The following is a 115,343-nucleotide window of genomic DNA, read 5'->3' as shown; positions in this document are numbered from 1 at the left end:
ATCAAACACTTCCCCAGTAATCCCTTTTCGGTCAAAAGTTGCCGTGGCATCAGCAATCAAAATAGTTTCAAAACCAAGATTGCCAGCCATACGGGTAGTAGTGGATATACAGTGATTAGTTGTGAGCCCCACTATGACCAAAGTTGAAACTCCCCTGTCTTTTAAATGTTTTTCCAAATTAGTTCCGATAAAGGCACTATTTACATCTTTTACAATAACAGGTTCCTGTTCAATGGGCTTTACTACATCCTGTAAAGCAAAACCAGGTTTTGTAGGATGTAAAGGCGAATCTGGGTTTTGGGACCCATGCATGATATGATACACGGGAAAGTTAAGGCTTCGCCATTTATCCAATAGAAAAGCACATTTTTTTTCTGCGTCTTTGTTATTTCTATTTCCGCCCCAGTAAGCTTCGTTTTGAAATCCTTTTTGGATATCAATTAGAAGTAATGCAGGTTTTTTATTTGCTAAATTCATAGTTATGAAGCTATAACCCCAAGTGTGTATAGCTGCTCCAAGGTTGGGGATTCGCTACCGCCTGCTGGCTCTAAAGTAATTCCAAAGGCTTCCGTTTCATTGGTATTTGGCAACTCAAAAAGCCTATTGTCATTACTAGCAAAATCATCTAAAAGACCAACGCTCGTTGGGGTTAATGGATTTAGCTTTAATGACCAGACTTGATAGGTGAATCCGGGAGGAGGTTCCGGTAAGCCCTGGGCATCTATATATACTTTTTGTGTTTCTCTGTTCCAATATGCTTTGGCATAAGAATCTGGGGATACGGTTTGACCGCCAAGAGCGACTACGGTTACATTTTTATCCCGTAATTCATTTAAAATATTTTCCGTGCCAACAACCGCTTCTCTAGCGTTTAAAATTTGCTCTTGCAAAGTTTGCTTTTCTTGGTTTGTTACCTCTATTTCGGATTTAAGCTTATCGTTCTCTGTATACATCCATATTAAACCAGCAGCAAAGATTATAGATGCGGCCCAACCTAAATAGCTGGTCCATGGGGTCTTTTTAACAACTTTAGGTTCTAGTTGTACTACTTCTCGTATTTCTGTTTTAATGGTTTCAAAACTAGTGCTGGGTAGCCCTGGAGAAGATTTCTGGGTCAAATCTAGGATTGCAGTTTCTATAGCTTCAATTTCTGCTTTAATTTCAGGATATTCCTGTGCATATCCATCTATCTCTAAGTTTTCTTTCTCAGAGAGTAGTCCTGCAACGTACAGTTCCAAAATACCGGATGATATGTATTTCTTAATATCCATTTATATCTTCATGTTTTCTCTTATTTGAGAAATACAGCTTCTATTTCTAGTTTTTACAGTTCCAATAGGGATGTTCAATTCCTCGGCAGCTTCTTTTTGGGTAAATCCCTGAAAATAAAGTAGACTTATAATTTGTACGCACTTTTCTTTTAGGTTATTGAGTAGTGTTTTAAGCCCTATTGCATCCATTTTTCCTTCTAAATCCTCACTGCCTTCCAAAATACCTACGAAGTATTCTGTACTGAGGTTTTTCTTTTGTTGTTTGTGGGATTTTGAACGTATTTCATCGATGGCAGCATTGCGGGCTATATTCAATATCCAAGTAAAAAAACGCCCTTTGGATGAATTGTAAGTGTCTGCTTTCTCCCAAATTTTGACAAATACATCTTGACAAATTTCTTGAGCCCTTTCCGGGTTCCTGATCATGGTGTTAATGACCCCCAATATATTTTCGGAGTACATCGCATAGAGCTTCTCAAAAGCGGAAACGTCCTTGTTTTGAAATTTTTGTATGAGAAGGTCTAGCTCCATAGGTTTCGATACCAAATATAAAAAAAGGCTTCGGTTAGGAAGCCTTTTCTCATGTATTTTATAGATGTTTACTCTATGATTCCGGTACAGGCAACTCTAGCTCCTGCGGCACCACTTGGTTGTGATGTAAAATCGTCTACACCTTGATGGACAATCACTGCTTTACCCACAATATTTTTAGTGTCATCATCACATCCAATGCACCATTCTGTAGTAGCAAACTCTACAGTTCCGTTCCCACCAGCATCAGCAGTAAAATTACCGATATCCCCTTTGTGATAACCACCTTCTGCACCCCATTCGGCATGTGGCTGAAAAGTTGGATTCCAATGTCCTCCAGTTGATTTTCCATCTGCAGAGGAACAATCTGCTTTTTCATGAATATGTATAGCGTGCTCTCCTTCTGAAAGTCCCGATAATGAGGCCATCATTTTTACTTCTCCATTTTCTTCGGTAAAAGTAACCTCTCCAGAAACACCACTATCACTTTTAGGTTCCATTTGGAACTTAATAGATTCTACTTGAACTTCTTCTATTACAGTCTCTACTGCTTCTTCCATTTCCTCAGAAGCATTTTCAGTTTCTTTTTTGACTTCCTTGCAGCTAAAAGCTGTGAATAATAAAAGTGCTAAAGGAAGTACAATTAATTTTTTCATCGTAAGTGTTTTATAGGTTTGGTACTAAGGTAAAGATAATTTGGTGCGGTGTCAACTTTAAGAAATTAATTAAAACGCCTTAAAAAGTTCCCTTGGATCGCGAATCCCTCTTTTTAAATTTTCGCAAAGTAAAAGCGTCTTATCTATTCTCGTCTGGGAATTCTTGTAACGTGCTATAGCATAAATAAGACCACGTTTTCTGCCATCTGTAAGTGTTTCAAAAACTTGATGCGCTTCAAAATCGCTGAACATGACCGCTTCAAATTCTTCTGGGACATCTACTCCGTATTTAGAGTCATCTTCAAAGAATTGCAATTGAAAATAATCATTGGGAAAAACGCCAAGTTCTTTTTGATAGCGTTTGCCGAACATCATGTAATAATTACCATTTCTTTTTTGAAAGGCACCATGAAAAGAAAGTTCTTTCCCTTGAAAAGTTGCCTTTACTTTTGCCCTTTTAATATTTTTATCTAGAAAAGGTTTTATGATGTCCATGGGAAGTAAAAGCGTGTAATAGCTTCCAGTAATCGAAATTTCAAAAACTGGACTTTCCATTATTCAATTAACCTAGTTATTATTTGAGTTTGACTATGAAGTGTTTTATGTACAGGACATTTATCCGCAATCTGCATGATTCTTGCTTTTTGTTTTTCATCTAAATCTCCAGAAAGTTTTATTTCACGTTCAAAAGTGTCAATTTTGGCAGTGTCATCTTCACAATTTTCGCAATCTTGTGCATGGGATTTACTATAAGAAGTATGTACCTCTACATTCTCTATTAGCCATCCTTTTCGTTTCGCATACATTTGAATTGTCATTACCGTGCATGCAGACAGACCAGCTGAAACCAATTCATAGGGTGAGGGACCAAAGTCATTTCCTCCAAATTCTTCTGGTTCATCAGCTGTCAGATAATGGTTGCCGACTTTAATCCTTGTGGTAAACCCATCTTCTATATCTAAACTGGCCGCTACCTGATGTTTTGTCTTAAGGTTTGTTTTTAGAGCGTCACAATTTAGATACCGTTTTGCCCAACCAGCAATAACATCCCCTACATACGTAGAGTCTTCTTTTCTGGATAATAAATGATCTGCTCCATCCAACGAAACAAAACTTTTTGGATGGTGCGCTGAAACATATATTTCCTCAGCATTTTTTATTCCAACAGTATCATCTTGTGGGGAATGCATTACCAATAATGGCTTTCTTAGGTCTTTAGCAGTTTCTGGTAGGGACTTGGTTTCTAAATCATCAACAAACTGTTTTTTAATTTTAAAATCACGTCCTCCAAGATTTACTACCGCTTCGCCTTCTTTTTTAATCTCTTCGAGCCCACTTTTAAATAGATGTTTTACATGAACAGGATTTGATGGAGCACCAATTGTAGCCACAGCTTGTACTGATGGGATTTCACTTGCTGCAAATACAACAGCTGCTCCTCCCAAAGAATGTCCAATTAATAGGGTAGGGGCGACATAGTCTTCTTTTAAGAAGTCTGAAGCTGCTACCAAATCTTCAACATTTCCGGAAAAGTTCGTATCAGCAAAATCACCATCACTTTCTCCAAGACCGGTAAAATCAAAGCGCAATACAGCAAATCCATTGTTGGTCAAAGACTTGCTTATATTTTTTACAGCTAATAGATTTTTATTACAGGTAAAACAATGTGCAAAAAGCGCATAGTTATGGGGATGTCTATCTATAGGTAACTCTAAACGACCTACAAGGGATTGACCGTTCTTATTTTGGAAAGTGACTTTTTGAAGGCTCATTACTTTGACTTTTTACGTAAGTCGGGATTAAAAAAGAATCCTATCTGAAATCGGTCGAAAACTGCATTACTAAATTGATTTCTCAACCATCCAAATTGTACACTACTATTATCTGTCAAGTGAACACCCAAAGCACCGTAAAGGCGGTTTTGTCCAAACAGGTTGTCTTGTAAATTGATGAATAGTTCATCATAAAAGTTTAAGAATAGCGTGTTGGTCAATGGTAAAGTTGCTTGTATTCGATAGCGTGCACGATGCTGCGTACTTTTTTGAAAGTCTGGATCTCCACTTTCTCCAAATGTTATAAAACGCTGTTCCAAACGATAACGATGCTCAAAAAGAAATTCCCAAACTTTATTTTTTAAAATAAACTGTTGAAAAATGCGATGTTCCTTAATTCTAATATCTTCTACAAGTATATCACCAAAAATAATTCGAGTATCGGAAAAATCAGGATCAGTATTTATAAAAGCATAACCACCTGTTGCAATTGCATTTGGGTTGAGATGATAATTTGCCCCAGTCCTTAAAAGCAATTGATTAAAATTTGAACTGGTTTCATAATAACGAAATTGAGCTTCGGTATGTATGCTCCAACGTTCGGCAATTTGGTTCATTCCAAAATACATATACCAGATTCCGGTCTCATCTTCTCCTCGAAACTCAGGTGCTGATTCGTCTTGGGCATTAATGAAATTGATTAAAAAAATTGACACTATTAAAAAAAACTTTCTCATATATACATTAAATAAATCACCCCGCTTACTTTGTAAGAAGGGTGATTAGTAAATTACAATTTATTTATGCTAAATATCCCCATCCTTGATAGGAGTAACTTTTTCACCTTTTAAGTGAATATCCAAAAACTCCAATACTTTGCTATAAGCGGTGATTTGATTTTCTTTTTTAACGAATCCATGACCCTCATCTTCAAACAAAACATATTCAACCGGAACACCATTTTTGCGAACTCCAGCTACAATTTCATCAGATTCTACTTGTAAAACCCTAGGATCTTTTGAACCCTGTAATACAATTAGAGGTTTGGTAACCTTGTCCGTATGAAATAATGGAGAAATCTTTCGTAAACGAACAGAATCTGCACTATTTGGATTTCCTAATTCTAAGTATAAGGCTTCTTTTTGAGCCTCCCACCATGGTGGAATACTTCTTAAAGTACGTATCCAATTCGTAACACCAAATAGGTTAACTCCAACATCAAATTCTTCTGGAGTGTATGTTAGTGCAGCCATTGTCATATATCCTCCATAGGATCCACCTATTATACCTATTTTATCCGCATCAATTTCAGATTGCGAGGCAAGCCAATTTTTACCTTCCACACAATCTTTTAAATCTTTATCACCATGGTTTAAATCATCCATTTGATAAAAGGTTTTTCCATAACCACTGCTCCCTCGGTTATTAACAGCTAATACAGCATAACCATGATTTACCATATATTGGATAAAAGAACTAAACCCTTGTCTAGATTGTCCTCCAGGACCACCATGAACCCAAACCAGCGCTGGAACTTTGTTTTCTGCAGTAGCCTGATGGGGCTTGTAGTATATGGCAGGAATTTCTAAGCCGTCAAAAGAAGGATACCGTATTACCTCTGCGTTCACCAAATCTTGTGCTTGTATCTCATCATTCAATACATCTGTGAGTTTAGTTTGTTCTTTGCTTTCCAAATCATAGACATATAAATTAGAAGGGGTGTGCGAACCACCCGCATAAAAACGCATGGTTTTTTCATCTCTAGAAAATGAAACGCTCGTGATATCCATATTTTCCATATCAGGTAACTCAATATTTTCTCCTGAAGCAACATCCATCACTTCTATAGTGTTTTTAGCATCTTCATTAATATAGGTTACCCGATATTTTCCAGTTTCGGTGAAATAACTCCCCATAATATCCCAATCTTTAGAGAGCACTTTTTCACTGGTTTTATTAGCAATATCATACTTCATAAGTTGGGCAAATTCTCCACCATCATCTGTTGTATAATACAAAGACTTGCCATCGGGAGAATAATCTTCAGGACTATTCGCACTTTGGTTTTTATTGATTTTAGTTAATGATTTATCTTCCCTATTGTACAGAAATAAATCAGCATCATTGGTATTAATTGGCTTAATAAGCGATAAGTATTTTTTGTCTTTAGACAATCCACCAACAAAATATCCTTCATCATTTTTAAATAACATCTCTGGAGTAAAGGTTTCCAAATCCATCTCATACAAATCTGAAAATCGTGGATCTCTTTTATTGGAAGAAAACAAAAAGCTTTTTTTGTCATCCGTCCAACCTGAAAAATTTGCCCTTGAACCCTCAAATGGAGTTAAATCTTTATGGCTACCATCTGTTTCTCTTAAATAGATGTGATAAATTTCATCTCCATTACCATCCATACGGAAAAGCATACGCTCATCATTTGGAAAATAAGAGATAGCAAATACTGAAGAACTATCTGATTGTGTAATTGGCATAATTTCACCATCATCAGTCGCAACAGTGTACATATTGTAAATCCCAGAGCGGTTACTAGAAATCAATAATTTTGACTTGTCTGGAGAAAAACTTCCTCCACCTATAGCTTCGTTATCCATCATTTGGGCAATGGTATACGTTTTCATAGTCTCTGCCACCGAGGGTGCAGCTTTTTCTTCCTTACAGCTCCAAAAGACGCTAACTGCAAGTACTACTAATAGTATTTTGTTCATTTTTAGTTTAGATTAAATTGTTCTGTCTCCTTAAAAGGAGATAAATTCAATGCTTCTATCGACTCACGATAGGCTTTCCATTTTTCAGTAAAAAAGGAGTTCGTTTTTTCCAAAGCTGATTTTAAATCAGCTTCAGCATACTTAATAAGGTCTTTCTCAGTTTTGGTTAATCCAGATTTACGTGTAGCAACATAAAAACTGGCATTGCCAATACGTTGCATTACATTAATTTCTGGATTACGTGTAATACCTTGTCGCTTATCTTCTTTTCCAATATACACGGCTACCACAGAATCAATTGATTTAACAATATCTTTTGAGGCTTTTATTCGGTCTTTGTATTTGTCCTTATCCAAAGCCTTCATTTCTTTAGAAAACTTATTTGCCAAATCTTTGCTTTCAACAAGCTGTTTTACAGCGTCGGCAGCTTTTTGTGTATACCCTTCCAGTTTTTTACTATGCTCATAGATTTCATTGACTGAAGCTAGAGAGACATCTAATCTTGGGTCAGTTTTTACAGTAATGTTAGTAGAATCAGAAGTTTCGCCAAAGCTAATTTTTACTTTATAGTTTCCTGGTTTTACATCAGTTCCGCCTCTTTCTCGCTTGTTCTTACTGATTTTACGAGCTGGTCTGTCTGGACCTTTTTCATCCATTCCCCAATAAACTCTGTGGAATCCTGCTTTTTCTGGAGTTTTATATTTTAAAGTTCTGATTAAGCGATTCCCGTCATAAAAATCGAATTGGACAGAATCCTTTTTCTGAACACCTGTCAATTCCTTTTTATCATCAGTTTTCTCAGTTTCTTCTTTCTCGCTCTTATCCTTTTCGTCATCATCTTTCTTATCTTTTTTCATGTCTTTTTTACCTTCTTTTAGGTAATAGGTAATCATTGCACCACCTTTTTTGTTCTCAGCGTTATACAAAGCATCACCACCAAAACGACTTCCGGTTGGCTGCTGATATGCTGCTTGATATGCAACTGGACTATCAAAAAGTTTGATGTCTTTACTAAGTATTGATTTATTCGAAGCTAAAGCACGCAATGGGCGAATATCATCCAAAACCCATGCAGCACGCCCAAATGTGCCAATTACTAAATCGTGCTCTCTCGGTTGAATCACCAAATCTTTAGTAGAAACCGTTGGGAAACCTTCAGTCCATTTTTGCCATTTGTTTCCAGCATCAAAAGAAATGTATAAACCATCATCTGTACCTAAGAAAACTAAATTTGGGTTTACTGGGTCTTCAACGATAGAGAGTGTGTAGCTTTCTACATTATTTGCATCTACAATTCTTGTCCATGTTTTACCATAATCTCGTGTTCTATAAGCGTAAGGGGTGTAATTAAACCTTCTGTAATCATTAGCTATCAACAAAGCCTCTCCCTTATTCTTTGTCGAAGCTTTTATTTGTGGAATCCAACTTCCTGTTGGTAATCCCTTAATATTTTTGGTAACATCTATCCAGTTAGAACCACCGTTTTGGGTAATGTGAACGCGACCATCATCCGTGCCCACCCAAAGCATATCTTTTTCAACAGTTGAAGGTTCTATCACCAAAATGGTACAATGATTTTCAGCACCTGTAGCATCCATAGTTAAACCACCACTTTCGCTTTGTTTTTGTTTCTCTGGGTCATTGGTGGTTAGGTCTGGAGAAATCACCTCCCATGTTAAACCTTTGTTGGTTGACTTATGCACGAACTGACTTCCAAAATAAACAGTGCTGTTATCATATGGGTCTTGCCCAATACCTGCATTCCAGTTAAAACGTAGTTTGGTTTCTGCATCTGGTGGCGTAGGGCGCACAATATAATTATTGCCCGTTTTCCAATCGTATCGAGATACAAAACCTTGCTGGCTCATAGCGTAGCCAAATTGATTGTCATCTAAATCTGGGACCACATCAAAACCGTCACCGAAAGCAATTTCTTGCCAATAACTATTTCGTATTCCTTGAGCTCGCCAAACATAAGCTGGTCCTCTCCAAGACCCATTATCTTGCATGCCACCATACACATTGTATGGGTATTCATTGTCCACATTTATATGATAGAATTGTGCAACCGGTAAGTTTCCAATAAAACGCCATGTTTTACCACCGTCTTTTGTAATATTCATTCCACCATCATTCCCATCTATCATAAACTGTCCGTTATCCGGGTGAATCCACCATGCATGATGGTCTGGATGTACACCATTATCCACCCCATAGGCTGGCATTAGCTGCGTGAAGTTTTTACCACCATCTTCAGATACATTCACATAGGTAAATACAGAAAACAATCGGTTTTCATTTTCTGGGTCTACATGAATATCAGAGTAGTAAAAGGGTCTATTGCCAATATCATTCTTGTCATTTATTTTCTTCCATTTAAAACCACCATCTTCAGATTTATAAAGTGCATTCTTTTTAGCTTCCACCAATGCATATACAATATTTGGTTTGTTTTTAGCTATAGTAATACCAATTCGTCCAAGTTCGCCTTTTGGCAGGCCATCTTCATCAGAAAGTTTCTTCCATGTTTTACCGCCATCGTGGGTCATATGTAACCCACTACCTTCACCACCAGACTTAAAGAACCATGGGTCACGTTTATGTTCCCACATGGCAGCAATTAATTTATTTGGATTGGTAGGGTCCATCACTAAGTCAGCTACCCCAGTTTTGTTATTAATGAAAAGTATTTTCTCCCATGTTGCTCCTCCATCAGTAGTTTTGTAAACGCCACGCTCTGGGTGAACACCCCAAGGAGAACCAATTGCACCTACATAAACTATGTTAGGGTCTGTCGGGTCAATAACAACACGGTGGATGTGCCTAGTTTTCTCTAAGCCCATGGCTTTCCATGTTTTACCTCCATCAAGCGATTTGTAAACTCCAAAGCCACCATTTAAACTGTTTCTCGGATTACCTTCTCCTGTACCTACCCATATTACAGATGGATTAGATTGTTGAATGGCAACTGCCCCAATAGAAGCCGTTAGCTCTTTATCAAAAATAGGTTCCCATTTTATTCCACCGGAAGTAGATTTCCAAAGACCACCAGAAGCAGTACCTACGTACATTACGTCTGGGTTATCGGTCACAACATCAATAGCAGTAACACGACCGCTCATTCCACCAGGGCCAATATTCCGTGGTTTAAGGTCTTGGACCAGGTCCATTGTAAATTCTTGAGCAAAAAAGGAGGTTGATGCTAGAAGCATCAATAGCGTAAATAAATTCTTCATTTGTTGGAAAGTTAATTAGTCGCCTAAAGATAAAGAAAAGGGATGTTCGGTTTCTTAAAAAGGTGTTAATGGAGGAAAATACTATTCTCTTATTTTGAAATAGGAATTCTTACCTTGTTAAGGTATTAGCCTTCATCAATGAAAAGTAAAAACATTGTATTTTTTTGCACTCTTATTTTCTTTGTTAGTTGCACAACAGTAAAAACAAGTCTACCAGAAAATAAAGGTAAAGCAGAGAATTCTAGCACTAAATTTGAACCTAAAGATGGTGAATGTTTGCTCTTTATTGGACAAGATATGGCTGCTGTAGGTGGGCTTAATAACTATTCAAACGGTTATTGTGACTATTTTAAAATACCAGCTGGAATAACCATTTATACAGGACTTTCAATAGGAGGGGAATCTTATGGCCATTATTTTAAAGGGAACGATGGGATTAAAACTACCGCAAATTGGGGAGCTGGAGATACCTGTGGACAGTGCTATCTAGAAGATGATGATTTTGACAATAGTATGATATCCATAGGACTATCTATGGTCAATAATGAAAAGAAAGTAGCCAAAGGAGAGCATAATGAACTCATAAGAGAATTGGCACAATGGATTAAGGATAGTAAACGCCCTATATTTTTAAGAATAGGCTATGAGTTTGATGGTTGGGATTGGAATCACTATAACAGAAGGTACTATTTGGCTGCTTGGAAACGGATTCGCGAAATTTTTAAAGAAATGAAAGTCAATAATGTGGCTTTTGTATGGCAATCCAAGGGAACAGGTTCTGATCAGGAAGTGTTGGAAGAGTGGTATCCTGGAGATGAATTGGTGGATTGGTGTGCTTATTCTTATTTTAGTAACCCCGACCAAGAAATGCTGATTTTCGCCCGTAATCATAACAAACCAGTTTTTATTGCTGAGGCTACGCCCGTTCTGGAACAAGGTGGACTGTTTTTTAATGCTGACCTTTCAGATGAAGAAGTAGCAAAGGGAGTTTGGGAACAATGGTTTACTGGTTTTATTTCAACTTTGAATAACAACAAAGACGTTATAAAAGCTTTTTCCTATATAAATGCAGACTGGTCTTCGCAACCCATGTGGACAAATAATCCTGTATTTCAAAGAATAGATTCACGAATTCAAGAGAGTGAATACGTTTCTGAAAGGTGGAAGGAAGAAATGGCGAATCCTAGATATCTAAAAGCTTCTTCAGATTTATGGAAAAATTTAAAACTAAACGAATGAAATTACTATTCACATTTAGCATTCTACTATTGATGTCATTTAATACTATTTCTGCACAGGAAGAACCTGTGAGAATTGGTGTAGTGGGTCTTACGCATACACACGTGCATTGGATACTTGGAAGAGAAGCTAGTAGTGACATTCAAGTTGTTGGGATTGTTGAACCAAATCGTGATTTAGCTGAGCGCTATTCTAAACAGCATGGGTTTTCCATGGATATAGTTTTTGATACGATGGAAGAGATGATTACTGCTACCCATCCAGAAGGAGTTACGGCCTTTGGAACCATTTATGAACATTTGGAGGTTGTTGAAACCTGTGCTCCTCTCGGTATCCATGTTATGGTGGAAAAACCTTTAGCAGTAAGCTTAGAACACGCGAAAAAAATGGAATCCTTTGCTAAAAAGTATGGTATTCATTTGTTGACGAATTATGAGACTACCTGGTATCCTACCAATCACAGAGCCTATGATTTATTGCAATCCGGCGCAATCGGAGATTTGCGCAAAGTGGTTATCCATGACGGGCATAAAGGGCCAAAGAAAATAGGAATCAATAGTGAATTTTTGGAATGGCTTGTGGATCCTGTGCAAAATGGCGGTGGTGCTATTATGGATTTTGGATGTTACGGAGCAAACCTAATGACTTGGTTGCAAAATGGACAAAAACCAAACTCAGTAACCGCAATCACCCAACAATTACAAGCAGAAAATAACCCAAAAGTAGATGACGATGCTATTATAATTTTGAACTATGAAAATTCCAATGCTATTATTCAGGCCTCATGGGATTGGCCTATTGGAAGAAAGGACATGGAAGTTTATGGTCTTAACGGAGTAATCTATGCCGATAATCGTAATGACCTTCGAGTTCGGATTGCTGAAGGGTATGATGAATATAAAGAGGAATCTTATACTTTAGAAGAGCTAGAAACCCCTCTGAACGACCCTTTTGCCTTATTTGCAGCTGTTATCAACAAGGAACTTACTTTAAAATCCTATGACCCATCTTCCCTAGAGAATAATATGATAGTCATGGAAATTCTTGATGCAGCTCGAAAAAGTGCTAAAACAAAAAGGACCGTTGCTATTAAGTAATAGGTACTACTGCTGCGCTGCGCATTTTGGATATTCGTTTTTTCCAATACTTCCTTACTTCGTAATACTGAACTTGTTTTAGTATTGTATTTTAGTTTAAATGCGGATGTCTTTTAGAGAAAATTCCAAACAACTCATTGCCTTGTCTTGGTGGAATAGAGTTGTAACACTTTTCAAAAGTGATGACGTTTAAGTGTTTGCCAAGGTATTTTAGATATAGTGCTGTGTCTCCACCAAAAGGTCGCTTTTCCATATCTCCCGTTAAAGGAATATCAAACCAAACACCAACTAGTTTACCCTTTGGTTTTAAAAGGGTATTCATATGTTTTGCATAGGTAAAACGATTCTCATCTGTTGGTACAAAAGAGCAAAAGAAGGTTTGCTCAAAGATGAGGTCATATTGGTCTTGATGGGTAAAAAAGTCCTCATGTAGTAATTGCGTTTGGGGAAAATCTGGATTACGTTTTTGGAAAGCTTCTAGGGGAACTGGCGAAATATCCATAATAAAAACATTGGTAAAACCTTGTTGCCAAAGGTATTCTGCTTCATAGGCATTGCCTGCTCCAGGAATTAAAATTTTGATGGGCTTATCTTCTAATTGGTCTATATAGGTTTTTAGAGGTGTAGAAGGATAACCAATATCCCAACCCGTTCGTTCTTCTTGATAACGTTGCGACCAATAGTTTTGTTCTTTTTTCAAGTGTGTATAAGATTTGGAATAAAAATAAGATAACTTGATTTGTTATGTGTTAGATTTGAGTTTGTAAAGCTATGTTTAATAAAAACAAAACTTGTCTGTGACTAATAGAAAGCTTTAATAAAATCAAACAATTTGAGTAGAAAGAAGAATATAAATGAATATTTAAAAACACCTTTTCTTGATGGAATTGAATTATTAAACGCTCAAAACTGTACTGTAAACTTCCCACTTCATAAACACGAAACATATAATATTTCATTGATTCTTAAAAACACTTTTTGTACAGAGTTGATAAATAAGTCTTTTATAGCTCCCACAGGTTCTATTGCAATAACAAATTCAAATGAATTACATGCTACGCCTTGTGACCAGACTATTGGGAACTCTTTTTTTACATTTTATATCCCGCCAACAGTTATTAAACATTTAGGAGTTAGCGATAATATACGCTTTGATGATAGGGTAATTTATGATACAGGAATTTTTAGTGACCTCATATGGCTCTCAAAAAGACCAAATATATTTGGAGCGCTTTTTGAAAAAAAGCTAATAGAGACACTTTCAACATTACTTAAAAAGTACGAAGTAAGTAAAACAAATAAAGAAGATAATGAGGGTCTAAAACTTTTTATAAAAGAAGTAATCGCTGAAGAAGATTTTTCACTTAATGATATAGCTTCAAAATACGGAATCAACAAATACAAGTTTATACGCTTGTTCAAGCAAGAAACGGGGCTAACACCAAAGCATTTTTTGATGTTAAGAAGAATAGAGAGAAGTAAGACTTTATTAAGAGCAGGTAATCCTATTTTTGATGTTGCTATTGATTGTGGATTTTATGATTGCCCACATTTCTACAAATACTTCAAACAATATACAGGTGTGAATCCCTTAGAATTCCAGTCTGCATTTACTGCTTAAGAGTAGTGCAATTTTTTACAATACATTTAGCTTTGCCTTTTTCATATTTGTACTGTTGAACTTATTCAGTATAACTATGAAATCTTTAAAAACAGCCACAATTGTTTGTTTTAGTTTATCTCTTTTTAAAATTTCTGCTCAGAACGATGTTACCTCTCAAGAACTTGAAACCAAACTCGATTCACTTTTCCTGGCTACAATGCAAGAACAAAGAATACCCGGTGCAGCAATTATAGTGGTTAAAAATGGGAAAACACTTCTAAAAAAGGGTTACGGTTTCACTAGTTTGGGTGAAGAAATCAATTATGTTAATCCCGATTCGACTATTTTTCGAATAGGTTCAATTACTAAATCTTTTACTGCATTAGCCTTACTTCAACAAATTGATAAAAATAAAATTAGTTTAGATAGTGATGTTAATCAATATCTAACTTCATTACAAGTCTCAAAAGCGTTCCATAAACCGGTCACCTCTTTCAACTTGTTAACACATAGTGCAGGTTTTGATGAATTAGGTGGTAGGCGTGTGTTCAATGAGAATGAACAACTACCGCTCTCCGATTTTTTAAAAGCCAAACTAAAAAGGATACGTGAACCAGGGGAAATTACTGCGTATTCTACTTATGGCGTTGCACTTTCCGGATTACTTGTTGAAGATTTAAGTAATCTAACTATAGAAGAATATATGAAAACGAATATTTGGGAACCTCTGGGAATGTATATGACCAGTATCGATTTGCCTGAAGAACATGGAGCAACTACCGCTCTTGGTTATGAAATGTATAATAATATAAATATTCCTCAACCTTGGGAATGGTACCATACTTTTCCTGCCTCATCTATAAATAGTACTGTAACAGATATGGGAAAATATATGCAAATGTTGTTAAATGAGGGGAGTATTGAGAATACTAGTATTCTTGGCAAAAGCTTAGCTAAAAAAATGTTGACACAACAATTATCGATACACCCACAATCGGATGGTTTTACTTTTGGACTTTACGAAAGAAAATGGAATGGAATCCCCTCCATTAATCACGGTGGCGAAATGTTAGGCTATAGTTCTTTTATGACTTTATTACCAGAAGATGATATCGGAATTTTTGTTGTACATCATCACGAAGGAACAAATTTAAGGCATCTTGCTATAGAAACGGTTCTTCAACAACTTGTTGAAAATAAACCAAGCAAAGAAAGTCGAGAAAGAATAGAGGATGATATAGCTCCATTTGTAGGAAGGTATGTTTGGCTATCTAATTGTCAAACATGTCCCAATAGTAATGAGCAGAAATCGTGGGAACTAAAAGCTAATGAGGATAATACCCTATCAGGTTTCAATCGTACATTCTATCAAATAGAACATTTACTCTTTGAAAGTACTGATGGCCAGCGAACAATGAGTTTCAAAAAAGATACAGCAGGGAAGGTCAAGTATATGTCTCTTGGAAATGTAAATGTATTTGAGAAAATAAGATAACTGTGAATACCGAAATTATTATTTCTTAAATATTAACCTTTTCTTCATCAGAAATCGCTCTTCTTTGAAGTGTTTTCATATTTTATTTTGAGGCATTTTCAGCAATTTTTGCAAGTCGTTCTTCAATTTCAGTTTTAGAAATCCATTTACCTTTAAGCATAACTCCTTGTATTTGTTTCAGTGCTTTTAAATTTTCTAAAGGATTGGCTTCCAATACAACCATATCCGCTACCAATCCTTCTTTTACTTGCCCAAACGTATCTTCCATACCAAAAAAGATAGCGGGATTAGTGGTTCCAGATTGTAAAATTTCTAGTTGCGTCATTCCTGCTCCCAGCATTCCATCTATTTCATGATGAATGGAAAAACCAGGAACATTAAAAAGCTGAGGTGCATCCGAACCTAATAAAATACCGTGACCATTTTTGCTTAACGCAGCTAACAAGCTTTTTCGGATGCTATCAAATTGTTGCCATTGTGCTGTAGAAAAACTGTTGTCCGCCATGTACCTCTCCTTTACTTGCTTCCAGTTTTCCAAAGTTGCCTTGGGCATATATTTCATTTCGGGTTGTTGTAATAATTCATCCGCGGTTATAGGGGCAAACCAGCGCTCAAAAAGGCTTTGTGTAGGTACAATCCATACCTTATGTTCTTTTGAAAGCGAAACCAGTTCATCAATTTTACCAATATCTGCTAGCGGCGTGAAATTATATCCAAAAAAACCGTTGGTGGTGGGGTCTACATTTTCAGATTCCGGAACCAAACCTTCCAAGAATCCATCAATATGATCAATGGAAGCGTAATTACTTTCTAAGGCATGCCGAATACCTACATCCACTGGAACGTGACCAGCAAATGGAATACCGACCTCATTGCCAGTAGTAACCACTTGGTCAAAAACATCACGCTGAATTCCAGGATGGATTTTTAAAAAATCGAAACCTGCTTTTTGGTATGCCGTTACTTTTGCAATCGCTTCTGCTTTAGTTTTTACAGAGTTTCCATTTAGAGAAGGGCTAGAAGTAAATACCCGCGGGCCAAGTACTTTTCCGTTTGCAATATTTTCTCTTAGCGTTAAATGAGTTTCATTACCTAACATGCCCCTAATGGTGGTAATACCGTTAGAGAGGTACAGGAAAAGAACTTCTTCAAGACGTTCCTTAGAAACGGTTGGTGGTGGAATATGGGCATGCATTTCTGCAAGACCAGGAATTAGGTATCCATTCTTACCATCAATCACATTTTGGTACTGGTTTGCATTTGTAACTTCAGTAAGAATAGCTTGAATTTTAGCGGAATCAATCACTATGTGTTGATTTTCAATAAGCTTTCCATTAGTAACATCCACAATATGGACATTGGAAAGTAAGGTAGCCGTAGGACTTACTTTTTGTTGCGATTGCCCACAGGAACTTAAGATAATTGCAATGAGTAATAGTGTTATTTTTTTCATCGGAATCGTATTAGTTGTTGTTTATAGCGGAAGCCAAAAGTGCTGCCAAATCCTTTTTATCCAAAATTTGATTGCCTTTTATAACATAGGCTAGGTTTTTGGTTTGCGTAATATCTTCTAGTGGATTAGCGTTGAGCAAGATAACGTCTGCCATATTACCTTCAATCAAACGACCATAATCAGCATCTTTTTGTAAAAACTGAGACCCTTTGTAGGCTGAGTTCTGTATGGCTTGCAATGGAGAAATACCCACAGCGACCATAGCTTCCAATTCTTTATGTAAAGAAATTCCTGGGTAGGTGTAGGAGTTAAATGCGCCACTATCGGAGCCTGCCAATAGGGAAACTCCAGCATCTGACATTGCTTTTGCCAATTCTCCAAAAAAATCATCCAAGTCTTTTCGGTTTTGAATGGTTTCAGGACTGGAATTTTTCACCCGATTGATACGACCTTCATAAGTTTTGATAATGCCGTTGCCCATGTATTTTAAATACTCATCTTGGGAATGGTCTACTTCATCCAAATAACTCAATACTTTTCCAATATGTAGCGTGGGAATGGAATACACGTTTTGTTCTTTTAGGATTTTAAAGGTTTGCTGCGCAGTACTTTCCGAGTAACTGTCTAGAAGCAAAGGCATGGCTCCCCAAAACCCAATTTCTTTATTGATGAGCATTTGGGTGACTTCCTTTTCCTTATCTGAGCACCCTTTCATGATGTAGTAGAGGTGTTCAATGCCATCAATACCAGTTTCAATAGCTTCATTTATTTCCACCGTGAATGGCATATGTCCAGAACTTATGATGCCTCGTTTTTCTGCTTCAGCAATCGTATTTAAATAAGCTTCTGCGCTAATTCGACTATCGTAGAGCTTTAGGTAATCTGTAGGTATGCGCTGTAATGAATCTAAAGCCATGGCGATATCGGTTTCATTTTCTACTGATAATGAACCTGCCCAAGTGGCATTAGAGCCATCTATTTTAGGACCTGATGTAAATATGGTCGGCCCTAGCAATTCTTCTTTTTCAATGGCTGTTTTCCATTCCATCACCTGAGGTGTTAAATCGCCCCCTGCATCTCTTACCGTAGTAATACCATTTGCGATAAAAAGCTTTAATAAGTTTTTATTGTCATCGATTAAAGAATCTCCACCACGAAAATGAACATGATTATCCCAAAATCCTGGTAAAGCATATTTTCCTTTGGCATTTATGGTAACATCCGCTTTGTAATAGGCGTCTCCTTCACCTTTTGTGATGATTTGCGTAATTCTACCATCAGTGATAAAAATATCTTTCTTTTCAATTTCACCTGTGACGATATCAATTACATTGGCATTTTTGATAATGATATCAGATTTGTCAGGTAAGGGTGGACAGCCCATTAAAAGAAAACATGCCAGTAGTACTAAAAAAGGTCGCATTAGCTTTAAAAAAAGGTTGATACAAGGTAGTAATTATCAATTTATGAGTCGACGAAGACCTATAAAAACTAAAATGAAAATTGAATAGCTAATGAAAAATGGAATAATATATTCTTTAAAACCTAAAGCAAGCATGAGGCCAATCAATAATAATTGAAAACCTAAACCAAAGGTTGAAACTGCAGTCATAAACCAGTTAGGTAGTTTACTGCTTTTTACCGCTTTTCTATCCATTTTGTAAATAATCTTATCAAAAAGACCATAAAGCAGACGATACATGGTAAAAAGAATATTCACATTTTGCTGTTTTTCTCCTTTCATTGCAATTGGGCGTTCGTTTTCAAATACCCTGCTGGTCGTATCCCCATTATATTTGTTTCTGAGAATCACATAATAATAGTTGTACAAAGTCCCTTGTAATTGAAGTCCAAAAAATGCTAGTAAAGTATAGGCAAGCGAGCCATCGGTAACATACCAAATAGTTAGTAGTATCAAGAGATTTAATACAATGTCCGAGACAGAATCTAAATACCTACCTGTATAGGACGGTGTTTTTTTTATCCTAGCCAATTCTCCATCTGCTGCATCTAAGACAGATTTTAAAATTAGAAAGAAGGTTGTGGCCCAATAATGCTGATTGAGGATGCAATAAATAGCTACCAAACCACAGATGACAAATCCAATTGTAACATGGATAGGCGTGAATGCTGTGTTTTTTAAGGATTTTGCAATAACTATTGCCACTGGTCTGCCATAATCTGACAAATCTAAAAACTGGTTCTCTTTGGGTAATTTAGACATCTAAAAAGTTACAACCACAATACAATAACGGTAGCACGCTGGCTTGTATCTTTCCTGTAACTTGTTACAAAAATACTACTAAATCGTAAATTTTATGTAAACGATAACTGGTTTTGAACAGATAGTTCAAAACCAGCATTATATCATTTTTTATTGATGCCCCAATTCGCAACCGCAACCTGGTATGGTGAAACTCTTTGAAGCTTCGTGCCAAGGAAAGGCTTGATTGTACTTGTTGTTTTCCCACCAAAACTCACCACGGCTTTTTTCCGTATTCCCAATTTCATTCATGGTATCTGTATCAAAAAGACGCCCGTTCGCCATGGTATATTTAACCGTTTCGGTATTCTTGATATCATCCAATGGATTCTTGTCCATAACGATTAAATCTGCCAATTTGCCAACTTTTAAGGAACCAATTTCATCACCAGCGCCTATGTATTGTGCACCATTTAATGTTGCTGCCCGTAAAGCTTGCATATTGGTCATCCCACCTTGATGCAACAACCAAAGTTCCCAATGTGCCCCAAGACCCTGTAATTGTCCGTGCGCTCCAAGGTTCACTTTTACCCCGTTATTGGTTAAGGCGGTGGCATCTTTGGAAACTAGAATATGTCCGTTTTCATATTCTTCATCAGGTACCATAGTTCTGTGGCGAGAACGGGCATCCACCAGGCCTCTTGGAGTATATTTTAGTAATTTTTTATTCTCCCAAACATTGTCTTTTTGATAGAACCAATATTCCCCATTTAGGCCGCCATAGTTAACTATTAAAGTTGGCGTATAACCAGATTTACTGTTCTTCCATAACTCGATAACATCTTTGTAGACCGGAGCAACTGGAATATTGTGTTCCACACCTGTATGGCCATCCATCAACATGGTCATATTATGATAAAAAGTAGAGCCACCTTCTGGCACTACATTAATACCCAATTCTCTGGCAGCTTGCATTACTTGTTGACGTTGATTTCTGCGAGGTTGATTGTAACTCTTAACCGATTTGGCTCCATACGCTTTTGTTCTTCGGATGGAAGAACGTGCATCATCCAGATTATTGATAACGGCTTTAAAATCCCCATCTGCCCCATAAAGTATAATCCCGGTGGAGTAGAGGCGAGGACCAATCATATCTCCGGTTTTAATCAATTCGGACATCGCAAAAATAGACTCTGAATTTGCCGAAGGGTCATGCGAAGTTGTCACACCAAACGCAAGATTCGCATATAATTGCCAGTGTTTTTGTGTAGTTAAACCATACCTAAATCCACCAACATGAGCGTGTGCATCTACAATACCCGGCATAATTGTCTTTCCAGTGACATCAAAGACTTTTGCATTACCTGGAACAGAAATATCAGATGAAGCCCCTAACTGTTCAATTCGGTTTTCATTGATGATGATAGTTCCATTTTCAATGACTTCATCACCTTCCATAGTTATAATTCTAGCATTGGTAAATGCTATTTTACCAGATGGTTTATGTTGTTTTAATTGAAGTCCAACTTTTATTCCCGTAGAATCTGGTTTTGCTACTTTTTCTGGAGAGCCCGGTAAAAAAGTATAGCGGTCTTTAATGTTGTTTGAAAAATACTCATCTCCTAAAGTCCACATAATTTTTTGACTGTCTTTTGACCAATGCAAATTGATACCAGCGTCTTTAGCTATTTGAGAAACTGGAACAAATTTGGAGTTGTTATCCAAATCAATGGGTTTCCCCGTCATTGCTAGTGGCGCAATGTAAGCTTTATGCAAGTTGGTAAAGGCAATCCATTTGTTATCGGGACTAGGAACCAATCTATTTGCATATTTAGATTTCACATGTGTACGCTCCTCTTTTCCGTTAAGGTCAACCGATTTTAAGCTTTTGGTCAAACTTCCAAAATAGATACCACCAGTTTGGTAGAATATGCGTTTACCATCTTTTGAAAACACTGGATATTCACCTTCTTCAGAAATCCATTTTGGATTACTTCCATTGGTATTGATGGTATAAATACCTGTTTTTTTGGAAAAAGTCCTTCCTTGGTCATTATTTCCGCCTTCTTTTCTGTAGGTTATAAGATTACCAGATGGACTGAAACTAGGTGTGCGGTAAATTCCTTTTTCTGAAGTTAACTTGGTAGATGAACCGCCATTTGAAGGCATCTTATGAACAGCTCCAAGATTTTCATCATTCCAAGTAACAAAAACCAATTCTTTACCATCTGGGGAGAAAGCAGCTTCTGCTTCAAAATCCGTATTATTCGTTAAACGTTTTGGTTTGCCATTAGGTAGTTTTTTACTCCATAAATGTCCCACCGCAGTAAATACTAAAGTTTTACCGTCTGGGGAAGTAACAGCATGGCGAATAACTTTGGCATCAAAAGTTTCTGCGGCCACAGGGGATTTAAAATGAACACGCTCTGCAATTTTAATATCATTTTCTACTTGAAAAGGAATATTTGTTACTTCTAGAGAAGCGACATCAATCTTATGAATTTTACCTCCGCTCCAGAATACGATGGCTTTGTCATCTGGGGTCCAGTTAAAGTTTGGGTACACCCCAAAAATTGCCCAAGCTTCTTGTTGGTCTTTGGTCAAACCGTCAAATAGAGGCCATTCTTCACCAGTATTTAAATCATGTAAGAATAGCACAGATTTTGTTCGGATGCGTTTTACAAAGGCAAGTTTAGACCCATCCCTGGAAAGTTGAGGTCGTACTGCGCCACCTGGCCCACCAGTAATGGTAATAGTTTTTCCAGTTTCAAAATCGTAACGCTTAATCACATAGATTTGACTGTTGGGGTCCATGTTGTACTGGAAATAACCACCGGGATAAACGTCTTCACTATAATAAACATACTTCCCATCTGGCGAGACACAAGGTTCACCTAGATTTTGTTGGTCATTTTTACGTTTGGTCAATTGTAGACCGGAGCCTCCTGTAATATGGTATTGCCAAAGTTCACCTGCACCAAGTGAGCGTTGGGAGGTAAAATGTTTACGACCAATTAAGTAATTGCCATCTGGAGTCCAATATGCATTGTTTAGTAAGCGAAAACTTTCTTTTGTTACCTGTTTGGCATCTGAACCATCACTTTTCATGACCCAAATATTGTCACCACCACCAGCATCAGAGGTAAAAGAAATATGTTTTCCGTCTGGACTGAATCGAGGTTGTACTTCAAAAGGAATTCCACTTCTTAAAGGTGTGGCTTTACCTCCAGTAATAGGCATTTTATAAATATCTCCTAATAAATCAAAAACTAGGGTTTTCCCATCAGGACTAACATCAAGGTTCATCCAAGTTCCCTCATCTGTTGTAAGTGGATAGTCTTTGTAGTTAAAGGATTCCCCAGGATTGGTAACATCCCATTTCTTATCTTTTTTCTTTTCTTCTTGGGCAAACAAGGTAACCGATGCCATAAACATCAAAAGGGTAAATAATTTTTTCATTGCGGTTGTTAATTAGTCGACTAAAGATAGGGAAAAGGGAGCTTTCATTTTGATTGGATTTGTTTATCATTACCTTTAGAAAGTAAATGAACTTTTATGCTTGAATTACGACCGACTTGTGAGAATTGTGACAAACCTTTGCTTCCAGATAGTCAAGAAGCAATGATTTGTGCTTACGAATGTACTTTTTGCGTTGATTGTGTCGATACCATACTTGAAAATGTTTGTCCCAACTGTGGAGGAGGGTTTGAGAAAAGACCAGTCCGGCCAAAAAAAGAATTAGAAAAAAATCCACCTAAAGGTAACAGAGTCTACAAACCGGTAGATTTAGATGCCTTTCAAAATTTAAAGGAAGCAAATAAAAATATTCCCCCAAAAGATAGGTGAGACTTTTATGAAAAAACCAAGTTGGATTTACCTTCTATTATTGATTTTAGCTGGCGAAGCTGTTTTTATTCTACCCTTTGTACTACCCAGAATATTTAGACCTACGGTATTGGAAGTTTTTCAAATGGGTAATCTTGAATATAATTTGGCTGTTTCTCTCTATGGAATTATAGCAGTACCATCTTATTTATTAGGAGGCCCTTTAGCAGATAAGTTTCCCCCACGAAAACTAATCTCCACAGCCCTTTGGATGACAGCTCTAGGAGGTCTTGTATATGCATTATACCCTAGTTTTAATACTTTACAAGCACTATATGGTTATTGGGGTTTTACTACCATATTTTTGTTTTGGGCGCCCATGATAAAAGCAACTCGGGTGTGGGGTGGTGACACTTCCCAAGGAAAAGCATTTGGGTTTTTAGATGGGGGTAGAGGACTTACAGGATTTTTGTTTGGGCTATTGGGTGTATTTATATTTTCTCTTTTTTTGGGAGATGATGTGATCGAGGTATCGCTTTTAGAACGTCAAGAAGCATTTACTTATGTACTTTATACATCAGTTATTATTATAACGGTAATAGGAGTGTTGGTTTGGTTTTTTATGAAGTCTGATGTAAATGACAAAGAAATTCTTGTAGAAAAAATCAACTTTAATGAAATAAAGCAAGTACTAAAACTACCATCTATATGGCTATTAATGGTCATTATTTTATGCGCTTATGTAGGGTATAAGATTACGGATGTAATATCTCAGTTCGCTAATGAAGTAATGCTCTACGACCAAGTAGAATCTGCTCAAGTGGGCACTTTTTTACAATTTTTAAGACCAACAACTGGTATTTTGGTTGGGTTATTAGTAGACCGATTCAAGATTACTTTTTGGTTGTTTTTAAGTTTGGTACTATGCATTATAGCAGGTATTCTTTTTGCCTCAGGGATTATAGTTCCAACAACAACCTTTCTATTTTTTACTTCAGTAGTTATTATTGGGATGGGTGTTTATGCTGCTCGAGCTTTATATTTTGGCGTGATGAGGGAAGGTAAGATTCCATTGGTGCTAACGGGTACAGCAGTTGGGTTAATTTCTTTGGTAGGATATACACCAGATATTTTTGTGGGCCCAGCATATGGTTATTTTCTTGATACCTATCCTGGTGAAGAAGGACATCAATATGTATTTTGGATGCTTACCGGATTTTCTACTGTTGGTGCTATAGCGGCCTTTATCTATTATCGATTATACCAGAAATAAACTTATCTCGTATTTCTTGACTTAACGCCTTTTTTACAAAGTGAAATGATTTCTGTAATCCGCTTTTGCCTCGTTTCCTCTCTTTTGGCTTGGTTTAACCAATACAAATAGCTTTTCTGCTGACCCCTTGTGAAGCCTTGGTAGTTTTTGAATGCTCTTGGATTCTTATTAAACGCTCTTTGTAAGTCGTTAGGGATTATACCATTTTCTACATCATCCAGAACCGTCCATGAACCGTTTTCTTTTGCAATTTCAATAGCTAGATAACCACTTTCATGTATTAGGCCCGCTGCCTCGAGTTCTTTTAAATGGTCTTTGTTTACCTTACTCCAAACACTTTTTGGTTTTCTTGGGCAGAAGTATTGACGGCGTTTTCCATTTCCTAGACTCTTTACGGTACTATCTATCCACCCATAGCAAAGTGCAACACGGACAGCTTCTTCCCAACGCATGCTGGGCATTTCATGTACTACTTTATAGAAAATTAAATAGATTCCATCTGAAATGGAATAGTTTTCATGCAACCAAGCTCTCCATGCGGTATCATCTTTAAAATATAGCTCTTCAATGTTTTTCAAAACTATAGTTTTGAAGCCTCTATATAGAAATTTCTATCGATAACGATGTTATCCGTTTTTAAATCTTCGGTTTTCCAAGCTTGCTTTTTCTCTGGAAAGAGCCATTTTTCCTCATTACCTACCAAAATACGAACTGGCATATCAAAATCGTCAACTACATTTTTGTAGCGATATTTTATGGATTTGCCATCTAATTTATACTCTAGCGTAGGGATGTCTGTAGTTCTAAGGTATTGCTCAAAGAATGCCGAGAGGTCTTTTTTAGTTTCTTTAGAAATATAATCCTCAATTTGTTTGGTAGTAACCGTCTGGTAGTAAAATTCTTCATTAAGCCCTCTAAGTATTTGACGCCATTTTTCATCATCTTCAATGAGCTGTCTTAGCGTGTGCAGTATATTGGCTCCCTTGTAATACATATCTCCAGAACCACGTTTATTTAGATTATACCTACCAATAATGGGCTTGTCATTTCTAATATTTGCTCTTGTGCCAATGACATAATCTGCTGCTGCTTCTTTTCCAAAATGATAGTCCAAATAAAGATTTTCCGAATAGGCGGTAAAGCCTTCATGTATCCACATATCAGCAATATCTTTATAGGTGATATTATTAGCAAACCATTCGTGCCCTGCTTCATGTATGATGATAAAATCAAACTTTAGTCCCCAACCTGTACCAGAAAGGTCGTTGCCCAAATATCCATTTTGATATTGATTACCATAGGTTACAGAACTTTGATGCTCCATACCTAAATAGGGGACCTCTACTAGTTTAAATCCGTCATCGTAAAACGGATAGGGCCCAAACCAATGCTCAAAGGCCTTCATCATCATGGCAGTTTGCTTAAACTGTTCTTTGGCTTTCTCTAGGTTATCGCGCAGCACATAATAATCTAAATCCAATTCTCCTTTTTCCCCTTGATACTTTTCTCCAAAATGTACATAATCCCCAAGGTTGACATTTACACCATAATTATTAATGGGATTATTCACAAACCAATGGTATGTTTTAGTATCGCCATTATCCTCTACAGAACGTAATCTGCCATTTGAAACGTCCATTAAATCTTTTGGGGCCGTTACACTTATGGCCATACTGTCAACTTCATCATACATATGGTCTTTATTGGGCCACCAAACACTTGCTCCTAAGCCTTGGCAGGATGTAGCTATGAAATCATTGCCATTAGTATCTTTTTTCCAAGAGAAACCACCATCCCATGGAGCTCGAACGGCCTCTTTGGGATTTCCGGAGTAATAAATTTCAATCTCATTAAAATCGCCTTTTTCCTGTTTCTTGTCAAGTAGTATCAAATGAACATTACCGCTGCTTTTAAATGAAAGCTCTTTTCCCTCGCTAAGAACTTTTTCAATCTTCATTGGTGGTTGCAAGTCAATTTGCATTACTTGTTCCGGCTTTAAAACCTTGTAACGGACTGTATTCTTCCCTGAAATATATTTCTTGTCTGGTTCTACCTCAATATCTAAGTGATAAAAATTTAAGTCCCACCATTCTCTTTCGGGAGTTATGCTACCTCTTAAGAAGTCTGCTTTCGTATAGCTGGGGTTTTCCTTTTGAGCAAATAGGCTACCAGTAACCAATAACCATAAGAGTATTTTTTTCATATCAAAAATTTATCTGAAGATTTTATTTGGGAAAACGACCATACTTTCATGACCATCTTTACCTAAGGCTGCAACCCCAAAAAAGTAATTATCAATAACTATACCGTCTAAAGTAGCTTCGGTAACGTCACCAACATTTCTATGGTTGTCCCAAGTTGGGGAAGTGGTATCCCTCCAGTATATTTTATAGCCAACGGCACCATCGACCTTGCTCCATTTTAGTTTAGCAGATGGTTCAACAATTCCACCTATTTCTACCGTCTCTGGCGATGGCGGAGCCCAAGCAATCGAGGCTAAATTAATGGCATTTACTGCGGTTAATTTTTTGGCATAGTCAAAGTTCACATGTTCCAATACATCACCGTATGCAATTCCATTTTCAACTCGGATATCTTGGTGTTGTTGTGTATAATTTTCATGGGATTCCATGATTCTAATCCCAGCATATCCGGCATCATTAAATGGACGGTGGTGACCTCCACGACCGAACCTATCCAAGCGATATATCATAGTTGGATTCATTTCTGGCATGTAGGTTTTAGTGGTTTTATGTACATAACGGGCTAGTTGACGAGAAATTCCGTCAACTTCTCCTCCATAAAAACGTCTTGCACGTCTTTGCCTCTCTGTTTCTGTTGGTGGAACAGGTTCAGAGAAAATTCTAAAATCTCTATTACTAACCACCCCATCTACACCAGTAATATTGCCGATCATATCGTTATTGATGATACCGATAATATCCCAACCTTTCTCCTTTGCGTAGGCGGCTAACCCTTGCCCACCAAAAAGGCCTTGTTCTTCCCCGGATAATCCCAGAAAAAGAATACTACTCTCAAAATTATATTTGGACAATACCCTGGCGGCTTCAATAGTTCCTGCCATTCCACTGGCGTTGTCGTTTGCTCCTGGTGAATCCGAAGTAAAGTCTGTTGGATCACTAATGCGGGAATCAATATCTCCACTCATAATGATATATCTATTGGGATATTTTGTTCCTCTTTTAACCGCGAGTACGTTTACCACCCAAACATCTTTCACAATACGCTGATTGGTTCCTTTTTTTACCAAATCTTTTTGATAGGAAACCTCTAGACAGTCACCACAATCAGATGAAATTTTTTCAAATTCACTTTTAATCCAACGTCTTGCAGCGCCAATACCCCTAGTTTGTGATACCGTATCACTTAAAGTATGCCTAGTACCAAAGTTAGCAAGTGTGGTAATGTCCTTTTCTATTCGCTTGGACGAGACATCATTGATAATGTCATAGATACGGGAATCGGTTTGGGAAAGTCCGACTGTTGCAAATAAGATTGTAAAAAAGCTTAAAATTATTTTCATTGAAGTTTTGAATTATATTTTTTTTCAAAGGAAGCCCCGTGCCAATAGCATAAAGGACCAAGTATAGCATAAATTATTCCTGGTAATGCATAACGTAGCCCTATTTGAAATTTAGCTGTTACAATAGATAAAAAAGCTACAAATACATATATGGCAAAGTGCCTAGTGTAAAACAATAATTTTAATGAACTTTCTATGGATTTTGTCTTTTTGTAAGCCCTAAGATACATCAAAGAAAGGCATAGAAAAATCAACAAAAAACCCAAACTATATAGTTGAAACAGTGATGAAAAATCATCAAGACTCAATCCTTTTTTACCAACCCAGGTATCCAATAATGATTTTAAAGGAAAGACATAGTACAACACAACAAAAAGCAAGATTGCGTTAAGGGCAATTATCCAATTGTCCATATAATTTGTTCTACGAAAAAAGTTATAGTGTACTGACCATAGCCCAACGAGAACAAAGAAACTAACTCCAAAAGTTATAAAACTGGTTGTTTTTGCCTGTACTAGAAGAAAATCTTGGTCTGTATCAAAGGAAACCACCATTAACGTTGCTGCAAAAGCAAATACGGCATCACTAAAAGCTTCTATTCTAGAAATATTGTGTGGAAATTTCACTTATGAAAATTACTGAATAAATGTGACTTTGGAAATTTTACCATTTTCAACCTCATATATAGCAACTGCACTAAAATTAGCTCCGTTCGCTGTTATATATTCCTCATCTATCACTTTATTGCCAATGACAATTCTGTTCTTTATTTCGCAATGTAAATCTGGAGTGGTTTCAAAATAGGATTTATAGCTTGCCCTCATCTTTTCCTGACCTTCAGAAAATAGTTTTTCAGGATGGTTGTATAGTTTTATATTTTGAGAATAGGTATCCATAAATGCATCTATGTCTCTTGCGTTATATGCATCTAATTGCTTTTGTACAATTACTGCTGGTGATTCTTCAGCCACAAAAGCAAGCCTTTTTGAATTTTGATTTACTGTAATCCGAGAAATGTTATTGATTTCTTCCTGCTTAAAACTTTGTACAAGTTGCCATCTAATATCAGTTGCAGGATTCATTTTAAGGATAGATTTTCCACTACCAATTAAAATGGTTCCATCATTCAACCAACACATATCTTCGGTATTATTAAGCGTATTGGCTATTTTTTTTGTTGCTCCAGAAATGGGATTTAGCGACTTAATTTCCCAAACCTCTTTCTCTTTACTGATATAACTTATTAGTTCTGTATTGGGTATTTTATGAAGTGAACGGCCTACATTTTTTTGAAAAGTATAGTTGGTGCCATCTTTTAAATTACTTACTACCAAATCCATTCTATTTTCAACAAGCACAGTTGAAACTAAAATATCGGCAGTGTACCATAAATGATAACCTACCTTTGAATCTTTTAGGATAAGTTTTGACCTCCCAGTTTTAATATTATACTCATATAACCGTTGTAAACCGTTCAAATCTAGCCTGATGGCAGAAACTGCCTGTTTCCCTGGAATTTTTAAAGGGGAATACTCACTGCCGGTAGGGGTATCTGTAATCCAACTTGTTATACTGCCATTTTCGATATCTAACCGACGGATATCTGTTTGGTCAGCTCGGGTAGATGAAAATAAAACAGTATTGTTATCCAAAAATGAAGGTTGATTGTCGTAACCATCATTATTTGAAATATTTTTTGGATTGGATAAAACAGGTTTGCCATCGGCAATCGTCAAATCAAAAAGATAAACTTCCGTATTGGGCTGTGAAAAAGCCAAAACTGAAAATAGGATTAATCCTATATGTAAAAGTGATTTCATAAAACTAATTTACAAATCGTTTTAAAATTTCCCGAACCCTTTTTGTACCCTCCACATGATATTTGGCATGTGTTTTCTTTAGCCCTACTTTTATGGAAACCGTTGATTCAGGAAGTTCTTGGAACATAAATTCATCTGTCCAGTCGTCACCAATTACAAAAACAAAATCATAATTGTCTTCTCCAAGCATTCTAACGGAAGCTCTGCCTTTGTTCACGTTGCTGCTTTTCACTTCCATGACCTTATTTCCATTAAGGACACTAATGTCATCGTTCCCAATTAGACTTGTTAAAACAGAATTGAGCTCATTAGCTCTTTTATTTCCAAAGTCTGGGTCTGTATTGCGATAATGCCAAGCCAAAGAGTAGTTTTTATCTTCAATAAATGACCCAGGAGTTCTATCAACAAAAGATTCTAACACGGGTCTAATCTTCGCCATCCAATCACCTTTTACTTGTTCAAGCATACTAAATTCATCACCATTTCTGGAAATCCAAACCCCGTGCTCTACTATCATGTTATACTTTCTGGGCAAAAACCATCTGCTAAAAGTTTCTTTATCCCTTCCACTTATCAAAAACAGGGTAGTTCCTTCTTGTTTGTGTAATTTGTCCAATAATGCATAAAGCTCTACATCTGGAGATGCTTTTTGAGGGTCTTTATGGAAAGCGGCCAGTGTGCCATCATAGTCAAAGAACAATAAACGCTTTTTTGCAGATTGGTAGTCTTTCATGACTTTTTCCAGAACCGGATTTGTAAGTTTTTTAGAAACCAATGTGCTTTTTCCCTCACTCTGTTCTTTTAATGACCTCATAAATTCATTCGCCCAAACCTCTACGTTATAGCGTTCTAAACGTTTCTGTAAAAAAGTATTACGGGAAACTTGCTCTTCTTCAGGCATAGTAATAGCCATTTTTAAAGTGTCAGCCTGCTCTTCAAAATTATTGGGGTTAATTAGCAAAGCTTCATTCATTTCGTTTGCAGAACCTGCCATTTCACTCAAAATAAGCACCCCTGTTTTATCAGTCCGTGTAGCTATATATTCTTTGGCAACTAAGTTCATCCCATCTCGTAATGGGGTGAGCCATGCAATATCACTTGAGGTGTATAAGTCTATTAAATTCTCAAAAGGTAAAGACCTATAAAAATACCAGATAGGTGTCCAATTAACGGTTGATAGTTCTCCATTTATCCTTCCTACTAACTCGTCTATTTCTTTCTTGAGCAACTGATATTGTGGTACATTGGAACGTGATGGTACGGCTAAAATAATTAGACGAACCTTTTCTTTGTATTCAGGATATTTATTTAAGAAGTACTCAAAAGCTTTAATACGTTTGGCAATACCTTTACTGTAATCCAAACGGTCTATGGATAAAATGAGTTTGGTTCCGGGAGCAGATTGTTTATGGCTGTTTAACTTCTTTTGTAAATCTGAATCTTTACCTGAAGAATCGTGTTTTTTTGCTGCTTCGGCAAATTTCTTGTAGTCAATCCCCATTGGAAAGGAATCCACTTTAATCACTCTATTTTCTAGATAAATATCATTAAAGCTTACTTCTAGGCCTAAAAGTCGCCGGACAGAACTTAAAAAATGACGTTCATAGTCATAGGTATGAAACCCTATTAAATCTGAACCAAGCAAACCTTCTAACAATTCTTCACGCCAGGGAAGTGTTCTGAAAATTTCGTAGGAAGGGAAAGGAATATGAAGAAAGAATCCAATGGTGGCATTAGGCCTCTTTTCCTTTACCATTTGTGGCACGAGCATTAATTGATAATCGTGTATCCAAATAACATCCTCTTCTCCTGCTTTGTCCAAAATGGCATCGGCAAATTTTTGGTTCACTTGTTTATAGCTTTCCCAAAAATCAAATTCAAACTCCGAATACTCCAAAAAGTAATGGAATAAAGGCCAAACAGTTCTGTTGCTAAAGCCAAAGTAATAACCTTCTATGTCTTTTTGATTTAATTTTACTTTGGAACAACCGTGTTCTGCTAGGGCTTTATCAATTTCACCAACCAATTCTTTAGGGATATTTTCATCCGTAAGTCCAGACCATCCTATCCAAAGACTCTCCCCACCACTATGAACAGATTTCATTCCTGTGGCCAAACCACCAACACTGGGAGTTGCAGTGATACCTCCATTACTAATTTGTAATTGAACAGGTAGCCTATTTGAGATTATGATAGTTTTGGACATAAATAGCAGTTTTTGCTTTGATTTGAAGTTAATTTCTCTCAATTTCGGGAAAAAGAAGGGCAATTACAATTTATGCCCCTAATGAATCAAGATTTTTATTGAATGAATAATTTAGATTACGGAATTATAGGAAATTGTAGAAGTGCAGCATTGGTTTCCAAATCTGGCGCTATAGAATGGTGTTGTCTCCCGGAATTTGATTCACCCTCTGTTTTTGGCAAATTGCTAGACAATAAAATAGGAGGGAGTTTTGAAATTATCGTTGATGACACTTATACGATAGAGCAGCGCTATAAGGCAAATACTGCAATTTTGATCACCAGTTTTTCCAATGGAGAAAATAGTTTTGAAATTTATGATTTTATGCCTAGGTACAGAAAAGAAGGTGGCAAATATTATGCGCCTCCCGAAATCATTAGGTATGTAATGATAAGGTCTGGAAAACCTAGGTTTAAAGTAAAATATAATCCAAAGCTGAATTATGCTAAAGATGGTACAGAGTCATACATAAAACCAGATTTTATAGCCAGCTTATCTAAGAATGGACGTTTTGAAACAGTTTTTCTATACACTTCTTTTGATAAAGAAAAAGTACTCTCCAGTGAAGAACTTGAAATTACGGAGGACGGTTATTTTTTGATGGCGTATAATGAGAAAATCTTTACCACCTCAACGGCAAAAAGCTATCTTGATTTTGAACGAACCAAGGTCTATTGGTTGAATTGGTGCAGTAAAACACCCAACTATAAAAGGTATAATGAGGAAATATCCCGTAGCGCCATTACGCTTAAATTACTAAGCTACGATAAGTCAGGTGCGGTTTTGGCTGCAGCAACGACCTCCTTACCCGAAACTATAGGCGAAGTTCGTAATTGGGATTATCGTTTTTGTTGGATACGTGATGCCTCAATGGTAATAAAAGTTGTATCTGAGTTAGGACATGAAAATGTTGCACGTAGGTACTTAAAATTTATAATAAATACTATACCAAACAAAGCAGAGAAACTGCAAATCATGTATGGTATCAACGGTGAAAAAAAACTGACTGAGGGAGAATTAGAACATTTAGCAGGTTATGAAGGTTCCAAACCAGTACGCATAGGTAATGCTGCCTACATGCAAAAGCAAAATGATATTTATGGTATTTTGATGGATGTCATTTACCAACAACTTGAAAAATTTAGTACAGATATTGAAAATGGTGAAGAGCTTTGGACCATTACCAAGGGCATAGTGTGGATTGTTAGTGAGTCTTGGCGCGAACCTGACAAGGGAATATGGGAATTTAGGACAGAAGACCGCCATTTTACCTTTTCAAAAGTGCTCTGTTGGACTGCATTGAATAGAGCCATAAAAGTAGCTGAGATTCTGGGTAAAAAACATAAAATTGAAAAGTGGAAGCCTTTAGAGGAAGAGATTTGGAACGACATATATGAAAACGCCTGGAATGATGAGGTTGGTGCGTACACACAATCTTATGGTAGTAAACACTTAGACGCTTCAGTATTATTGATGGAAGCATATGGCTGTGTAGACGCTAAAGATGAACGCTTTATAAAAACCGTGCATGCCATTGAAAAAGACTTGTGTCATAAAGGACTTTTGTATCGCTATAAAAATGAAGATGACTTTGGTCTGCCTTCCTCTTCATTTACCGTTTGTTCTTTTTGGTTTGTAAATGCTTTAATCAAAATTGGTGAACGTAAAAAAGCACGGGAAATGTTCGATGATTTACTGTCTTATAGTAACCATTTAGGCTTATTTAGTGAGGATTTAGACTTTAATACCAAAAGACTTTTAGGTAATTTCCCGCAAGCATACTCGCATTTAGCATTGATTGAATGTGCCCTAAATTTTTCAAGAAAAGAAAAGGATGAAAAAATTTGGGAATCAATGAATTAAGCTATTTGTTTGATTTTTTGGAGTAATAAGGTTAAATGCTCTTTAGTTGTAAATGGGTTCATTAAAGAAGTTCTTAGATAATGAATCCCTTTCAACCTAGTTTGCACTAAATAGAATTCCCCGTCCTCAAGTAATTCTTGTCTTATTCTAGCATTTAACAGGTTAAGTTCTTCTTGGGTTTGGGATTTTTTCACATATCTAAAACAGACTATGTTTGATTGTGGACAAACCGCTACTTCAAAATTGGGGTCATTATTTAATAAGTCATTAAAAGTTTTTGCTAAATCATATTGGCGGGTAACAAATTCATCAAACAATTCTTCGCCGTAGATTTTCAATAAAATATACCAGTGCATACACATCATGTTCTTGGTGCATTCAAAGGTTTTTTTTCCACTATTTATCCAATCATCTTCATCTTCATCTTCTTTAAGCAAATAGTCGGCTTTTTGATTAAAAGTATGCTGCATATTGCTTTTATCCTTAAAGAGTAGTGCAGTGGTTAAAGCTGGCATTAGCATCATCTTATGGCCATCTATTACAACAGAATCAGATTCTTCTATTCCGTTAAGTAAATGCTTGTATTTGTCTGAGTAAATAGCTGCCCCGCCGTGAGCACCATCTACATGGAACCACAGGTTTTTCTTTTTGGCAAAGTGTGCTATTGCCTGTAAGTTATCATATGCCCCAGCAGCTGTTGAAGGAGCACTACCAACGATTGCAAAAATTTTAATCCCTTTCTTTAAAGCAGTTTCATAACAGCTTTCCAATTGGGAAACATCCATGGAGAAATTATCCTTAGATGGTATTTTAATAATGCCTTTCTCTCCCAATCCCATAATTTTTGCAGCTCTATCTATACAATAGTGCGCTTGCTCACAGACCATTACGCCTAAAGGTTCCCTGTAACCCTCATTCCACACATCATGTTCGATTTTGGCTTTTCTAGCAGATAATAATGCTGTTAAGTTGGCTAAAGTCCCTCCAGAAGTTAACAATCCACCGGAATTCTTTTCATAACCAATTTTACTGCATATTAAACTTGTAACAACTTTTTCTATGGCTGATGGAGACATACCCATTTCGTAAACCGCCATACCATTGTTTAAAAGAGCGCTAGTCAATGCGGTCAAAAGCGTTAACGGTGCAGGGGCGGAAACTTGATGTCCCATATATTTTGGGTGGTGCGTATGTGTCGTACGTTTTAAAATTTCAGAAAAAAACTCTTCTTGATTGCCATTTTCAAGATAGTTTTCCCAAAATTTGAGCTCATTATCTGGTAAGTTCCAATTAAGTACTTTATGATTAGAGCCTGAAGAGGTGTTTTTTAAATGTTCTTGTAGCAGTGAAATTAATTGTTTCCCTTGTTCTTTAAAAGTTTCCGGGGAATATACCTTTTGAAATATAGAATTGCTCATTGATTAAAATTAACTTCTTATACATTCCTATCAAAATTGAGACAAAAAAACCGCCCCAAAATGGGACGGTTCATTCAGCTTCTGTCTCAAGCTATTTGAATTAGTCAAAGGTATACCCGTTATCCGCCGCTACTTTATCTGCAATTTGAGTACGCAGTGCAACAACATTGGGTTGATTTGTGTATTTCGTAAAACGTTTTAGGCCCATTAGCATCATTTTTTGTTCATCGCCTTCAGCAAATGACACTATGGCTTCTTTTCCTTTTAGGGCTACGATGTCCACAGCCCTATATAAGTAGTACTTAGACATGGCTATTTGGGTTGCCTGAGATTCTTCTCCGAATCGTTTGGCATTTTTCTCAGTACGCAATATAGCAGATTCTGCCAAATATACTTGAATCAGTATATCTGAAGCTGCCATTAATAATTGTTGGTGCTCTTCCAGCTTTGGACCAAACTTTTGCACTGCACTACCGGCAACCATTAAGAAGACTTTCTTTAATCGCTTCACTAAATCTTTTTCTTCAGCGAACAATTCTGAAAAATCTGGAGTGTCAAAAGAAGGAATTCCCATCAACTCTTCTCCCACAGCAGTTGCAGGACCTAATAGGTCTACGTGTCCCTTCATGGCCTTTTTTACCAACATCCCCACTGCCAGCATTCTATTGATTTCGTTGGTGCCTTCATAAATTCTTGAAATACGGGCATCTCTCCATGCAGATTCCATTGGAGTATCGGCACTAAAGCCCATTCCACCAAAAATCTGGATTCCTTCATCAGCAGTATGTTGTACATGTTCTGAAACTGCTACTTTTAGGATAGAACATTCTATGGCGTATTCCTCTACACCTTTTAGTTCTGCCTCTTGGTGTGTGTTACCTTCTGCTTCGCGAATGGCAATTCTATCTTCTATATTCTTTGCTGCACGGTAACAAGCTGCTTCATCCACATAAGCATTTGTGGCCATGTCCGCAATTTTAGCTTTGATGGCTCCAAAATTCATTATAGGAGTCTTAAACTGTATCCGTTCATTTGCGTAGTTAACCGCTTCGTTTACAACTCTACGTTGCGCTTCTAAACAAGCTGCAGCTAATTTTATTCGACCCACGTTAAGAGCGTTCATAGCTATTTTAAAACCATTTCCACGCTCAGAAAGCATATTTTCTACTGGAACCTTGGTTTCATTAAAAAACACCTGACGTGTTGAGGAGGAATGAATTCCTAACTTCTTTTCTTCATCTCCTAAAGAGATTCCATTACTAGGATCATTTTCTACAATAAAACCAGTTATATTTTTGTCATCTTCAATCCTTGCAAAAACTATAAAAACGTTACAAAAGCCAGCGTTGGAAATCCACATTTTTTGGCCAGTGATACTATAATGCTTTCCATCCTCAGAAAGGACTGCTTTAGTTTTTCCAGAATTTGCATCTGAACCAGCACCGGGTTCTGTTAAACAATACGCTCCAAACCACTCACCGGAAGCTAATTTTGGAACATATTTTTGTTTTTGTTCCTCTGTGCCATATAAAGTAATTGGCATGGTTCCAATACCAGTATGTGCGCCAAATGCTGTGCTAAAAGAACCTGTAGCACCAGAAATGTAATCGCATACTAACATGGTGGAAACAAAACCCATTCCCATACCGCTGTACGATTCAGGAACAGCAACGCTCAGAAGGCCTAATTCACCAGCTTTACGCATAGTTTCTTCCGTATAAGCATAGTCCTTTTTCTCAAAGCGTTCCCAATGCGCCCATAATTCTCTATCTACAAACTCTTTGGTGCTATCACGCATCATTTTTTGCTCTTCGCTAAGGTCTTCCAGTGTGAAAACGTCTTCACAATCAACTTCCTTAACTAAGAACTGACCTCCACGTAAGATATCCTTGTTTATTGTTTCTGTACTCATCGCAATTGTAATTATTTCTTTTTTTATTTTAAAAATTCAAATATACCAGCAGCACCTTGCCCAGTTCCTACACACATGGTGACCATACCATGCTTACCTTGCATGTTTCGCTTGCGCATTTCATCAAAAAGCTGAACCGATAGTTTAGCTCCAGTGCAACCTAATGGATGTCCTAAAGCAATTGCCCCTCCGTTTGGATTAACAATATTTTGGTTCAGTTTCAATTCTCTCATCACGGCTAAAGATTGAGAAGCAAATGCTTCATTCAATTCAATTAGTTCTATATCATCCTGTTTTAATCCAGCTTGCTTTAAAGCTTTAGGTACTGCTGCTACAGGACCAATACCCATAATTCTAGGTGGAACACCAGCTGCGGCATAATTTACCAAGCGTGCTACTGGTTCTAGGTTTAGTTCTTTTACCATTTCTTCACTCATTACGATCACAAAAGCAGCACCATCACTTGTTTGGGAAGAGTTACCTGCGGTGACACTTCCGTTAGCAGCAAATACGGGTCTTAATTTTGCTAATGCTTCAAGCGAGGTGCCAGCTCTTGGTCCCTCATCCTTGGTTACCGTATATTTTTTGGTTGCTTTTTTTCCTTTGGCATCAACAAAAGTTTGTTCTACTTCAATAGGGACTATCTGATCCTGAAAACAATCTTCGGCCAACGCCTTCAAAGCTTTCATGTGGGAGTTGTAAGCAAATTCATCTTGATCTTCTCTGGATACTTTATATTCTTGAGCAACAGCTTCTGCCGTGTTACCCATTCCCCAGTAATAATCCTCGTGACCAGATTTTACAATATCATAATTTAGCTCAGTCTTGAATCCAGTCATGGGAACAGAGCTCATACTTTCCACACCACCTGCGATAATACAATCTGCCATTCCGGCTTGTATTTTTGCCGTGGCAATACCTATGGTTTCTAATCCTGAGGAACAAAACCTATTAACGGTTACACCAGGAACATCAACAATATCCAAGCCCATTAAAGAAATTAAACGTGCCATGTTGAGTCCTTGGGATCCTTCTGGCATTGCGTTTCCAACGATTACATCGTCAATTCTTTTCTTGTCAAATTCTGGAAGTTCACCAACTAAGTGAGAAATGGTCTCTGCTGCAAGCTCATCTGCTCTTTTAAAACGGAATCCACCTCTACCAGATTTACCGACTGCAGTACGATATCCTTTAACTATATATGCTGTTTTCATTTTTTTAATTTCTAAGAGGTTTACCAGTTTTTAACATGTGCTGAATTCGCTCTAGGGTTTTACGTTCTGTACAAAGTGATAAGAAGGCTTCCCTTTCAATATCTAATAAGTATTGTTCGGACACGTAGCTAGGCTCAGATAAATCACCACCTGCCATTACATATGCAAGTTTATTCGCAATCTTCTTATCATGTTCGCTGATGTAGTTACTGGCTTCCATGGAATCTGTTCCTACCAAGAACATTCCTAATGCTTGCTTTCCTAAAACCTTAACATCTTTTCGGGTTGGAGGTTTGGTGTAACCAGCTTCTGCCATCAGTTTGGCGTGTGCTTTTGCTGTGGCTATTTGCCTATCTTTATTTACAACTACTATATCCTTTCCTTTCTGAAGAATACCTAAGTCATAAGCTTCATAGGCTGAAGTAGAGACTTTAGCCATACCAATGGTCAAGAAATATTCTTGCAGAACATTTAATTCCACATCTCCTTTCCTAAAAGAATCGGAAGCGCGAAGCGCAAATTCTTTGGAACCACCACCGCCAGGAATTACACCAACACCGAATTCCACTAATCCAATATATGTTTCAGCAGCAGCAACTACTTTATCTGCATGAAGTGATAACTCACACCCACCACCCAAACACATGCCGTGTGGGGCAGAAATTGTTGGGATAGAGGAGTAGCGCATACGCATCATGGTATCTTGGAACATTTTAATTGCCATGTTCAACTCATCATACTCTTGCTCTACAGCCATCATAAATATCATGCCTATATTGGCACCTACAGAGAAGTTAGCAGCTTGGTTACCAACTACTAAACCTTGATAATCTTTTTCTGCTAGGTCTATAGCTTTGTTCAATCCAGCTAACACGTCACCACCTATGGTATTCATTTTAGACTGGAACTCTACATTTAATATTCCATCTCCTAAATCTTCTACGACAACACCAGAATTTTTGAATACTTCGTTTGACTTGCGGATATTATCCAAAATTATAAAAGCATCTTGCCCAGGTATTTTCACCATTTCCTTTTTAGGAATATCGTAAAAGTAGGTAGCACCGTCTTTTACACTATAGAACGATGTAATACCAGCAGCTTTCATTTCTGACACCCATTTGGCGGCTTCTTGACTTTCTGATGCAATAAATTCTAAACCTTTGTCTAAACCTACAGCGTCCCAAATTTGAAATGGACCATGTTCCCAGCCAAAACCAGCTTTCATGGCATCATCAATCTTATACAATTCATCCGTTATTTCAGGAATGCGATGCGAGACGTAAGCAAACAACTGCCCAAAACTCTTGCGATAGAATTCTCCGGCTTTATCTTTTCCACCAGTCAATACTGAAAATCTATCGACAACTTTATCAATAGTTTTAGTTAGTTCTAAAGTGGCAAATTTGGCACTCTTTTTAGAACGATAGTCCATCGTATCTAAATCCAATGTCAAGATTTCTGTTTTTCCTTTATCGTTTTTGGTCTTTTTGTAAAAACCCTGTCCAGTTTTGCTTCCCAACCATTTGTTTTCCATCATAGTGGAAATAAAATCTGGCAAGGAAAAGAGTTCGTGGCGTTCGTCATCCTTACAATTCTCAGAAATGCCATTGGCAACATGCACCAAGGTATCCAAACCGACCACATCTACTGTTCTGAAGGTAGCTGATTTTGGTCTTCCGATAACCGGACCGGTAAGTTTATCGACTTCCTCGACTGTCATACCTAAATCTTTAACTGCGTGAAAAAGGCTTTGGATACTGAAAATACCAATCCTATTACCAATAAATGCTGGTGTATCTTTAGCAACAACAGAAGTCTTACCTAAAAACTGTTCTCCGTAGCCGTTTAAAAATTCTAGAACTGAAGCATCAGTCTTAGGGCCTGGGATAATTTCAAAAAGCTTCAAATATCTGGCGGGATTAAAGAAATGCGTTCCGCAGAAGTGCTTCTGGAAGTCATCACTTCTACCTTCACTCATGAATTTGATTGGAATCCCAGAAGTGTTGGACGTGATTAATGTACCAGGAGTTCTGTGCTTCTCCAAGTTTTCAAAAACTTTCTTTTTAATATCAAGGCGTTCTACAACTACTTCAATGATCCAATCAACCTTTGCCACTTTGGCAACATCATCCTCTAAATTCCCAGTAGTGATTCTACTGGCAAACTTTTGATGGTAAATAGGGGAAGGTTTTGATTTTAAGGCGGCCATAAGTGAATCGTTTACCAAACGATTACGAACCACCTTATCTTCAAGAGTTAAGCCTTTTACTTTTTCCTTATCATTTAATTCTCTTGGAACAATATCTAGAAGTAAAACTTCCACACCAATATTAGCAAAATGACAAGCGATACCACTCCCCATAATACCTGAACCAATTACGGCAACTTTGTTAATATGCCTTTTCACACGTTTATATTTTAAGAATTAATTAGTTGTTGTTTTTGAATATACATTCTTGTCAAGAATCAATTTATTGATAATGTCCACAGTTTTAAAAAAACCATCCAAATCTGAATCTGTAACATGCTCTTTAACCACGTCGTTAAAACGCAATACCACTTCTTTTGAATCTTTTCTTTTAGATAAACCCAAAGCGGTAAGATGTATTAATACCCCTCTACCATCTTTCGGATTAGGTCGTCTCTCTATATATCCCTTTTCTTCAATACTTTTTAATATTCTAGAAAGACTAGTTGACTCCATGCCCATTTTGGGACCCAAAGCAGTACTGGGTGTACCTTTCTTGGGGTCGATACTTAATAAGGTAAAACCTATGGCCATGGTAAGGTTATAGTTTTTTGCCTCTTCATTGTACATTTTAATTACCGCTTGCCAAGTTGCACGTAGCGCATAGTCAATGGTTAAATCCTTCATAGAACAAAAATTCGATTCCAAATATAGGAAAATTTATTATGCATGCATAATAAATTTTTATTTGAAAGCGATTATAAAACTAAGCTTAATCAATCCTGAAAATAAGAATCAAAGACCTCTTCTTTCTATTTCTTTTTTGAAGTTTTGATAATTGATGTAGATGGGAAGCATGGTTATAGGTCCTACCAGTATTGGGACTATCATGGCTATGTTAAAACTGTCTTTTTTCATAGCATAGATTTGGGTTCCAATCAATATAGTTATGATGACCAACCAGATAATCCCAAAAGCAATTACTATAGTTTTAAGACTTTTAGCAGTTTTGACTAATTTAGCATCGTCATACTTGTCAAAGCCCATTAGTGTCCGTAGATATCGTTATACAAGTCGAGATATTTTTCTTTGATAATTTTTCTACGAAGCTTTAAAGTTGGCGTCATATGACCATCATCAATACTCCATACGTCTGGGGTTAATCTAAACTGCTTTACTTTTTCCCACTTAGCAAAATCTGCATTTGCCATATCTACCTCTTCTTGTATTCTAGAAACTACCTTTTCGTTTAAAACAATATCTGAATTTTCTCCTACGGAGATATTATTGCGCTCTGCCCAAGAATATAAAAACTCAAAGTTAGGTTGAATCAAAGCTGCGGGCATTTTTTCACCTTCACCTACAACCATTAGTTGCTCAATAAAACGGGATTGTTTAAAACGATTTTCCAATAATTGTGGTGCTACATACTTACCGCCAGATGTCTTGAACATTTCCTTTTTACGGTCTGTAATTTGCAAAAAACCATCTTCATCGATTATTCCAATATCACCTGTGTGAAAATATTCACCATTCATGACCTCGGCAGTTTTTTCGGGATCTTTGTAATAACCTTTCATTACATTGGGGCCTTTGCAAAGAATTTCACCATCATCAGCAATCTTTACTTGTACGCCATCCATTATTCTTCCAACTTTTCCAATCTTCCAACCATTATTGGCAATTTCACTGACCGAAATACCAGGAGAAGTTTCGGTTAGACCATAACATTCCATGATGGGCATACCAGCTGCTCCAAAAATATGACCAAGCCTAGGCTGTAAAGCAGCACTACCAGATGCCATAAATTGTAGATTTCCTCCTAGGGCTTCCTGCCATTTGCTGAAAATTAATTTACGGGCTATTCCTAGTTGTTTTTCATACCACCAACCATTTTTTTGGTAAGGCTCAAATTTAAATCCGAGTTCAACAGCCCAAAAAAACAATTTCTTTTTTATACCGGTTAGTGCGGTTCCCTTTGCAACTATAGCATCATATACCTTTTCCACCAATCTTGGTACCACTGTCATGAAAGCTGGGTGTACTTCTTTAATATTGTCACTTATCTTTTCCATGCTTTCTGCAAAATGGATTTCAAGACAATTGTGTTGAGCTACGTAAGAGAAAGTTCTTTCAAAAATGTGGCATAGCGGAAGAAAACTTAGAACTGCATCCCCATTTTTTATGGGAATTCTTTTTACTGCTGACAGTACATTGGAAACTATATTGTTGTGGGTAAGCATGACCCCTTTGGGTCTCCCCGTTGTACCAGAAGTATATATTAAGGTAGCTAAGTCATCTGGTTTAACAGCAGCTTTTCTTTCATCAAGCTCATTTTGATTAGAATTGTCTTTTCCCTTTTCTAAAACTTCTGTCCAGCTGTTGCAGTTACTCAATTCATCAAATGAGTAAACATCTTTTAACTTTTTTAGTTTACCACTTATGGATAACACTTTTTGTAAAACAGTATCATCGGAAACGAAACAATATTTTGCTTCTGAATGGTTAAGTACGTATTCATAATCCTCTTCAGAGATTGTAGGATAAATAGGGACGTTTTGTGCCCCTGTCTGTAAAATACCTATATCACATATACACCATTCTGTTCTGTTGGTACTGGAAATAAGAGCAATCTTATCATTTGGCTTTACTCCCAGACGCAAAAGACCTCTACTTAATGCGTTGGCTTTATCTATAAATTCTTGCGTAGAAGTAGCTTTCCACTTTCCATCATATTTTGTTACTAGAGATTTTCCTAATGGAAAATTTTCAAGTTGATAATAAGGAAAATCGAAAAGTCTAGTTACCGTCTGCATATTAAGTTACTATTTGGTAATTGCAAAATAGGCAAAGCAAGTGGGATTTTAAAATGGGATATGTAAAATACGGAGATTATTTTGCATAATCCCTTACATTTAGTAACAGGGTCTATTTGTTGTTGGTGTTAGAAATTATGCTGTCCAGCTAAGAATTCCAATACAGTTTTTATTTTTTAGCTAATTTCAAATAATGATATAGATATTAGGTATATGAAGAGATTAATATTGATTTTAACAGCTATATTTTTGGTGACTGCTTGCAATGAAAAAGGACCAAAAATTCCAGTATATGCATGGACCGGTGGTCCCGGGGAAGCAACGGATACAGAATTACTGGAGAAATTCATGGATTTTAAAGATAAGGGTATAGATGGTCTAATGTATAATGGAGGACATGACCCAAAAACCTATGCTAGAGTTGGTGCTTTGGTAAAACAAGCTGGAATGGAATTTCATGCTTGGATACCAACAATGGTGCAAGGAGAGAACCCTAAGATATCTAAGGATTTGTATGCTCATAACCGTAATGGAGAATCGGCTTTTGAAAAACCTGCATATGTAGATTACTACAAATTTTTATGTCCAAACAAGGAAGGAACGTACAACTTTTTGGCAGATTTATACGGTAGTGTAGCTGCTATAGAGGAAATTGATGGGATTCATTTAGACTATATACGTTTTCCTGATGTCATACTGGCCAGGGGGCTATGGGATAAATATGGATTGGTTATGGACCGCGAATACCCTGAGTATGATTATTGTTATTGTGATAAATGTACTTCAGATTTTATGAAGGAGACGGAGATTAATATAAAAGAGGTGGAGGATCCATCCCAAGTACAGGAATGGAAGCAATTTAGATATGATTTGATTACAAAAATGGTAGGGCGTTTGGCAAAAGTGGTTCACCAAGAGGATAAAGTAATAAACGCAGCTGTGTTCCCAGGACCAACTATAGCTAAAAAGCTGGTGAGACAGGAATGGAACAAATGGGATTTAGATGCTGTTTATCCTATGAATTATAATGACTTTTACTTGAAAGGCCCTGAATGGGTCGGAGAAGTTGTAAATGAAGAAGTAAACGCCGTAGATGGTTTAAAACCTATATATAGTGGTTTATTTATCTGTCCCAATCCAGAAAATAAAACAAAAGAGAACGACCCTGAAAATCATGGTTTGTTACCTTCGGAAATAGAAACTGCGATACGCACTTCTATGGAAAATGGTGCAACAGGTATATGTCTTTTTACACCTGGAAGAATGAAGCCCGAGCATTGGGAAGCTTTTGAGAAATCTATTTATAAAGATTATAGGAAGGAGTAGTAGGGGTTATTTTCGCAAATGGAGTTTCATTCCTTCATGTGATGCCTTAAAACCTAAATTCTCGTAAAATCGAAGGGCTTCTGGTCGTTTTTTATCGGTGGTAAGCTGAACAACATGGGCTCCCTTAGTTTTTGCTTTGACAATTGCCCATTCAAATAACTTTTGACCTATCCCTTTGCCTCTGTAAGATTCATGTACACGAACGGCCTCGATTTGAGCTCGGATGCCTCCTTGATATGTTAAATATTGGATAAAAGAGAGTTGCAAAGTGCCAATGACTTGCTGAGATTCAGTTTCAATAACGACAAGTTCTTGATTTGGGTCAGCGTTAATATTATCAAATGCCTCATAATAACTATCTGGTAAGGGATTTTGAAAATCTTCCCTAAGCTTGCCCAATTTGTCATTTGAAATCATCTCGACAATTGCAAAAACATCTTTTTTTAGGGCTTTTCGAATTTGCATAATTGGACTATTCGTTAATTCTGACTTCAAAGGACGAAGTAGTTCTTAGTGGCACACCATCAGAAGTAAGACCTTCTAAAATTATTTGATACTCTCCTAAATAATCAGAGGTGTAAAAAGAAACTCTTCCTTTTCCGTCCTCAGTTAGTGTTATGTCTGGTTGCCAATGTAGCGTAGTTCTATAATCTGAGTTACTCTGTTTTGGTATCTTTTTTTGGTATTTTGTGTTGTAAAATCTTTTCGGATAGTCATAACCTGGGTGTAAAAAACTAATGCTTCCATCCTCTTTTGTCTGATTTTTATCAGCTGATGATTCCGTTCCATCTCTCGTAAAAATAGCGATTACACCATTTGCAGCCCTGGATCCATAAATGGCGGCTCTTGGTCCTTTTATGATATCTATGAAATCTATATCACTAGCTAAAATATCAGGGGAACCGTTCAAAGGAGTACCATTTAAAAGGATTAAAGCACTATTATCTCCAGTCAGAGAACTCGCACCTCTAAGAAAAACATTATAACCACCATTTATAGTTGCTCTAACTAATAAACTTGGAACTCTGCCTTGCAAAATTGAAAGGGGGTCTATGTTCTGAAAATCTCTTCCTAATTCTTTAAAATCTACAGTATGTGAAGGTTCTTTGTAAGGCAGACTTTTCCTTTTTCTTTCGAACCTATCCTCAACTTTATTTTTCTTCGCTTTTACAAATACTTCCTCTAATTGTATGGTTTTATTGTTGAACACAAAGGCATCACTTATACTTTGGGCTTTTTTTGAACCCTTATAATAATTTTCTAAATTGTTTATGGATTTTTTGGAAACTGAAACTTTGGGAGAATCGGCGGAGTCAAATAGAATCTTGTAATTAAGGTTTTTTTTCTTTTTGGCATCCCTTACTTCCGCTTTTAAGAATACGGATGTAGTATCCGCAAAATTGAGGTTTGTAAATATGAAATTACCATTCTCGTCCGTTTTAACCTTATCTTGTACTATTGCATCAGTATTTTTTGCCGTTAAAAATATATTTCCCACAAGTGGTTTTTTCAAATCAAAAGAACTTACCAACCTTCCTTTAATATTTATACCATTTTCAGGTTTGAAATGATAATCAGTTTTTTTCGACATGTCTTTTATAAGGTATTGTCGCCATCCTTGTGTTCGCATCAAAAGGTCTAGGTTTTTTTTACGCTGAGGGTCATTAGAATAAAAGTAATAACCGGGCTGCTCTATTTCACCACGTAACTCTGAAGCTAATAAGAGATAGGTTTTAATATCAGTTGAGTGGTATTCATTGGGTATTAAAGCAGTATTGGTTACTGATAGCGATAGTTCAGCTTCAACTTCTTTTTCACCATAGGAATCAATATCTATTTCTAAATTGACCAAAGATTTAGGTTCGTATGAATGTTGCGAGCTAGTTATGGTAGATTTTAAAGATTTTTTTTCATTTATATAGTATAATAACCTTTCTGAAATTGGTGTATTTGTGTTGTTTAGAAGAGTAAACTCAGTGATGCCCTCATTCAAAATATCCTTGGGAACTTTTACTATTGCGGCATTCTTTTTTTTATTGGTGTTTACTTTTGTTTTAAAGACTATCTTTTTTCTTTGTTTTCCAATAACCGAAAAACCATTAATATCTATAGCATTTGTTGCCCTTATTTCTGCTTTATAATAATCTTTGTTATCCGTAACGGTCATAAGCACTCCTTCATTCAAAGCAATTGGTAGTTTGTAGGTAAAAGAAGTTTCTTGATTGTAGATGATTGCACTATAACTATCTCCGTTTTTAGGAATAAAGTGTAGCAATCCCAATCCAAGATGGGAGGAAGCAAATTCTTTTATGAGATTTCCTTTGTCATCGATTATTTTTCCGGAAACGGATATGCCCATACCGTTTGTGTCTACCGCTTTAAAACCAATAGGATTTAAAAATCCATTTACCATGTAGCCTCCTTCTGGAAAGAATTGTACATCAGGTTTTATAACCCCGGTATCGGCAGATGGACTTGTAGTTATGTTCGTTCCATTATTTGCAACATTCACAAAAATCTGTTTTTCGAAAAAATTACTGTTATGAAAATTGCGCATATAATTAGTGTAGGCCCTAACTGTATAGATTCCTTTTTGAGAACTCTGGTTTAATTTAAAATTTCCCGGGGCATTACCATTAGTAAGTTTAATGGTTTTATTAGCTATAATTTTTCCACCTGCATCAATCAATTCTATATATGCAATTTCACTTACAGCATTCAGTTGGTGTGTCTTGCCGTCAACTAAATATGCTTTAAACCATATGTCCTCTCCTGCAGTGAAATAAGTTTTGTTCAAATGAACATATAACTTTTCTATGGGAATTTCTGCATTAAATTGAGCTGGTTTTTCTTTTTGAGAAAATGAATTTTGAAGGGTAAGTAAAAAGAATATGCAAAAGAATTTGGTGTTTGTTTTAAGGAAGTTAAAAGGGCATAGTGGTATCATCTTCCTTAAAGATAAAGAAGATTTTGAGTAAAACCCAGAGAAGTTTCTCTATATATTATAACTAATTATTGTTTCTAAAAATGAAGCCCATTTTTTAGCAGAAGAACTAATAGTTATCGCCTATGCTATTCTCGATTTTATAAATTTGAATTGCCCATTGTGATTGGATTCATGTTCGCAAACATGAAACCACTTACAGTAATTGTTAGTTGGACCCCAAGGGAAGTTCTTGTCTACTGCCATTAACCAATCATCATCACGTTTTTTAAATTCTGCAAGCGTAAAGTCACGTACTTTGGTCATTTCCTCTAGATAGTAATCAAACGGTTTTCCTTTTATTTCTTTACGTGCCTTGGCGCCTAAACCAGAAGCAACGGACCATTTTTCAGAATCTTCTTTGGACCAATCACCCCAAGATTTATTCTCAAAGGTGTGAATTTGATAAAAGCGCTCAGTTGCTGCCAAATGCATTAACATGGCTCCGATGCTATTTGCGTTTTCATCGACCAAATAATCAAGGTCAGATACCCCCATGTTTCTCACAGGAGCGAGAATAACCATGCGCATCCAATTCATCATGGATACTAAGGTGCCAACTTGTGGGGTGTAACCTTCTTTTGGTCCTACAATATTTACATCACTGTCCTGAGTATAATTTGGCAATGGTTCAAGATGAGGTGCTGCCATTACCGCTGTAGTGCCGAAAGCCCCAAGAGTTAATAGTGATGATTTTTTAATAAAATTTCTTCTGTTTACAGAGGGTGTTTGCTCATCCATAGTTTTAGGTTATTAGTTAGACCTATAAATTACGAATTCTTATTCACCCATTCCCTAGCATTAACAAAAGCTTGTAGCCAAGGTGAAACCTTATCATTCCCTCTATCTTTTGGGTAATGTGCCCAGTTCCATGGGAAAATAGAACGTTCTATATGAGGCATGGTCACCAAATGACGACCAGTTTTATCGCAAAGCATGGCCGTATTAAAATTACTGCCGTTAGGATTGGCTGGATATCCTTCATAACCGTATTTGGCTACAATATCATATTGTTCTTCGGAATGTGGTAAGCTAAATTTACCTTCTCCATGTGATATCCAAACACCTAAAGTGCTTCCTTCCATGTTGGAAAGCATTATTGAATTGTTCTTCTGAATTTTCACCGAAGTAAAATTACTTTCATGCTTCCCGGAATCATTATAGGTCATCTTACCATGGGCATCGTGCTCAGGATTTATTAAATCCAATTCCATGAACAATTGACAACCATTACAGATTCCTACTGATAGTGTATCTGGTCTAGCAAAGAAATCATTGATGACTTTATTGGCTCGCTCATTGTATTTTATGGCTCCAGCCCAACCTTTGGCACTGCCCAAAACATCAGAATTAGAGAAACCACCCACGGCACCTAAAAATTGAATGTCCTTTAAATCTTCACGACCAGAAATTAAATCGGTCATGTGTACGTCCTTTACATCAAACCCTGCCAAAAACATAGCATTGGCCATCTCACGCTCGGAATTACTCCCTTTTTCACGAAGGATTGCCGCTTTTGGCTTCTCGACTTCGCTCGAAATGACGGTCGTAGAACCATTAAAATTATCAGGAAAAAAATATTTCAAAAGTAGCGCTTTGTAGTTATTGTAACGGTCTTTCGCCAAACCATTGGCCGTTTGTTTGTTATCCAATAAGTACGAAGTCTTAAACCAAGTATCCCGAAGTGAAGCTACATTTAAGCCAACTTCAACCCCATGGTTTTTTAATCGCAATTCTCCTTCTGAGATTACTTTTCCTAATTTATGGAATTCGACTCCCGCAGCTTCCATCACTTTTTCAGCACTGGTATCTTTTGTTTGGATAACCAGTCCAATGTTTTCAGCAAAAAGGACCTTTATAATATCTTGTTCACCAAGGGATGTTAAATCCAGTTCAGCACCTAAATCGTTATCAGCAAAACACAGTTCTAAAAGTGTAGTTATTAATCCACCAGAACCAATATCATGACCAGCTAGTATTTGTCCGTCTCTAATCAACTGTTGTAACGTATTGAAAGCCGACTTAAAGTAAGTTGCATCTGTAACGCTTGGTGCTTCACTACCAATACTGTTCAAAACCTGTCCAAAAGAAGAACCACCTAGCTTAAAATAGTCTTTTGATAAATTGATATAGTAGATGTCACCGCCACCTTTTTGTAATACCGGTTCTACTACTTTGGTAATATCATTACAATTACCAGCCGTAGAAATCACCACCGTACCAGGAGCGATTACTTCTTGGTCTTTGTATTTCTGTTTCATGGAAAGGGAATCCTTCCCGGTAGGTACATTAATTCCCAATTCAATAGCAAATTCTGAAACGGCTTCTACAGCCTTATACAGACGTGCATCTTCACTAGGATTTTTACAAGGCCACATCCAGTTTGCGGATAATGAAATGGATTGTAATCCATCTTTTAGAGGCGCCCAAACAATATTCGTTAAAGCTTCTGCAATACTATTTCTACTACCAGCGATAGGGTCTATCAAACCTGAAATAGGGGAGTGGCCAATACTGGTGGCAATACCTTCTTTGCCTTTAAAATCGAGGGCCATTACTCCAACATTGTTCAAGGGCAATTGCAACGGACCTGCACATTGTTGCTTGGCTACTTTTCCGCCCACACAGCGGTCCACTTTGTTGGTAAGCCAATCTTTACAGGCCACGGCTTCCAATTGTAAAACTTGCTCTAGATACTCATGAAAATGTTCTAAGGAATATTCCGCATCTTTATATTGGGCTTCGACTGTTGCATCTTCCATAATGGTTTTTGGCGAGCTTCCGAACATATCGGAAAGCGCTAAATCCATTGGTTTATCGCCTTTGGTGCTTGATTCAAAAGTGAAGCGATGTTCACCTGTTACATCTCCTACTTCATACATAGGCGAACGCTCCCGGTCGGCAATGCGCTGTAATAGCTTGGTATCTTCTTGACCAATGACTAGGCCCATACGTTCCTGACTTTCATTACCAATGATTTCTTTGGCGGATAGGGTAGGATCGCCCACGGGCAGTTTATCCAGATCAATATGGCCGCCGGTATCTTCCACCAACTCTGATAGGCAGTTTAAATGCCCACCAGCGCCATGATCGTGAATGGAAACGATGGGGTTGTCATGGCTCTCTACCATGCCGCGAATGGCATTGGCAGCACGTTTTTGCATCTCAGGATTGGAGCGTTGTACGGCATTTAATTCAATGGCAGATTCAAACTCCCCAGTATCGGCACTTGAAACAGCGGCGCCGCCCATTCCAATACGGTAGTTGTCACCACCAAGAATCACAATTTTATCGCCTTTGTTCGGTATATCCTTTAAGGCTTGTTCGGCTTTGCCATAGCCGATACCACCGGCCTGCATGATGACTTTATCGTAGCCAAGGTTTTTATTGCCCTCTTGATGCTCAAACGTGAGTACAGAGCCTGCTATTAGAGGTTGTCCAAATTTATTTCCAAAGTCAGAAGCTCCATTGGATGCTTTGATTAAAATATCCATTGGGGTTTGGTACAACCATTCCCGTGCAAGAAATGCTTTTTCCCATACTCTTTCTTCTTCCAAACGTGAATATGCGGTCATATATACCGCAGTTCCAGCCAAAGGCAAAGAACCTTTACCGCCAGCAAGTCTATCTCTAATTTCGCCTCCCGAACCAGTTGCAGCTCCATTAAAAGGCTCTACGGTTGTTGGGAAATTATGCGTCTCTGCTTTTAATGAAAGTACCGAATCAAATACTTGTTCTTCATAAAAATCAGGTTTGTCGGCGCTCTTTGGCGCAAACTGTACCACTTTAGGTCCTTTTACAAAGGCTACATTGTCTTTGTAGGCAGAAACAATATCGTTGGGATGTTCCGCTGAAGTTTTTTTTATGAGTTTGAAGAGTGAAGTAGGCATTTCTTGACCATCTATCACAAAAGTGCCATTAAAGATTTTATGACGGCAATGCTCTGAATTTACCTGACTAAAACCGAATACCTCTGAGTCGGTAAGCTTTCTTCCCAATTTCTTGGAGAGGTTCTCTAAATAAGTTACTTCATCATCGCTTAAGGCCAGACCTTCTTGCTTATTGTAAGCGGCTATGTCATCAATTTCTAAGATAGGTTCTGGGGTGATATCAATCGTGAAGATATTTTGCCCAAGGCAGCTGTATTTTTGAAAGAGCATTGGGTCAAAATCAGCATAATCACCCGAAACAGCCATAAATTCCTCGATACGGATAATTCCTGTAACACCCATATTTTGGGTAATTTCGGTGGCATTGGTGCTCCAAGGAGTGACCATAGCAGCACGTGGACCAACAAAAAAGGCGTCTAGAGACGCCGCGTTTAGTTTAGGTTGGTTGCCAAACAACCATGATAGCTTTTTTTCGTTTTCAGAGGTGATTTCTTGAGCAGTTTGGACAGCGAAAACTTTGGTCGCCATATCCCCGAAGAAATGAATCATAAGTGCTTATCTATTGAACTGATTAAGAAAACGCAAATTTACGATTTTTTGCTCCTTTTGGAGTAGGAGTTTAAAACAGTTTTTAACGGGTATTGTTGATAGTTTTAATTGGCAATGCTACTTTATCTAATTTGGAAATTTCCCAAACGTTATTCGAGTAGTATCGTTGGTTACCTCAAAACGTATCCAATCATCTAAAGCACTACCATTGGTATAATAGCCTGCCTCTTCTGCAACAATATTTCCGTCTGCTTTAGTATAGGAAAGCATATAAGAACCATCACTTTTATTATTCTTCATAGATAAAAAGCCTTCTCTAGATTCATTCGGAGCAATACTATCATAGGTGACGCTATCTAGATGTTCAGAGGTCGAAATCTTCACATTTGTGATGGTATAGGAAGAGTTATTAATGACCTTATAATCGATGCCCTTTTCCTGAAATAAGAAGCAGGAAGATAGAAAAAGAAGAATACATAAAAGGAGTAGTTTTTTCATTTGCACATTGTTTTAATTGGTCAATTTCTCAGCTATATTAGTTATTCTAAAGAAATCAACCCTTGTTTCTTATTTCTGAACTTCTCATGGGCATAGCATCTATAATATTGAATAGTTCAGAACTTTTTAGAACAGTTTTTTGCCGTAATTTGGTTCCACCATCAAGACCAATAAGTAGGATTTGAAATTTTGAATGCTTTTCTAAATATTCCTTGAACTGCTTTGTTATCGATTGCCAAGATTCTGTATTTTTTTTCTCCAAGTAATTTTTAAGTGTGTATTTGTCTTCAAGAATCTTAAAAATCACTAGTTTTCTTTCTTTAAACTCTTGTTCAAGCCCTACCAATTCTTCAATTTGGGACTTATATTGATTATCAGCAGCATTTGAAGTTTGAATGATTAAAATTCTATTCTTCCATCGATAATCTTCTAAATTTTGGGCATTTAAGGTTGAAATCATTAAAAAGGAAATCAATAGCAATGTAACTTGAAGTATAGGTTTGTTTATTGAATTCATTTATTCTTCGGCCATTAATTTGATGGATTTAAGTAGTAGTTTAAATTCTTGCGGTTTTTTATTACCAATTAAAAAGCGTATTTCTTCGATTGTGTTTTTATCAAAATTGGGCAAATCCAGTCTTCTTCCGCGAAAGGTGGGATAAAGATTTCCTAAAGTAAACGCTATGGTTTGCCAATCACCCGTAGTTTTAAAGTTTGTGATATAACTGTAATAGTCACTTTGCCTGGCTTTTATACGAAACTGATAGTTTTTCCCATCGCCTTTTAGTCTAATCTTAATGATGTTTTTGGGATTAACTTTTAAAGTTTCCATATCATAGCGTACTGAAGAAAAACCACCATTATTTTCTAATGAAACCTTTCCAGAGAACTTTCCATAACCATCTTCGGTTAGGGTGAAGTCTCCATTAGAGCGGCCACCCATGACAACGTCATCAACTACCTGCCAGTTTTTGGAAGTTGGATTTTCCTTAAAGTCAATTATGGTCTGTGCTGTCATCGTTGAGGTAGTTAGTATTATAATATAGAAAACACGTTTTGTCATTCTTAATTTTATACAAATCTACCAGTTAAATCGAAGAATAAAATTAGTCAGTTCGAGTGCTTTTCCAAAGCGGAGTGAATGTAAAAGTGTATCGAGAACGTTTTAAAATTATAATGCTTCTCGATACTAATTTTTTAATGCTTAAAAAACTCACTCGAAGTGACGTCTCAAATTAAATTAAAAACGCTCCACGGTAAAACCCTATTCAGACTTTACAAATACCATACAGTGCTGCCACGGTAGATTGGATATGTTCTCCTTTAATTTAAAACCTACAGCTTTAAGTTCTTTTATAGCATGCGCTTCGGTCATTTTGTGTAATCTTTTGATTGGCACTTTAGGATCTTCGCCTCGGTATTCTATTAAATATAGTTTGCCATTGGAGCGTAAAGCCTTTTTTAGTGAAGCCATCATTTCATAAGGAAAGCTCATTTCGTGATAAACATCAACAATCAGTACTTTATCTACTGAATTAGGTTTAAGATTTACGCTTTTTTCACCACCTTTAACCAGTTCTACATTATCAAATTTGCCAGCTTCTTTTTTATCCATCATTGCAACTAGCATTTCATCTTGAATATCCACCGCATAAATAGTCCCTTCAGTGGCCATCTTTGCCATTTTAAATACATGGTAACCAGAACCAGCGCCAATATCTGCAATGTCATCAGTCTTGGCGATGTTCATGTTTTCTAATAGGGTAGTAGTATTTTCTTCAGCTTCACGTTCATCTCGCTCCAACCAATCCATACCTTGATAACCCATAACGTGGGCAATTTCCCTATCAAAATACCATTTTCCAATCCCGCTATAATCTCCCTTTTTAAAGGTATACTTACTTTCCTGTGCAAAAAGCATGCTTGATGATAATACAAGCAAAACACAAAGGGTTAGTGTAGTTCTTTTAATCATTCCAATGAAATTTACCTTGGATAGGAGTTCTTCGAAAGGTACAAAATAGATAAGTTTCAAAAACCTTAGTCTAATGTATAAATTGAATTAACCAAAAAAGCGCCCATTTGGGCGCTTTTTTGATAAAGTAGGTTTTAAAAATTTGGGTTGTTGCTTTGTCTCCAGTAGGTTAGTATGGATTTGGGAATCATACTGAAACTAACAACACTGTAAATGTATGGGAGTTTATAGTTAATTCTAAATTTATGTTGTGAAACGCCAAAAAATATATGTAAGAAAAAGACTACAATATGTTTAATGTTGTTTTAACTCTTTGTTTTATGTAAAAGAGCCATGTAGAATCCATCAAAACCATGTTCTGAGGCATAAATATTTTGTTCTTTTTCGAAATTAAAGGTTTTACCTTCTTCAGAATCTAAAAAAGATTGTACTTGATCGGAATTCTCTTCAGGTAATATGGAACAGGTGGCATAGACCATTTTGCCTCCTGGTTTTACCATTTTGGAATAACTACGAAGAATATCGTGCTGTACGCCTTTTATCTTTTCAATAAACTCGGGCTGTAACTTCCACTTAGAGTCTGGGTTGCGACGAATAACACCCAAACCAGAACATGGGGCATCCAATAAAACCCGGTCTGCAGAATTGTGTAATTTCTTAATTACTTTGGTTGAATCAATTGCACGACCTTCTACATTATGAACACCATTTCTACGGGTACGTACTTTTAGTTTCTTGAGCTTACTTTCATAAATATCCATAGCTATTAGCTGCCCTTTATTCTCCATTAAAGAGGCCAAATGCAAGGTTTTTCCACCAGCACCAGCACAGGCATCTACTACACGTTGCCCTGGAGCTACCTCTAAAAATGGAGCTACCAATTGTGAGGAAGCATCCTGTACTTCAAAAAGTCCATTTTTGAAAGCTTGAGTTACAAATACATTTTTGCGTTCTATCAACTTTAGAGCATCTTTTACTCCAGAAATGGTTTCAGTTTCTATTTCTTCAGCCTTTAATAACTTTCGAAGCTCTTGTTTTGTGGTTTTTAGGGTGTTTGTCCTTAATATCACCTCTGCTTGTGCATTTAATGCGGCAATTTCTTTTGTCCACAAATCTTTTCCTAGTGCCTTTTCACCACGCTCATCCATCCAATCGGGTATTGATTCCCTAAACTTTCGGATTTTAGAAAGTTCATCAAACCTACCTTTAATACGCCTCACTGGAGTTTCTTCCAGCTGTTTCCAATCTGGTAATTGTATTCCGCGCAACACACACCAAACAGTAAATAATCGAAATAGGTTTTGACGTGAATAAGGAGCATTTACTTCGGCAATTTCGGCATACAAACGTTTCCAACGGACAATATCATAGGTAGTTTCCGCAATAAAGCCACGATCACGAGATCCCCAACGTTTATCATAACGCAGTACTTTTTCAATGACTTTATCGGCATATTCATTTTCATTGAAAATCATGCCAAGGGCATCAATAACAGCAAATACCAAATTTCTGTGTAAACGCATGGTTTTTAAATAAGGGTGCAAAGGTAGGGTTTGTTCCTTATTTTTGGGGTTATGAAACCATACTTCTTTTTTCTGCTTTTTGGCTGTATTTTAATCAGTTGTCAATCCAATCCTGAATCCCATAACTATACTTCAGTAACCATTACTACCATTTTTGAAGATTCCGTAAGCATCCGTGCCATAGAATTTTTAGACTCCAATACATTGGCATTTGCTGGTAGCAAAGGTATTTATGGTACGGTTGAAGCTAATTCTGGAAAAGCCCGAGCTAATAATATGAAATACCACACGAGTATTCCAGAGTTTAGAGCTGTGGCTCATACTTCCACTGACTTTTTTATGCTTTCGGTTGCAAATCCAGCACTACTTTATAAAACAGGCGATAATGGTAAGATGGATTTAGTGTATATAGAAGAAGGTGAGGGGGTATTTTATGATGCCATGAAATTTTGGAATGATAAGGAAGGGATTGCTATAGGTGATGGAGAAGATGGCTGTCTTTCAATCATCATTACCAGAGATGGCGGTCATAATTGGACTAAACTTCCGTGTAATGTTTTACCTGATTTAAGTCCTATCTCCATAAATAATAATGATTCTCATGATGATGTAAATTCTTTTAATGGCGTTGGTGCTTTTGCCGCCAGTAACACCAATATTGAAATATTGGGTGATAACACATGGGTTATGACATCAAGGCAACCTCTTTTATTTTCAAGTGATAAAGGAAAGACTTGGGAGGCAATAATAACACCTATTAATACTCATGAATATTTATACCAAGGAATTTATTCAATTGATTTTTTTGATAAAGATTTGGGGTATGGAATAGGTGGTTCCTTTGATGAACCAGAAGGTAATAGTTCCAATAAAATTATAACAAAGGATGGCGGAAAAACCTGGCAACTTATAGCAGATGGAGAAGCACCTGGTTATAAAAGTTGCGTGCAGTTTGTTCCCAATTCTGGAGGTAAGGATTTAATTTCCATAGGTTTTACAGGGATTGACTATTCCAATGATGGAGGTGCCTCATGGAAGCAACTCAGTGAAGAAGGGTTTTATACAATTCGGTTTTTGAACGATAGTATTGCCTATGCTGCTGGAAAATATCGCATTGCAAGGTTGACATTTAATTAAAAAGGAGCGATGAAAACCGCTCCTTAAACTAACTAACAATATCCAATCCAAAACTAAACGTTCACTACAACGAAATTTCTTCCAGATTTTTTATACCAAACACCTCTATACTTATATAGTTTTCTGCCATTTACAACAACTACTTTATTGCCTCTGGGCAATCTCCTTACCTTAACCCCAACAGGAGCGGCACAAACAACGTATTTTCTACCTCTTGCTTTATACCAAATACCATCGGCGAAATAAAAATTGGTTTTTTTATGTACAACTACCCTAGGTTTTTTAACAGTAGTAACTACCTTTCCATGTTTTGGATAAACTCGAACAACTGTTGTTTGGGCATTCACTGCTATCATTGCTCCAAACAACGCCATTACCACCAGTGTAATTTTAAGATTTTTCATAATGTAGATTTTTATGGATTTCTATAGTTATGACTCTGGTTTTAAAAGATGGTTTAATTAAAAAAGGAGCCAATTGGCTCCTTTTTGATGTTGTTCATCGATTTATATTATTACCGTTGACCTTTTTTATTTCGGTATTGCTGTAACAAGCGTTTTTTAAAGTTATTCTCCGCTCTAAACAACAGGATTATTTTTTTTGAGGATATGACGTTTTGCAAATCACCTATAAATTCTTGCTCTATTTTATGTTTTTCAGTTTGTATTGAAAGATATTCTGACACCAGTTTATCTGCATCTTTATCTGAAACAACTGACATATCTGTTTGGATTCCTTCAAACTCTGCGCGTTCTCTTCTTCTCAATGCTTCCAAGCTTTTATGGTGGGCATTATAAACAGGCCAGAAATTTTGCGCTTCACTACTGGTTAAACCCAATTGCTCAGTTATATAAGCAACCTTTAATGTTTTAATGCGATTACGAACCGGACCTTGTGCTATTATGCTACTGGTCATAAAGGCAAATAAGAGTAGAGGTAAAAGTTTATTCAAATTCTTCATAATCTAAGTTTAAGTCTTCCAATTCATCCACATTTTCATCCAAATACTCTAAAATCATTTCTTTCTCAATATCATTTTCGGTTTCTGTAATATCTAAAATAGCTACATTTTCAATATTTACTACTTCGGCTAATTCATAAGATGTTAATCCCATTTCGTTGTTTTCAAAATAGGCATCTATTTCAGTAGTGGCCAAATCATCGAAACCAAATTCTGGTTGAGTACTCTGATTAAAGAAAAACGCCAACAATGCTATGGCAGCAACTGAAGCCGCTGCGTAGTAATATTTTCTATAACTATACAACTGAACCACTTTAGGTTCAACTTTATGAGCAACCCTTTCGTTAAAAGTCTCAAAATAAGTATCAGGAACCGAAAAACCATCGCTTTTAGGAATAATGGATTCTTCTTTAGCAATTTTGTCCATTAATCTTTCATTAAAGCTTTCAAAATAGCCTTCAGGGGTTTTATGTGGATTTTTGTGGTTCTTTTTCATTACAATACTTTGACTGTTAATTTATTCAAAGGTTTAATCTGCTCTAAGATACGTTTCAATTTTCTTTACTGCTAAATGATAGGATGCCTTTAAACCTCCTACTGAAGTTTCCAATACTTCAGAAATCTCTTCATATTTCATTTCTTGGTAATATTTCATATTAAATACCAATTTCTGTTTCTCTGGTAAGGTTGCTAAAGCTTTTTGTAATTTTAGTTGGATTTCTTCGCCTTCAAAATAAACATCCGCTTCTAATTTTTCTACTAATTGCTCCTGCAGTTGTTCGTTGTTTATACCAAGCTTTCTGGATTTTTGCTTTAAGAAGGTCAATGACTCGTTAGTTGCAATACGATACATCCATGAATAGAGCTTGCTCTCGCCTTTAAAACCATTGATACTTCTATAAACCTTTATAAAAGTATTTTGTAAAACATCATCTGCGTCATCATGGTTTAATACAATTCTACGTATATGCCAATATAAACGTTCTTTATAGGTATTCACCAACACCTCAAAGGCTTTAGCCTGGGTCTTTGAATCCTTTAATTCGCTAACTAGGGTCTCTTCAGCAATCAAAAAAAGCAGCTTTATTTTGTAGTATGACTACTAAAATAAGAAAAGGTTTAGTTTATTAGATGCTAGATGCTAGATGCTAGATGCTAGATGCTAGATGCTAGATGCTGGATGCTGGATGCTGGATGCTGGATGCTGGATGCTGGATGCTGGATGCTGGATGCAAAAGTATTTTACTAACCACTAACTAACCAAGATTCTGCATCTCTACCAGCTTTTTATAGCCTTTGGCCGCCTTCATAAGTTCATTATGAGTGCCTTGCTCTGTAATTTCACCTTTATTTAAGACTACAATGGAATCCGCGTTTTGTATAGTGGAAAGTCTATGTGCGATGACCAAAGAAGTTCTGTTCCGCATCATTTTTTCTAACGCATCTTGTACCAAACGTTCACTTTCTGTGTCCAAAGCTGATGTCGCCTCGTCCAAAATCATGATGGGAGGATTTTTTAATACTGCTCTAGCAATGGATAGACGCTGTTTTTGACCGCCGCTCAGCTTATTTCCGCTGTCACCAATATTGGTGTCATACCCCTCAGGTAGTTCCATAATAAAATCATGTGCATTGGCAATTTTAGCAGCCTCAATAATTTCTTCATCACTAGCACTCTCTTTGCCTAAACCAATATTCTTTTTAACGGAATCATTAAATAGGATGGAATCTTGAGTAACTAGACCCATAAGACCTCTGAGAGATTTCTTTTTAATGTTTTTGATGTTAGTTCCATCGATGAGTATATCACCTTCATTTACATCATAAAAACGAGTGACTAGATTGGCAATGGTGCTTTTCCCACTTCCAGACTGACCTACAAGTGCCACAGTATGCCCTTTTTTGACATTTAAACTAAAATCTTGAAGTATATAATCGTCTTCATACTTAAAACTTACATTTTTTAGGATTAATGCTTGCTCAAACTCAGTTTTTTCAATGGCTGAAGGAATGTCTTTAATTGGATTTTCGGTCTCTAAAATTTCAAGGACTCTTTCAGCAGCTGCGTTTCCTTTTTTAACCCCGTACGATGCTTTACTAATGGCTTTGGCAGGAGTTAGAATATTGTATGCAAGGCCCATGTAGGCTATAAACGAAGAAGCATCCAATGTTTTATCAACCAAAACCATTTTTCCACCAAACCAAAGTAAAACCCCAATCACAAGAATCCCCAGAAACTCTCCTGTTGGTGATGCCAAATTTTGACGGTTTAACAAGCTATTGGAAAACCTAAAGAAGCGATTGGTAGAATTTTTAAATGTCTGATAAAAACGGGATTCGGAATTAAAAGCCTTGACTACCCGAAGACCTCCTAAAGTTTCTTCTACAATGGATAAAAATTCCCCTTGTTCTTTTTGAACTCTGTCCGACTTCTTCTTTAATGATTTGCCAATTCTTGAAATAATCATACCAGCAATAGGGATGAATACGAAAACAAAAATGGTAAGTTTGGTACTGATTCCAAACATAATAAGAATGGTAAAAAGTATGGTAAGTGGCTCTCTAACAATAAGTTCTAGGACTGATAGAAATGAATGTTGAATTTCCAAAACATCAGAAGTGATTCTGGCAATCACATCTCCTTTACGTTTTTCAGAAAAGAATGAAATAGGTAAATCCACAATTTTCTTGTACATATTATTGCGAATATCTTTTAGCACCCCGTTCCTAAGAAAAGTGATGAAAAACATTGCTAGATAGTTGAAAACGTTTTTGAAGAGGAACAAAACCAAAACCAGTCCTACTACAAGAACGAGCCCTTTCATGTCATCATCTCCAGAGTATGCAGTAACTCTGTAATTGATGTATTCTTGCAAGTAATCCTTTAGTCCTCCAAAACCTTCGTAAACAGGAGCTTTGTAAACTTTCTCTTCTGGTTTAAAAAGTACATCTAGCATTGGTATCAATGCCGCAAAAGATAGCGCGCTAAACAAAGCATAAAGAATATTGAAAAATATATTCAGAAATCCGTATTTGCGATAGGGTATCGCAAACCGTAAAATCTTTTTAAAGTAGTTGTTCATTAACTATAAATTCAATTCAGCTACAATTCCGTCAAGTTTGGAATCCAACTGCGAATTTACGGATTTAAAATCCTCGGCTTTGGTTAAAGTTGTGTTAGTACTCATGTAGAATTTCACTTTTGGCTCTGTTCCACTAGGTCTTGCTGCAATTCGAGTACCGTCTTCAGTTTCATAGATTAAAACATTGGATTTTGGCAAATCAATTGCTTTTTCTTCTCCAGTTTGTACGTTTTTGGCAACAGAAGTATTGTAATCTTCTATCCACAGCACTTTTGAGCCTTGAACAGAATCTACAGGGTTTTCCTTAAAATCCTTGAGCATTTGTTTGATTTCTTCAGCACCACTCATCCCTTTTTTGGTAATGGAAATCAATTTCTCTTTGTAAAAACCAAATTCTACATAAGCATCAATCAAATCCTTATAAAAAGAACTTCCATTTGCTTTTGCTTGGGCAGCTATTTCACATGCCAGTAGGGTAGAGGTTACGGCATCTTTATCACGAACAAAGTCACCGACCATATATCCAAAACTTTCTTCACCGCCGCCAAGAAAATTAGAGTCTGGGAAATCTTTTATCATCTTACCAATCCATTTGAATCCCGTTAAAGCTGTTTTAAACTCAACGCCATAAGCTTTTGCCATTTGTTCCATCATGGGAGTTGAAACTATGGTCGTGGCAATAAATTCGTTCCCGTTAAAACCTTTTGCTTTGTATTGGTCCAATAAGAACTTGGTCATCAATACCATGGTTTGATTTCCATTAAGGAGTTCCATTTCACCCTCTAAATTTCTGACTGCTATTCCCAAACGATCACTATCGGGGTCTGTACCTACGACCATGTCCGCTCCAATTTCTTCTGCTTTTGCAATTGCCATTGCTAAAGCTTCCGGTTCTTCAGGATTTGGTGACTTTACCGTTGGAAAATTACCATCGGGTTCCGCTTGTTCTTCAATTACTGTAACATTATTGTAACCAGCACGTTTTAAAACTTCAGGTATGGCCGTGATTGATGTTCCATGGATAGAAGTGAAAACGATTTTAAAATTGTCCTTACCAGCTGCATTAAAGTTGCCATTTTTAACAGATTCGTTAAAGAAAGCTTCGTCCACTTCAGTATCAATGGATTCAATTAAATTATGATTGGCATCAAACTTTATATCTTCAAAAGAAAGTGAATCAATTTCCGCAATAATTTCACCATCTTCAGGAGGGACAATTTGACCTCCATCAGTCCAATACACCTTATAACCATTATATTCAGGTGGATTATGTGATGCAGTCAGTACAATACCGGCATGGCAATTTAAATAACGCACCGCGAAAGAAAGTTCTGGAGTAGTTCTCAGCGCAGAAAAGCGATAAACTTTGATTTCGTTTGCGGAAAGGACTTCTGCAACTACTTGTGAAAGTGTATCGCTGTTATGACGGCAATCATATGCGATAACCACTTTAACTTTTTCGTTTGGATATGACTTTTTTAGGTAATTACTAAGTCCCTGCGTGCTTTTGCCTAAAGTATATTTATTGATTCTATTGGTACCAACACCCATAACACCTCGCATACCACCAGTACCAAATTCCAAATTTTTATAAAAGCGCTCTTCAAGCTCTTGGGTATTGTTTTGTATTAAATCTTGGACTTCTTTTTTGGTTTCTTGGTCAAAGAAATCAGTTAGCCAAGATTTAGCGGTAGCGGTGACATTCATTTTAAGTGATTTATATTAGGTGTTTCTTAAAAATACAAAGATTGTTGCTTTTCTGCTTTTTAGAGGTTGATTTTTTCAGAAATTGAATACGTATTTTCATTTTTCTTGGAACGCACTAAGATTTCCCCCAAAAATCCTGCTAAAAAGAACTGCGTTCCAATGACCATAGAGGTAAGCGCAATATAAAATTGGGGCCTATCGGTAATCAACCTACCTGTTTTATGGATAAAGAGTTTATCAATCCCTAAATAAATAGAAAATCCAAAACCTACAATGAACATTAATACACCTAAAGCTCCAAAAAGATGCATGGGTTGGCGACCAAATTTGGAAACAAACCAAATAGTTACTAAATCTAAAAACCCATTGATAAAGCGTTCTGCGCCAAATTTAGTGGTTCCGTATTTGCGTGCCTGATGCTGCACTACTTTTTCCCCAATATTTGAAAAACCTGCATTCTTTGCCAATACTGGAATATAACGATGCATATCCCCAGATACTTCTATGTGTTTTACCACATTTTTATGGTAGGCCTTTAAGCCGCAATTGAAGTCATGCAGTTTTAGTCCAGATGTTTTTCTAGCTGCCCAGTTGAATAGTTTTGAAGGAAGGTTTTTTGATAGCACGGAATCGTAGCGCTTCTTTTTCCAGCCGGAAACTAAATCAAACTGCTCATTTTTGATAAGATTGAATAACTCTGGAATTTCTTCAGGATTGTCTTGTAAATCCGCATCCATGGTAATGACCACTTCGCCTTGTGCTTCCCTAAAGCCAGCATGTAATGCCTGGGACTTTCCATAGTTCCTTAAAAAACGGATACCTTTTACCGAAGGGTGCTTTTTGGAAAGTTCCTCGATGGTTCCCCAAGACCCATCAGTGCTCCCATCATCTATGAATAGGATTTCATATAAAAAATGATTGGATTGCATCACTTGAGCAATCCAATCATGTAGTTCTATGAGTGATTCTTTTTCGTTAAGTAAAGGGATTACAATGGATAATTGCATTGTTGATTTCTGGAATTCCCTTCAAAAATAGCATTTTTTGTTTAGTATGCAGGTTGTTCCTTTTTGGTAATCAATCCAGTGATTAATCCTACAATTAAACCAAAAATAGCACTAATAATTATACCTACGGCAAGGAAAACTGGGAATAACTTTTCCTGGAATTCCACGCCTTGATCCCATTGTTCTTGAGTGAGTTTTGGATTTTTCTCAAAAGCATCTACACGGGCAATTTCAGTTGCCTTCTCCATGTAATCAGGTTCTATAACGTTTGATAAGACAAGAAAATAGATTGTACCGATTATAGCGGCTATTAGACCTACACCAGCCCCAAGTTTAACGGCTTGTCCTAATTTTAGAAAACCTCCATTGGCTTTTTTAAATTGGATAATTGCAATTACTACGAATACTGCTAGTATTCCGAACTGTACTGCTTGAATTGCAAAACTTCGTTCATAGTGCATGTCCATTGTGAATAGCATTACACCAAAAACTATGCCGACAAGTCCTGCGATTAGCCCAAATTGCAATGCATGTTTTCTTGTTTTAAGTTTGTTTTCTTCCATTTTTTTAAATTTTGTTGGTTATTACTTGTAGTTAGTGATTCATTTTTAAATTTTGTTACAATTAAAAGTACAATTTTTTCTTTTTTGGTAATTTGTGGTTGCAGTATTGGGAGAAATCATTAAATTTGCAGCCTTAAAATAAGTGCCTGTCGGAATGGGCGCGTAAATTTTAGTTAAGATGAAAACAGGCATACACCCAGAAAATTATAGATTAGTTGCTTTTAAAGACATGTCTAATGACGATGTGTTTATAACTAAGTCAACTGCTGAAGCAAAAGAGAGCATCACCGTAGATGGTGTAGAATATCCATTGATTAAATTGGAAATTTCTAGAACTTCCCATCCTTTCTACACTGGTAAGACAAAACTTATTGATACTGCAGGTAGAATTGATAAATTCAAGAACAAATACAAAAAGTTCGATAAGAAAGAGAAAAAAGAAGAATAGACCTCTTTATAAAAAATATATAACAACGTCCTTGATTGCTTTCAAGGGCGTTTTTTTATTTTTACGACCAAGTTAAATAACTAATATGAACGTAATTCTTTCAGATGGGAATTATAGGGACGCTTTGCTTCCCTTTACATTTACTAGACCAGTTGCAGAAATAAGAATAGGTATTTTGACCATTAAAGAAAAATGGGATACATGGCTAAAAACCGACTGTAGCTACTTAACCGAAGATTATCTGACCAAAAAGTTTCCTCTAAAAGCAGAAAAAGAGAACCTGGTTGTAAATGCTGCTTATTTACCCAATGAAGAATTGGTGAAAGCTGTAAAAAACTTAAAGTCTGGTGAGGCTTTAGTTATAGAAGAAGAATATGTGGCCTATGTGACGCAAGAGCCAAAGGCAGAATTTGATTCATCTGCTTACAAGTTGACCAATTTTAAAAACAATACAATTACAGTTAAAAACACTTGGGACATCTTTTCCAATAATGGAGAAGCTTTACAGTCAGATTTTAATGTGATTACCAAGGGTAGAAAAAGTGCTCCAATATCTAACACTAATCACCTCATAGCTGCTGAAAATATATTCTTGGAAGAAGGGGCACAAGTAGAATACAGTATTTTAAATGCCTCTGAAGGACCTATTTATTTGGGAAAAAACTCTTTAGTAATGGAGGGTAATATGATCAGGGGAGCTTTGGCGCTTTGTGACAATGCCGTAATTAAAATGGGTGCCAAGATGTACGGTCCAACGACCATTGGCCCATATGGTAAAGTGTGCGGTGAAGTAAATAACTCGGTAATTTTTGGATACTCCAGTAAAGGACATGATGGATATTTGGGGAACTCTGTACTAGGAGAATGGTGTAATATTGGAGCGGACTCCAACAACTCTAATCTTAAGAACAACTATGCCAAAGTTCGCTTATGGAATTATGATACGGAAAAATTTGATCAAACCAATTTACAGTTTTGTGGTTTAATGATGGGCGACCATAGTAAAACTGCCATAAATACCATGTTTAATACAGGTACTGTAATAGGCGTAAATGTTAATGTTTATACTCCGGGTTTCCCTAGGAACTTTATTCCAAGTTTTAGTTGGGGCGGTGCTTCTGGATTTTCTACCTATATGCCTAAAAGAGCTTTTGAAGCCGCTGAAGTTATGATGGCGCGACGGGGAGTTGAATTTGATGAAACCGAAGCGGACATCCTGAATCACGTTTTTGAAGAAACAAAGCGCTGGCGAAAGTATTAGAATCAGTTATCAGAACCCAGAACGTTCAACTTTTTTCTATCTTTGCCCTCCTTAAAACGGTGAGGACTACATGAACAAGAGAGTTGCTTTTTATACCCTAGGCTGTAAACTTAATTTCTCAGAAACTTCTACTATTGCAAGAGGTTTTGAGGGAGAGGGTTTTGACCGTGTGGACTTTTCGGAAAGCGCTGATATTTATGTGATTAATACCTGTTCCGTAACTGAGAATGCAGATAAGCGCTTTAAAACCATAGTAAAACAAGCTCAAAAAGCCAATCCAGAGGCTTTTGTGGCAGCCATAGGTTGTTACGCGCAATTAAAACCTGAGCAATTGGCCGCTGTTGATGGCGTAGATTTGGTTTTGGGAGCTACAGAAAAATTTAAGATTACGGATTACCTAAATGACCTTTCCAAAAATGATAGGGGAGAAGTCCATTCTTGTGAAATTGAAGAGGCGGATTTTTATGTGGGTAGTTATGCTATAGGGGACAGGACAAGGGCTTTTCTAAAAGTACAGGATGGGTGTGATTATAAATGCACTTATTGTACAATTCCTTTGGCACGCGGTATTTCACGGAGCGATACTTTACAAAATGTTTTAAAGAATGCTGCTGAAATTTCTGCAAAAGGAATAAAGGAAATCGTTTTAACTGGTGTTAATATCGGGGATTATGGGAAAGGGGAGTTCGGTAACAAAAAGCATGAACATACTTTTCTAGATTTGGTAAAAGCCTTAGATGAGGTAGAGGGTATCCATAGACTCCGAATTTCTTCCATAGAGCCCAATCTTTTAAAAAACGAAACCATAGACTTTGTGTCACAGAGTAATTCCTTTGTACCACATTTTCATATTCCATTGCAGAGTGGTAGCGATGCCATTTTAAAATTGATGCGTAGGCGTTACTTGTCTAACCTATATGTGGATAGGGTAAAACGTATCAAAGAGGTGATGCCGCACGCCTGTATTGGTGTAGATGTTATTGTTGGTTTCCCTGGGGAAACAGATGAACACTTTTTGGAGACCTATCATTTTCTGAGCGAGTTGGATATTTCTTATCTGCATGTATTTACCTATTCTGAACGTGACAATACTTTAGCGGCAGAGATGGAAGCTGTAGTTCCCAAAAATATACGAAGTAAAAGAAGTAAGATGCTACGAGGACTATCCGTAAAGAAAAGAAGGGCATTTTATGAAAGCCAATTGGGCACCACTAGAACGGTTCTGTTTGAAGGTGAGAACAAATCCGGATACATTCATGGGTTCACCGAAAATTATGTAAAAGTGAAAGCACCATGGACCCCAGAATTAGTAAACACATTACATTCCGTGGAGCTGACCAACATAGATGAGGACGGCTTGGTCCGATTTGAATTTTCTAAAAATATAGTTGAAGTATAGAAGGTACTGTGTTTAGTTGAGAAAAGGACATAAAAAAAACCTCTCAATGGAGAGGTTTATAATTTTGTTAGATTCTTATCCCTACGGGAAGCATTTCTTTATATTGCCTATTTTTTCGAAGGAAACCGGCAATATGTGGACTTGTTGGTACTACGCGTAAATTTTGCTCTTGTATGTGGTTAAGCACACCTTTAATAAAAGCTTCTTTAAAGCCTTCTTGGGTTATTTCTTCTGGTACTACTAGTTTGGTCAAGAATACTTTTCTTTCTTGAGAAGAATATTCAATCTTTGCTAAATGCCCATCAACCCTTGCTTCAAATTGGCGTAAGAAATTGTTGTCCTTAATGTCCATATCAGTCATAAAATTTTAGTTTTATATTGGTGCTAGATAAAAAAATTACGAAATGTTATAAATCCGTAATTTTATATTCATAAACTATGTTTAGGGCTTGCATAGACAGTGGGGTAAAATGCAAACGGATGACAAAAGTACTCAAAATTTGACTAAATTCCTAGCAAAATCGACCATCTGTACATTATGAGCGATAGTTTAACACCTGTATACCTTATGCCTGGGATGGCCGCAAATCCGTCAATTTTTGATGGGATAAACTTGCCAAAAGAGCAATTTTCTATTTTTAAATTAGATTGGTCAATTCCAAAGAAAGGAATAAGCTTGGAAGATTATGCCAAATTAATGTGCAAGAGAATCACTCATCAAAACCCAGTACTCCTTGGTGTCTCTTTTGGAGGGCTACTGGTTCAAGAAATGGCAAAACATATTCCTACTAGAAAGATAATTGCTGTTTCTTGTGTAAAATCACATACGGAATTGCCCAAGAGAATGCTTTTTGCAAAATATACCAAAGTTCACAAATTATTGCCCACAGGTTTGGTTAATAATGTAGAGCTATTGGCCAAATATGCATTTGGAGAAACCGTTACAAAACGTTTGCACTTGTATGAGCAATATCTTTCTGTACGAGACAAATATTATATTGATTGGTCTGTAGATCAAATTGTGAACTGGAAGCAGGACATCCCTCCAGAAAACCTTATACATATTCATGGAGAAAAAGATACAGTGTTTCCTATTTCTAACATCAAAGACTGTATAAAAGTTAAAAATGGTACACATACGATGATAATTCATAGGGCAAAATGGTTTAATGAGCATTTACCCACACTAATTTTAAAATAAAACAGTTCTATTTTTGTATTATAGTACTATTGAATAAAAAAATTACTCATGCGACACCTAAAAAATATATTGGCAGCTATTGGATTTCTATTTGTAATTGCGAGTCTTATTTATGCAGTTCAAGATAAGCCTACTCAAAATGAAATAATCCTAAAAGAGCATAATGAAAAGATAAATAAAAATGTAGGCAATGGGTATCAAATCAGTGCGATTGATATTCCTGAGGACTTAAATTTTGCTGGTGAAGCAGTACCATTAGAAGACCCTGAGATTTTAGAACGAGTTGATCGTGAGTTTTTGGTAAATACCTATTGGCAATCTAATGCATTATTATTAATGAAGCGTGCCAATAAATATTTTCCAATTATAGAACCAATTTTGGCTAAAAACGGAATCCCAGATGATTTTAAATATTTGGCCGTCGCGGAAAGTGGTTTGCAGAATGTGGTTTCCCCTGCTGGTGCCACGGGCTTTTGGCAAATTATGAAGGCTACAGGTAGGGAATACGGTCTTGAAGTAAATAGTAATGTTGATGAGCGTTATCATATTGAAAAGTCGACACAGGTTGCTTGTGAATACCTAAGTAAATGGAAAAATCGTTTTGGAAGCTGGACACTTACCGCTGCGGCTTATAATGCCGGACCGGGTGGAATCCAGAAATATATGAACATTCAGAAAGTTGATGATTATTACGATTTATTACTTGGACAAGAGACAGGGCGCTATGTATTTAGAATCATGGCTATAAAGGAAATCATTTCCAATCCTGAAAAATATGGTTTTGCTGTTGAGAAAGAAGACTTTTATGATGCCGTTCCAACTTTTACGGTAGAGGTAAATAAACCTGTTACTGACTGGGCAGACTTTGCGTCTTTATATGAGATTAATTACAAAATCCTAAAGCGACATAATCCATGGTTACGCGAACCACACTTAAACAATGCTTCAGGCAAAAAATACGTTATTGAAATCCCTAACAAGGGGTATTACCGGGAATCTAAATAATAATGTGGACGTACCTAAAAGAGAATATTTGGAGTATTCTTTTAGGAATAAACTACATTCTGGTCGTAGTCTTTTCTATTTTAATCTTATTAAAGAACAAGAATCCTGTTAAAACATTTTCTTATCTATTTGCACTGGCCGTCTTTCCTTTTTTAGGATTGTTGGTCTATTATTTATTTGGTCAGAATTACAGAAAATCCAAAATTTTTGAAAAGAAATATATTTTGGATAATGCTAAAATCAATGGATGGCGAAAGAAATTTTCCATCGATGAAGAAGAGCGAGAGGACTTTCAAGATGAGTATGGAGATGGAATTTTTAAAATTTACAAACTCTTGAAGTCAAATGAGAAAGCGATACTCACGTTTAATAATGATTTAGAAATTTTAGTAAATGGAGAGGAAAAGTTTGCTCGATTAAGAGCAGATTTGGATAAAGCAGAAAGCCATATACATATGGAATATTTTGCCTTATCTGATGATGAGTTAGGAACGGAAATTCTTAATGTTCTGTGCTCAAAAGCTAAAAAGGGGGTTAAAGTTCGGTTGATTTATGATGATGTGGGAAGTAATATTTCTTCAAGAATGAAAGGGAAAATGACAAAGTGTGGTGTTCAGCACTATCCATTTATGCCTGTTTTATTTTCAAATCATACTAGTAAAATTAATTATAGAAATCACAGAAAAATTGTAATAATAGATGGGCACATTGGATATTTAGGAGGTATCAATCTAGAAAGTAAATATGATAACACCTATAATAATGAACGTTTTTGGAGGGACACCCATCTTAGGGTTAAGGGAAATGGTGTTGGTTCCTTACAGGCACTATTTTTATTAAGTTGGAACTTTGCTGCTAAGAAAGAGATGGAAATTGGGCGTGAATTATTTCCAAAGAATAAGCCAGGAGCATCATCACCCAAGGCCATTCAAATTGCTGCAAGTGGACCAGATAGTGATTGGGCCAATATTATGGAAGCTATTTTTTGTGCGATAACTATGGCAGAAGAGAGAATTTATATCACTTCTCCTTACTTTATGCCAAACGATTCTATTTTAACAGCGTTGACAACAGCTGCTCGTAGTGGTGTAGATGTACGTGTTATAATACCTTATGATTCTGATTCATGGGCTGCACAATATGCAACTGATTCTTACATAGAAGAATGTCTGCTTTCGGGGATTCGTATTTTTAGGTACACCAAAGGATTTCTACATGCAAAAACTATACTGATAGACAATATGTTTTCAACTATTGGTACTGCAAATATGGATTATAGAAGCTTCTCTATCAATTTTGAAGTTAATGCAATGATATATGATTCGGCTATTAACCAAGAAATGGCAAAGATTTTCCTCAAAGATTTAAAAGAATGTGAGGAAGTAGAATTGGAAAGATGGAGAGAACGAAATATAGCTCGTAGATTTCAAGAATCTTTTGGAAGGTTGTGGGCCCCGCTCTTATAGAGTTAAACTTAAAAAAGCGAGGCTTAAAGAAATTAAATTTTCTTCATTTGCTGATGCATCATTTTAATTTGATCAGTAAGCATGTTGTTTTTGTCCAGTTTTTTAGCTTCCTGTAATAACTGGGTTGCCTCTCTCTTTCTACGTTTTTGCATAGAAATTCCCGCTAGGCTTAGTTTAGCCATGGCAACATCATAATCCATGGTAAGTCCTAATTTCAGTGCTTTTCTAAAATACTTCTCAGCAGTGGTAAGGTTTTTTTGCGAGTAGATAATACCGTGTAAATAGTTGTAATAGCCTTGCTGCTTGGTGGTTAAAGCAGCTTCAGGATTCTTGATTTTGGTAAGCCACTTTTCAGTACCTTCCATATCTTGTTTTCGCATCCTTAGGAAAGCAAGTAAGATGATTTCATTTCTAAAATAAAGGAAAATAAAGATTAAGGATAGCAAAATTAAAAAGATGCCGTTCCCTATATAACCCTCTATAAATTGATATACTGCGTAGCCTATTATTAAAGTTGCTATGACCAGTTTTAGATTTTTATTGAACATGTGTTAGTTTTCTAATAATTCGTAAGTAGTTGTGGATTCAATGGTCGTAGGTATTTCCACATTACCCATTTGAGCCATTTTTGTGCTTCCTTCTGCAAGACTGGAAACCATTACTTTTTTAATAAACCCATTGGTCGTATTTGTTTGTATTACGGTTTCTTGTGATCCACTTAAAGACATGGTGGTTCCAGATTCTTCGGTGTTCATAATTACAGCTGCTGTACCTGAGATTGATGTGGTATTGCCTTCAACCTTTTCTAATTTAAAAGTATTGTTGGCAGATAGTTTGCCACTATAGGTGTTCTCCCAACTATCTCCAATTGCTACTGCTTCATTGGGATAGAAATAGGTCATTTGCTCAAAACTCTTGGCCAATCCGTCCGAACTGAATTCTTTTTCCAAAGATTTTCTCATTAAGTTCATTGTGAATTCATCTTCTATACCTGCCGATGAAATCATTTTGGTAATAAGTTCATCCCCGCCTTCCACAGAAACAACGGAACCATTGGTGTTCATACGCATTTGAAGCTCATGCCCTATGAGTGAATGAAACATTTCTGACATGATGTCGCCCTCTACCAATTCTTTAGCCTTTACGTCCATTAGCACACCTTGTATGCTTGAGTTGGACTTTAGTGCAAAATCCTGAAATATTAGTACTAAATCATATCCTTTATCGTCAACCCCTGTAACTTTAAAATCATACAGCCCGGTCAAATCATTTGTCATTTCATGTTTTGTGCCTTCCAACTGTTGCGTAATTAATTGTTTTGCTTGCTGTTTTACTTTAAAAAGGGCACCTTCTTTTAAGTCATATTTTAAAGTATTTTGCGCCTGAATCGAAAAAGTCGCTAGAAAAGAAATTAAAAGGATAATTATTCTGGTGGATTTCATTTTTTCTATGTTGCTTTATGGAATGACAAAACTAACACAAACATTTTTTAGAAACCATTTGTCAAAGCAAAAACTCTTTGTATATTTGCGCCCGGAATTTGGATAGCCATTTCAGGTTATCTACTTTATAAACTTCGAAATGAAAAGAACATATCAGCCTTCAAAAAGAAAAAGGAGAAACAAACATGGTTTTAGAGAGCGCATGGCTACTGCCAATGGTAGAAAGGTTCTTGCTAGTAGAAGAGCAAAAGGAAGAAAAAAACTAACTGTTTCATCAGAACCACGTCATAAAAAATAAATGGCTGTCAATAACTTTTAATAAAGGTGCTACTTCTTTAAGTTTAGCACCTTTTTTTTTGCCGAAATTTGAGAAATTTTTGAACAACGAGTAACACAATTTAGAATGCCCAAAAGAAACGACATTAAATCGATTTTGATTATAGGATCAGGCCCAATCGTTATTGGTCAAGCGTGTGAATTTGATTATTCTGGCTCACAAGCCCTACGTTCCTTGAAAGAAGATGGTATAGAGACAATCCTTATCAATAGTAATCCTGCTACGATAATGACCGATCCTGTTATGGCGGATTATATTTATTTAAAGCCGTTGAACACAAAATCGATTATTGAAATTCTTAAGAAGCATCCAACTATAGATGCTGTTTTGCCTACGATGGGTGGACAAACAGCATTAAATCTTTGTATAGAGGCTGATGAAAAAGGAATTTGGGAAGACTTTGATGTAGAAATTATAGGAGTTGATATAGATGCTATCAATATTACCGAAGACCGCGAACAGTTCCGTGAGTTAATGACAAAAATTGGAGTGGGAATGGCGCCTCAAGCCACTGCTACCTCATTTCTAAAGGGAAAGGAAATTGCCCAAGAGTTTGGTTTTCCATTGGTTATTAGGGCTTCATTTACGCTTGGAGGTGCTGGTGCGTCAATCGTTCATGACCCAAAGGATTTTGATAATTTGCTGAGCCATGGTTTAGAAGTATCACCAATCCATGAGGTGATGATTGATAAAGCTATGATGGGTTGGAAGGAATATGAGTTAGAGTTGCTTCGCGATAAAAATGATAATGTAGTAATCATTTGTGCTATTGAGAATATGGATCCTATGGGAATCCATACAGGAGATTCGATTACCGTTGCACCTGCAATGACCTTATCCGATAGAACCTATCAACGTATGCGGGATATGGCTATTCATATGATGCGTAGTATTGGTGATTTTGCTGGTGGCTGCAATGTGCAATTTGCGGTTAGCCCAGATGAGGAAGAAGAAATTATTGCCATCGAGATTAACCCTAGAGTTTCACGTTCCTCTGCTCTAGCTTCTAAAGCAACTGGGTATCCAATTGCAAAAGTAGCTGCAAAGCTGGCCGTAGGCTATTCTTTGGATGAATTACAAAATCAGATTACACAATCAACTTCGGCGTTGTTCGAACCAACATTGGATTACGTTATTGTAAAAATTCCACGTTGGAACTTTGATAAGTTTGAAGGTTCAGATAGAACACTAGGACTGCAAATGAAAGCCGTGGGAGAGGTAATGGGGATTGGCCGTTCTTTTCAAGAAGCACTACATAAAGCTACACAGTCGCTTGAAATAAAAAGAAACGGACTTGGAGCTGATGGCAAGGGTTATAAGGAATATGATACCATTATAGAAAAACTTACCATACCAAGTTGGGACCGGGTTTTTGTAATCTACGATGCCATTCAAATGGGTATTCCTTTAAGTAGGATTCACGCAATCACTAAAATTGATATGTGGTTCTTAAAGCAATATGAAGAATTGCATTTGTTGGAACAGGAGATTTCTAAGTTTACTATCGCTAGCCTACCAAAAGAGTTATTGTTAGAAGCTAAACAAAAAGGCTTTGCAGATAGGCAGATTGCACATATGCTTGATTGTTATGAGAGTGAAGTGCACACCAAACGAACAGATTTAAATATTAATAGGGTATATAAACTGGTGGATACCTGTGCAGCCGAATTTAAGGCTATGACACCATATTACTATTCTACCTTTGAAGAAGAAATAGAAACTGCAGATGGAGAGCGTTATGTAGCCAATGACAGTGAAGTAACAGATAAAAAGAAAATTGTTGTATTGGGCTCTGGTCCCAATAGGATTGGACAAGGGATAGAGTTTGATTATTGTTGTGTGCATGGAGTTTTGGCATCAGCAGAATGTGGTTATGAAACAATTATGATCAATTGTAACCCTGAAACTGTTTCAACCGATTTTGACACTGCTGACAAGCTATACTTTGAACCAGTGTTTTGGGAGCATATCTACGACATCATTTTACACGAAAAACCTGAAGGTGTTATTGTACAGCTTGGAGGTCAAACAGCGCTTAAACTTGCCGAAAAGCTATCCAAATATGGAATTAAAATTATAGGAACCAGTTTTGAGTCTTTGGATTTAGCAGAGGACCGCGGTAGTTTTTCTACGCTGTTAAAAGAGAACAATATCCCTTATCCTAAGTTTGGAGTGGCTGAAAGTGCGGATGATGCCTTGCAACTGGCAGATGAACTCGGTTTTCCACTCCTAGTGAGACCATCTTATGTATTGGGTGGGCAGGGAATGAAAATTGTAATCAACAAAGAAGAATTAGAAGCCCATGTGGTAGATTTATTGCGCAGTATTCCTAATAATAAGCTGCTATTAGACCATTACTTGGATGGTGCTATTGAAGCAGAGGCAGATGCCATCTGTGATGGAGAGGACATTTATATTATTGGTATCATGGAGCATATTGAACCTTGTGGAATTCATTCAGGGGATTCCAATGCGACCCTACCACCATTTAACCTAGGGGAATTTGTGATGCAGCAGATAAAAGACCATACCAAGAAAATTGCTTTGGCACTTAATACTGTAGGTCTTATCAATATCCAGTTTGCAATAAAGGACGATACGGTTTATATCATTGAAGCTAATCCAAGAGCCTCCCGAACGGTGCCATTTATAGCCAAAGCCTATAAAGAGCCATATGTAAATTACGCTACTAAGGTAATGTTGAGAGAGAAGAAGGTGAAAGATTTTAATTTCAATCCACAATTAGAAGGCTATGCTATAAAACAACCGGTTTTCTCTTTTAATAAATTTCCTAACGTAAATAAAAACTTAGGTCCTGAGATGAAGAGTACCGGGGAAAGTATTTTATTTATTGATAGTCTAAAGGAGGATGAGTTTTATAATTTATACTCTAGAAGAAAGATGTATTTGAGTAAATAGATTCCTCTCTTTGTACAAAAAGAAACCCATTCCAATCAATATTTGAAATGGGTTTTCTTAGCTAACTCAAACTAAACTTACTCTCCTTGGCCTAAAGAGAAACCTCTTTTGCCATTAAATTCATATAGATTTTCTGTTTTAATAACATCAAAATTATTTTGATGAAGTTTTGATAGTAAGGCGATCACTTGCTCGTACTCCACATTTTCGTATTTAGGCTCTTTGGTTTTTATATTAGCAGCATTTGCTACAAATCGGCATCTCCAATGGTCTGTACAATAGGTTTCTTTTAGTCCACTTGGAAAAACTTTAACACCTCTATTGGTAATCATCTTGAGTTTTAAGTTATGTGACTTAATTTGGTTTAAGCCGTTTCCAATAACTTGTGGATCATTACCTTTCCAATCTATGAACACGTCAACACCAACTAATTCCTTAGATGATTCTTGTCTTTTATATTCCAGAATTGTAATTGTGCCAGAACCTTTAGACAAAGAGCTTATAGAGAGTTTTTTGGGTTTAGTACCCAAGCGTTGTATTATTGCTTCTGCAAACTCTTCGGTACTTACTTTTTTCTGACTTATTTCTTCTTGGTAAACATCAGCGGTATGAATGCCATCTTCTAAGGTTGCTAACCAAGCATTTCTAATGTTGTCTGCCACCTCAGCTTGCCCAATGTGCGCTAGCATCATTATGGAAGCATTTAATAATCCAGATGGGTTGGCAATTTTTTGTCCAGCAATATCAGGAGCCGAGCCATGGATAGCCTCAAACATAGCAACGTTTCTTCCAATATTAGCTGAACCTGCCATACCCACAGAGCCTCCAATTTCAGCGACAATATCAGAAATAATGTCACCATAAAGGTTAGAAGTAACAATAATGTCAAAATCTTTTGGTGAGGCTGCAATTTTTGCAGAACCTATATCTATAATTTGCGAGTTGCTCTCAATTTCTGGATATTCCAAAGCAATTTCTTTAAATACACTATGAAAAAGACCGTCAGTCAATTTCATAATATTATCTTTTACCATGCAGGTTACTTTCTTTCTATTATATGCTTTGGCATACTCAAAAGCATAACGGACAATTTTTTCGCAACCAGGTCTTGTTATGAGCTTTAAACATTGTACCACATCTTCTGTTTGTCTGTGCTCAATACCAGCATAAAGATCCTCTTCATTTTCTCTAATTACAACAATATCCATATTGGGAAAGTTGGTTTTCACAAAAGGGTGTAATGCATTTACTGGCCTAACATTGGCAAAAAGCCCCAATGATTTTCTTAGTGTAACATTAAGACTTTTGTAGCCCTTACCTTGCGGAGTAGTTATTGGTGCTTTTAAAATAACCTTATTTCGTGAGATGGTACCCCAAGCCGATTCGGTAATTCCAGAACTGTTTCCCGATAAATAAACTTGTTCACCTATTTCAATTGGTTCAGTCTCAATATTAGCACCGGCTGCCTTTATTACTTTTAAAGTGGCCTTCATAATTTCTGGACCTATACCGTCGCCTTGTGCTATTGCAATTTTGGTAGTCTTCGCAGCGATATTATTTTTTTCCGGTTCTAGTAAAAGGCTATTTTCCATACACTCCAATTTTTAAAAGTTTATTAAAGGTCTGAAAATAAAAACATAAATTTTTATTTATATTTAATATGATATATATAAAATATTTTTATTTAAAATATATTTTCTTCTTGAATACAGGGGTTACAACAATTTTCTTCACTAGCAAATAAGAAAAATTTTACCTAGATAATTTTTGAATCATGAAAGTATTGGGCTTTAACTCACCATAAAGCTTTGCTTTTTCACATTTTTGTTGAAAGAATTAGTGTAGTATGGTTTTTGAATAATGATTTCATAGTATTCTTGGATTGGTCATATGAATTGTAAAATATGGTAGATGCCTAATTACAATAATTTGAATAAAACTCAAAAATCTCTTGAGTGGTTTTTAATTTTTTGTTTTTTATTCTCTCTACGAATTTTGGACAATCAGAAAAATACGCTGCTAACTTTTTTCTTTTGAGACCAAACATTCCTTGGGTTGCCCTAACCATTTGTTTCGCATTAGTTTTATAAAGAAAGGGAACAGCATACAAATAACTATTGTCATCATCAATAAACTCCTGCTCATAATAGGTGAGTAAGTGATTGGAAACAATTCGCTTTAAAAATACTTTTTCATTATTTGGATCAACACTGTAATTAAATTTGAATAAAGCTGTTTCTTCTTTTAATGGAACTGATTCAAAATACTGATTATCATAACTATAGCCAAGAATCTCATCTGTTCCGTATTTACGTTTTAATCGCGGTTTTTTTGCTCTAAATCGTATGCGAGCATAAATTTCAAGAAAAGCAGTGTTAGTTGAACGGTCTTTAACCCAACCCAATATAGTATCTCCATCTAGATTGACAATATAGCCTTTATTGTAGCCCTTTTTTTGAGCTGAACCAGTAGTACAAATAAAGATTAGAATGAAAAATAAAAATTTGTGCATACATGCTTGATTTAATAATTCTAGTTAATGATGAATTATCTGAATCAAATATTATACCGCTATGAATCCCACTCAGTGTGAAAAACACCATCTCTATCTAAACGCTCATAAGTATGAGAGCCAAAATAGTCACGCTGTGCCTGTATCAAATTTAGTGGCAAGCGTTGTGAGGTATAGGCATCAAAATAAGTCAAGGAATTTGAAAGCCCAGGTAGTGGAATACCATTGGTTACTCCGTATGCAACCAATTCTCGAGCCGCATCAACAGTACCTTGTACTTTTTCTGCAAAAGACGGCGATAACAGCAAGTTTGGTAAGTTTTCATCAGCTTTAAAAGCATCTGTTATATCAGCTAATAAGCCAGCTCTGATAATACAACCAGCCCTCCAGATTTTAGCTATTTCTCCTAAATCCAATTCATAACCATACTCTTTGCTCGCATCAGCTAATTGATGCATTCCCTGGGTATATGCAATAATAAATGCAAAATACAATGCTCCTTCAGCCTTATTTATAAAATCAGTCTTACTAACTGCTTTTGGAGAAGGTCTATCATACAATTCATCAGCTTTGGTACGCTCATCCTTTAAAGCAGATATTTCACGCATACTAACTGCAATATCAATAGTTGGTACTGGAATACCCAAATCCATAGCATTTTGGGATGTCCATTTCCCCGTTCCTTTTTGTTTGGCTTTATCTAGAATAGCATCCACTAAGTCGCCATCTGCCAAATCATCTTTTTGAGCTAAAATATCAGAAGTAATTTCTACTAAGAAAGATTGTAAACGCCCTTTGTTCCAGTCGCCATAGGTTTGATGTAATTCTTCATTGGATAATCCTCCTGCTTTTTTCAATAAATCATAGATTTCAGATGTCAATTGCATTAAGCCATACTCAATACCGTTATGCACCATTTTCACGTAGTTTCCTGCCGACTTAGGCCCTAAATAGGCAACACAGGCTTCCCCGTTATATTTGGCAGCTACAGCCTCAAAAATTGGTTTTACGTATTGATAGGCTTCACGTGAACCGCCGGGCATGATGCTAGGCCCTCTCCGTGCTCCTTTGGCTCCCCCTGAAACCCCTGCTCCAAAGAAATTTATCCCTTTATCTTTTAAATAAGCTTCACGTCTATCGGTATCGGTATAAAATGAGTTTCCACCATCAATAATAATATCACCTTCATCCAATAACGGCAGTAAACTTTCAATAACAGCATCTACAATTTTACCTGCGGGTACCAAAAGCATAATCTTTCGAGGTTGACTTAAAGCAGCTACAAACACCTTAGCATCAGTTGAAGCATTTACCTTTTTTGGATTACCACCTTCTTCAATCAGCGCATTTACTTTTTCATCATCCAAATCATTACCAAAAGCAGTAAAGCCATTATCAGCGACATTAAGGATAAAATTCCTACCCATTACGCCCAATCCTACTAATCCAAAATCGTATGTATTTGCCATTTTTAAGTTGTTGTTAAGAAAGCTCTAAGTACATTAATTGCATTAAGCCGAACCTAAAATAAACGTTATATTCGTTACTCTCAAATAATCTATAGTGCTTTCTATGAAGAAAACAGAAAACCAAATGCTTGTGATATTTGGCGCCTCTGGTGATTTAACCGCTCGAAAACTTGTGCCATCCCTATTTAACCTTTTTGCAGCCAAGCAATTACCAAATAATTTTATTGTTTTAGGCGCTAGTAGAAGTGATATGACTGATACTGCTTTTCGTAAAAAAGTAGCTTTGGAAAGTAAATATTTAAAAGAGAAGATTACAAATAAAACCGATGAGGAGATTCAAGATTTTGCAAATAAATTCTTTTATGAGGATTTAGGTGGTTCTTATGATACTGATTATAGTAGGTTAAGAAAGCGTATTGAAGATTTGAATGGAAAATATGGTACGGATGGAAATATCATGTATTATTTGTCCACACCGCCAACCTTATATGAAACTATTGCCAAAAATTTAGCCGAGGCTGGACTTAATACCCAGAATAATGGTTGGAAACGTTTGATAGTTGAAAAGCCATTTGGATATAGCTTGGAGACAGCAAAGAAATTGAATTCTGGATTACAACAGTTTTTTACGGAACCACAGATTTACAGAATAGATCATTATTTGGGAAAAGAAACCGTACAAAATTTACTGGTAACCCGTTTTGCCAATAGTATTTTCGAACCACTTTGGAACAGAAACTATATACACCACGTAGAGATTACCAACGCCGAAAGCGTAGGTGTAGAAAAACGTGGAGGTTACTATGATAAATCTGGTGCATTGCGAGATATGTTTCAAAATCACTTATTACAGATTGTTTCATTGATTGTTATGGAACCGCCAATAGGGGACCAGCCTGAAGAAATACGGAATGAAAAAGTTAAGGCCTTAAAATCTTTGCGTATAATGGGTGACGAAAAAACATTGCACGACAATACCATACGTGGGCAATACATGGCTTCTACCATAAATGGTGAAAAAGTCAAGGGATACCGTGAAGAAGATGGGGTGGATGAAAATTCAACTACGGAAACATATGCTGCAATCAAGTTTTTTGTGGACAATTGGAGATGGAAAGATGTGCCCTTTTATGTGCGAACAGCTAAAAGAATGCCAACAAAGGTTACTGAAGTTGTAATCCATTTTAAATCGCCCCACCATCAAATTTTTCAAGATTCAGGATTAAACAATAAGGATAATAAGTTGGTGATACGTATTCAACCGGATGAAGGAATTTTAATGAAATTTGGCGTAAAAGTTCCAGGTCAAGGCTTTAAAGTGGAACGGGCTAATTTAGATTTCTACTATTCTAGCCTTGCTGAAACCCATGTAATGGAAGCTTATGAGCGTTTATTGTTAGATGCAATGCAAGGTGATGCTACTTTATATGCTCGCGCCGATGAGGTTGAAGCTGCTTGGGAGTTTGTTGATCCAATTTTAGAATATTGGAAGAATGGGAAAGATATTAGAATGTATGGCTATGCAGCTGGAGTTTGGGGACCAGAAAATGCAGATGAATTAATAGAGGGTATTGGTAATTGGCGAAATCCTGGCTCTAATCTTGCCGATGACCCAGGGTATTGCGTGATATGCTAATTTTAGTTAACATCTAGTAAAGTTGTACGTTGATTTTTTAACACCAATGAATGTCATTACGAAATCAGTGTAATGATTGAGAAATCTCCTTATTTAGATTTCTTGCTCCACTCGAAATGACTTTAATATATCGTATGAAAGTAAAAGTATATAAAGACAAACAAGAAGTTGCCCAAGAATTCTCATCATATTTTGCTGATCTGGTAAAAGATAAAGAGGCCTTTCATGTTGCTTTATCTGGTGGAAGTACTCCCAAAATTGTTTTTGACGTTTTAGCATTGGAGTATGGAACTAAGATTGACTGGTCCAAAATCCATTTTTATTGGGGCGATGAACGTTGCGTTCCACCAACTGATGAACAGAGTAATTATAGAATGACGGTTGACCACCTATTTTCAAAAATTGATGTTCCCAAGGAAAATATTCATCGAGTTTTGGGAGAAAACGATTCACTAGGAGAAGCTATGCGCTACTCAAATCTTTTGGAAATAAATTTGGATAGGGTAGAAGCTGTGCCCCAATTTGATTTGGTCATTCTTGGTATGGGAGATGATGGTCATACCGCTTCTATTTTCCCACATGAGATAGATTTATGGAATGCGCAAGAACATTGTGTGGTGGCTACGCATCCAGATTCTGGACAAGAACGGGTTTCAATTAATGGAAACGTCATTAATACTGCAAAAGATGTCGTCTTTTTGGTGACTGGGGTTGGAAAAGCAGAAAAAGTTGATGAAATCCATAACAGAAAAGAAGGATATGACCAATATCCCGCCTCATTGGTAAAACCTAAATCTGGTAATTTAACTTGGTTTATGGATGAAGCGGCAGCTGATGCATTAGTCTAAATCTAGCTTAAGATTTTCTCCGTCTAAATATTCTAAGTATTCGTTTACTTTGAATTTTTCAGATTTGTATTTGCTGTCCCTATTATTAGCAGATAACTTTCGCTCTTTGCTTCTAGCAAAACGACGCATTCCCTGCTTATCTTTTATTATCAATCCCGGAACAGCAATACTTTTGCCGGATTCATCCTTAGCCACCATGGTAAAATAGGAGGAGTTACAATGTGTGGTTTTTCCACTAGTAATATTTTCAGATTCTACGCGAACCCCAACTACCATAGAAGTCCTACCGGTATAATTAATAGAGGCTTTTAAGGTCACTAATTCCCCAACTTCAATAGGATTTAAAAAATCAACTCTGTTTACGGAAGCCGTTACGCAATAGCGCTGTGAATGTTTACTGGCACAAGCAAAAGCAATTTGGTCCATAAGATTAAGGATATATCCTCCATGAACCTTTCCACCAAAATTGGAGTGTGTTGGAAGCATTAATTCCGTAATTGAAATTCGAGATTCTTTTGCGGTTTTAAATTTTTTAAACTCAGTTGCCAAAATGAGGGGATTTTTCTTGTTCAACTTCAGTTATAAAATATTTAGTGTCTCCTAACCAGAAAAAGGTAGAGTAACGTTCTTGATAAGTGACTTTTACATATTCTCCCTGAAAGTCTATAAGCTTTTCAATCACTTCTTTTTGATTATCCTCTACAGAAAACTCAAAAATCTGAGCTCCGGATATGCCTTGGCTTATTTCTCCCTCCCATGTTTTGGCTATAACTCCTTTTCGACTGAATTTGATTAACTCTCCGGAGCGATAACCTTCACTGAATGGGACGTAGTAGACAAAAGCAAAATAACCAGCTATTCCAAGAAGTATTACTGAAATAAGTATAAAAAGTATTTTTCGCATTCTAAAGTTCTAGTTTTGATTGTTCCTCTTCAATCTCAAAACCTGGCTCGCTGGCAGGCAGGTCATCTTCTTCAGCTCGTTTTAAAATGGATTCTGGGATGGACTTTTTAGCTTTTGCCCCCATTTTTTTAAGCTTTTCTATGCTGGTAACTATGTTTCCTCGGCCTTCTACCAATTTGTTCATAGCCCCACGATATTCCGTTTTAGCCTCATCCATTTTCTTACCAACTTTGGTTAAGTCGGTCACGAAACCTTCGAACTTATCGTAAAGCGCACCAGCTTGCCGTGCAATTTCTATGGCATTCTTCTGCTGTTTTTCATTGTTCCACATGGTATCTATAGTCCTTAAAGTCGCCAATAGGGTAGAAGGAGTAACGATAACAATATTCTGCTCAAATGCTTTGTTGTATAAAGAACTATCTTGGTTTATAGCCACTGCAAAGGCTGGCTCTATAGGAACAAATAACAATACGAAGTCAGGACTTTCCATTTCATATAAATCCTCGTATTTCTTTAGAGATAATTGTTCAACATGTTTTCTGAGGGAATTAATATGGTCTTTTAAATGACGTTCCTTTAGTTCTTCTTCCGCATTTACATAACGCTCATAGTCAGTTAAAGAAACCTTGGAATCCACTATCATTTTTTTACCATCGGGAAGATGAATAATAACATCTGGTAATACTCTAGTACCATCTTCTAGCGTAAAACTTTGCTGCACGCTATATTCACGGTCTTTTTCTAAACCAGATTTTTCTAAAACACGCTCTAGGACTAATTCCCCCCAGTTCCCTTGCATTTTGCTATCACCCTTTAATGCTTTGGTAAGGTTTTCAGCTTCTTGGGTTATTTTAAGATTCTGATTTTGAAGGTTTAACAGCTGTTCTTTTAAAGCTGAATGAATGCTGATATTCTCCTTTTGGGTAGCCTCTACTTTCTTCTCGAACAACTGTATTTTTTCTTGAAGTGGACTTAAAATTTGCTTTATGTTTTTTTGATTTTGTTCAGTGAACTTATTGCTCTTCTCATCCAGAATTTTATTGGCCAAATTTTCAAATTCTTTGGTAAATTTTTCTTGCAGTTTTTCAACCTCTTGCTTCTGTTCTGTATTCACGCGTTGTAAATTCTCATTTACTGCTTCTAAGCGCACATAATTTTGGCCAAGGTTCTCTTTTTCAGACTGCAATTGTCTTTTTTCTTCATTTTCCGCAAGTAGCTTTTCATTCAGTGAAGAAATAGAAGATTTTTGTTGTTTGTTTTCCGCTTCTAATTCACTTTGGCTTGATTTTGTTTTTAAGCGTTGAAAATATATGCCAATAAAAACACCAATGGCAGTTGAAATAAGTCCAATTAAAATGTAAATCAGCTCGGTACTCATAAAAATTTATTCTTGGGATAAAGATAAGAGATTCCTGCTTCCGCAGGAATGACAGAAAAGATTACTTATTCACTTTAAAAGAGCCAGTTTTTGTATCAAATTTGACCATTTCTGATGGAAAAAGGGTATTGAAACAACCTTTTTCAACTAATTCACATGGTGAAGCAAAAGGGTTTTCTCGACCATCTAGAATTAATATCTTATCACATAATTGTATGGCTAAATCGATTTCATGGGTGGTGAACACAATGGTCTTATCATGCTCATGTGCTAATTCCTGCAGCAATTTTAGAATTTGAACTTTATGATATAAGTCTAAATGCGTGGTAGGTTCGTCCAATAGAATTAGGGGCGTGTCTTGCGCCATTGCCCGAGCAATTAATACACGCTGTAATTGACCATCACTTAATTCATGACATTTTTTTTCTTTGAATTGCTCTAATTCAAAATTTTGAATGCTTTCCTTGATATGTTTTTCATCATAAGTAGTAAGACTTCCCAACCAGTTGGTATAGGGTTGTCTACCTAGTGTAATCAATTCTTGAACTGTCAGGTTTTTTGAAGCAATTGGTTCCGTGAGCACAACGCTGGTTTGTCTTGCAAAATCTAATGGGCTACAATTTTCAAGAGGCTGACTTTCAATTAGGATTTCACCGGACAGTTTTGGCTGTAATTTCCCTAGTGTTCTTAAGAGTGTGGATTTTCCTATCCCATTAATACCAATTATGGCGCATAGTTCATTAGAACGGAGTTTAAAACCAATATTTTCTGAGACAACAGTATTCTTGTATCCAATGGATAATTCCTTAGCTTCTATGGTTGTTTTCTGTTCTTCCATTAGAAAAGTAGTTTTCGTTTTCTAACCAGTAACCAAATTACTACTGGAGCACCAATTAACGAAGTAATAGCGTTTATAGGTAAAACACTGGAGGAGTTGGGTAATTGGGCAATAGTATCGCACAAGAGCATTAAAATGGCACCATAGATAAAAACAGCAGGCACCAAAATTTTATGTTCCATAGTATTAAATAACTGCCGTGTAAGGTGCGGTACTGCCAATCCAACAAAGGCAATCGGTCCAGCAAAAGCTGTTATAGAACCAGCAAGTAACCCGGTTGCGATTATAATAAGGAATCTAGATTTTTTGAGAGATACACCTAAGCTTTGCGCATAATTTTCACCTAATAAAAAGGCATTTAATTTTTTTATGGATAAAACACTTAGCAATACTCCTAAAAAGACAATACCGGTCAAGAGAATAAGCTGATTCCACGAAAGGTCGCCTACACTGCCATATGACCAAAAAATAAAGCGTTGTAATTGCTCAGCATCCGAAAAGTAGGCTAGTACGCTAACAATCGCAGAAGTAACACTACCAAACATCAATCCTATAATAAGTAATGCCATAGTATCTCGAACGCGATTAGCAACAAGCATCACTACTAATAAAACCAAAAAACTCCCCAAACTGGCAGCTATTACTAAAGACACATCATTTAAAAAACCAAAAACTGCAAACCCACTTAAAAGAGAAGACCCTAAAAGTAACAATGCAGCTCCTAAACTTGCACCAGAGCTTATTCCCAAAACAAAAGGTCCAGCTAGTGGATTTCTAAACAAAGTTTGCATTAATAAACCACTTAGTGCCAGTCCGCCACCTACCAAAATTGCTGTAAAAGCCTTTGGGATTCTATAGTTCCAAATAATATATTTCCAAGAGTCAACAGGCACTTCATCATTAAATAGTGCAGAAAAAATAGACTTTGAGGGAATGTTTACAGAACCAAAACTAATGTTCAAAAACCAGGTTAACACCAAAAGCCCTAACAATAGTATAAATGAAATCCGATATGATTTTACTTTGAGCATTACTGCAAAGGTGTAAAAAAGTATGGACTGTGATTAGGCAATAAATCTGGATGAAAAATATGCACCATATCTTTTAAGACCAATTCTGGCCGCTGTGGTGCCAATTCATAAAATAGAAGCCCACCAGTTGGTCCTTTGGTTGCCGAAAAGGTGAATACTTTTTTATCCTTAAATGCTTTAAATTGCTGGTAGTGCGAGTTGGTCTGTTCCATTTCTGAATAGCTGATAAATTGAGATGGTGAAATCCAAAAATCAGCATCTTGCCCTTTTTCTAAGACACTTTCTAGACTTAATGACAGACTACCTGTACCATTGCTTTCTTTCCATAAATAATTGGCGTTGGCATCCAATAAAAATTGAGCTGCCCAGCTTTCCCCAGCGGGCAGGTACCACACATCCTTAAACAAGGCACCACTTAGAACCTTGGGTTTATGAGATGCATTTTTACTCAAACTTTTAACACGCTTATATTCTGAAGCAATTTCAGCAAAGATACTATCCGCCTCTTTTTCCTTGTTTAAGAGAACCCCAAAGAACTTAATCCATTCTGCTTTCCCCAAGGGTGTTTTTTCATTCCAATCGCCGTTAAAAATGACTGGAATATTTGCTTTTTGGATTACTTCATAAGGACTATTCTGATTGTTAATACCAAAGCCCATAATGACATCAGGTGCTAACTCCAAAACCATTTCAGTATTTAAACTTTCATTAGCACCTAATTCTTTTATTTTCCCTTCCGCAATAAGCTTTCTTGCAGGCATAGAAGAAATATACTTAGTGTTAGGGAAGCCTATTAATTTGTCAAGCTTTCCAAGAGCTTCTACCGCTGGGATGTGAGTGGTAGATGTAATTATAAAGTCTTTGATTGGAGTAACCACAACAGCATCGTATGCATCTTTTGGATAGGTTATTACGGATAGTTTTTCTCGGGGAATAAACGCATATGTGTAGGTTTTATCCGACTCAGGCCAGGGTTCTGTCACTTTGACGACAGTATATTCTGAATTATTTTCTATTGAAAAGCCAGAAGCGTATTCGACTGTTGACTTATTTATTACTTCTCTAACAGAAATTTCTTTTTTCTTTTCAGCACAACTTAGAACTACTCCATAAATGCCTATAAGTAAAATGAGATGCTTGTAGTTTTTTAATATCATGGCTTCAAATTTAAGCTTATTTGAGTTTGATAGAAAAGAGTAAGGTAGAATCACTACTTTCGCAATGAATTTTGGTTCAAGCAAGAATTTTTCCATGTTTGATTAAAAGGGAATCCGGTGAAATACCGGAGCTGTTCCCGCAACTGTAAGTTTATGCCAAACCACTGCACTGAGCGTTGTCGAAGTGTTGTTTTGGCACCTCTTTCAGAGGATGTTATTTCTACTATAGCCACTGTGTGCTTAATGCATGTGGGAAGGCAAAATAGCATTAGATAAGCCAGGAGACCTGCCATTAATCATCTGCCAATGGCAGCAAACAATTAATGTTAAACTTTCGGGATAAAAGTTTGCGTATGGGTAACCTATCGCTTTTCCGAGCAATCCAATTAAAAATGAACAAAAAGTATATAATGCTTTGTGCTGGCTTTTTGCTATGTACAGCGCTAACCGCACAGTCCAACGGCTCCGCTCAGGACAGGGACAAAGACTCCATTGCAGTACAAGAATTACAGGAAGTAGTAGTTAGTGACTCACGATTTCAATTAAAACGTGAGAATTCTGGTAAGACAGTTGTAAAAATCACTGCAGAAGAACTTGAACGATACCAAGGTAGAACTGTAGCGGAGATTATCAATTCTAAAAGTGGAATTGAAATTAACGGTAGTAGGAGTGTTGCAGGTCAAAATCTAGGCTATTTTATCCGTGGCGGTAATAATAGACAAGTTTTAGTATTGATAGATGGTATTCAAGTAAATGACCCATCCCAAATTGCCAATGATTTTGATTTAAGATTATTGGACTTAAACACTATTGAAAGCATTGAAATTATAAAAGGTGCAGCAAGTACCCTTTATGGAAACTCTGCAGCTACAGGGGTAATCAGCATTACTACAAAAGGAGCGTCAACGGATAAGATAGCATTGAGCGTGAGTTCAATAATGGGTACCAATGTTTCTCAGAACGAGGATAACAAAACCATTTCTAACTTTAATAATGCGGTTAATTTAAATGGTACATTATCCAAATTTAGTTATGCTGTAGGATTTGCAAATCAATTTACGGATGGACTTTCGGCAGCTTCTGGAGCGAACACAGAAGAAGACCCCTTTTCTAGAATTAATACAAACGTAAAACTCGGCTATACCTTCTCTGATAACTTTAAGATTAGGGTTTTTGGGAGTTTTGATAAATATAATACAGCTATTGATGGCTTTCCAGCACCATTGTTTCAATTCGCAGACACAAATGATGAATCCATTTCTGAGCAATTGCGCTTTGGTGTAAGCCCAGAATTGAAGTATAAAAATGGTAGTATGACATTAAATGCTAGTATGAGTAATACTGATAGAGAAACCATTTCTGACTTCCCTACGCAGTTTGAATCTAAAGGTTACGTAGTTGATTTTTTTAATAAATACGTTTTTGGGGAGAAGCTTTATAGTATTATTGGTTTTAATTACCAGAAGAATGAAACCCTTTTTGCAGAGGAGGTTACTTATACAAATAGCGACCCTTATGTAAACTTTGTATATATTTCCGATTTTGGATTAAATCTTAATACAGGAACTCGATTAAATAACCATAGTGAATATGGTAGCTATTTTACCTATAATTTTAACCCTTTTTACACTTTTAAATTGGGTAATGGCTACGGTAAATTTTTAGGTTCATACAGCACTTCTTTTATTGCTCCTAGTCTATTTCAATTGTTTGATGGCACTTTTGGAAATCAAGATTTGGAGCCAGAAGAGAACAGAACTTTAGAAGGTGGTTTTGAATGGAATCTTGGGAAGAAATTTAGATTTAGTAGTGTATACTTTAATCGAAATGAAGAGAATACGGTACTCTTTACCACCATAGACCCTGTAAACTTTACTTCCCAGTATAGAAATGCTGAGAATGACGCAAAAGTGCAAGGAGCTGAGTTCGAAATAGCTTCTGAGTTATTTAAAGACTTTAATTTTTCTGCGAACTATACATTTACAGAGCTTGAAGAAGGAAACCGAGTGCGTTTGCCCAAGCATAGGGCCAATGCTACTTTAAATTATGCCTTAACTGCTAAAACAAATACCTCATTAAATTATCAGTATGTAGGTAGTAGGGAAGATACTGATTTTAGTACATTTCAAAATATCGACTTAGATGCATATTCTTTAGTGGATTTTTACTTGGGTCACCAATTTAAAAACGATAAGCTAAAGGTCTTTTTTAATATGACCAATATCTTTAATACAGATTATGAGGAAATTATTGGATATACCACTCGAGGTAGGAATTATAGCTTAGGATTGAATCTAAGCTTATAAAAAAAGCGGCCAATTGGCCGCTTTTTTTATTTTACTGTAATTCTAAATTTAATGGTTTGTCCAACCACATATTGTCTTTAGTAGGAGTAAACATTTTAGAATCCATCATGACTCTAGCGGGCATTTGAACATTAAAATCCATTTTTGTAGAAGTACTTGAAATTTCTTGTAGTGCTCTTGCTAAAAGTGGTTCGCTAACATCTCCTAGAACACCTAAATTGGTAAGATCTTCTTCTAAAACGATGTCAGGAGTGAGACCGTCCGTATAATCAAAGAAACCATCAGCATTTTCATTTCTACCCACCAAAGGCTGAATTGCCCAGCTGTTTTCAGGATTTATATTACCTTCTCTATCGCGATTATAAATAAAGTTATTCTGCGAATCATCTACCATAGTAATTGAAAACTCATTCTTTCCACGGGTAGTTTCGCCAATATGGATAACATCTACATAAGGTTCTAAACCATTCATAACCAATTCACTTGCAGAAGCGGAGCTGTTGGTAGCTATAATATATACTTTGCTAAGGTTTAGAGAATTTAATGTAGCTCCGTTTACGGTACTGGCAAAATAGTCTTCTAGTTGTTCAGAACTTAACTGGTTTTGAATTTTAGCATTCCATCGCTGGCGAATATATAAGTCATTAGTATTGGTACCATAAATCATACTAGACAATAATCTTGAGCTATTTACTGAGCCTCCCGGGTTATATCTAAAGTCCAATACCAATTCAGTTGCACCAGCGGCAACAAAACCTCCAAATGCATCATTCAGTTCATCATCAAAGTCCCTGGTAAAACCGTTATACATCAGATAGGCTACTGTTGTACCGCCAACATCAAAGGTAGTTGAAACAAGTATTGGGTTTTCTGTTAAGCCTTCAAACTTTGTAAGAGTTACTTCTTCGGTGGTATCTTCAATAGTATTGCCATTTATTACCGCAAGTCCTAAAGTATATGTATCATCATCACCAAATAATAAATCTGCAAAATTGGCTCCGGTAATTTGAGTACCATTAACTCGGGTAAAAATGTCACCTCTTTGAATATCCTTAGTTGCAGCATCCGAATTGGGAATAATATAACGAACATAGCCAAAAACATCATCGGCACTCCCAAACCGCACTAGACCAAACTCTAATCCATTACTTTTTGAGACTCCATTTAAATTATTAACCAATGTGGTATAATCAGAGTTTGAAAAACTAAATCGATCTTCGTTAAACTGGATACTTGCAAAAAAATCACCTGGGTCGGGCGTAGCTCCTAAAAATTCTGCATATTCAGTATTGCTTGCAAACCTGTCATCTGCTAAATTTGGAACTTCTGCCTGCCAAAAATACCAAAGGTTCATGGCTTGCCACATAAAATTTTGTACTGGAAAGTCAGTAGCAACTGGTGGGTTTGGATTTGGGTTCTCAATTTGACCATCATCGTCATTATTACATGAGATAAATAGTAATAATGAGAAACTAATAAGTAATAAGAGGGGTTTTTTCATAACGTGTTTTTTCAATTTCATCGCAATTAGCATTCCAAAGTGATTACAACAATAATGCTTTATATAATAACTTTAGTTTTAAAACCCCTAATTTACTTACAACTTAAAGAAATAAAAATTTTTTGTAACAAAATTCGATATGTGTCGTCTTCCTCATATAAGCATTAAAATTGTGCTTGTAACAACCTTACAACCAGAATGAAACAGAGTGAGTTTTTAAACTTGGTAATGCCTTTTAAGGATAAATTGTATAGAATGGCCAAAAGATTGTTGGTCTCTAGAGAGGAAGCCGAAGACGCTACGCAAGAAATTTTGCTAAAGCTCTGGTCTAAGAATGATGTAATGGCTAAATACAATAATGTGGAAGCTTTTGCAATGACAATGACAAAGAATTTTTGTTTAGACCGGTTAAAATCTAAACAAGCCAGTAACTTAAAACTGGTACATAGCAATTACAGTGACGAAAGGACATCGCTACAAAAGCAGATAGAAGCAGAGGATAGTGTGGACTGGGTAGAGCGGATAATGGAGGAATTGCCAGAACAACAAAAAATGATTTTGCAATTGAGGGATGTAGAAGAATATGATTTTGACGAGATATGTGAGCTGCTGGATATGAAACCTACTGCGGTTAGGGTAGCGCTTTCAAGAGCAAGAAAAACAGTAAGAGAAAAATTGATAGAAAAACATAACTATGGAATTGGATAAAAACATAGAAAACTTATTAGAAAAGTACTTTGAAGCTTCCACTACGGTCGCAGAGGAGGAAACATTAAGAAAGTATTTTGCACAAGAAAGTGTTGCAACACATCTTGAACAATACAGACCAATGTTCAACTATTTTTCTAAAGCCAAAGAAGAACGGTATACAAAGCAGGTTCCATTAAACACTAGAAGAAAATTCAATTACAAATGGATTTCCGTTGCTGCAGTGGCCATATTATTCCTTGGACTATATTTTGGACCTGATCAATATCAGGCTTACCAAGAGCAAAGAGAGGCAGAACTTGCCTATCAACAAACAAAGGAAGCTTTAAGTCTTTTAGCGGTTAATTTTGGTAAAGGCACTGAAAAAATCACCTATCTAAAAGAATTTGAAGCGACAACATCAAAAATTTACAACGACAATTAAAATTTAAAAAAATGAAGAAGAGTATATTAATTTTATTAATCGCGATTTTACCAATATCAGGATTTTCACAATCTGTTTTTGATAAATATGAAGACTTAGAAGACGTAACCACGGTAGTCGTATCTAAAAAGGCATTTGAGCTTTTAGCAAAGATGGATATAGATATGGAGGATAAAGAGTCCCAAGACTTTATGGATATAGCAACTAGTGTGACCGGACTTAAAGTTTTTACAACGGACAATAAGTCTATTGGAGATGATATGAAAGGTTCTGTTACCAAGTACTTATCTGGTAATAGAATGGAAGAATTAATGCGTGTTAAAGACAAGGACGCTAATATTAAATTCTACATAAAGGAAGGTAAAGATGATGACCATGTTAGAGAGCTTTTAATGTTTATGACTGGCATCAAAGAGATAGAAGCTAATGGCAGAAAATTTGAGACCGTGCTTTTAAGCTTAACTGGGGATATAGATTTGAATAAAATCAGTTCTCTAACCAATAAAATGAATTTGCCCAAAGAATTAAACGAAGCAGGTAAAAAACAATAGAAACAACCATCAATCATTAAACACAAAAACAATGAGCAACTCCAATTCGGGTTGTTCATTGTTTTAATTTATCAATCAAAAAAGGAACAAACATGAAAAAATTAGTTTTATCAATTATAGCAATAGCATTCGCCACAAGTACATTTGCTCAAAAAGCGTTTGATAAGTATATGGATTCTGACAATGTTGGAACGCTTACCATAAACAAAAGCATGTTAGGCATTGTAGCTAGTATGTCTGCAAACCAAAAAAGTAAAGAAGCAAGGGATTTTGTTGATTTAGCAGAGAATATTAATGAAATAAAAATTTATATTTCTGAAAATAAGGCTGCTGGTGCCGATATGAAGCAAACCGTAAAATCCTATCTTAGAAAATCGTCCATGGAAGAGCTAATGCGTGTTAGGGATGATGATGCTCAAGTAGATTTTTATGTAAAAAGCACCAATAATGATAATGTGGTAAGTGAACTTTTTATGTTTGTCACTGGGATAGAAAATAAAGGGGACAAAACTCCTGAAACCGTTTTGGTAACTATGAACGGAAAAATTGAGCTTGATAAAATTGGAGCTTTGGTAAACAAAATGCAGTTGCCAAAAGAGCTTGAGAAAGTTGGTAAGAAAGGAAAATAAAATTAATCAATCAAAAAACAGAAAATGAAACAATTCATAAAATATATGTTTAGCCTAGCAATGGTTTTTTTGGCAGGCTGTTCATCTCAACAAAGTCTTCAAGAATATTATGTTGATAACAAAGAGAATCCAAATTTTATTTCTTTGGATATCCCTGCCAGCATCTTAAAAATGGATGAAGTAGAATTGACTGACAAGCAAAAGAAAGCGGTCTCTTCTTTGAAAAAATTTAATTTATTGGCTTTTAAAAAAACATCGAATAACAGTACAGATTATAAGTTAGAGAAAGCCAAAGTAAAAGAGATTTTAAAGAATGATAAGTTTATTGAACTTATGAAAATCAACTCTAGTTATGGTAAAGGGGTCATTAAATATTTAGGGGATGATGATGCTATTGACGAAGTTATTATTTACGGCGATAGTAAAGAAAAAGGCTTTGCTTTGGTTCGTGTTCTTGGAAAAGATATGAACCCTGCAGATGTAATGCAGCTTATGCAAGCTATCCAAAAGTCAGATTATAAAGGGGAAGGACTAGGGGAAATAGGAAAATTTTTAAAAGGATAAGCCAAACTGCCAATCCTTTAAAACCTGAACTATCTTAGATAGTTCAGGTTTTTTGTAATAAATAATCATGTAATTTAAAATTGTAGTGACCTTCTTGTTATTTTTAGTGTCATAAGCATGTAGAACACTAAAACCTAAAAAATGGAAGACGCACAAAAATGGATTGATGAAGGAATAGCCTTTATTGTAGAATTTGGCCCAAGACTATTAGGAGCAATACTCATTTACATAGTTGGCTCTTGGATAATTAAAAAATTAATGAAAGTACTCCGAAAAGGCATGAGTGCTCAAGAGTATGATAAATCACTTCAAAAGTTCTTGTTGAGCTTAGCTAAATGGGCACTTACTATTTTCTTAATAATTACTGTAATATCAACTTTAGGTGTTGAAACAACAAGCTTTGCTGCTATTATTGCTGCAGCTGGTTTAGCTATAGGTTTAGCTTTACAAGGCTCACTTTCCAATTTTGCAGGAGGAGTCCTTATTATCATTTTTAAACCATATAAAATTGGTGACCTGATTGAAGCTCAAGGTGTTTTGGGCTCTGTAAAGGAGATAGAAATTTTTACTACTAAGCTTATTACCCCTCAAAATAAATTGGCAATTATACCTAACGGTGCAATGGCAAATGGAAATATCATTAATTACACAACTGAAGGGAAAATGCGAGTGGATACGGTTGTAGGTGTAGATTATGGTTCAGATATTAAAAAGACCAAAGACGTGCTTTTAGAGATGTTGAAAGCAAATCCAAAGGTTTTACAAGATCCAGCACCATCTGTAAACGTTGAGGCATTGGCAGATAGTTCTGTGAACTTGGCAGTTAGACCTTATTGTAAACCTGAAGATTACTGGGATGTTTATTTTGGCACCATTGAAGGAACCAAAGAAGCTCTAGATAAGGCTGGAATTGAAATTCCTTACCCACATGAAGTTCAAATTAATAAATAGATTAATTAAAAGAATATAACTGATAAGTAATACATATTGTCAAACTGAGCCAGTTGAAGGTTATAATTTTTTTCAAAAAACCTTCGACAAGCTCAGACTGACAACATTACTGTTTTAGGTTGTATTTTTTATGTTGAAAAGTCATTTCGAAGGAGCTAGCGCCTAAGAAATCTAACGATTTAAGTATATAAGGTTTCTCATGCTCATTACATTCAGTTCGAAACAACAGTTTAGATCAAATCCCGGTGTAATTAGAAGGAGTAATTTCCTTCAGTTCCAATTTAATACCATCAGAAACTTCTAAAGTTTCAATAAAACTTGCGATTGAGGCCTGATTGATTTTCTCATTTGTCCTGGTCAATCCTTTAAGCGCTTCATACGGATTTGGATAGCCTTCTCTTCTCAAAATGGTTTGTATAGCCTCAGCAACTACAGCCCAATTATTTTCTAAATCTTGCTCAAATTTCTCAGCATTTAAAACCAGTTTATTTAAACCTTTTAAGGTTGATTGAAATGCAACTAAGGTATGTGCAAAAGGAACCCCGACGTTACGTAAAACCGTACTATCTGTTAAATCTCGCTGTAATCTAGAAACAGGTAATTTTGCAGATAAATGCTCAAATAAGGCATTTGCTAAGCCCAAGTTTCCTTCAGAATTTTCAAAGTCAATAGGATTTACTTTATGCGGCATAGCTGATGACCCAACTTCCCCTTTTTTAATTTTCTGCTTAAAATAATCCATAGAAATATAGGTCCACATATCTCTATTTAAATCGATAATAATTGTGTTGATTCGTTTTAGGCAATCAAATAAAGCAGCCATATGGTCATAGTGCTCAATCTGAGTGGTGGGAAAAGAATGATGTAAGCCTAATTTTTCTTGAACAAACTCTTTTCCAAAAGCTTTCCAATCTATTGAAGGATATGCAACTTGGTGCGCATTGTAATTACCTGTTGCACCACCGAATTTTGCTGCAGAAGGAATGTCATTCAATAAATCAAATTGTTGCCTTAATCGCTCAATATATACTTCAATTTCTTTTCCCAATCGAGTAGGGGAGGCTGGTTGGCCATGTGTTCTAGCCAACATGGGTATTGATTCCCATTCTTTGGCTAAACTTTTTAATTTTTCAAAAACCTCAAAATATGCTGGCACATAAGAATCATTCATTGCTGCTTTAATAGAAAATGGAACAGCGGTGTTATTAATGTCTTGTGATGTTAATCCAAAATGGATAAACTCTTTGTATTGACTTAATCCTAAATCATCAAACTTCTCTTTGATAAAATACTCTACGGCTTTTACATCATGATTCGTAGTTTTTTCAATTTCCTTAATAGCACTAGCATCTTCGGATGAAAAATTTTGATAGATTTTTTGAAGTTCTGGAAATTTAGCGGTATTAAAATCTGCAAGCTGAGGTAAGGGAATTTCGCAAAGCGCTATAAAATATTCAATCTCTACATGAACACGATACTTGATCAGTGCTTCTTCTGAGAAATAGTTCGCTAAAGCTTCAGTTTTATTGCGATAACGGCCATCAATGGGAGAGATAGCATTTAATTGGTTCAAAGACATCTAATACTGATTATGAGCGGCAAAGATAATTATCAGTAATCAGTAATCAGTGGTCAGTAGTAAGTTTTATTAGTATTCCTTATGCTTCGCTTATTTTTTTTAAAGCCAAGAGGGTTTTCTGGGCTCTATTTTTGTAGCCAACTGTTCCAGAGGCTATGGAGTTTTCCAAAATAGGTCTAAGTTCAGGATGTATCCATTTAAATTCTGTGCCTAAATGAAACAAACTTGTCATAGCAAAAACTTTGGCAGCTACTTTTTGTGAACCTATCAGCCAATCAAAATTTGCACTAACTATTTTCTCCAAAACGTTTTCGGTAAGACTGGTTATGTATTTAGGGTCTTGTTTTTTGTATTTAGCCAGTACTAACAACTCACATACGTGTGCTATTGGCCTTATACAAGATTCAGATTCTAGGCTTTCTAAACCATTTGCGAAATCTTCAATAAAAGGTAAAATAAAGTCTAAGTTTTTACGCATTAAATGGTCAAAAACCCAACTGGCATTAAAGTCATTCCTTTTGTCTTCTACCCAAATGGCCTTTAGAAGTTCACCAACTAAATCCGATGATTGTAGAAAATCGTCAACCAACTCTAAGATTTGATTTTTTGATAATCTTCCAGAATTTAATCTTTTATGAAGTTCATTTTTGGTCATCGAAGCAGCTATTTTTCAGACAATAATTGTGTGACTAAATTTGGAACTCCTGTTGACGCATTTTCAGCTATAATGTTCAAACTATTAAAATCGGAAGCATTCACACTTGGTTTTGGGTCTATAAAATAGATAGGAGTTTCCAAGTTCACATAGTTAACTAAACTAGCTGCCGGATAAACCTGCATTGATGTACCAATGATTATTAATATATCTGCCTTTTGTGTAACCGATATTGCAGGTTCTAGCATTGGAACCATTTCGCCAAACCATACAATATGAGGTCGAAGTTGATTTCTATTTTCATCTAGATCTCCTAGGTTTAGGTCTTCAGTCCAATCTAACACCATACTTTCATCTGCAATACTGCGCACTTTTAATAGTTCCCCATGCAAGTGAAGAACATGCTTGCTTCCAGCTTGCTCATGAAGATTGTCCACATTTTGAGTGATGATATTTACATCAAATTCTTTTTCAAGTCTAACCAAAGCTTTATGCCCTTCATTGGGCTTTACTTGTAACAGCTGTCTTCTACGTTGGTTGTAAAACTCAAAAACCAGTTCTGGATTTCTTGCAAACCCCTGTGGAGAAGCAACTTCCATAACGTCATGCCCTTCCCATAGTCCATTGGCATCGCGAAAAGTCCTAAGGCCACTTTCAGCACTCATTCCAGCTCCTGTGAGTACCACTATTTTTTTCTTCCCCATAAACTCAAAATTAGCATTTTAAGATTTTATTATCTTGCTTTATGCATTTTGATTATGACTTGCTGTCTTATTTAGAAGGATTTATTTCTGAAAAACGAAAACAACGCTTTGTCGAAGTGCTTTCTAAAAGAACACGTTTTCTTACCGTTGCCATAGAAGACGTATACCAATTACATAATACGAGCGCCGTAATTAGAAGCTGTGATGCTTTTGGTATTCAAGATGTACATGTAGTGGAAGGTAGATTTGGCAAAAGATTAGATAAAAATATTGCCATGGGAGCGGAACAATGGATTGATGTTCAGCGCTATCAAACAACTAATGAGTGCATCTCCAAATTACAGCAAGAGGGCTATCAAATTATTGCAACTACGCCCCACAATGATTCAAATCTACTGGCAGATTTTAGTATTACATCTAAAACCGCTTTATTTTTTGGAACTGAAAAAGAAGGTTTGAGCCAAGAAGTTTTGAAAAAAGCAGACGGATTTCTTAAAATACCTATGGTTGGGTTCTCCGAAAGCTTAAACATTTCGGTATCTGCTGCCATAATCCTTCAAGAACTTTCGGATGATTTGAGAAAATCACAATTCCCATGGCAGTTATCAGAACTGGAAATTTTAGAAAAAAGATTGGATTGGACTAAAAAATCCATGAATGATGTGGAAGGCATTATCGGTCGTTACCTAGAATAAACAACTTTTTGTACATTTAAAGTCAACCAATAAATCAAACAAAATGATGACATTTCTCTACATTATTGGAGGAATAGTTTTGCTTATTTTAATTTTAGGCATGCTTGCTCCAAAAGCTTATGATGTTTCTAGGTCTATAATTGTAAATAAGCCTAAAAAAGAAGTTTTTAACGAATTAAGGTCTCTTAAAAAACAAGGAGAGTGGTCTCCATGGGAGAAAAAAGACCCAAATATGAAAAAAGAATTTACTGGTACGGACGGCGAAGTAGGTTCTAAAAGCGCTTGGGTGGGAAATAAAGATGTAGGTGAAGGAGAGCAAGAAATCACTAAGATTATTGAAGGGGAGCGTATTGAAGGAAAGTTGCGATTTTTTAAGCCATGGAAATCAGAGGCAGATTGTTATTTTACAACTGAAGATGATGGTGTAAAAAGGACCAAGGTTACTTGGGGATTTTCAGGTAAGAATAAATTTCCTTTCAGTATTTTCATGCTTTTCTTTAGTATGGATAAAACTGTAGGTAAGGACTTTGAGGAAGGATTGGAAAGTTTTAAAAGTTTAATGGAAGCATAGTAAGCTATGGAGCAAAATTTAATAGGCTGGATAGAAATCCCAGTGACCAATATGGCAAGGGCCAGAGATTTTTATGAAGCGGTTTTTCAGATAAAAATAACAGTCCAAGATTTTGGAGGCACTTTAATGGGTTGGCTACCAGCGGAACATGGAAAGCCAGGTTGTTCTGGCTCTTTGATTTTACAACCAGAATGGTATATTCCCAATCGTAAAGAAGGAGTACTTATTTACTTTTCCTGTAAGGATGTACAGAATGAATTGGATAGAATAGAGGCTGCTGGTGGGCGCATTCTAAAGCACAAAACCAAAATCAGTGATGAAATTGGTTTTATGGGCTTATTCCATGATTCTGAAGGAAATAGAATTGCATTACACTCACCACCGGAATAACTTACTGCTTTAGCCATTTATTACGCATTGAAACTGCTTTTTCATCTGCTTCAGTATCAATAGAAATAGTATATTTTGGATTTTTAGAAAGGGTAACTTCAGTTTTTCTCTCTTTACCAAAACGGGTATAGGTAATAGCTAAAGTGTCGCCTTGCTTTTTGGTCTTTAAGAAATCTGAAAAGTGATTTTCTTCCGTCATTTCTATAGTATTCACCTTGGTAATTACATCACCTCTTTCAAGCCCAGCTTTATAGGCTGGGGAATCAATAAGTGTATTGTTTCCAATGGTGTTTTTATTAACATATCCCCCAAAATAACCAGTATCCTCATCTTGTGTCATTTTAAGCCCCACACTGGCAAATAGTGTTTTGTAATCTGGCATATTACTATTGTAGATATAATTTTCAAAATAGGAGTCACCAAAGCTTTTTCCAGCATATTCATTTAAAGTTAGATGTAAATCTGTGATTGTGTATGGTTTTTCGTTCTTACCAAACGTATTCCAAACTTTTTTAAAGAAATCATCTAGGTTTAGATTGTTTTTTCTGAGTGATAGGTCTAACGCAAGACCAAGAACACTACCATATGAATAGTAAGAAATAAAAGTATTGTTTCGGTTTTGTGGGTCCAGTGATGTTGCAGCGTCCACGAAAGGAGCTTGATAGCTCATCTTAATGGGGTTGAAAAACTTGGTTCCATTAGAGTTCCATACGTAATTAAAAGCTCCATTTAATCCTTTTACATATTCCTCTGGGGTTCTTAAACCTGCTCGGCAAAGAATCAAGTTGGTATAATACGAAGTAAAACCTTCTGCAAACCAAAGCTCACCGCTCATATCTACATTGTCAAAATCAAAAGGCTCTAATGGTTTTGGTCGAATACGTTCTACGTTCCAAGCATGAAAAAACTCGTGGGAAACGGTACCTAAATTTCTTTTAAGTCCTTCATTAGCTAAACTTCTGGTTGAAGTAAGTATTGTCGAATTACGATGTTCCATACCATCTCCATTAACATTGGGCATGTAACAAGCCAAGAAAGTGTATTCACCAAAATCAAAATTTGGTAACTCTCCAAAAACCTTTTCTTGTTCTTTTACAATCAGTTTTACACTTTCAAAATATTGATTCAATTCTTCTTCAGTTCCATTATGGTGTAAGACAAAACGGATATTTTGATTCTTCCCGTTTGAATTTACTTTAAACTCTCGAAGACTATGATTGCTAAGTTCTATAGGGCTATCCATAAAATAATATAGATTGGGAGCCCAATACAATTTTTCGTCATGTTTTTTTAACTGTGTGGCTACCTTCCATTGATAAGTTTCAGGGGTGTTGAATGAAATTTCAATTGGTCTATTGCTTAATGCAGGTGCATAAATAAAACTAGCAGGAATGTTCAAATGAGCATGAGTTTCATCAATCTGGGAAAACGTTCCATCTCCTCGATTTGCAAATAAAGTATATTGAATTGTTACCTCACCATCATGCCCGTAAATATCCCATTGATATGGATTAGGTCTGTGAAAGGGAATTGTTTTCCCCTTGCTATCCATGGCTTTAAAACTGTACACGTTTTTGGCAAACGAATGAAACGCATAACGTCCTGGAGAGCTATTTGCCATACGAACAGATAAAGTGTCGGATGTTATTTCAGGAAAGGATAAGGTAAAAACACCTTCGTGATGCACTGCATTATCAAAGGAAACCTTGTAAGAATTTGTTTGACTATTGATTGACAAACAAAAGCTTAATGCCAAAAACGGCAGTAACACTTTATGCATATATTTAGTTTTAATAAATTAAACCTATTCCATTAGCTCTAGTAGGGCAGTGTCAAAATCATTCTCCAAAATAACCTTTCCATTTTTAACCATGACTTCAGTTTCCGAGTAGGTGTCATAAAGCTTTGTTCCATCTCCAAAAAAGCCTTTTACCCAAAGCGACTTTTTGCCTTTTGGCAAGTCCAAGCCGACGGCAACTTTATCTTTATAATCCCCATTGATATACATTCTAGAGAATACATAGGGAGATTTAGCCAAACGCTTATGTTTTCCTGCTCCTACGGCTGGGTGATTTGCTCTAAACTGACCTAATTTTTGCCAGTGCTTGTGAATTTCTTGGATTTTTGGAATACTATCCAAATCTTCCCAATTCATAAATGAACGTAGAGTAGCATCGCCTTCAGTGCCCTCAATAATTAGAGGTCTAGCAGTCTCATCACCATAATATACTTGGGATGCCCCTGGCGTTAATAATAATACATTGGCTGAATAAAATGGTTTTTTACGTTCTTTATCAAAAGGACTTCCGTCATCATGTGAGGTAAGATAGTTAACAACACTTTTTCCTTTCAATTTTGTATTAAGGAGGTAGTTGTATTTCTTAAAAATGGCATCATAATTTTTTGTTGCATCATTTTTCAATTCAAAATTGATAAGGCTCTTAAAGCCATTGTCAAAATAATCTACTTTTTTATCCCCAAAATCGAATTGCCTTCCCGAAGAAATACCATAGTTGTATACTTCGCCAACCATGTAAAAAGGATTGTCATCCAAAACCTGGTCTGGGTGCTTCTTTTTCCATGTTTCAAAAGCGTAATCCGCCTCTTTCCTTAGTTCTGCCCATGCATTTTCGTTAACATGCTTTACGGTATCTACGCGAAACCCATCCACACCGAACTCGTTTATGTAATCGGTAAGCCATTTAATAATATAAAAACGAGGAGCCCTGGGGTAGCCGGTACGCTCAAAAAATAACTGCAATTCATCGAGTTCTTGACTTAAACGACCCTCATCCTTCCATTTGGCCAGCAAGGCATCAGGTAATTCTACAGGCTCATTAGATTCCGTTAAAATATCTGGTAAGTTTTTGACCAAAGTGCATGCTGTAGTATTTTCATAAGTGGTAAACTCGCATGGTGGTCCAGTTCTTACCCATTCGTCTGGCCAAACAGGATCAATATCCGTAACAGGTCCTGTATGGTTTAAAACGACATCCAATAAAATTCGTATTCCTTTGGAATGAGCGGTTTTTACCAGTTTATGTAGCTCTTGTCTGTCTCCAAAGTTCGGGTCTATAGCAGTCCAGTCTTTTGTCCAATAGCCATGATAACCATAGGTATTGCCTGTACCTTCATTAGTTGCCCCATGAATTTGTTCGACTACTGGGGTAAACCAGATGGCATTAATACCTAAATCCGTAAAATAACCTTCCTCTATTTTTTGTGTAATACCAGCAATGTCACCACCTTCAAAGCCTCTAAGAACTGCTGTGGAATCTGTTCTGGAAAAATTAAGGTCTTTATCTGGATTACCATTATTAAACCTATCGGTCAACAGGAAGTAGATATTGGCACCTTCCCAATAAAATGGTCTGTCTTTTACTTCTTTATTCACAAGTTCTGCGGTTGGTTTAGCCTCTTTATCAACTTGCTTTTTAGCTTTTTTACAACTAAACATAAAGGACAATATCGACATCGCGATAAGTAGTTTTTTCATCTTTAGGGAATTTGTTTAAAGCTATAAAATGCAGTTCGAAATATAAAATTTATTTCTATTTCGGCAACTCCTTAGAAAGTGAAGATTTTATGTTAAAAAGATAAAAAGTGGTAATTACCTTCTGTTCAATACTTTGTATTCTTCATAGCAGGCACTAATGGCGTCTAAAATTTGTAGATCGTTGGCTGTGGTAATAAAGGATTTGGAATAGTTACAGTTATTTAAAATGTCATCAATATCCATTTTCTCTATTTGCAAAAGCTCGGTGAGTGTCTCCCTATCAAATTTTGAGGCAAGCAAGTTTCGAATTTCATCGTCTTGCTTCATCTGCTGTAATTTCCGCATCTGTTTGGGTTTTTTTCCAAAAAGATTACGGAGCAAATCTGCAGGATTCAAGATTGCTCCCAAAACCTTGGTCACTGCACTTGGGTTTTTGTTTCCGGCTTCGTAACTCTTGTTCAATCCAGAGATACTATATTGATACGCATCGTTTATGGGTAGGTTTTTCACATCAATTTCTAAGTAACCAGTCAACTGGTAAGGTCTAACAACAACTTCTTCCAACGCATAAGCTAATTCTGTTAAAGAGATTTTTGTATCCTCAAACTTGAACATATCGTTGGTGACCCTAACCTTTTGAGGTTTAAAACCTAAATAAGTTAAATAAAGCGTGTCATTGACTGCAGCAGGTATAGAAAACTTACCATTTTCATTGGTAATGGTTCCTTTTACCTGATTTAAATTGATGATATGCACACTTTCTAAAGGAAAATCTGTTTGTGCGTTTATTACAGTTGCTTTTAATTCTTGCGTAGGGTTACTTTCTTCCTGTGAAAAACCTACAAAGTAGCTGAACAGTAAAACCAGAGGTAAAAGTTTCTTCATGAAGCAATTTCTTCGCTAAAAATACAAAACGAGGAAAATAAAGCAGCAAATCATAAAGTATTTTGGGAAGCTCTTAACTAATAGAACCCCTTATTTCTTTTCCCTTTGCCACTATTGCTTGACCCTTTACCACCTTTAAAAGAGGAATTCCGATTTCTTCTCCCACCTCCATCTCTATTGCGGTCACGTCTTCCACCGCCACGGTTACGGTCTCGTCTTCCGCCACCTCTTCTTCCACCACCTGGGCTTTTAGAAACCTCAACATTTACAAAACGCCCATCTACTTTAAAATCTGAGAAAGTCTCCAATATCATTGGGGTAAACTTGGCATCAGTATTAAAGAAAGAAAAGGTATCCTTGGTGTCTACCTTATAAATGTCATCTTGATCTAGCCCTAGGGTATCCCGCAAAAAGTCCTTTAAGGACATCCAATCGTAATTGTCCCGCTCACCAACATTGATAAAGTAACGGACCGAGCCATCTTTTGGGATTTCACCGGAATTATGGGAATCTCCACGCTCATTTTTATTGGACCTGTCTTGTGAATTAAGATCTCTTGTCTTGTTGTAGTAATTAAAGAAACGCGTAAATTCTACAGAGACAATTTTTTTAATAAGCTCGTCTCTATCAATACCTTCCAATACATCATTGATAGCAGGTAGGTACACATCTATCTCTTCATTTACCTTAGTTTCCTTTATTTTATTGACCAGATGATACAACTGGATTTCACAAATTTGGATTCCAGTCGGAATCTTCATTTCTATGAAATCTTGTTGAATCTTTCTTTCAATGGCCTTTATTTTTCGCATTTCACTACGAGTAACGATGACCATAGAAATCCCTGATTTCCCTGCTCTTCCCGTTCTACCACTTCTATGGGTATAGGTTTCAATTTCATCTGGAAGTTGGTAATTGATCACGTGGGTAATATCATCTACATCAATCCCCCTGGCAGCAACGTCTGTGGCAACCAACATTTGAATCTGTTTTTTGCGAAAAGAGTTCATGACCAAGTCACGTTGATTTTGACTTAAATCACCATGCAGGGCACCAGCATTATAACCATCCTCAATCAGCTTTTCGGCAACACGTTGCGTATCACGCTTTGTTCTACAGAAGATTACAGAAAAAATACCAGGGTTGGCATCTGCCAATCGTTTTAAAGCCGGGTAGCGGTCACGTCCGCTGACTACATAGTATTCATGCTGTACCGTGCTCGCTCCAGAATTCTTTGTGCCAACCGTAATTTCCTTTGGACTGTGCATAAACTTTTTAGCTATGACGGAAACCTCTTTTGGCATAGTTGCAGAGAACAACCACGTGGATTTTTCTTTGGGCGTATTGGAAAGTATATCCTTGATATCTTCAAAAAATCCCATATTGAGCATTTCATCAGCTTCATCAAGAATACAGTAGTCTATTTTAGAGATATCTACCATACCTCTACCTATCATATCTTTCATACGGCCGGGGGTTGCTACCACTATTTGGGCTCCCTTTTTTATTTTTCTGGCTTGGTCCGAAATACTTGCACCACCATAAATGGCTACTACGTTTACCCCTTTTTCATATTTGGAGTAGAGCTGCATTTCTTTGGTGATCTGCAAACACAATTCTCTAGTTGGAGAAAGGATTAAACCTTGTGTGGTACGACTGGCAACATCGATTTTTTGGATTAATGGAAAACCAAAAGCTGCAGTCTTACCTGTTCCCGTTTGTGCTAGTGCCACCAAATCGGTCTCACCTTCCAATAAAATTGGGATTGCTTTTTCCTGTACTTCGGATGGATTTTCAAATCCTAAATCGACAATAGCCGACAAAAGGGACTTCTGAAGCCCTAAACTTTCAAATTTTGACATAATGTTTATAGTAATCGCAAATATGTGTGTTGAATAGAGCGATTGTTTCCTATAAACCGAAGCCCATCTCAACACCTGCCATACCGGCGGCGTTAAATAAGCGGCAAAGGTAGTGCTAATTATTTACGTGACCTCCGATACTTCAAATAACTTTGTTTCAGTAATTTAAAGTGTTGACAGAAAATCTATGAGGGAATTAATAGCTTTTCCACGGTGGCTTATTTTATTCTTTATAGAAAGGGGCAGTTCCGCAAAAGTCTTGTCATAACTTTCCGGAATAAAAATGGGGTCATAACCAAAACCTTTTGACCCTCTTTTTGTCGTTATAATTTTCCCTAAAACTTCTCCATTATAAATATGGGTTTGTTCGTGTAGGTTAAGTGCAATTGTAGTTTGGAATCTTGCATCTCGGTTTTTGTGTGGTTTCAATTCAATCAAAAGTTTGTCCATATTGGCATCGGCATTTTTCTTAGGTCCCGCATAGCGAGCAGAGAATACTCCGGGTGCTCCTTTTAAAACATCTACCAATAATCCAGTATCATCAGCAAAGCAATTATATCCATAGTTTTTAGTGACAAAATCAGCTTTTATTCTGGCATTTTCTTCCAAAGTAGCTCCAGTCTCTTCAATTTCATCAAAACAGTTAATCATATCAAGGGACAGTAACTTAATATGTTTTGGCATAAGAGGTAATACTTCTTCAAATTTATTTTGATTGTGCGTAGCAAAAACCAGTTCCATAAATAGGATATAAAAATTTGATTGCTAAAGTAGTATTTTAGACTAATGAAATTAAAAATACCGCCACCCTTAGTTGCACTTATTTTTGCTGGAGCTTGTTATCTTTTGGCAAAATACTTACCTGTTGGTGAGTTTGAATTTTTTGGACGTGAAGTTTTAATGTACGTTATGCTTGGAATTGGGTTTGTAGTAATGTTAATAGCTTTAATTCAGTTTTTTAAAAAGAAAACCACTACCAATCCTTTGAATCCAGAAAAGGCAAGTAGTTTAGTAGTTTCAGGTATCTTTCAATATACTAGGAACCCGATGTATTTGGCAATGTTATTGTTTTTAATTGGTTTTGCATTAAAACTGGGTAATGCCTTTAACACCATAGTATTAGCAGGATTTGTTTACTATATGAACCATTTTCAGATACGCCATGAAGAAGAAGCGCTCACCAAACTTTTTGGTAAAGAATATAAATTGTATCTAAAAGCTACACGACGTTGGTTTTAATGATTTTGATAAAAAAATACTCCAAAAAATATTGATTTAATAATCAATTACAAGTTTTCGCTAAAATTGAATTTTAAGTATATATAATTTTTACTTTTACTCCTTATTTTTTCGAAAAAATGGTCGAAACACAACGGAAATACGTATTCGATTTTGACAGTACCCTTACAAGGGTTGAAGCATTGGATGTGCTTGCAGAAATGACCTTAAAAAACAGCTCTAATAAAGATGTTGTTTTAAAGGAAATACAGCAAATTACTAACTTGGGTATTGATGGTGATATTTCTTTTACAGAGTCTTTGGAGCGCAGAATAAAGTTGCTCAACGCTCATAAAGATGATTTGACTGGCCTGGTTGAAGAGTTAAGACAAAAGATTTCGAAGTCTATAGAGGAGAACAAAGAGTTTTTTCAAAAATATGCTGAGGATATTTATGTCATCTCATGCGGATTTAAAGAGTTTATAGATCCTATTGTTTTGGAATATGATATTCCTTCGGAACGTGTTTATGCCAATACCTTTAAATTTGATGAAGATGGTAATATTGTAGGTTTTGATGAGACCAACGTACTATCTTCCCACAACGGAAAAATAGAATGTTTAAAGACTTTGGATCTTGATGGAGAGGTGCAAGTTATAGGGGATGGCTACAGCGATTATGTAATGCGCGAGGCAGGAATTGCTGATAAGTTTTTTGCGTATACTGAGAATGTGCATCGGGAAAAAGCCGCTGAGAATGCAGATTTTATTACACCTAACTTAAATGAATTTTTATTTGTGAACGATTTACCTAGAAAAGTCTCTTATCCAAAGAACCGAATAAAAATATTATTGCTGGAAAACGTACATCCAGATGCCTTTGAAAACCTTTCAGAGGATGGTTTTTCAGTAGAATTGGTAAAGCACAGTCTTCCAGAGGAAGAGCTTATAGAACGTATTAAAGGAGTCCATGTTTTAGGTATACGTTCCAAAACCCAAGTAACTGAAAAAGTCTTAGAAGCTGCTGATAAATTATTGGCTGTTGGTGCTTTCTGTATTGGAACTACCCAAATTGCTTTGGAAGCGGCTAAAAAAAAGGGTGTAGTTGTGTTTAATGCCCCTTATAGCAATACAAGGTCGGTAGTTGAAATGGCCATTGGTCAAATCATTATGTTGAAACGAAGTATTTTTCAACGTAGTACCGAAATTCATAATGGGCAATGGTTTAAGACAGCATTGAATTCACAGGAAGTTAGGGGCAAGAACTTAGGAATTGTAGGTTACGGAAACATTGGAAAGCAACTTTCGGTTTTAGCGGAAGCTATTGGCATGCGTGTTTACTATTATGATGTAGCAGACCAGTTGGCATTAGGTAATGCCATAAAATGTAAAACGCTTGAAGATTTGTTATCGGTTTCCGACGTTGTCAGCCTACATATTGATGATAATAAGGCAAACAAAAACTTTATTGGTGAGCGTGAAATCAACCAAATGCGAGATGGAGCCATATTGGTTAACCTTTCAAGGGGTTTTGTAGTAGATATTCCAGCATTGGTGACAGCACTTAAAAGTGGAAAAATTGGTGGTGCTGCTGTAGATGTTTACCCAGAAGAACCAAGAGCAAATGGTAAGTTTGTAACAGAATTACAAGGATTGGATAATGTGATTTTAACGCCACATATTGGCGGAAGTACCGAAGAGGCACAACGTGATATTGCCGATTTTGTACCCAATAAAATTATGGAGTACGTAAACTCTGGAAATACGGTGGATTCTGTAAATTTCCCTAATATTAGATTACCAAAACAGAACAATGCGCATCGTTTTTTACATATTCATAAAAATGTACCTGGAGTAATGGCTAAAATCAATGAGGTCTTGGCCAAGTATGAAATGAATATTACGGGACAATACTTGTCTACAGATCCAGAAGTGGGTTATGTGATTTCAGATTTGGATAAGGAATACAACAAGGAGGTAATTAAAGCACTAAAAAGCGTAGAACATACCATTAAGTTTAGGGTGCTTTACTAGAAATACTTGTCACACTGAGCTTTTGGAAGTGTTATAGAACTTCAATCAGGTTTCCTTAAAAGTGAATTTATTTTTAAATAAGATAAATACTTAAAGCAAAAAGAGTAACTCTCTGCCCAAGTAGACCCCACCTATACTTATAAAAATAATAGCTGTGGTTCGCCATATCCAATAATTGGCTTTTGAAGTCTTTTCATCATAATTATCTTTTCTTAGGTTCCATTTGGCAAGCCAAAGAAAAAATAGCCCAGTAAGTATAATTAAGATGTATTTAAGCATGGTGATAAGGCTCGTTTCTTAAAATGGTAAATGCTCTATAAAGTTGTTCCACAACAAATAAACGGACCATTTGGTGAGAGAACGTCATTTTTGATAAACTTATTGTTTGATTTGCCCGTTCGTGAACCGCAGGGCTAAAACCATAAGGACCTCCAATTACCAGGCTTAGGTATTTAATTCCGCTATTCATTCTTTTTTGTAACAGTACTGAAAATTCAATGCTTGAGAATTGTTTGCCTTTCTCGTCAAGCAGAATTAAAACGTCAGAACTGGAAATTTTATTAAGAATTAATTCCCCTTCTTTAGATTTTTGTTGCTCCTCGGATAGGTTTTTAGCATTCTTAATATCAGGGATGATTTCAAATTCAAATTTGATGTAATGGCCTAGACGTTTTACGTAATTAGCGATTAAGGATTGAAGTTCCTTACTGTCTGTCTTTCCTATGGCAATCAGTCTTATGGTCACTACTTAATTTTTTTCAAAAGTAGTATTTGTATTCGACACGGTTTTCGAAAACGTTTTTAGTATTTTAGCTCAAATTCGATTTTTAAAATGATTTCGAAAGAACAATTTCAAAAAGAGTTAGAATTAATTATTTCCAACGCTATTAGAGAAGATGTTGGCGATGGTGATCATAGCTCGTTGGCTTGCATACCAAAATCAGCTCAGGGAAAAGCTAAACTTTTAGTTAAAGATGAGGGGATAATTGCTGGAGTAGAATTTGCGAAACAAGTCTTTGCATATGTAGATTCAAACCTAGCGGTTGAAGAGGTATTAAAGGACGGGGATTCCGTAAAATACGGCGATATTGTTTTTTACGTAGAAGGAAGTTCACAAAGTATATTGAAAGCGGAACGTCTAGTTTTAAATGCGATGCAACGCATGAGTGCCATTGCTACAAAGACAAAGTCCTTTATGGATTTGTTGAAAGGAACGGACACCAAGGTTTTGGATACGCGTAAAACTACGCCCGGTATAAGAGCGTTAGAGAAGTGGGCTGTTAAAATTGGAGGAGGAGAGAACCATCGTTTTGCGTTATATGATATGATTATGCTTAAAGACAATCATATAGATTTTGCAGGAGGATTATCCAAAGCAATTGAAAAGACCAAAGCATATCTTAAGGAAACAGATAGGGACTTAAAAATAATTGTTGAGGCGAGGGACTTGGAAGAAATACAAGAAATATTAAAGTCTGATGGGGTTTATAGGATACTAATCGATAACTTCAACTATGAAGATACCCGGAAAGCAGTGGAGTTGATAGGGGATAAATGTTTAACGGAGTCTTCAGGGGGAATAAATGAAAAAACTATCAGGAAATATGCGGAATGCGGTGTGGACTTTATTTCTTCAGGAGCATTGACACATTCCGTTCATAATATGGACCTAAGTCTAAAAGCGGTATAATGTCCGAACCCATAGAGGAACGTTTAGAAAAAATACCCATCATAAATTTGGTGGTTAGATTACTTAAAAAAGTTAAATTACCCGCTTTTGAAGGGCTTTCTCTATATGATTTAATAGAAATTTATATTGTTGGTATTGTTCAAGGAACTTTATCTACAAGGGCAAGTTCCATTGCTTTTAGCCTTTTTATGGCCTTATTTCCATTAATGATTTTCTTTGTAACATTGATTCCATTTGTAGTTCCTTATGTAAGTGCAGGAAACGAAGGTTTTGATGCTCAGTTCCTAATTTTTTTAGAATCCTTTTTACCCTCAGCTACCAGTGATTACTTTAGTGATATCTACCAACAAATAAAAGACCAGAAACGTGGGGGATTGCTATCTTCAGCGTTTATCATATCTATCTTTTTAGTGGCAAATGGGGTAAATGCTATATTTAGTGGTTTTGAAAATTCCTATCATATAGAATTAACAAGAAACTTTTTTAGACAGTATCTATATGCGCTTATGGTAGGTCTCCTACTTTCAATTTTGTTGATAGTAGGCGCGGTAGTGTTTGTGTATTTTGAATTCTACGTGGTAGAATATACCTCTGAGTATTTAGGTAAGACTTTAGGCTATGATGTTGAAAGAGGAGACCATTTTGGTATATGGTTATCTAAAATTTTATTCTTTACGATACTGTCTTATTTGGTAACTGCTATACTATACTATTTTGGAACTGTTGAAGGTAGAAAAGCACGATTTTTCTCAGCTGGGGCATTAATGACCACATTATTGTTTATTCTAACTTCTTATTTATTTGGAGTTTATGTTGAAAAGTTTGCCCGTTACAACGAATTGTATGGAGCTTTAGGTGGTTTATTGATTTTAATGGTGTTTATTTGGTTAAACTCAAACATTTTGCTATTGGGGTTTGAGTTAAATGCAACCTTATCTTCTATGCGGAAAAGTGTTGCTAGAAATTTAAAAGAAGAGGAAATTGAAGATTAACTATAGAGTTTTTGCAGTACTGTTTTGTTTTGGCTTTCAACAGCTTGCTTCGCAAAGTATTGTGGGCAAGTGGCGTACTATTGATGATAGAAATGGTATTACCAAAGCTATTGTTGAGCTTTACAAGGAAGATGGTTTGCTACAAGGTAAAGTGCTTAAAATTTTAGAGAAAGGCAAAGAGGGAGCACTGTGCATAAAATGTGATGGAGAGCTAAAAGACAAGCCTGTAGAGGGAATGCAGATTATTTTTTCATTTAAAGAAACAAGTGATGGGGTTTACAAGGGTAAAAAACTTTTCGACCCCGAACAAGCAATGACTTTTAGGGGAAAAATTTGGTTGGACCCTGATAATCCTGATAAGTTAAAGGTAAGAGGCTATTTAGCCTTTTTATATCGCACCCAAACCTGGCTTAGGTACAAAGAAGAATAGTTTAGAATGGGACATTTTATAGACGTTGTGCTTCCTATTCCTTTAGAGAAGCTTTTTACCTATAAAATTTCTGAACAAGAATCAGATTTTTTACAACAGGGAATGCGTGTCGCCGTTCCTTTTGGGAAGTCCAAGATTTACACCGCGCTGGTTTATAAAATCCATCAAATAGCTCCTGAAGTATACGAACCAAAGGAAATTCACCAAATTTTAGATGATGTTCCGATTGTGACCCAAACCCAATTTAAACACTGGGAATGGATTGCTAGGTATTATATGTGTACACTGGGCGAAGTTGTTCGTAGCGCATTACCATCAGCCTTTTTACTGGAAAGTGAAACTCTAATTCTTCCCAATAAATTGGAGACCATTGATGAATCTGAACTTAAGGATGAAGAGTTTTTGATTTTAGAGGCGTTACGATATCAATCTAGCTTAAAAATTAATGAGATTGTTGGAATAATTGACCGCAAGAATGTACTTCCTGTCGTAAATAGACTTGTAGAAAAAAAAGCGATTCAGTTAAAAGAGGAAATCTATGAACAGTACAAGCCTAAGTTGGTAAGGTATGTTAGACTAGGGGATGAGTATGGTTCTGAAGAAAATTTGGAAATGTTATTGAACAACCTCACAAGAGCTCCCAAACAAAGTCAAGTAGTACTATCCTTATTTAAGTTACAAGCCCAGAGTAAAAAACCAATTAAAGTAACTGATCTTGAAAACGAGAGCGGTGGTTCAAAAGCAGTAATAAAATCGCTTATTGAAAAAAGAATTCTTAAAGAATATCATATTCAGACTGATAGAGTACAATTTGATGGAACAAAGACTACAGGTCATATAGAACTCAATCAATCCCAACAGGCAGCTTTTAATACCATAAAACTTGGATTTCAAGAAGATAAAGTCTGCTTGCTATATGGAGTTACATCATCTGGTAAAACAGAAGTATATATAAAATTACTCGAAGAAGCTATTAATAGCAGAAAGCAAGCACTGTATTTGTTGCCTGAAATAGCACTTACATCACAACTTATCAATAGGTTACAGGCTTACTTTGGCGATAAAGTTTCGGTTTACCATTCTAAATACAGTATTAATGAAAGGGTAGAAATTTGGAACAATGTGCTCAAAAATCAGGAGAAGGCAAACATTGTAATAGGGGCAAGGTCGGCACTTTTTTTACCTTTTAGCAACCTTGGATTAGTTGTTATAGATGAAGAACATGAGTCGTCTTTTAAACAATTTGACCCAGCTCCACGTTATCATGCACGTGATGCCGCTATAGTTCTAGCAAACCTTCATAATTCTAAATGTATCCTAGGCTCTGCAACACCGAGTGTAGAAAGTTATAAGAATGCCCAAGATGGAAAATATCAATTAGCTGAAATGAAACATCGGTATGGAGATGTTTTAATGCCAGAAATTGAATTGGTCGATATTAAGGAAGCTACTCGAAAGAAGCGTATGAAAGGTCATTTTTCAGAGCGGCTTCATGAAGAAATTGCAGAAGTATTGGGCCAAGGGGAACAAGTTATTCTTTTTCAGAACCGAAGGGGCTTTGCCCCAATTATTGAATGCACAACCTGTGGTCATTCATCGCAATGCCCTAATTGCGATGTAAGTTTGACTTATCATCAATACCAAAACCAATTAAGATGCCATTATTGCGGATATCATATGGCTTTGCAATTAGCTTGTGAAGCCTGTGGAAGTAATACTTTGGACAAAAAAGGTTTTGGTACGGAACAAGTGCAAAAGGAACTCGAGGAATTATTTCCAAAAGCAAAAATTGGAAGGATGGATTTGGATACCACCCGTGGAAAATATGCTTATGAGAAAATAATCACAGCATTTGAACAGCATGAAATGGACATTCTTGTTGGAACCCAAATGGTGACCAAAGGACTAGATTTTAGAAATGTAAGCCTTGTGGGCATAATGAATGCCGATAATTTACTAAATTTTCCAGATTATAGGGCCCATGAGAGAAGTTATCAGTTGTTGACCCAAGTTGCGGGTAGGGCAGGAAGAACAAAAAAGCGCGGTAAGGTTTTAATACAGACGTACAACCCATACCATCAAATACTACAGCAGGTCTCCAGTACAAATTTTGAAAAAATGTATGCGGAGCAGATTTATGAGCGTGAACAGTATAAATATCCGCCTGAGCTACGCATCATCAAAATAACCTTAAAAGATAAGGACTACAATAAATTGAACGAAGCTTCACAATGGTTTGCCAACTCTTTGCGAAATGTATTAAAAGACACAGTTTTAGGTCCTGAATTCCCTGTGGTTTCTCGGATACGTAGGTTGTACCTGAAAAATATAATTTTAAAAGTCGCTAAAGGCCAATCAATTGCACAAACAAAAAATAGCATTAAAAGAATTGAAAAATCCTTTAATGCTATTTCACAATATAAAAGTGTCAAAGTAGTCTACAATGTAGACCACATTTGATTATACATTAGCTAAAGCTTCCGCTAGCTCTGTTTTCTTGTTTCTACTTAATGGTATCTGTCTTCCCCCCACTTCAACATTTTTACTGTTGAACTTCTCGATTTTCTCAAGATTTACAATATAAGACTTATGTATTCTTAGAAACTTTTCAGAAGGCAATTGCTGCTCAAAAGACTTCATAGTCGAAAGA

The 115,343-nt window shown here is 36.4% G+C and carries 103 protein-coding genes and 1 riboswitch (2 of these 104 cut by a window edge); of the genes, 35 read left to right on the top strand and 68 right to left on the bottom strand.

The genetic code is table 11. The annotated features are described in order from the left end of the window. The 9 genes from AACP56_RS02955 to AACP56_RS02915 form a co-directional block, all read right to left on the bottom strand. Positions 1 to 477, bottom strand: the 5' portion of a protein-coding gene (locus AACP56_RS02955) for a cysteine hydrolase family protein (RefSeq protein WP_339333593.1). Its footprint begins 96 nt before the window's first position; only the first 477 of its 573 coding nucleotides appear in the window; the start codon lies at positions 475 to 477; its stop codon lies beyond the left edge, outside the window. Positions 478 to 479: 2 nt separating this feature from the next. Further along, positions 480 to 1,271, bottom strand: a complete 792-nt coding sequence (locus AACP56_RS02950) for an anti-sigma factor (RefSeq protein WP_339333595.1) — start codon at positions 1,269 to 1,271, stop codon at positions 480 to 482. Beyond that, a complete protein-coding gene (locus AACP56_RS02945) occupies positions 1,272 to 1,802 on the bottom strand; it encodes an RNA polymerase sigma factor (RefSeq protein WP_339333597.1) in 531 nt (176 codons plus the stop codon). 68 nt (positions 1,803 to 1,870) lie between these two features. Beyond that, entirely contained in the window at positions 1,871 to 2,458 is a 588-nt protein-coding gene (locus tag AACP56_RS02940; RefSeq protein ID WP_339333599.1) for a superoxide dismutase family protein, read from the bottom strand. A gap of 69 nt (positions 2,459 to 2,527) precedes the next feature. Further along, entirely contained in the window at positions 2,528 to 3,013 is a 486-nt protein-coding gene (locus tag AACP56_RS02935; protein ID WP_339333601.1) for a YdeI/OmpD-associated family protein, read from the bottom strand. Beyond that, positions 3,013 to 4,230 (bottom strand): bifunctional alpha/beta hydrolase/OsmC family protein, encoded by a 1,218-nt coding sequence (locus tag AACP56_RS02930; RefSeq protein WP_339333603.1) that lies wholly within the window; start codon positions 4,228 to 4,230, stop codon positions 3,013 to 3,015. The genes AACP56_RS02935 and AACP56_RS02930 overlap by 1 nt, the downstream gene beginning before the upstream one ends. After that, the gene (locus AACP56_RS02925; protein ID WP_339333605.1) at positions 4,230 to 4,967 is read right to left on the bottom strand and encodes a DUF2490 domain-containing protein; all 738 of its coding nucleotides are present in this window, start codon (positions 4,965 to 4,967) and stop codon (positions 4,230 to 4,232) included. The genes AACP56_RS02930 and AACP56_RS02925 overlap by 1 nt, the downstream gene beginning before the upstream one ends. Before the next feature lie 69 nt (positions 4,968 to 5,036). Beyond that, positions 5,037 to 6,959 carry a S9 family peptidase gene (locus tag AACP56_RS02920; protein ID WP_339333607.1) on the bottom strand — a complete coding sequence of 641 codons (1,923 nt, stop codon included), beginning with the start codon at positions 6,957 to 6,959 and terminating at the stop codon, positions 5,037 to 5,039. A 2-nt stretch (positions 6,960 to 6,961) separates the two neighbouring features. After that, positions 6,962 to 10,195: a WD40/YVTN/BNR-like repeat-containing protein gene (locus AACP56_RS02915; protein ID WP_339333609.1), complete on the bottom strand. Its 3,234-nt coding sequence runs from the start codon at positions 10,193 to 10,195 to the stop codon at positions 6,962 to 6,964. A 138-nt stretch (positions 10,196 to 10,333) separates the two neighbouring features. On the opposite strand from AACP56_RS02915, the gene AACP56_RS02910 reads away from it, so the two are divergent. Together AACP56_RS02910 and AACP56_RS02905 are read left to right on the top strand one after the other, a co-directional pair. After that, positions 10,334 to 11,434 (top strand): glycosyl hydrolase, encoded by a 1,101-nt coding sequence (locus AACP56_RS02910; RefSeq protein ID WP_339333611.1) that lies wholly within the window; start codon positions 10,334 to 10,336, stop codon positions 11,432 to 11,434. Continuing rightward, entirely contained in the window at positions 11,431 to 12,531 is a 1,101-nt protein-coding gene (locus tag AACP56_RS02905; protein WP_339333613.1) for a Gfo/Idh/MocA family protein, read from the top strand. Before AACP56_RS02910 ends, AACP56_RS02905 begins: the two co-directional genes overlap by 4 nt. Positions 12,532 to 12,622: 91 nt before the next feature. Here AACP56_RS02905 and AACP56_RS02900 read toward each other — a convergent pair whose 3' ends face one another. Then, complete coding sequence (locus AACP56_RS02900) at positions 12,623 to 13,231, bottom strand: methyltransferase domain-containing protein (protein ID WP_339333615.1); 609 nt, start codon at positions 13,229 to 13,231, stop codon at positions 12,623 to 12,625. Between the two features lie 132 nt (positions 13,232 to 13,363). Between AACP56_RS02900 and AACP56_RS02895 the strand changes: the two genes are divergently transcribed. Then, complete coding sequence (locus AACP56_RS02895) at positions 13,364 to 14,152, top strand: helix-turn-helix domain-containing protein (protein ID WP_339333617.1); 789 nt, start codon at positions 13,364 to 13,366, stop codon at positions 14,150 to 14,152. A 76-nt stretch (positions 14,153 to 14,228) separates the two neighbouring features. Beyond that, positions 14,229 to 15,629, top strand: a complete 1,401-nt coding sequence (locus AACP56_RS02890; RefSeq protein WP_339333619.1) for a serine hydrolase domain-containing protein — start codon at positions 14,229 to 14,231, stop codon at positions 15,627 to 15,629. Positions 15,630 to 15,711: 82 nt separating this feature from the next. Here AACP56_RS02890 and AACP56_RS02885 read toward each other — a convergent pair whose 3' ends face one another. The 4 genes from AACP56_RS02885 to AACP56_RS02870 all read right to left on the bottom strand — a co-directional run bounded on the left by AACP56_RS02885 (position 15,712) and on the right by AACP56_RS02870 (position 22,744). Continuing rightward, a complete protein-coding gene (locus AACP56_RS02885; protein WP_339333621.1) occupies positions 15,712 to 17,082 on the bottom strand; it encodes an amidohydrolase family protein in 1,371 nt (456 codons plus the stop codon). A gap of 10 nt (positions 17,083 to 17,092) precedes the next feature. Continuing rightward, complete coding sequence (locus AACP56_RS02880) at positions 17,093 to 18,505, bottom strand: amidohydrolase family protein (protein WP_339333623.1); 1,413 nt, start codon at positions 18,503 to 18,505, stop codon at positions 17,093 to 17,095. A 36-nt stretch (positions 18,506 to 18,541) separates the two neighbouring features. Beyond that, complete coding sequence (locus AACP56_RS02875; RefSeq protein WP_339333625.1) at positions 18,542 to 19,306, bottom strand: CDP-alcohol phosphatidyltransferase family protein; 765 nt, start codon at positions 19,304 to 19,306, stop codon at positions 18,542 to 18,544. A 150-nt stretch (positions 19,307 to 19,456) separates the two neighbouring features. Further along, positions 19,457 to 22,744 (bottom strand): amidohydrolase family protein, encoded by a 3,288-nt coding sequence (locus tag AACP56_RS02870; protein ID WP_339333627.1) that lies wholly within the window; start codon positions 22,742 to 22,744, stop codon positions 19,457 to 19,459. Positions 22,745 to 22,840: 96 nt separating this feature from the next. Here AACP56_RS02870 and AACP56_RS02865 point away from each other — a divergent pair, with 96 nt between their 5' ends. Both AACP56_RS02865 and AACP56_RS02860 read left to right on the top strand, forming a co-directional pair. Next, positions 22,841 to 23,131, top strand: a complete 291-nt coding sequence (locus tag AACP56_RS02865; protein ID WP_339333629.1) for a DUF1272 domain-containing protein — start codon at positions 22,841 to 22,843, stop codon at positions 23,129 to 23,131. Between the two features lie 7 nt (positions 23,132 to 23,138). Continuing rightward, entirely contained in the window at positions 23,139 to 24,383 is a 1,245-nt protein-coding gene (locus AACP56_RS02860; RefSeq protein WP_339333631.1) for an MFS transporter, read from the top strand. 2 nt (positions 24,384 to 24,385) lie between these two features. On the opposite strand, the gene AACP56_RS02855 is transcribed toward AACP56_RS02860, so the two are convergent. The 6 genes from AACP56_RS02855 to AACP56_RS02830 are packed head-to-tail and all read right to left on the bottom strand — an operon-like array spanning position 24,386 to position 31,953. After that, a complete protein-coding gene (locus AACP56_RS02855; RefSeq protein WP_339333633.1) occupies positions 24,386 to 24,961 on the bottom strand; it encodes a YdeI/OmpD-associated family protein in 576 nt (191 codons plus the stop codon). A 2-nt stretch (positions 24,962 to 24,963) separates the two neighbouring features. Then, positions 24,964 to 26,586, bottom strand: coding sequence for a M1 family metallopeptidase (locus AACP56_RS02850; protein ID WP_339333635.1), 1,623 nt, complete (start codon positions 26,584 to 26,586; stop codon positions 24,964 to 24,966). 9 nt (positions 26,587 to 26,595) lie between these two features. Continuing rightward, positions 26,596 to 27,927, bottom strand: coding sequence for a M28 family peptidase (locus AACP56_RS02845; protein WP_339333637.1), 1,332 nt, complete (start codon positions 27,925 to 27,927; stop codon positions 26,596 to 26,598). Continuing rightward, positions 27,924 to 28,553: a TMEM175 family protein gene (locus AACP56_RS02840; protein ID WP_339333639.1), complete on the bottom strand. Its 630-nt coding sequence runs from the start codon at positions 28,551 to 28,553 to the stop codon at positions 27,924 to 27,926. The genes AACP56_RS02845 and AACP56_RS02840 overlap by 4 nt, the downstream gene beginning before the upstream one ends. Before the next feature lie 9 nt (positions 28,554 to 28,562). Continuing rightward, positions 28,563 to 29,747, bottom strand: coding sequence for a nuclear transport factor 2 family protein (locus AACP56_RS02835; RefSeq protein WP_339333641.1), 1,185 nt, complete (start codon positions 29,745 to 29,747; stop codon positions 28,563 to 28,565). A 4-nt stretch (positions 29,748 to 29,751) separates the two neighbouring features. Continuing rightward, the gene (locus AACP56_RS02830) at positions 29,752 to 31,953 is read right to left on the bottom strand and encodes a bifunctional alpha,alpha-trehalose-phosphate synthase (UDP-forming)/trehalose-phosphatase (protein ID WP_339333643.1); all 2,202 of its coding nucleotides are present in this window, start codon (positions 31,951 to 31,953) and stop codon (positions 29,752 to 29,754) included. Positions 31,954 to 32,055: 102 nt separating this feature from the next. On the opposite strand from AACP56_RS02830, the gene AACP56_RS02825 reads away from it, so the two are divergent. Then, entirely contained in the window at positions 32,056 to 33,855 is a 1,800-nt protein-coding gene (locus AACP56_RS02825; protein WP_339333645.1) for a glycoside hydrolase family 15 protein, read from the top strand. On the opposite strand, the gene AACP56_RS02820 is transcribed toward AACP56_RS02825, so the two are convergent. From AACP56_RS02820 to AACP56_RS02790, 7 genes are all read right to left on the bottom strand, one after another. Further along, positions 33,852 to 35,273 carry a pyridoxal phosphate-dependent decarboxylase family protein gene (locus AACP56_RS02820; protein ID WP_339333647.1) on the bottom strand — a complete coding sequence of 474 codons (1,422 nt, stop codon included), beginning with the start codon at positions 35,271 to 35,273 and terminating at the stop codon, positions 33,852 to 33,854. The genes AACP56_RS02825 and AACP56_RS02820 overlap by 4 nt on opposite strands. Before the next feature lie 100 nt (positions 35,274 to 35,373). After that, on the bottom strand, positions 35,374 to 37,185 hold the full coding sequence (locus AACP56_RS02815) for an acyl-CoA dehydrogenase family protein (protein ID WP_339333649.1): 1,812 nt from the start codon (positions 37,183 to 37,185) through the stop codon (positions 35,374 to 35,376). A 23-nt stretch (positions 37,186 to 37,208) separates the two neighbouring features. Further along, positions 37,209 to 38,399 carry an acetyl-CoA C-acyltransferase gene (locus tag AACP56_RS02810; RefSeq protein ID WP_339333651.1) on the bottom strand — a complete coding sequence of 397 codons (1,191 nt, stop codon included), beginning with the start codon at positions 38,397 to 38,399 and terminating at the stop codon, positions 37,209 to 37,211. Positions 38,400 to 38,403: 4 nt separating this feature from the next. Continuing rightward, a complete protein-coding gene (locus tag AACP56_RS02805; protein ID WP_339333653.1) occupies positions 38,404 to 40,809 on the bottom strand; it encodes a 3-hydroxyacyl-CoA dehydrogenase/enoyl-CoA hydratase family protein in 2,406 nt (801 codons plus the stop codon). A gap of 18 nt (positions 40,810 to 40,827) precedes the next feature. Continuing rightward, positions 40,828 to 41,277, bottom strand: a complete 450-nt coding sequence (locus AACP56_RS02800; RefSeq protein ID WP_339333655.1) for a MarR family winged helix-turn-helix transcriptional regulator — start codon at positions 41,275 to 41,277, stop codon at positions 40,828 to 40,830. A 108-nt stretch (positions 41,278 to 41,385) separates the two neighbouring features. After that, entirely contained in the window at positions 41,386 to 41,637 is a 252-nt protein-coding gene (locus tag AACP56_RS02795) for a hypothetical protein (protein WP_339333657.1), read from the bottom strand. Continuing rightward, positions 41,637 to 43,406, bottom strand: a complete 1,770-nt coding sequence (locus tag AACP56_RS02790; RefSeq protein WP_339333659.1) for an AMP-dependent synthetase/ligase — start codon at positions 43,404 to 43,406, stop codon at positions 41,637 to 41,639. The genes AACP56_RS02795 and AACP56_RS02790 overlap by 1 nt, the downstream gene beginning before the upstream one ends. Positions 43,407 to 43,619: 213 nt before the next feature. Here AACP56_RS02790 and AACP56_RS02785 point away from each other — a divergent pair, with 213 nt between their 5' ends. Further along, a complete protein-coding gene (locus AACP56_RS02785) occupies positions 43,620 to 44,732 on the top strand; it encodes a hypothetical protein (RefSeq protein ID WP_339333661.1) in 1,113 nt (370 codons plus the stop codon). 6 nt (positions 44,733 to 44,738) lie between these two features. Here AACP56_RS02785 and AACP56_RS02780 read toward each other — a convergent pair whose 3' ends face one another. From AACP56_RS02780 to AACP56_RS02740, 9 genes are all read right to left on the bottom strand, one after another. Further along, positions 44,739 to 45,197: a GNAT family N-acetyltransferase gene (locus tag AACP56_RS02780; RefSeq protein ID WP_339333663.1), complete on the bottom strand. Its 459-nt coding sequence runs from the start codon at positions 45,195 to 45,197 to the stop codon at positions 44,739 to 44,741. A gap of 7 nt (positions 45,198 to 45,204) precedes the next feature. Continuing rightward, the gene (locus AACP56_RS02775; protein ID WP_339333665.1) at positions 45,205 to 47,679 is read right to left on the bottom strand and encodes a TonB-dependent receptor plug domain-containing protein; all 2,475 of its coding nucleotides are present in this window, start codon (positions 47,677 to 47,679) and stop codon (positions 45,205 to 45,207) included. 120 nt (positions 47,680 to 47,799) lie between these two features. After that, positions 47,800 to 48,456, bottom strand: coding sequence for a DinB family protein (locus tag AACP56_RS02770; RefSeq protein WP_339333667.1), 657 nt, complete (start codon positions 48,454 to 48,456; stop codon positions 47,800 to 47,802). A 29-nt stretch (positions 48,457 to 48,485) separates the two neighbouring features. Then, a complete protein-coding gene (gene purL / locus AACP56_RS02765; protein ID WP_339333669.1) occupies positions 48,486 to 52,154 on the bottom strand; it encodes a phosphoribosylformylglycinamidine synthase in 3,669 nt (1,222 codons plus the stop codon). 126 nt (positions 52,155 to 52,280) lie between these two features. Beyond that, positions 52,281 to 52,652 carry a hypothetical protein gene (locus AACP56_RS02760; RefSeq protein ID WP_339333671.1) on the bottom strand — a complete coding sequence of 124 codons (372 nt, stop codon included), beginning with the start codon at positions 52,650 to 52,652 and terminating at the stop codon, positions 52,281 to 52,283. A gap of 55 nt (positions 52,653 to 52,707) precedes the next feature. Then, the gene (locus AACP56_RS02755) at positions 52,708 to 53,169 is read right to left on the bottom strand and encodes a DUF4174 domain-containing protein (RefSeq protein ID WP_339333673.1); all 462 of its coding nucleotides are present in this window, start codon (positions 53,167 to 53,169) and stop codon (positions 52,708 to 52,710) included. Further along, complete coding sequence (locus AACP56_RS02750; protein ID WP_339333675.1) at positions 53,170 to 53,670, bottom strand: CIA30 family protein; 501 nt, start codon at positions 53,668 to 53,670, stop codon at positions 53,170 to 53,172. A gap of 246 nt (positions 53,671 to 53,916) precedes the next feature. After that, the gene (locus AACP56_RS02745) at positions 53,917 to 54,627 is read right to left on the bottom strand and encodes a class I SAM-dependent methyltransferase (RefSeq protein WP_339333677.1); all 711 of its coding nucleotides are present in this window, start codon (positions 54,625 to 54,627) and stop codon (positions 53,917 to 53,919) included. A 305-nt stretch (positions 54,628 to 54,932) separates the two neighbouring features. Next, complete coding sequence (locus tag AACP56_RS02740) at positions 54,933 to 56,150, bottom strand: RsmB/NOP family class I SAM-dependent RNA methyltransferase (RefSeq protein WP_339333679.1); 1,218 nt, start codon at positions 56,148 to 56,150, stop codon at positions 54,933 to 54,935. Positions 56,151 to 56,201: 51 nt separating this feature from the next. Here AACP56_RS02740 and AACP56_RS02735 point away from each other — a divergent pair, with 51 nt between their 5' ends. After that, complete coding sequence (locus AACP56_RS02735; protein WP_339333681.1) at positions 56,202 to 57,287, top strand: WD40/YVTN/BNR-like repeat-containing protein; 1,086 nt, start codon at positions 56,202 to 56,204, stop codon at positions 57,285 to 57,287. A 53-nt stretch (positions 57,288 to 57,340) separates the two neighbouring features. On the opposite strand, the gene AACP56_RS02730 is transcribed toward AACP56_RS02735, so the two are convergent. From AACP56_RS02730 to AACP56_RS02695, 8 genes are all read right to left on the bottom strand, one after another. After that, the gene (locus tag AACP56_RS02730; protein WP_339333683.1) at positions 57,341 to 57,691 is read right to left on the bottom strand and encodes a DUF6515 family protein; all 351 of its coding nucleotides are present in this window, start codon (positions 57,689 to 57,691) and stop codon (positions 57,341 to 57,343) included. A gap of 110 nt (positions 57,692 to 57,801) precedes the next feature. After that, positions 57,802 to 58,248, bottom strand: a complete 447-nt coding sequence (locus AACP56_RS02725; protein ID WP_339333685.1) for a hypothetical protein — start codon at positions 58,246 to 58,248, stop codon at positions 57,802 to 57,804. Continuing rightward, the gene (locus tag AACP56_RS02720) at positions 58,232 to 58,744 is read right to left on the bottom strand and encodes a hypothetical protein (protein WP_339333687.1); all 513 of its coding nucleotides are present in this window, start codon (positions 58,742 to 58,744) and stop codon (positions 58,232 to 58,234) included. Before AACP56_RS02720 ends, AACP56_RS02725 begins: the two co-directional genes overlap by 17 nt. A 33-nt stretch (positions 58,745 to 58,777) precedes the next feature. Continuing rightward, complete coding sequence (locus AACP56_RS02715; protein ID WP_339333689.1) at positions 58,778 to 59,320, bottom strand: RNA polymerase sigma factor; 543 nt, start codon at positions 59,318 to 59,320, stop codon at positions 58,778 to 58,780. 184 nt (positions 59,321 to 59,504) lie between these two features. Further along, the gene (locus AACP56_RS02710; RefSeq protein ID WP_339333691.1) at positions 59,505 to 61,331 is read right to left on the bottom strand and encodes an ABC transporter ATP-binding protein; all 1,827 of its coding nucleotides are present in this window, start codon (positions 61,329 to 61,331) and stop codon (positions 59,505 to 59,507) included. A 3-nt stretch (positions 61,332 to 61,334) separates the two neighbouring features. After that, a complete protein-coding gene (locus AACP56_RS02705) occupies positions 61,335 to 63,038 on the bottom strand; it encodes a phospho-sugar mutase (protein WP_339333693.1) in 1,704 nt (567 codons plus the stop codon). Positions 63,039 to 63,097: 59 nt separating this feature from the next. Next, a complete protein-coding gene (locus AACP56_RS02700; RefSeq protein WP_339333695.1) occupies positions 63,098 to 64,045 on the bottom strand; it encodes a glycosyltransferase family 2 protein in 948 nt (315 codons plus the stop codon). Between the two features lie 41 nt (positions 64,046 to 64,086). After that, on the bottom strand, positions 64,087 to 64,608 hold the full coding sequence (locus tag AACP56_RS02695; protein ID WP_339333697.1) for a DUF4199 domain-containing protein: 522 nt from the start codon (positions 64,606 to 64,608) through the stop codon (positions 64,087 to 64,089). Between the two features lie 178 nt (positions 64,609 to 64,786). Here AACP56_RS02695 and AACP56_RS02690 point away from each other — a divergent pair, with 178 nt between their 5' ends. The 3 genes from AACP56_RS02690 (at position 64,787) to mtaB (ending at position 67,716) form a co-directional block, all read left to right on the top strand. Further along, positions 64,787 to 65,056 (top strand): type B 50S ribosomal protein L31, encoded by a 270-nt coding sequence (locus AACP56_RS02690; RefSeq protein WP_339333699.1) that lies wholly within the window; start codon positions 64,787 to 64,789, stop codon positions 65,054 to 65,056. 85 nt (positions 65,057 to 65,141) lie between these two features. Further along, on the top strand, positions 65,142 to 66,317 hold the full coding sequence (locus AACP56_RS02685) for a GlmU family protein (protein WP_339333701.1): 1,176 nt from the start codon (positions 65,142 to 65,144) through the stop codon (positions 66,315 to 66,317). Between the two features lie 70 nt (positions 66,318 to 66,387). Further along, positions 66,388 to 67,716: a tRNA (N(6)-L-threonylcarbamoyladenosine(37)-C(2))-methylthiotransferase MtaB gene (gene mtaB / locus AACP56_RS02680; RefSeq protein WP_339333703.1), complete on the top strand. Its 1,329-nt coding sequence runs from the start codon at positions 66,388 to 66,390 to the stop codon at positions 67,714 to 67,716. A gap of 67 nt (positions 67,717 to 67,783) precedes the next feature. Here mtaB and AACP56_RS02675 read toward each other — a convergent pair whose 3' ends face one another. Then, on the bottom strand, positions 67,784 to 68,077 hold the full coding sequence (locus tag AACP56_RS02675; RefSeq protein WP_339333705.1) for a GNAT family N-acetyltransferase: 294 nt from the start codon (positions 68,075 to 68,077) through the stop codon (positions 67,784 to 67,786). A gap of 177 nt (positions 68,078 to 68,254) precedes the next feature. On the opposite strand from AACP56_RS02675, the gene AACP56_RS02670 reads away from it, so the two are divergent. The 3 genes from AACP56_RS02670 to cls are packed head-to-tail and all read left to right on the top strand — an operon-like array spanning position 68,255 to position 71,388. Beyond that, complete coding sequence (locus AACP56_RS02670) at positions 68,255 to 68,917, top strand: alpha/beta hydrolase (protein WP_339333708.1); 663 nt, start codon at positions 68,255 to 68,257, stop codon at positions 68,915 to 68,917. 48 nt (positions 68,918 to 68,965) lie between these two features. Beyond that, entirely contained in the window at positions 68,966 to 69,922 is a 957-nt protein-coding gene (locus tag AACP56_RS02665; RefSeq protein WP_339333710.1) for a lytic transglycosylase domain-containing protein, read from the top strand. Between the two features lie 2 nt (positions 69,923 to 69,924). Beyond that, on the top strand, positions 69,925 to 71,388 hold the full coding sequence (gene cls / locus AACP56_RS02660; RefSeq protein ID WP_339333712.1) for a cardiolipin synthase: 1,464 nt from the start codon (positions 69,925 to 69,927) through the stop codon (positions 71,386 to 71,388). A gap of 32 nt (positions 71,389 to 71,420) precedes the next feature. Here cls and AACP56_RS02655 read toward each other — a convergent pair whose 3' ends face one another. Further along, complete coding sequence (locus tag AACP56_RS02655) at positions 71,421 to 71,936, bottom strand: DUF2892 domain-containing protein (RefSeq protein WP_339333714.1); 516 nt, start codon at positions 71,934 to 71,936, stop codon at positions 71,421 to 71,423. 3 nt (positions 71,937 to 71,939) lie between these two features. Beyond that, positions 71,940 to 72,830, bottom strand: coding sequence for a DUF6263 family protein (locus AACP56_RS02650; RefSeq protein WP_339333716.1), 891 nt, complete (start codon positions 72,828 to 72,830; stop codon positions 71,940 to 71,942). Positions 72,831 to 72,969: 139 nt separating this feature from the next. On the opposite strand from AACP56_RS02650, the gene rpmH reads away from it, so the two are divergent. Then, positions 72,970 to 73,128 carry a 50S ribosomal protein L34 gene (rpmH, locus tag AACP56_RS02645; protein WP_339333718.1) on the top strand — a complete coding sequence of 53 codons (159 nt, stop codon included), beginning with the start codon at positions 72,970 to 72,972 and terminating at the stop codon, positions 73,126 to 73,128. Between the two features lie 105 nt (positions 73,129 to 73,233). Next, complete coding sequence (carB, locus tag AACP56_RS02640) at positions 73,234 to 76,086, top strand: carbamoyl-phosphate synthase large subunit (RefSeq protein ID WP_339333721.1); 2,853 nt, start codon at positions 73,234 to 73,236, stop codon at positions 76,084 to 76,086. A 77-nt stretch (positions 76,087 to 76,163) separates the two neighbouring features. On the opposite strand, the gene AACP56_RS02635 is transcribed toward carB, so the two are convergent. The 3 genes from AACP56_RS02635 to gndA all read right to left on the bottom strand — a co-directional run bounded on the left by AACP56_RS02635 (position 76,164) and on the right by gndA (position 80,067). Next, the gene (locus AACP56_RS02635; protein ID WP_339333723.1) at positions 76,164 to 77,678 is read right to left on the bottom strand and encodes an NADP-dependent isocitrate dehydrogenase; all 1,515 of its coding nucleotides are present in this window, start codon (positions 77,676 to 77,678) and stop codon (positions 76,164 to 76,166) included. Positions 77,679 to 78,001: 323 nt separating this feature from the next. Further along, on the bottom strand, positions 78,002 to 78,598 hold the full coding sequence (locus tag AACP56_RS02630) for a hypothetical protein (protein ID WP_339333725.1): 597 nt from the start codon (positions 78,596 to 78,598) through the stop codon (positions 78,002 to 78,004). A gap of 59 nt (positions 78,599 to 78,657) precedes the next feature. Next, positions 78,658 to 80,067 (bottom strand): NADP-dependent phosphogluconate dehydrogenase, encoded by a 1,410-nt coding sequence (gene gndA, locus AACP56_RS02625; protein WP_339333727.1) that lies wholly within the window; start codon positions 80,065 to 80,067, stop codon positions 78,658 to 78,660. A gap of 103 nt (positions 80,068 to 80,170) precedes the next feature. Here gndA and zwf point away from each other — a divergent pair, with 103 nt between their 5' ends. Both zwf and pgl read left to right on the top strand, forming a co-directional pair. After that, a complete protein-coding gene (gene zwf / locus AACP56_RS02620; RefSeq protein WP_339333729.1) occupies positions 80,171 to 81,703 on the top strand; it encodes a glucose-6-phosphate dehydrogenase in 1,533 nt (510 codons plus the stop codon). Positions 81,704 to 81,837: 134 nt separating this feature from the next. Then, entirely contained in the window at positions 81,838 to 82,551 is a 714-nt protein-coding gene (pgl, locus tag AACP56_RS02615; RefSeq protein ID WP_339333731.1) for a 6-phosphogluconolactonase, read from the top strand. On the opposite strand, the gene AACP56_RS02610 is transcribed toward pgl, so the two are convergent. The 6 genes from AACP56_RS02610 to AACP56_RS02585 form a co-directional block, all read right to left on the bottom strand. After that, positions 82,543 to 83,037, bottom strand: coding sequence for an acyl-CoA thioesterase (locus tag AACP56_RS02610; RefSeq protein ID WP_339335474.1), 495 nt, complete (start codon positions 83,035 to 83,037; stop codon positions 82,543 to 82,545). The genes pgl and AACP56_RS02610 overlap by 9 nt on opposite strands. A gap of 52 nt (positions 83,038 to 83,089) precedes the next feature. Continuing rightward, complete coding sequence (locus tag AACP56_RS02605) at positions 83,090 to 83,455, bottom strand: 6-phosphogluconate dehydrogenase (RefSeq protein WP_339333733.1); 366 nt, start codon at positions 83,453 to 83,455, stop codon at positions 83,090 to 83,092. Between the two features lies 1 nt (position 83,456). Further along, positions 83,457 to 84,833 carry a DNA recombination protein RmuC gene (rmuC, locus tag AACP56_RS02600; RefSeq protein ID WP_339333735.1) on the bottom strand — a complete coding sequence of 459 codons (1,377 nt, stop codon included), beginning with the start codon at positions 84,831 to 84,833 and terminating at the stop codon, positions 83,457 to 83,459. A gap of 61 nt (positions 84,834 to 84,894) precedes the next feature. Next, a complete protein-coding gene (locus tag AACP56_RS02595) occupies positions 84,895 to 85,671 on the bottom strand; it encodes an ABC transporter ATP-binding protein (protein WP_339333738.1) in 777 nt (258 codons plus the stop codon). Next, entirely contained in the window at positions 85,671 to 86,702 is a 1,032-nt protein-coding gene (locus tag AACP56_RS02590; protein ID WP_339333740.1) for an iron ABC transporter permease, read from the bottom strand. The genes AACP56_RS02595 and AACP56_RS02590 overlap by 1 nt, the downstream gene beginning before the upstream one ends. Then, positions 86,702 to 87,955 carry an ABC transporter substrate-binding protein gene (locus AACP56_RS02585; protein ID WP_339333742.1) on the bottom strand — a complete coding sequence of 418 codons (1,254 nt, stop codon included), beginning with the start codon at positions 87,953 to 87,955 and terminating at the stop codon, positions 86,702 to 86,704. Before AACP56_RS02585 ends, AACP56_RS02590 begins: the two co-directional genes overlap by 1 nt. Further along, positions 87,915 to 88,167, top strand: a riboswitch (cobalamin riboswitch). Its footprint overlaps the gene before it by 41 nt. A gap of 84 nt (positions 88,168 to 88,251) precedes the next feature. On the opposite strand from AACP56_RS02585, the gene AACP56_RS02580 reads away from it, so the two are divergent. Then, complete coding sequence (locus AACP56_RS02580) at positions 88,252 to 90,165, top strand: TonB-dependent receptor plug domain-containing protein (RefSeq protein ID WP_339333744.1); 1,914 nt, start codon at positions 88,252 to 88,254, stop codon at positions 90,163 to 90,165. A gap of 31 nt (positions 90,166 to 90,196) precedes the next feature. Here the strand turns inward: AACP56_RS02580 and AACP56_RS02575 are convergent, their stop codons facing one another. Further along, positions 90,197 to 91,666, bottom strand: a complete 1,470-nt coding sequence (locus AACP56_RS02575) for a S41 family peptidase (RefSeq protein ID WP_339333746.1) — start codon at positions 91,664 to 91,666, stop codon at positions 90,197 to 90,199. Positions 91,667 to 91,864: 198 nt separating this feature from the next. Here AACP56_RS02575 and AACP56_RS02570 point away from each other — a divergent pair, with 198 nt between their 5' ends. From AACP56_RS02570 to AACP56_RS02545, 6 genes are all read left to right on the top strand, one after another. Beyond that, a complete protein-coding gene (locus AACP56_RS02570) occupies positions 91,865 to 92,374 on the top strand; it encodes an RNA polymerase sigma factor (protein ID WP_339333748.1) in 510 nt (169 codons plus the stop codon). Next, entirely contained in the window at positions 92,361 to 92,798 is a 438-nt protein-coding gene (locus AACP56_RS02565; protein ID WP_339333750.1) for a hypothetical protein, read from the top strand. Before AACP56_RS02570 ends, AACP56_RS02565 begins: the two co-directional genes overlap by 14 nt. 11 nt (positions 92,799 to 92,809) lie before the next feature. Then, complete coding sequence (locus AACP56_RS02560) at positions 92,810 to 93,349, top strand: DUF4252 domain-containing protein (RefSeq protein WP_339333752.1); 540 nt, start codon at positions 92,810 to 92,812, stop codon at positions 93,347 to 93,349. Between the two features lie 92 nt (positions 93,350 to 93,441). Continuing rightward, positions 93,442 to 93,978, top strand: a complete 537-nt coding sequence (locus AACP56_RS02555) for a DUF4252 domain-containing protein (protein ID WP_339333754.1) — start codon at positions 93,442 to 93,444, stop codon at positions 93,976 to 93,978. 24 nt (positions 93,979 to 94,002) lie between these two features. Beyond that, the gene (locus AACP56_RS02550) at positions 94,003 to 94,542 is read left to right on the top strand and encodes a DUF4252 domain-containing protein (RefSeq protein WP_339333756.1); all 540 of its coding nucleotides are present in this window, start codon (positions 94,003 to 94,005) and stop codon (positions 94,540 to 94,542) included. A 141-nt stretch (positions 94,543 to 94,683) separates the two neighbouring features. Beyond that, entirely contained in the window at positions 94,684 to 95,493 is an 810-nt protein-coding gene (locus AACP56_RS02545; protein WP_339333758.1) for a mechanosensitive ion channel family protein, read from the top strand. 235 nt (positions 95,494 to 95,728) lie between these two features. Here AACP56_RS02545 and purB read toward each other — a convergent pair whose 3' ends face one another. The 3 genes from purB to AACP56_RS02530 all read right to left on the bottom strand — a co-directional run bounded on the left by purB (position 95,729) and on the right by AACP56_RS02530 (position 98,431). After that, the gene (purB, locus tag AACP56_RS02540) at positions 95,729 to 97,072 is read right to left on the bottom strand and encodes an adenylosuccinate lyase (RefSeq protein WP_339333760.1); all 1,344 of its coding nucleotides are present in this window, start codon (positions 97,070 to 97,072) and stop codon (positions 95,729 to 95,731) included. Positions 97,073 to 97,151: 79 nt separating this feature from the next. Continuing rightward, entirely contained in the window at positions 97,152 to 97,727 is a 576-nt protein-coding gene (locus AACP56_RS02535; protein WP_339333762.1) for an adenylosuccinate lyase, read from the bottom strand. An 8-nt stretch (positions 97,728 to 97,735) separates the two neighbouring features. After that, on the bottom strand, positions 97,736 to 98,431 hold the full coding sequence (locus tag AACP56_RS02530; protein ID WP_339333764.1) for an SIR2 family NAD-dependent protein deacylase: 696 nt from the start codon (positions 98,429 to 98,431) through the stop codon (positions 97,736 to 97,738). 41 nt (positions 98,432 to 98,472) lie between these two features. Here AACP56_RS02530 and AACP56_RS02525 point away from each other — a divergent pair, with 41 nt between their 5' ends. From AACP56_RS02525 to AACP56_RS02515, 3 genes are read left to right on the top strand one after another with little or no spacing between them, the layout of a single operon-like run. Next, positions 98,473 to 99,126 carry a TrmH family RNA methyltransferase gene (locus tag AACP56_RS02525; RefSeq protein WP_339333766.1) on the top strand — a complete coding sequence of 218 codons (654 nt, stop codon included), beginning with the start codon at positions 98,473 to 98,475 and terminating at the stop codon, positions 99,124 to 99,126. 43 nt (positions 99,127 to 99,169) lie between these two features. Further along, the gene (locus AACP56_RS02520) at positions 99,170 to 99,697 is read left to right on the top strand and encodes an SRPBCC family protein (RefSeq protein ID WP_339333768.1); all 528 of its coding nucleotides are present in this window, start codon (positions 99,170 to 99,172) and stop codon (positions 99,695 to 99,697) included. Positions 99,698 to 99,703: 6 nt separating this feature from the next. Further along, the gene (locus AACP56_RS02515) at positions 99,704 to 100,087 is read left to right on the top strand and encodes a VOC family protein (RefSeq protein ID WP_339333770.1); all 384 of its coding nucleotides are present in this window, start codon (positions 99,704 to 99,706) and stop codon (positions 100,085 to 100,087) included. 1 nt (position 100,088) lies between these two features. Here the strand turns inward: AACP56_RS02515 and AACP56_RS02510 are convergent, their stop codons facing one another. From AACP56_RS02510 to AACP56_RS02490, 5 genes are all read right to left on the bottom strand, one after another. Further along, a complete protein-coding gene (locus tag AACP56_RS02510; protein WP_339333772.1) occupies positions 100,089 to 101,867 on the bottom strand; it encodes a M61 family metallopeptidase in 1,779 nt (592 codons plus the stop codon). 24 nt (positions 101,868 to 101,891) lie between these two features. Continuing rightward, positions 101,892 to 103,583 carry an alpha-amylase family glycosyl hydrolase gene (locus AACP56_RS02505; protein ID WP_339333774.1) on the bottom strand — a complete coding sequence of 564 codons (1,692 nt, stop codon included), beginning with the start codon at positions 103,581 to 103,583 and terminating at the stop codon, positions 101,892 to 101,894. Between the two features lie 114 nt (positions 103,584 to 103,697). Continuing rightward, positions 103,698 to 104,468, bottom strand: coding sequence for a carboxypeptidase-like regulatory domain-containing protein (locus AACP56_RS02500; RefSeq protein WP_339333776.1), 771 nt, complete (start codon positions 104,466 to 104,468; stop codon positions 103,698 to 103,700). A gap of 77 nt (positions 104,469 to 104,545) precedes the next feature. Beyond that, positions 104,546 to 106,330 (bottom strand): DEAD/DEAH box helicase, encoded by a 1,785-nt coding sequence (locus AACP56_RS02495; protein ID WP_339333778.1) that lies wholly within the window; start codon positions 106,328 to 106,330, stop codon positions 104,546 to 104,548. A 165-nt stretch (positions 106,331 to 106,495) separates the two neighbouring features. Continuing rightward, complete coding sequence (locus AACP56_RS02490; protein WP_339333780.1) at positions 106,496 to 107,071, bottom strand: non-canonical purine NTP diphosphatase; 576 nt, start codon at positions 107,069 to 107,071, stop codon at positions 106,496 to 106,498. 45 nt (positions 107,072 to 107,116) lie between these two features. On the opposite strand from AACP56_RS02490, the gene AACP56_RS02485 reads away from it, so the two are divergent. Further along, on the top strand, positions 107,117 to 107,569 hold the full coding sequence (locus AACP56_RS02485) for a methyltransferase family protein (protein ID WP_339333782.1): 453 nt from the start codon (positions 107,117 to 107,119) through the stop codon (positions 107,567 to 107,569). Positions 107,570 to 107,688: 119 nt separating this feature from the next. Next, positions 107,689 to 109,581, top strand: coding sequence for a phosphoglycerate dehydrogenase (serA, locus tag AACP56_RS02480; RefSeq protein ID WP_339333784.1), 1,893 nt, complete (start codon positions 107,689 to 107,691; stop codon positions 109,579 to 109,581). A gap of 90 nt (positions 109,582 to 109,671) precedes the next feature. Here the strand turns inward: serA and AACP56_RS02475 are convergent, their stop codons facing one another. Both AACP56_RS02475 and rlmH read right to left on the bottom strand, forming a co-directional pair. Beyond that, positions 109,672 to 109,860, bottom strand: a complete 189-nt coding sequence (locus tag AACP56_RS02475) for a hypothetical protein (RefSeq protein WP_339333786.1) — start codon at positions 109,858 to 109,860, stop codon at positions 109,672 to 109,674. After that, on the bottom strand, positions 109,853 to 110,326 hold the full coding sequence (rlmH, locus tag AACP56_RS02470) for a 23S rRNA (pseudouridine(1915)-N(3))-methyltransferase RlmH (protein WP_339333788.1): 474 nt from the start codon (positions 110,324 to 110,326) through the stop codon (positions 109,853 to 109,855). Before rlmH ends, AACP56_RS02475 begins: the two co-directional genes overlap by 8 nt. A gap of 87 nt (positions 110,327 to 110,413) precedes the next feature. On the opposite strand from rlmH, the gene nadC reads away from it, so the two are divergent. Genes nadC through priA form a run of 4 tightly spaced genes read left to right on the top strand, consistent with a single transcriptional unit; the run spans position 110,414 to position 115,153 of the window. Next, the gene (gene nadC, locus AACP56_RS02465; protein WP_339333790.1) at positions 110,414 to 111,271 is read left to right on the top strand and encodes a carboxylating nicotinate-nucleotide diphosphorylase; all 858 of its coding nucleotides are present in this window, start codon (positions 110,414 to 110,416) and stop codon (positions 111,269 to 111,271) included. Further along, positions 111,271 to 112,263, top strand: coding sequence for a YihY/virulence factor BrkB family protein (locus AACP56_RS02460; protein ID WP_339333792.1), 993 nt, complete (start codon positions 111,271 to 111,273; stop codon positions 112,261 to 112,263). The genes nadC and AACP56_RS02460 overlap by 1 nt, the downstream gene beginning before the upstream one ends. Next, positions 112,253 to 112,693: a DUF2147 domain-containing protein gene (locus tag AACP56_RS02455; protein WP_339333794.1), complete on the top strand. Its 441-nt coding sequence runs from the start codon at positions 112,253 to 112,255 to the stop codon at positions 112,691 to 112,693. Before AACP56_RS02460 ends, AACP56_RS02455 begins: the two co-directional genes overlap by 11 nt. 6 nt (positions 112,694 to 112,699) lie before the next feature. Continuing rightward, a complete protein-coding gene (priA, locus tag AACP56_RS02450; protein ID WP_339333796.1) occupies positions 112,700 to 115,153 on the top strand; it encodes a replication restart helicase PriA in 2,454 nt (817 codons plus the stop codon). Here the strand turns inward: priA and AACP56_RS02445 are convergent, their stop codons facing one another. Beyond that, positions 115,154 to 115,343: the end of a LytR/AlgR family response regulator transcription factor gene (locus AACP56_RS02445; protein WP_339333799.1), read on the bottom strand. 503 nt of this gene lie beyond the right edge of the window; only the last 190 of its 693 coding nucleotides appear in the window; the start codon falls outside the window, past its right edge; it ends in the stop codon at positions 115,154 to 115,156.

The organism is Croceitalea sp. MTPC6 (assembly GCF_036985525.1).
Lineage (GTDB): Bacteria > Bacteroidota > Bacteroidia > Flavobacteriales > Flavobacteriaceae > Croceitalea.
Note: the sequence above shows the minus strand (reverse complement) of the source record. Positions and strands in the feature narration are given on the sequence as shown.

What these genes read in the sequence shown, in the direction of transcription:
- AACP56_RS02950 (WP_339333595.1), bottom strand. Translation starts at nt 1,271, where the DNA reads ATGGATATTAAGAAATACATATCATCCGGTATTTTGGAACTGTACGTT.
- AACP56_RS02945 (WP_339333597.1), bottom strand. Translation starts at nt 1,802, where the DNA reads ATGGAGCTAGACCTTCTCATACAAAAATTTCAAAACAAGGACGTTTCC.
- AACP56_RS02940 (WP_339333599.1), bottom strand. Translation starts at nt 2,458, where the DNA reads ATGAAAAAATTAATTGTACTTCCTTTAGCACTTTTATTATTCACAGCT.
- AACP56_RS02935 (WP_339333601.1), bottom strand. Translation starts at nt 3,013, where the DNA reads ATGGAAAGTCCAGTTTTTGAAATTTCGATTACTGGAAGCTATTACACG.
- AACP56_RS02930 (WP_339333603.1), bottom strand. Translation starts at nt 4,230, where the DNA reads ATGAGCCTTCAAAAAGTCACTTTCCAAAATAAGAACGGTCAATCCCTT.
- AACP56_RS02925 (WP_339333605.1), bottom strand. Translation starts at nt 4,967, where the DNA reads ATGAGAAAGTTTTTTTTAATAGTGTCAATTTTTTTAATCAATTTCATT.
- AACP56_RS02920 (WP_339333607.1), bottom strand. Translation starts at nt 6,959, where the DNA reads ATGAACAAAATACTATTAGTAGTACTTGCAGTTAGCGTCTTTTGGAGC.
- AACP56_RS02915 (WP_339333609.1), bottom strand. Translation starts at nt 10,195, where the DNA reads ATGAAGAATTTATTTACGCTATTGATGCTTCTAGCATCAACCTCCTTT.
- AACP56_RS02910 (WP_339333611.1), top strand. Translation starts at nt 10,334, where the DNA reads ATGAAAAGTAAAAACATTGTATTTTTTTGCACTCTTATTTTCTTTGTT.
- AACP56_RS02905 (WP_339333613.1), top strand. Translation starts at nt 11,431, where the DNA reads ATGAAATTACTATTCACATTTAGCATTCTACTATTGATGTCATTTAAT.
- AACP56_RS02890 (WP_339333619.1), top strand. Translation starts at nt 14,229, where the DNA reads ATGAAATCTTTAAAAACAGCCACAATTGTTTGTTTTAGTTTATCTCTT.
- AACP56_RS02885 (WP_339333621.1), bottom strand. Translation starts at nt 17,082, where the DNA reads ATGAAAAAAATAACACTATTACTCATTGCAATTATCTTAAGTTCCTGT.
- AACP56_RS02880 (WP_339333623.1), bottom strand. Translation starts at nt 18,505, where the DNA reads ATGCGACCTTTTTTAGTACTACTGGCATGTTTTCTTTTAATGGGCTGT.
- AACP56_RS02875 (WP_339333625.1), bottom strand. Translation starts at nt 19,306, where the DNA reads ATGTCTAAATTACCCAAAGAGAACCAGTTTTTAGATTTGTCAGATTAT.
- AACP56_RS02870 (WP_339333627.1), bottom strand. Translation starts at nt 22,744, where the DNA reads ATGAAAAAATTATTTACCCTTTTGATGTTTATGGCATCGGTTACCTTG.
- AACP56_RS02865 (WP_339333629.1), top strand. Translation starts at nt 22,841, where the DNA reads ATGCTTGAATTACGACCGACTTGTGAGAATTGTGACAAACCTTTGCTT.
- AACP56_RS02860 (WP_339333631.1), top strand. Translation starts at nt 23,139, where the DNA reads ATGAAAAAACCAAGTTGGATTTACCTTCTATTATTGATTTTAGCTGGC.
- AACP56_RS02850 (WP_339333635.1), bottom strand. Translation starts at nt 26,586, where the DNA reads ATGAAAAAAATACTCTTATGGTTATTGGTTACTGGTAGCCTATTTGCT.
- AACP56_RS02845 (WP_339333637.1), bottom strand. Translation starts at nt 27,927, where the DNA reads ATGAAAATAATTTTAAGCTTTTTTACAATCTTATTTGCAACAGTCGGA.
- AACP56_RS02835 (WP_339333641.1), bottom strand. Translation starts at nt 29,747, where the DNA reads ATGAAATCACTTTTACATATAGGATTAATCCTATTTTCAGTTTTGGCT.
- AACP56_RS02830 (WP_339333643.1), bottom strand. Translation starts at nt 31,953, where the DNA reads ATGTCCAAAACTATCATAATCTCAAATAGGCTACCTGTTCAATTACAA.
- AACP56_RS02825 (WP_339333645.1), top strand. Translation starts at nt 32,056, where the DNA reads ATGAATAATTTAGATTACGGAATTATAGGAAATTGTAGAAGTGCAGCA.
- AACP56_RS02820 (WP_339333647.1), bottom strand. Translation starts at nt 35,273, where the DNA reads ATGAGCAATTCTATATTTCAAAAGGTATATTCCCCGGAAACTTTTAAA.
- AACP56_RS02815 (WP_339333649.1), bottom strand. Translation starts at nt 37,185, where the DNA reads ATGAGTACAGAAACAATAAACAAGGATATCTTACGTGGAGGTCAGTTC.
- AACP56_RS02810 (WP_339333651.1), bottom strand. Translation starts at nt 38,399, where the DNA reads ATGAAAACAGCATATATAGTTAAAGGATATCGTACTGCAGTCGGTAAA.
- AACP56_RS02800 (WP_339333655.1), bottom strand. Translation starts at nt 41,277, where the DNA reads ATGAAGGATTTAACCATTGACTATGCGCTACGTGCAACTTGGCAAGCG.
- AACP56_RS02795 (WP_339333657.1), bottom strand. Translation starts at nt 41,637, where the DNA reads ATGGGCTTTGACAAGTATGACGATGCTAAATTAGTCAAAACTGCTAAA.
- AACP56_RS02790 (WP_339333659.1), bottom strand. Translation starts at nt 43,406, where the DNA reads ATGCAGACGGTAACTAGACTTTTCGATTTTCCTTATTATCAACTTGAA.
- AACP56_RS02785 (WP_339333661.1), top strand. Translation starts at nt 43,620, where the DNA reads ATGAAGAGATTAATATTGATTTTAACAGCTATATTTTTGGTGACTGCT.
- AACP56_RS02780 (WP_339333663.1), bottom strand. Translation starts at nt 45,197, where the DNA reads ATGCAAATTCGAAAAGCCCTAAAAAAAGATGTTTTTGCAATTGTCGAG.
- AACP56_RS02775 (WP_339333665.1), bottom strand. Translation starts at nt 47,679, where the DNA reads ATGATACCACTATGCCCTTTTAACTTCCTTAAAACAAACACCAAATTC.
- AACP56_RS02770 (WP_339333667.1), bottom strand. Translation starts at nt 48,456, where the DNA reads ATGGATGAGCAAACACCCTCTGTAAACAGAAGAAATTTTATTAAAAAA.
- purL (WP_339333669.1), bottom strand. Translation starts at nt 52,154, where the DNA reads ATGATTCATTTCTTCGGGGATATGGCGACCAAAGTTTTCGCTGTCCAA.
- AACP56_RS02760 (WP_339333671.1), bottom strand. Translation starts at nt 52,652, where the DNA reads ATGAAAAAACTACTCCTTTTATGTATTCTTCTTTTTCTATCTTCCTGC.
- AACP56_RS02755 (WP_339333673.1), bottom strand. Translation starts at nt 53,169, where the DNA reads ATGAATTCAATAAACAAACCTATACTTCAAGTTACATTGCTATTGATT.
- AACP56_RS02750 (WP_339333675.1), bottom strand. Translation starts at nt 53,670, where the DNA reads ATGACAGCACAGACCATAATTGACTTTAAGGAAAATCCAACTTCCAAA.
- AACP56_RS02745 (WP_339333677.1), bottom strand. Translation starts at nt 54,627, where the DNA reads ATGATTAAAAGAACTACACTAACCCTTTGTGTTTTGCTTGTATTATCA.
- AACP56_RS02740 (WP_339333679.1), bottom strand. Translation starts at nt 56,150, where the DNA reads ATGCGTTTACACAGAAATTTGGTATTTGCTGTTATTGATGCCCTTGGC.
- AACP56_RS02735 (WP_339333681.1), top strand. Translation starts at nt 56,202, where the DNA reads ATGAAACCATACTTCTTTTTTCTGCTTTTTGGCTGTATTTTAATCAGT.
- AACP56_RS02730 (WP_339333683.1), bottom strand. Translation starts at nt 57,691, where the DNA reads ATGAAAAATCTTAAAATTACACTGGTGGTAATGGCGTTGTTTGGAGCA.
- AACP56_RS02725 (WP_339333685.1), bottom strand. Translation starts at nt 58,248, where the DNA reads ATGAAGAATTTGAATAAACTTTTACCTCTACTCTTATTTGCCTTTATG.
- AACP56_RS02720 (WP_339333687.1), bottom strand. Translation starts at nt 58,744, where the DNA reads ATGAAAAAGAACCACAAAAATCCACATAAAACCCCTGAAGGCTATTTT.
- AACP56_RS02710 (WP_339333691.1), bottom strand. Translation starts at nt 61,331, where the DNA reads ATGAACAACTACTTTAAAAAGATTTTACGGTTTGCGATACCCTATCGC.
- AACP56_RS02705 (WP_339333693.1), bottom strand. Translation starts at nt 63,038, where the DNA reads ATGAATGTCACCGCTACCGCTAAATCTTGGCTAACTGATTTCTTTGAC.
- AACP56_RS02700 (WP_339333695.1), bottom strand. Translation starts at nt 64,045, where the DNA reads ATGCAATTATCCATTGTAATCCCTTTACTTAACGAAAAAGAATCACTC.
- AACP56_RS02695 (WP_339333697.1), bottom strand. Translation starts at nt 64,608, where the DNA reads ATGGAAGAAAACAAACTTAAAACAAGAAAACATGCATTGCAATTTGGG.
- AACP56_RS02690 (WP_339333699.1), top strand. Translation starts at nt 64,787, where the DNA reads ATGAAAACAGGCATACACCCAGAAAATTATAGATTAGTTGCTTTTAAA.
- AACP56_RS02685 (WP_339333701.1), top strand. Translation starts at nt 65,142, where the DNA reads ATGAACGTAATTCTTTCAGATGGGAATTATAGGGACGCTTTGCTTCCC.
- mtaB (WP_339333703.1), top strand. Translation starts at nt 66,388, where the DNA reads ATGAACAAGAGAGTTGCTTTTTATACCCTAGGCTGTAAACTTAATTTC.
- AACP56_RS02675 (WP_339333705.1), bottom strand. Translation starts at nt 68,077, where the DNA reads ATGACTGATATGGACATTAAGGACAACAATTTCTTACGCCAATTTGAA.
- AACP56_RS02670 (WP_339333708.1), top strand. Translation starts at nt 68,255, where the DNA reads ATGAGCGATAGTTTAACACCTGTATACCTTATGCCTGGGATGGCCGCA.
- AACP56_RS02665 (WP_339333710.1), top strand. Translation starts at nt 68,966, where the DNA reads ATGCGACACCTAAAAAATATATTGGCAGCTATTGGATTTCTATTTGTA.
- cls (WP_339333712.1), top strand. Translation starts at nt 69,925, where the DNA reads ATGTGGACGTACCTAAAAGAGAATATTTGGAGTATTCTTTTAGGAATA.
- AACP56_RS02655 (WP_339333714.1), bottom strand. Translation starts at nt 71,936, where the DNA reads ATGTTCAATAAAAATCTAAAACTGGTCATAGCAACTTTAATAATAGGC.
- AACP56_RS02650 (WP_339333716.1), bottom strand. Translation starts at nt 72,830, where the DNA reads ATGAAATCCACCAGAATAATTATCCTTTTAATTTCTTTTCTAGCGACT.
- rpmH (WP_339333718.1), top strand. Translation starts at nt 72,970, where the DNA reads ATGAAAAGAACATATCAGCCTTCAAAAAGAAAAAGGAGAAACAAACAT.
- carB (WP_339333721.1), top strand. Translation starts at nt 73,234, where the DNA reads ATGCCCAAAAGAAACGACATTAAATCGATTTTGATTATAGGATCAGGC.
- AACP56_RS02635 (WP_339333723.1), bottom strand. Translation starts at nt 77,678, where the DNA reads ATGGAAAATAGCCTTTTACTAGAACCGGAAAAAAATAATATCGCTGCG.
- AACP56_RS02630 (WP_339333725.1), bottom strand. Translation starts at nt 78,598, where the DNA reads ATGCACAAATTTTTATTTTTCATTCTAATCTTTATTTGTACTACTGGT.
- gndA (WP_339333727.1), bottom strand. Translation starts at nt 80,067, where the DNA reads ATGGCAAATACATACGATTTTGGATTAGTAGGATTGGGCGTAATGGGT.
- zwf (WP_339333729.1), top strand. Translation starts at nt 80,171, where the DNA reads ATGAAGAAAACAGAAAACCAAATGCTTGTGATATTTGGCGCCTCTGGT.
- pgl (WP_339333731.1), top strand. Translation starts at nt 81,838, where the DNA reads ATGAAAGTAAAAGTATATAAAGACAAACAAGAAGTTGCCCAAGAATTC.
- AACP56_RS02610 (WP_339335474.1), bottom strand. Translation starts at nt 83,037, where the DNA reads ATGCTTCCAACACACTCCAATTTTGGTGGAAAGGTTCATGGAGGATAT.
- AACP56_RS02605 (WP_339333733.1), bottom strand. Translation starts at nt 83,455, where the DNA reads ATGCGAAAAATACTTTTTATACTTATTTCAGTAATACTTCTTGGAATA.
- rmuC (WP_339333735.1), bottom strand. Translation starts at nt 84,833, where the DNA reads ATGAGTACCGAGCTGATTTACATTTTAATTGGACTTATTTCAACTGCC.
- AACP56_RS02595 (WP_339333738.1), bottom strand. Translation starts at nt 85,671, where the DNA reads ATGGAAGAACAGAAAACAACCATAGAAGCTAAGGAATTATCCATTGGA.
- AACP56_RS02590 (WP_339333740.1), bottom strand. Translation starts at nt 86,702, where the DNA reads ATGCTCAAAGTAAAATCATATCGGATTTCATTTATACTATTGTTAGGG.
- AACP56_RS02585 (WP_339333742.1), bottom strand. Translation starts at nt 87,955, where the DNA reads ATGGAAAAATTCTTGCTTGAACCAAAATTCATTGCGAAAGTAGTGATT.
- AACP56_RS02580 (WP_339333744.1), top strand. Translation starts at nt 88,252, where the DNA reads ATGAACAAAAAGTATATAATGCTTTGTGCTGGCTTTTTGCTATGTACA.
- AACP56_RS02575 (WP_339333746.1), bottom strand. Translation starts at nt 91,666, where the DNA reads ATGAAAAAACCCCTCTTATTACTTATTAGTTTCTCATTATTACTATTT.
- AACP56_RS02570 (WP_339333748.1), top strand. Translation starts at nt 91,865, where the DNA reads ATGAAACAGAGTGAGTTTTTAAACTTGGTAATGCCTTTTAAGGATAAA.
- AACP56_RS02565 (WP_339333750.1), top strand. Translation starts at nt 92,361, where the DNA reads ATGGAATTGGATAAAAACATAGAAAACTTATTAGAAAAGTACTTTGAA.
- AACP56_RS02560 (WP_339333752.1), top strand. Translation starts at nt 92,810, where the DNA reads ATGAAGAAGAGTATATTAATTTTATTAATCGCGATTTTACCAATATCA.
- AACP56_RS02555 (WP_339333754.1), top strand. Translation starts at nt 93,442, where the DNA reads ATGAAAAAATTAGTTTTATCAATTATAGCAATAGCATTCGCCACAAGT.
- AACP56_RS02550 (WP_339333756.1), top strand. Translation starts at nt 94,003, where the DNA reads ATGAAACAATTCATAAAATATATGTTTAGCCTAGCAATGGTTTTTTTG.
- AACP56_RS02545 (WP_339333758.1), top strand. Translation starts at nt 94,684, where the DNA reads ATGGAAGACGCACAAAAATGGATTGATGAAGGAATAGCCTTTATTGTA.
- purB (WP_339333760.1), bottom strand. Translation starts at nt 97,072, where the DNA reads ATGTCTTTGAACCAATTAAATGCTATCTCTCCCATTGATGGCCGTTAT.
- AACP56_RS02535 (WP_339333762.1), bottom strand. Translation starts at nt 97,727, where the DNA reads ATGACCAAAAATGAACTTCATAAAAGATTAAATTCTGGAAGATTATCA.
- AACP56_RS02530 (WP_339333764.1), bottom strand. Translation starts at nt 98,431, where the DNA reads ATGGGGAAGAAAAAAATAGTGGTACTCACAGGAGCTGGAATGAGTGCT.
- AACP56_RS02525 (WP_339333766.1), top strand. Translation starts at nt 98,473, where the DNA reads ATGCATTTTGATTATGACTTGCTGTCTTATTTAGAAGGATTTATTTCT.
- AACP56_RS02520 (WP_339333768.1), top strand. Translation starts at nt 99,170, where the DNA reads ATGATGACATTTCTCTACATTATTGGAGGAATAGTTTTGCTTATTTTA.
- AACP56_RS02515 (WP_339333770.1), top strand. Translation starts at nt 99,704, where the DNA reads ATGGAGCAAAATTTAATAGGCTGGATAGAAATCCCAGTGACCAATATG.
- AACP56_RS02510 (WP_339333772.1), bottom strand. Translation starts at nt 101,867, where the DNA reads ATGCATAAAGTGTTACTGCCGTTTTTGGCATTAAGCTTTTGTTTGTCA.
- AACP56_RS02505 (WP_339333774.1), bottom strand. Translation starts at nt 103,583, where the DNA reads ATGAAAAAACTACTTATCGCGATGTCGATATTGTCCTTTATGTTTAGT.
- AACP56_RS02500 (WP_339333776.1), bottom strand. Translation starts at nt 104,468, where the DNA reads ATGAAGAAACTTTTACCTCTGGTTTTACTGTTCAGCTACTTTGTAGGT.
- AACP56_RS02495 (WP_339333778.1), bottom strand. Translation starts at nt 106,330, where the DNA reads ATGTCAAAATTTGAAAGTTTAGGGCTTCAGAAGTCCCTTTTGTCGGCT.
- AACP56_RS02490 (WP_339333780.1), bottom strand. Translation starts at nt 107,071, where the DNA reads ATGGAACTGGTTTTTGCTACGCACAATCAAAATAAATTTGAAGAAGTA.
- AACP56_RS02485 (WP_339333782.1), top strand. Translation starts at nt 107,117, where the DNA reads ATGAAATTAAAAATACCGCCACCCTTAGTTGCACTTATTTTTGCTGGA.
- serA (WP_339333784.1), top strand. Translation starts at nt 107,689, where the DNA reads ATGGTCGAAACACAACGGAAATACGTATTCGATTTTGACAGTACCCTT.
- AACP56_RS02475 (WP_339333786.1), bottom strand. Translation starts at nt 109,860, where the DNA reads ATGCTTAAATACATCTTAATTATACTTACTGGGCTATTTTTTCTTTGG.
- nadC (WP_339333790.1), top strand. Translation starts at nt 110,414, where the DNA reads ATGATTTCGAAAGAACAATTTCAAAAAGAGTTAGAATTAATTATTTCC.
- AACP56_RS02460 (WP_339333792.1), top strand. Translation starts at nt 111,271, where the DNA reads ATGTCCGAACCCATAGAGGAACGTTTAGAAAAAATACCCATCATAAAT.
- priA (WP_339333796.1), top strand. Translation starts at nt 112,700, where the DNA reads ATGGGACATTTTATAGACGTTGTGCTTCCTATTCCTTTAGAGAAGCTT.